Origin of the sequence: Asticcacaulis currens (assembly GCF_028550395.1) — a bacterium.
GTDB classification, from domain to species: Bacteria; Pseudomonadota; Alphaproteobacteria; order Caulobacterales; family Caulobacteraceae; genus Asticcacaulis; species Asticcacaulis currens.
In genome coordinates, this window is record NZ_JAQQKW010000010.1 from 1 (window position 1) to 115,343 (window position 115,343).

Below are 115,343 nucleotides of genomic sequence, written 5' to 3' on the forward strand. Positions count from 1 at the left end.
AGCCCGAAGGCTTCGTTCGACTTGCATGTGTTAGGCCTGCCGCCAGCGTTCGCTCTGAGCCAGGATCAAACTCTCAAGTTGAGACTTCTCTCTGCTGCTCTTCGCTCTTTGCTCACCAAGCCCCTAAAGGCTCAGCAATCACTGCGTAGTTCTGCGTTCATATTAACGAGTTCCCACATGTCAATTGAGGCCTAAACCCCAACCAACAAATGGTTGTCTATTAAAAGAGACCGCTCACAACAGTAGTCGTCATCAGACCACCGCCGCCTGCGTTTCCCTTCCCCATTCTACAATGTCAAAGATCACCACACGTGCCAGCCTCACCGGCGCGGGGAACAACTCAATCTCAGTTGTTTGAGAGAGCGGCGCTTATACCGCTTTAATTTTTCAAGTCAAGGCCGTTTTTCAACTTTCTCAACCGGTCCGCCGCCTCAGGCCGAAGCCCTCAGAAGCAGGAGAGCGGCGCTTATAACCGCTCAATTTTCACCGTCAAGTCTTTATTTTAAAAAGTTTTTCAACTCATTTAAAACTTAAGCTTAACGCCTTGCGAATGTCACTTTCAGATAAGTTTCATCTGCAAGGAAGCGGCTGAGATAGTGACTTCCCCACCGCCTGTCAACCCGCCTTTTTAAAAAGTTAAAGCAGCGAGCCACTCTCAGGACATCGAATTAACAGACTGAATAAAAAGAACAAAAGCTCCTTCCGTTTCCGTCCGCGCCGTCGTTGTCCGTCGGGAGGGCGGTGTCTAAAGGCCGTGGCGGTGAGAGTCAACGCGCCTTTTCGCGCCTATCCACAGGTTCCCGGCTTTTTAGCTGAAAATACGCCGTGTACGGGCTTATTCCTCTGTCTTGTTAAGCAGAGAGCGCCCCCTGCCCTTCACCAGCGCGGTCACCACACCGCGCCAGGTACGCACCTCCTGCTCGGTAAGCTGCGCCCGATTGAGCGCCACGCGCAGATTGCGTTGCATCGACTCCTTCTTTTCCGGCGGGAAGAAGAAGCCGGCCTTTTCCAGTTCATCCTCCAGATGCCCGTAGAGACCGTGCAGCTTCTCCAGCGCCGCCGGCTGATCCATGTTTTTGGTGAAGGCGGCCTTCGGCGTATCCATCACCTTCAGGCGCCACTCATAAAGGACGATATTCACGGCCTGCGACAGGTTGAGCGAATGGAAGGCGGGATCGACGGGGATGGTGACGATCGAATGGCATAGGGCAATGTCGCTGGTTTCCAGCCCGGCGCGCTCAGCCCCGAACAGCAGACCTGTTTTGAGGCCCTGTTGCGCGTTGGCATAAGAATCGTCGGCGCACTGACGCGGGGTCCGCACCGGCAACTGCGTCTCGCGCGGGCGGGCCGTGGTGGCATAAACGGCGTTGAGGTCGGCAATGGCCTCGGCGACCGTCTCATATATAGTGGCATTGTCGAGGGGCCAGTGCGCGCCGGAGGACATCGCCCAGGCGCGCTCCTGCGGCCAGCCATCGCGCGGATTGACGATCCGCAGGTCGCGCAGGCCGAAATTGGCCATGACGCGGGCGACCGAGCCGATGTTTTCGGCCATCTGCGGCCGGTCGAGGATGACGCACGGCAAGGTCAGGTCGGGCCGCTCCAGCGGCGGGGCAGTACGGTTTTCTTTCATGGGCCGGTGTTTAGCCCAAGGTGGCCCGATGTTCAAATCGCCATCCTAGCTATCGTGACCTGTTGGTAATTTCACGATTTGCCGTGCGCGCCTTTTCGGCTATAGCGAAGCGTCAGCGCCGAGTGCGACCCTGTGCGTCGCCTCATGTGCGCTTCGTTCAGAGAGGACATTCGCAATGGCCAAAATCAAGGTGGCGAACCCCGTCGTCGATATCGACGGCGATGAAATGACCCGCATCATCTGGCAGCTTATCAAGGACAAGCTGATCCACCCCTATCTCGACATTGATCTGCAGTATTTCGATCTGGGGATGGAACACCGCGATGCCACCGACGATCAGGTGACCATCGACGCCGCCAACGCCATCAAGGCCTGCGGCGTGGGCGTCAAGTGCGCCACCATCACTCCGGACGAAGCCCGCGTAAAGGAATTTGGCCTCAAGAAGATGTGGAAGTCGCCCAACGGCACCATCCGCAACATTCTGGGCGGCGTCGTGTTCCGTGAGCCGATCATCTGCAAGAACGTACCGCGCCTCGTCCCCGGCTGGACCCAGCCGATCGTCGTCGGCCGTCACGCCTTCGGTGACCAGTATAAGGCCACTGATTTCAAGGTGCCCGGCCCCGGCAAGCTGACCATCAAGTTCCAGGGCGACGACGGTCAGGTCATCGAGCACGAAGTGTTCCAGTTCCCGTCTTCGGGCGTGGCCATGGGCATGTATAACCTCGACGACTCGATCCGTGATTTTGCCCGCGCCTCGTTCGAATACGGCATTGCGCGCAACTATCCGGTCTATCTTTCGACTAAGAACACCATCCTCAAGGCCTATGACGGCCGCTTCAAGGACATCTTCCAGGAAATCTTCGACGCCGAATACGCGGCGAAGTTCAAGGCACTTGGCCTGACCTATGAGCACCGTCTGATCGACGACATGGTCGCTTCGGCGCTGAAGTGGTCGGGCGGTTTCGTCTGGGCCTGTAAGAACTATGACGGCGACGTGCAGTCGGATACGGTGGCGCAGGGCTACGGTTCGCTGGGCCTGATGACCTCGGCCCTCGTCACGCCGGACGGCAAGATCATGGAAGCCGAAGCGGCGCACGGCACCGTCACCCGCCACTATCGCCAACATCAGAAGGGCGAGGCCACCTCGACAAACTCGATGGCGTCGATCTTTGCGTGGACGCAGGGCCTCAAGCACCGCGCCAAGCTGGACGACAATGCGGAGCTGAAGCACTTTGCCGAGACGCTGGAAAAGGTCTGCATCGACACCGTCGAAGCGGGCTTCATGACCAAGGACCTGGCGCTGCTGGTCGGCGATACGCAAGGCTGGCTGACCACCGAAGGCTTCCTCGACAAGATCTCCGAGAACCTGTCGAAGGCTTTGGCGGCGTAAGCAAATCATGGGGGAATCACTTCCCCATGTGCCCCGTTTTAGTCGTAAGGCCGTCCGTTCGCGGGCGGCCTTTCTTTATGCGCGCGTCTTGACAGTGACAGCGCTATCATCCTTCATGCCGCAAAATCAGGGAGACACAGGATGACAAAGGCGCTTTGGCTGGCCGGATGGCTTTTGGTGGGGACGAGCTTCACCGCCCTTGCCTCTGCGGACACCCTGCCCCTGCGCAGCGGCGGGCGCACGGCAGCCCCGACCTATACGCATCAATGGCCGGGCGTCTATTTTGAGACCGAGACGACCTCAAAGTCGGTCACCCTCAGCTTCGATGACAGCATCAATATCTATAAGCTGTACCTCAACGGTGAGGTGGTGAAGCTCATCGAAAAACCCGGTCAGACGACGCTGCGCTTCGACAGCAAAAGCCCAAAGGCCGTGGACGTCTATCGGCTGGAGAAGATCACCGAATCGCAAGGGCAGACCGGGCGTTTCCTCGGTTTCAGCGCCGATAAGCCCGCCGCCCTCGCCGCCCGCGCGCGTCAGATCGAATTCATCGGCGATTCCTACACGGTCGGTTACGGCAATACCTCGCCAAAGCGCGAATGTACCCAGGACGAGGTGTGGGCGACGACCGACACGTCTCAGGCCTTTGGGGCGCTGACAGCCAAACACTATGAGGCCGACTATCAGATCAACGCCTTCTCTGGCCGCGGAATCGTGCGCAATTACAATGGCTTCATCGCCGATCCTCTGCCCAAGGTTTATCCCTATACCTTGTTCGACGGCAAGACGGCCTATGACGCCACCGGCTGGCAGCCGCAGATCATCGTCATCGGGCTGGGGACCAATGACTTTTCGACCGCGCTCAATCCGGGCGAAAAATGGACGACGCGCGAGGCCTTGCAAGCCGATTACCGCGACACCTATGTCGCCTTCGTGAAATCATTGCGCGCCAAAAACCCGCAGGCGCACTTCCTCCTGATGGCCTCCGACGGGGCTAAGGGCGAGATTCGCGCACAGGTGGCTCAGGTGGCCAAAACGCTGAAAGACAGCGGAGAAACGCGCCTTGACACGCTGTTTTTCGACGGGCTGGCGTTTGATGGCTGTCATGCCCACCCGTCTGTGGCCGATGATCGCAAAATAGCCGACCTGATACAGGGCTGGATCGACGCCCATCCGGGCGTGTGGCAAGGGAAATAGCCTTACCGGCCCTTTGCAAGGGGCGGCTGGCCTACCCTTTCAGACTTATGGATAGCGGTCTAGGGTCGCGGCACACGAACCCGACCTTAGAGACCGCGCCTTAATGAAGCTGTTTACCTGCGCCCAATGCGGCAACACCCTGTTTTTCCACAACCGCGCCTGCGTCAGTTGCGGGGCACGGCTGGGCTTTTCGCCGAACAGCCGTGATCTGCACGCCCTGATGCCCGCAAGCGACGACCGCTGGCAACCGGTCAATGGCGGGGACCGTTATCGCTTCTGCGCCAATGCCGCGACCGATGTGTGCAACTGGCTGGTGCCCGAAGGCGATGGTTCAGCCTATTGTCGCGCCTGTCGCCACAACCGCCTGATCCCCAACGATCTCGATCAGTTCCGGCGCATTATCGACGCCCAGCACCGCCTGTTTTACGCCTTCCTCAAATGGGACCTGCCCGCCCCTGACCGCAGCGAAGACCCGGAGGGCGGGCTTGTTTTCGACTATCTGGAGGACGAACAGGCCGCGGACGGCACCTTCCACAGCGCCATGACCGGTCACGATGAGGGCGTCATCTCCATCCGTGCCGCCGAGGCCGACGACGCCGTGCGCGAAAGCGTGCGCAGTCAGATGGGTGAGCCCTACCGCACCCTGCTCGGCCATTTTCGCCATGAATGCGGGCATTTCATCTGGAACCGTCTGGTGCGCGACGCCGGCAAGCTCGCGGCCTGCCGCGCGGTTTTTGGTGACGACGAAGCCGATTATCAGGCCTCGATCGAGCGCCACTATGCCGAAGGACCGCCCCCCTTCTGGGCCGACAGCTATATCAGTGCCTATGCCTCGATGCACCCGTGGGAGGACTTCGCCGAAACCTTCGCCCACGTCCTTCACATTACCGATGCCCTTGAAACCGCTCACTATTATGGCATGACCATCAAGACCAAACCTGATGAAGGGGTCGCGGCCGAGGTCGATTTCAAGCCCTATCGCGTCACGGATTTTGAGCGGCTGGCCGAAGCCTGGGTGCCGCTCAGTCTGGCGATCAATTCGATCCATAACGCCATGGGTGAGCGGCCGCTTTATCCGTTTATCCTGACCCCCACCGTGCGCAATAAACTCACCTTTGTGCACCGGCTGATCACGGGTCAGGCGGTTTAGCCACAGTCTGGAGCGAATCGTCGGACGGGGCGCGACAGGGCGTTATTTTCGTGTTAACCCTGTTTTTCAGCGCCTTCAGGGGGAACTGTCCGCGTGTTCAAGACCTTATCCATCGCCATCATCGTTGCCGCTCTGGCCGCCCTGTTCGGTTTTGCCATCGGCCCGGTCTGGGCCTTTTACGACCTGCGTTCGGCAGCGGAGTCCGAGGACATCCAGAGCCTGTCGGAACTGGTCGCTTTTGATGACGTGCGCGCCAGCCTCAAGGCGCAGTTGTGGGCCGATGCCAAGGGCACGACGACCGCCGAAGCCCCCGCGCCCAATGTCATGAAGGATCCGCTGGGGGCCATCGGCCGCGCCATTACCGACCTGACCGCGCCTGCCCCCAAGCAACCTGTGATCGACGTCAATACCTATCTCACGGCCAAGGCCCTGCTGGCCCTCTCCTATGGGGCAGGCAAAGACGCCAATGTGGTCGAACCGCGCGAATTTGCGCCCAAACCGCCCCTGCCCACCATCCTTTACTGGAGCATCGACCGCGCGCGTCTGGGCATCAAGCGGCCGGAAACCGGCACGACCGTCTTCACGCTGAAACGCAAGGGCCTGTTCACCTGGCAGGTGACGCATATCGGCCTGCCCGATCCGGAAGCCGAAACGGCCGCCTCAGCCTCAGCCAGCAGCGATTTCGGTCCTGACAAATAGGGCTTTTCATACCCCCTCACAGGGCGTAAAGCCCTGCCATGCTGGAAACCCTGAGCCGCGTTCTGCTGTTTTTTGCCTTTGTCGGACTGGGGGCGCTTCTGGCGCGCACCGGGCGGCTGAAATCCGAAGGGCTGGATGGCCTCAGCGCCTATTTCTACTGGCTGGGCTTTCCCGCCTATCTGATCCACGCCTTTGCCAATCTGCCGCGCCCCGATGCCCTGCATGTGGGCTGGCTGGGCGTCTATGCGCTGGCTTTCGCCGTATCGTCGGGGCTTTGCCTGCTGGCCGCCCGGCGCTTCGGCGCCACACGCGGCGAAGCCACCGGTGCCGGGATGGCCGCCTTCATTTCCAACAGCGCCTTTCTCGGGTTACCCATACTGACCGGGCTTCTGGGCCCGCAGGTCATGCAGGTGGCCCCGCTGTTGTTTGTCGCCGATTTTCTGATTCTGTTTTTTGTCGGCTGCGCCGGCCTGTCGGTCGCGTCGGGTCATGGGGTGGGGCTGGCGCTCAAACGCACGATGCAGAACCCCACCGTGCTGGGCTCGCTGCTGGGGGTTGGACTGATGCTGGCGGACCTGAAGATTCCGCCGATGTTCGATCAGATGCTCGACATACTGGGCCGCTCGTCCGTGCCGGTGGCGCTTGTGGCGCTGGGCGGGATGCTGGGGCTTATGCCGTTGAAAACGCTGCGCTCTGTTACGCCCGTGACCGCTATTGCCGTGGTGGGTAAGCTGCTTCTCGCCCCCGCCGTGATGGCCGTCGCCATGCACCTGTTCGGCGCACCGCCACTGATGTGGAAGATCGCCGTCTTCCTGTCGGCCTGCCCCACCGCGGTCAGCGTCTTCATTCAGGCGCGCATGTACGGCCTGTGGTACGCAGGCGCGGCGGTATCCATCGCCCAATCGACCGTCCTTTCGCTATTTACCCTGTCGGGTCTGGCCCTCCTCTTGACTCATCTGTAAGCCGCGTCTATCAAGCCCGCGTTCCTTCGGGGAGTAACCGCGCCTGAGCGTTGTTTCAGGCGGATTACGTCAACACACTTGTCCGGCATGGACATGGCGTAATCGAAACAGGTGAGACCGACGACCTGCCTTGCCGCCATAAGTGACTGGCCGCGGCGAAGCACGTCGTTGTGTGTCACAGCCTGGCCGGTCACAGACAAGATTTTACCGTGGACGCCTTCCTCAATTCGACCGCCCTCGTCGCCTTTTCCGAAATCGGCGACAAGACACAGTTGCTGGCCCTGATTCTGGCCGCGCGCTATCACAAATCCATTCCGATTATCTGGGGCATCTTCATCGCCACGGTGGCGAATCACGCGCTGGCGGCCGGGGTCGGGCATTTTGTCTCCGGACTGGCCCTGACCACCTACATGCCTTGGATCGTCGCCATTGCCTTTATCGCGCTCGGACTGTGGATCCTGATTCCGGACAAGATGGACGACGATGAGGCCCCCAAAAAGGATTACGGCCCCTTCCTCACCACCCTGATCGCCTTCTTTCTGGCCGAAATGGGCGACAAGACGCAGGTGGCCACGGTGTTTCTGGGGGCCAAGTACGAAGACGCCTTTGCCTGGGTCGTGCTCGGCACCACCTTCGGCATGATGCTGGCCAATGTCCCGGCGGTGCTCTTCGGCGACAAGGTGCTGAAGATCGTGCCGATGAAGATCGTCCGCTACGTGGCGTCTGGCCTGTTTATCGCCATTGGCCTCTATTCCTTCTGGCAAATCTTTAATGGTTAAAACTACTTAGGCGAAGCCGCCGCGCCCGCCAGAACGCCGCCGTCAATGTTGAATTCCGAACCGGTGATGAAGGTGGCTTCATCCGAGGCCAGAAGCAGCACGACGGCGGCCACCTCATCCGGCCGCCCGAATCGGTGCAGCGGCGTCCCGGCGGCGACCTTTTCCTTATCGGCTGCGTCCTTCAGCATGGCCTCCCACATCGGCGTCAGAATCGCCGCCGGATGCACCGAATTGCAGCGGATATTCAGCCCCTCTTCCGCACAATAAAGCGCCACCGTCTTGGTGTGATTGCGCACAGCGGCTTTTGACGCCGCATAGGCCGCCTGATGCGGAATGCCGACCAACCCGGACCGCGACGACATATTGATGATCGAACCGGTGCGATTCGGGCGCATCACGCGAATCGCGTGCTTGCAGCCCAGAAACACACCGTCCGTATTGACCGTCATCACCCGCCGCCAGTCTTCGAGCGTGGTGTGTTCGGGATCATTTTTGGCGTCGGCGCGTCCGGTAATGCCGGCATTATTGACCAGCACGTCCAGTCGGCCGAAATCGGCCACCACCGAATCGAGGACGACGATCCATTGGCCTTCATCAGCGACATCGAGTCGGCGAAACACCGCACCGGGCAGCTCTGCGGCCAGTGCTTCGCCTTCACGGGGGTCGATATCGGCGATGATGACCCGCGCGCCTTCGGCAGCAAAGCTGCGCACAATGGCCTTGCCGATGCCCTGCGCGCCCCCGGTGACCAGCGCCACCTTGTCTTTCAAGCGGTCCATGCGGCTCTCCTTTGGCGGGACTCCAGCATAGGGGAGGCCCGTAAAGCAATCGGCAAATACGAAAAAGGCCGCCCGCGAACGGACGGCCTGTTCGTTTTCAATGGAGACGCGATCAGACGATAGCGGCCTTGACGGCGTCCAGTCCGGCCTCGGCCTTGGTCGCGTCCGGCGCGCCGCCCTGCGCGAAGTCCTGCTTGCCGCCTGCGCCTTGCCCGCCCATGGCGATCACGGCGGCCTTGGCCAGTTCAGCGGCGTTGAAACGGCCAGTCAGATCGGGCGTCACCGCCACGGTCACGGCCGCCTTACCGTCCAGCACGCCGACCAGCGCCACGACGCCGGAGCCGACCTGCTTTTTGAAGTCTTCGGCCAGCGGACGCAGATCCTTGCCACCCACGCCATCGAGAACGCGGGCGATCACCTTGACGCCATTGATCTCTTCCGGACCGGACGCCGCCCCGCCGCCACCAACGGCCAGGGCGCGCTTGGCTTCGGCCAGCTCTTTTTCGAGGCGCTTGCGGTCGTTGACCAGCGCTTCGACGCGAGCCGACACCTGCGCCACCGGCACCTTGAACTGATCGGCCAGCGAACGCGCCACGCCCGCCTGCTCCAGCAGATACTGACGCGCCGCTTCGCCGGTAAAGGCTTCGATACGGCGCACCCCGGCGGCGATGCCGCTTTCGGAAATGATCTTGAACAGGGCGATATCGCCCGTGCGCGACACGTGGGTGCCGCCACACAGTTCGACCGAATAGCCCTTGTCCGCGCCATCAAGCGCATGACCGAGGCTGAGGACACGGACCTCATCGCCGTATTTTTCACCGAACAGCGCCACCGCTCCGGCTTCGATCGCCTCAGCGGGGGCCATCATCTTCGTCGTCGCCGCCTCGTTTTGCAGGATAACGGCATTGACCTCGGCTTCGATGCGCTCGATCTCTTCGGGCGAGACAGGCGCGCCATGGCTGAAATCGAAGCGCATCCGCTCGGCATCGACCAGTTGCCCCTTTTGCGCCACGTGCGGCCCAAGCACATTTTTCAGCGCCGCGTGCAGCAGGTGGGCGGCCGAGTGGTTGGACTTCGTCGTCTGACGCTTGGCCCCATCGACGTGCAGATGAACCATGTCGCCGACCGCCAGAACGCCTTCGGTGATTTCGACATCATGCACGATCAGGTCGCCGGCCTGCTTTTGCGTATCGAGCACGCGGCCTTCGCCCCCGGCCCAATGCAGCGTGCCGGTATCGCCCGCCTGCCCGCCGCCTTCCGGATAGAAGGCCGTGCGGTCGAAAACGACCTGCAAGCGCTCACCGACCAGACCTTCGCTGACCGACTCGCCGTCGCGGACGATGACGCGGGCGTGCGATTGGGTCGAAAGGTGCTCATAGCCGACAAATTCCGACGCCCCGGCCTGATCGCGGATCGAGAACCATTCGGCCTGAACCGAAGTTTCGCCGGAGCCCTTCCAGTTGGCGCGGCCGCGCTGCTTCTGTTCTTCCATCGCCGCTTCGAAACCGGCGACATTGACGCTTAAGCCCTTGGCGCGAATGGCGTCCTGCGTCAGGTCGAGCGGGAAGCCGTAGGTGTCGTAGAGCTTGAAGGCCACCTCGCCTTCCAGCATGTCGCCGTCTTTCAGATTGGCGGTGGCTTCGTCCAGCAGGGTCATGCCGCGACCCAGCGTGCGGCGGAAGCGTTCTTCTTCCTGACGCAGGGTTTCGACGATGGTCGCCTCGGCGCGCTTCAGTTCGCCGTAATGATCGCCCATTTCGCGCACCAGAACCGGTGCCAGACGCGGCATCAGCGGCTCATTGGCCCCCAGCAGATAGGCGTGGCGCATGGCGCGGCGCATGATGCGGCGCAGGACATAGCCCCGGCCTTCGTTCGATGGCGTGACACCATCGGCGATCAGGAACGAGGTCGAACGCAGGTGATCGGCGATAACGCGGTGCGACGGCAGGGCCTCACCCTCCGCCTTGATGCCGGTTGCCTCGACGCTGGCGCTGATCAGGGTCTTGAACAGGTCCACATCATAATTGTTGTGCACACCTTGCAGCACCGCCGCGACGCGCTCAAGCCCCATGCCGGTGTCGATTGAGGGCTTGGGCAGGTTGAGCCGCGTACCGTCCGGCTGCTGGTCGAACTGCATGAAGACGAGGTTCCAGATTTCGACGAAGCGGTCGCCGTCTTCTTCCGGCGAGCCCGGAGGGCCACCCCAGATGTGCTCGCCGTGATCGTAGAAGATTTCCGTGCACGGACCGCAGGGGCCCGTATCGCCCATCGACCAGAAATTATCAGACCCGGCGATGCGAATGATGCGGTCGTCGGAGAAGCCCGCGATCTTCTTCCACAGATTGAAGGCCTCATCATCGTCGATATAGACGGTGGCCAGCAGGCGGTCCTTGGGCAGGCCGTATTCCTTGGTGATCAGGGTCCACGCGTGGCTGATCGCCTGTTCCTTGAAATAATCGCCGAAGGAGAAGTTCCCCAGCATTTCAAAGAAGGTGTGGTGACGCGCCGTGTAGCCGACATTGTCCAGATCATTGTGCTTGCCGCCGGCGCGCACGACCTTTTGTGAGGTGGTGGCACGCTTGTACGGACGGGTTTCGGCCCCGGTAAAGACGTTCTTGAACTGCACCATGCCCGCATTGGTGAACATCAGCGTCGGGTCGTTATGCGGCACCAGCGACGAAGACGACACGATCTCATGGTCGTTCTTGGCGAAGTAATCCAGGAAGGTCTGACGGATCTGATTTAAGGAAGGCATGGGACTCCGACGGTTAAACACCGCACCACAGGACGATTTTCAGCCGTATATAGAGGGCTTGGGTATTTGCGCAAAGACCTTTGCGCCAACGCCGGTATTTTTCTGACGTGTCAGGATAAAAAGAACACCCCGGCCACGAGACCGGGGTGTTGACGTGTGGGTGGCGGGCGGTCTGAAAACCCGCACCCCACGCGGGTCTCAGATTTTATTCGCCGTCTTCATCCGGTTCCGGCGTACCCAAAAGCTCTTCGGAAATGGCGTCGGACTTCTTGCGCACCAGCGCTTCGATTTCCGCCGCGATTTCCGGATTGGACTTCAGGAAGTCGCGGGCATTTTCGCGCCCCTGACCAATGCGGATCGAGTTGAACGAGAACCACGAACCGGACTTTTCAACCACCCCACCCTTGACGCCCAGATCAAGAACTTCACCCAGCTTGGAGATGCCTTCGCCGTAGAGAATGTCGAATTCGACTTCGCGGAACGGGGGCGCGACCTTGTTCTTCACCACCTTGACGCGGACATTGTTGCCGACGATTTCGTCGCGCACCTTGATCTTGCCGATGCTGCGGATGTCGAGGCGCACCGAGGCATAGAATTTCAGCGCGTTACCGCCGGTCGTCGTTTCGGGCGAGCCGTACATGACGCCGATTTTCATGCGGATCTGGTTGATGAAGATGACGATGCACTTCGATTTGGAGATCGAGGCCGTCAGCTTGCGCAGGGCCTGCGACATCAGACGGGCCTGAAGACCCGGCAGGCTGTCGCCCATATCGCCTTCGATTTCGGCCTTGGGCGTCAGGGCGGCGACCGAATCGACCACGACAATATCAACGGCACCCGACCGCACCAGCGTATCGGTAATTTCCAGCGCCTGCTCGCCGTTATCGGGCTGCGACACCAGAAGATCATCGAGATTGACGCCCAGCTTGTGGGCGTAAACCGGATCGAGCGCGTGTTCGGCATCGACAAAAGCCGCCGTACCGCCCGCCTTCTGAATCTCGGCCACCGTGTGCAGGGCCAGCGTCGTCTTACCCGACGATTCCGGACCGTAGATTTCGATGACCCGCCCCTTGGGCAGACCGCCGATACCGAGCGCCATGTCGAGGCCCAGCGAGCCGGTGGAAATCGACTCCACCTCCACCACCTTGCCGGCATTGCCCAGCTTCATCACCGAGCCCTTACCGAAGGCACGGTCAATCTGGGCCAGCGCCGATTCCAGCGCGCGTTGTTTTTCAGCTTCGTCTTTTCCCACGAGTTTCAATACCGCTTGCGACATGATTCCAGACCTTCCCTATGCCACGATTCCCAAGGCGAAGGTCCATCCCCCGTCCGCGAAAATGTGTTAGGAAGACCGTACCCCATTTGTTCCAAGTTCGCAATATGTTCTCATTAAAAAAGTGGAACATCAAAGTTCAGGCTTTTCAGGAACCGCGTCGAGCATCCGCTTAAGCTGGTCGAGATAGTTATAAAAGGCGTCGCGCCCCTCATCGGTCAGGCCGATGCGCGTATTGGAGCGGTTGGAGACGATGGTCTTGCGAATGGCCACGTAGCCCGCTTCGTTCAGCTTTTTGAGGTGCAGTGACAGGTTGCCGTCGGTGATGCCGACCTGATCGCGCAGATCGGTAAAGTCCGCCTGCCCCGCCGTGGACAGATAGGCGAGTATGGCCAGACGCGCCCGCGCATGGACCAGATCTTCGAGCGCATCGGCATTAAAGGGTTTCATCGGCTCACCTTGCGAAATCGCCGCGTATTTAGACCCACGGACTTAGCGCTGGCAAGTGACCTTCCCGTTATCGGCGGTACCGATTTATTTTGTGCGCGTGTAAGTTTTACGCGGTCACAGGCGTCTAACCTCTCGTAAGCCCAAACACAGGAGATCAGGATGCTTGGATTGTTTTTACCTGCCCGTTACCGTCTGCCAGCCCTTGCGGCCCTGCTGGTTCTGCTAATCGCCGGTGTGGGCTGCGGCCTCAACAGCGGAGCCTTCGAGCAGAACAATCGCGAGGCGCTCCGACTGGCGCGCGAAGCCGCGGCCCCGCGATAAGGCGACCATATGCCGCACGATCCGGCCTTTAGCGAGTGGATCAGCCCGCACCTGCGGGCGCTGCGGCGGCTTAGCCGCGCCTTTGCGGCGTCGGCGGATCAGGCGGATCTGCTTCAGGAACTGCTGATCGCCTTGTGGAGGGCGTGGCCGGCCTTTCGCGGAGAGTCGCTCCCGGCGACCTTTATCTACCGGGTGGCGCATAACCGCGCCCTGACGTGGAAACGGCGCGAGAGCCTGCGTTTGTTGCGCCTGTTTGAAACACAGCGCGAGGGCCTGCAACAGTTCCTCTCTGAACCGTCCGATGCCCGGCTGGATCAGGTGTTTGATGCCTTGCGCGCCCTTCCCCCGCTCGACCGGTCGCTGATGCTGTTGTGGCTGGAACAGACGCCCTATGCCGATATGGCCGCCCTGCACGGCCTCAGTGAAAGCCATATCGGTGTGCGTCTGAACCGGGCGCGGGCGCGTCTGGCCACGCTTGTTCAGGAGTTATCCGATGAAGATTGAAACCCTGGAGCGCCTGTGGCGCGCCCATGACCACGACATGGACCGCACGGCGCGGGCCTTTTTACTGGAGAGTCTGATGCGCGGGATCGAACGTCGCCGTAAGGGACAAACCGTTTTTTTGCTGTGTGTCGGGGCCGCACTGGGCACGATCACGCTTGTCTTTGGGTATGACGCCCTTCGGCATGACAGTCTTGACGTCACGCGCGAATGGGGAAGCCTGCTGATGCTGGTCGCGCCGTGGGTGGCGCTGATTCTGATGATGCGCGCGCACGACCGGCACAGGCGACGCTTTGCGGACCCGGCGGCGTCCATTGCGCAGAGCCTGCAACTCAGGCTGGACGAAAACCGCGCGGCCCGGCACAGCGCTGTCGTGATGTTCTGGCTGATGGGGCTGTTCCCCCTCGTCACAGGTGTGACCCTGTGGCAACTGGTCGGTACGGACAAGATGACCGCCACTCAGGCCGTGCAGGGGGCTTTGCTGTTCGGGGGCGTACTGGGGGCTTCGACCCTTTTACAGGCGGTCCGCTACCTGTGGTTTCTGAGACCAGAAGGCGCGCGACTTGAGCGCCTTCTGGCCGAATATGCGGGATAATACTAAGGGTCATTGGAAATGACTCTTGGTATTCCATTCAACGGCCGGATGCGGTCAGCATCTTCGGCCGATGGTATAAGGGCAGTAATGCGGCCTACTGCGCGGTCGGTGCGTAGTTGCGCAGGACCACCGGCGCGCCCAGTTCGATCGGAAAGGCCGACTTGCCCAGTTGCAGGGCCAGCATGAGGGTGCCGGGCTCATAGTCCTTGTCGGCCACAGCCTGCACCACATACATGTCCCATTCGGACGAAATCTGAACCGGGGTGTTGGTCAGGGCCGTCCACGGGGCCTTGTTGAGCGAGATCAGGATGTTCATGGGCACGCGGGTCGCCGCATCCGGGGTGGCGGCACGCGCCCATACCCAGGCTTGAAGCTTGTCCCCGGCCTTTACCGGCTGACCGATCTGCGCCACGGCGCCGACGTCCCAGGCATTGGGTTGCGCCGCCGACAAAGGGATGCGCAGGGCCGAGCGGATCGGTGCGCCCTCGGCCGTCTTGATCGGGGTACTGGCCTGGCCCTCGCCATACGGTGTCCACGACGACAGTTTCGGCGTATTGATAACGTGGGCCATCACGTCATTCGGATCGACCTGCGGTGCCGGTGTTGCCTCCGCCTTTGCCGCCTGTTCAGGAATCAGGGCGTCGTGGATGGGCTTGACCCAGCGATCCGCCGGTATGTCATAGACGATAAAGTCGGAATCTAACTGCCAGTAGGCCCACGCCCAGTTGCGCGCCTCGGCCGCCCGCGCCACCGCATCGGTATAGGCCACGCGGCTGTCCATAGGCCCCTTGTCATAGGCCCCGAATTCGCCGAGCAGGATCGGGCGACCCGTGCGGGCGCTCCACGCCTTCACCTTATCGAAATCGGCGTCAAGGCGCGCCTGCCCTTCGGCCTTCGTCCAGCCCACGCCCTTCACATCCTTGAACTGGGGCGTCCACGCCGCGCCCTGATGGGTAAAGACGAAGGGTTCGTAATAGTGGAAGGTAACAATCAGGTGCTTGTCTTCTGCGGGCAGGCTCAGGGCCTCCAGATCGTTGAGGCTGTTCCACGAGGTCGGACCGACAATGACGTTGCGCCGCGGATGGGTCTTGCGGATGATTTTGAGATTTTCGGCGATCATGTCGTTCCACACGGCATTCACCGGGCCGTGCGGCTCGTTCAAAATCTCGAACATCACCGTATCGGGCGCGCCCTTGTAATGCTCGGCCATCTGCGTCCAGAAGGCCATGATCTTCGGTCGGCAGGCCGTCACATCCTCGGCGCACTCATTGAAGTTGTGCAGGTCCAGAATGACGTGCAGACCGGCCTTGTTCGCCGCGTCCACCATGGTGTCGAGGGTGGAAAAATAGAAGGGTGACAGGCGGTTATCCTTGTCCATGTGCTGAAACGCATGGAGGTTGATACGCACCGTGTTGAAGCCGCCGTCGCGGATCACCGACATCAGGCGCGGCTGAAAGCGCGCCCTGGCCGGGTCCTGCCACAGGGGGTCGTAGCCCAGCACATTGACGCCGCGCTTCATGGCGGCGACCTGCGCCTGAGGTGACATCTCGGCCTGAGCCGCCTGCGGCCCGCAGGCCATCAGCGTCAGGACCACAGCCCCAAAGGCACCGACGAAGGTATTGCGTTTCATAATGTCCTCCCGAATAGTTATATTTGGTTTTTTTAATCGGGTAACACACTCAGCGACGGGCGTCCACCGGGCGGCGATCAAAGACCGCGCGCCCACTCCGTATAGACGGTTTCCAGTACCGCCAGCGGCACCGGCCCCGCCGTCAGGCCCCGATCATGAAAGGCCTTGATGTCGAACTTCGGCGCCAGTTGCGCCTTCATACGGTCGCGCAGACGCACCCACTGGATCTTGCCCGTCATGTAGCTCAGCGCCTGCCCCGGCCACACGCAGTAGCGTTCGATTTCGGTGGTGGCGGACGATTCCTGATCGCCATTGGTGGCGACGAAATAGCGGATGGCCTCTTCGCGCGACCAGCGCTTGGCGTGCATCCCCGTATCGACCACCAGACGGATGGCGCGGAACAGGGCCGATTGCAGATAGCCGATATAGCCTAGCGGATCGGCCGCATACATGCCCATTTCGGCCGCCAGCAGCTCCGAATAGAGCGCCCAGCCCTCGGAGAAGGCGGAGAAGCCGCCGACCTTGCGCAGGCGCGGCAGGCCTTGCGTCTCCATCTGGATGGCGATTTGCAGGTGGTGGCCCGGAATCGCCTCGTGATAGGTCAGGGTCGGCAGCGACCACGACGGCCATTCGGCGGTGTCACGCAGATTGATATAGTAAGCCCCCGGCCGCGAGCCATCGAGCGTCGGGCGCTGATAATAGCCGCCCGGCGCCCCGGCCTCGATTTCCTTGGGCACGCGACGCACCACCACCGGCGTCTTGGGCAAAACGCCGAACCAGTCGGGCAATTTGGCTTCAATGGCGCGAATCTGCACGTTCAGATCGGCCAGCAGCTTTTCCTTGGCGGCGTCCGTATTGTCATAGACGTATTTGGGGTCTTTGGCGATGGCGGCCATGCGCTCGCCCACCGTGCCCTGCGTCAGGCCCAGCGCCTTGAACTTCGCATCGGCCTCGGCCGACAGTTCCCTGACCATGTCCAGACCGACCTTGTGGATTTCGTCGGGCGTCATCTTCGTGGTGGTGCCCGACGACGACCCCGCCGCGAAGGCATAATAGGCGTCTCCGTCCTTCAGCTTCCACACACCGGCGTCGTGCGTCGCCTTTGGGCGCACGGCCTTAAGCGCGTCGATCTGGGCGTTGAGCGCCGCAGCTACCGGCCCGTCGATGCGTCGGGCGGCCTCAGCGGCCCAATCCCCGGCAAGGCCCTTGTCCGCGGTCTTGGTGGTCAACGCTTTGGTCATCGAACTGTCGGCGCCCTTGATGGCCGCCAGCGCCTGCAACTGCGTCAGGGCCTTGTCGATGACGAAGTCCGGCGGCACGACGCCCTTGGCGACATCGCCTTTGAAGCGCTCGGTTTCCTGTCCGATGAGGACGGCGAAGGCCTCCAGACGCGCCAGATAGGCCTCGGCATCGGCCTTGGTTTCGATCGTATGCTGATTAGCGAGGAAGTCCGGCGTGGACTGATAGGACCCGTTCAGTTGCGACAGGATGTAGGGGTTAGCCCCGCCCCAGTTGCCGAACCTGAAGCGGTCATAGCCCGACTTGCGGCTCTCATAGCCCCACAGTACCGTATCGTAATTGATGCGATCCATGCCGCTCAGCTTGTCGCGCGGAATGGCTTTCAGCGCCGCGAGGTTCCTTTCGGCGCGCGCAATGCCCCTAAGGGCCTCGGCTTCCGAGGCGTCGTTGAGTTTGGACTTGAGACCCGCGCGCGCGTCCTTGTCGAGGCCCAGCGAGGAGGCCAGAGTCGGCGACTGATCGACATTCTCGTCAAAGATGGCGTCGAACAGGGCATTCAGCGTTTTGGCCGTCGCCGGGTCGCTGGCGGCATGGGCCCCCGTGGCGGCAAAGGTCGCCGCCGCGGCACCGGTCACAAGCAGAGCGCGTCGATTGAGCATGGGGCTTTTCCTCTTGATTACAGCTTCGCGGCCCATTCGGCATAGACGGTTTCCAGCACCGCCAGAGGCACCGCTCCGGCGGTAAGGCCGGTGTCATGGAAGGCCTTGATATCGAACTTCGCGCCCAGCTTTGTCTGATACTTGGCCCGCAGCTCCAGCCACTTGATCTTGCCGATCATGTACCCCAGCGCCTGCCCCGGCCACACGCAGTAGCGTTCGATCTCGGTCTCGTTCGGATCGCCGAGATTGGCGTCCATGAAGGCCATGGCCTGTTCGCGGCTCCAGCGCTTGTGGTGCATCCCCGTATCGACGACCAGACGGCAGGCGCGGAAAAGCGCGTCGTGCAGATAGCCAATATAGCCATAGGGGTCTTCGGCATACATGCCCATATCCTTGGCCGCGACTTCTTCCGAATAGAGGGCCCAGCCTTCGATATAGGCGTTAAAGCCCGAAATCTGCCGGAGCATCGGCAGGTTCTTGTTTTCCTGCTGGATCGAAATCTGCATGTGGTGGCCCGGAATGGCCTCGTGATAGGTCAGGGTCGGCAGGGTCCAGCTCGGCACCTCGGCCGTGTCGCGCAGATTGATGTAATAGGCCCCCGGACGCGAGCCATCGAGCGACGCCGGCTGATAATAGCCGCCCGGCGCACCCAGTTCGGTCGCCGGCGGGATGCGTTTGATCGTCACTTTCGTCTTGGGCAGCACGCCGAAATAGGCCGGCAGCTTGGCCTGCACCACCTCGACCTGTGTGTTGAGATCGGCCAGCAGCTTGTCCTTACCCGCATCGGTGTTGGGATAGACAAACTTCGGATCCTTCGCCATGGCCTTCAGGCGCTCGCCCGTCGTGCCCGTGGTCATACCGAGTTTGGTCATCACCTTTTCCAGCTCGGCATTGAGGTCCTTGACCTTATCGAGGCCGATCTGGTGGATGGCGTCCGGCGTCAGGTCGGTCGAGGTGCCGCCGCGCGCGCCATAGATGTAATAGGCCTCGCCCTGCGGAATATGCCACACGCCCGCATCGTGCGTCGCCTTGGGCAGCACGGCTTCGACAGCGGCGATCTGACGGCTGAGGGCCGGGACGACGGCGGTTTCATAAATTTTGGTCGCCTGCGCGCCCCAGTCACCGGCAATGGTCTTTTCCTTGGTGCGGCGGACGATGGATTGCACCAGCACGCTGTCGGCGGCCTTGGTGTCGCGCTGCGTCTTGAGCTGGGTAATGGCCTTTTGCAGGGCGAAGTCCGGCGCAATGACGCCTCTGGCCACGTCGGCCTGCATCTTGGCGGTTTCCTCATCGAGCAGCACGGCATAGGCCTTGAGGCGCGACAGATAGGCGTCGGCATCGGCCTTGGTCTCGATCGTGTGCTGGCTGTCGAGGAAATCCGGGATCGAGATATAGGAACCCGTCAACTGCGTGATGACATAGGGCGACGACCCCGGCGAGCCAAAGGCGAAGGCCTTGTACCCGTTCAGGCTTTGAGTCAGGTCCCACAGCACGGTGTCGTAATTGATGCGGTCCATGCCGGACAACTGAGCGCGCGGGATGGCCTTCAGGGCGGCGACCGACTTTTCGAGGAAGGCGGTGTAGCGGGCGCGCTCCTGCGGCGTGGCGGGATCGAGTTTGGCTTTCAGGGCGGCGCGCTTGCCTGTATCGAGGCCCAGCGTGGTCGCCGTCGTCGGTGAATGATCGACCATCTCGTTGAAGATGGCGTCGAACGTCGCTTTGAGTTTGGCCGAGGCGGTTTGCGCAAAGGCGGGCACGGCGGACATACCAATGGCGGCAAGGGCCGAGGCCCCGGACAATAGCGAACGACGGTCGAGCATGGGCGGCATCTCCGGAAAGGGTACAGGCGCAATCTGTTGCGCAGGCAACGACCCTAACCCCGCAAATTCCCCCCCGCAACGGGGCGAAGATGAACTCTCTGTAATGTAAGGAAGGGCCGGAACGGCCGCCTGTGCCGGAGGCCGGGCCTGGGACAAGGACCGGCGGGCACCAAAGGGGGACAACTCTGGCGAAGGGCCATGCGTCCGTTCCGGCAGGCGCGATGCTTCGCTTCCCCCCGGCACACCCCCTGCCCCGGAGCCAAACATCGACACGCATTACTTGATAGGTCCGAGCCTACCCCCACATTTTAGGGGGCGGTATCACTCGTTTTGGGGATATGAGGCGCGAAAAAGCGCGTTACGGCGCACCAAAACAACCCAAGATAGCAATTCTGCCTGAACCTTGTCGTGTACGCACCTCCCCCGTGCAGACCATCTGTGGTAAAGCCTGATCCCCCGCGATCGTCTCTTGTCGAGCCCCCATGAGCACCCTCCCCACCCCCGCCGATAACCGTCCGGAACACTGGTTCGCCCACTTCCCGTCACCCGATGTGGCCGGCAATAAGTACGACCGCGGCCACGCCATCGTGCTGGGGGGGCCCATCCATTCGACCGGGGCGGCGCGGCTGGCGGCACGGGCCGCCTTGCGTGCAGGGGCCGGACTGGTGTCGGTGGCCTGCGACCCCTCGGCCCTGATCGTCTATGCCACGGCCTTTGAGGCCGTCATGACCAAGCCCGTGCGCGATGTAGCCGAGTTTTCAGGATTAATCGGAGATCCGCGCGTCACCGCCGTGCTGCTGGGCCCGGCGGCGGGGCTCAATGAGCGCACGCGCGATTGCGTTATGACGGCGCTCAGGGCGCAAAAGCCCTGCGTGCTCGATGCCGACGCCCTGACCGTGTTCAAGGACGACCCGAGAACCCTGTTTGCCGCCATTGACGGCCCCTGCGTCCTCACCCCGCACGAAGGCGAGTTTGCACGCGTCTTCGGCCGCGCCGAAGAACGGGCGCGCGCCGCCGCCGATGCGGCCGCCGCCTCCGGGGCGGTGGTATTGCTGAAAGGGGCAGAAACCGTGATCGCCCACCCCGACGGTCGGCTGGTGGTCAATCGCCATGCGCCGCCGTGGCTGGCCACCGCCGGATCAGGCGACGTGTTGGGCGGGCTGATTTGCGGCCTGATGGCTCAGAAGATGAAGCCTTTTGAGGCCGCCTGCGCCGGGGTGTGGCTGCATTCAGAGGCGGCGCGCCGCTTCGGGCCGGGCCTGATCGCCGAGGACCTGAGCGAACAGATCCCGGCGATTTTGCGGGATATCAAGCCCACACAGTAGAGCGGAATGATTGCTGAGGGAATCATGCCTCTCAAGCCGCCATTGCGGCGGCGGCCAAGATGGCGGAGCCCGTACCCGGCGAGGGGCTCTTAAATGGCGCAGGTGACGCCCGTGCCCTTCAGGCCGCAATACCCTTCCGGGTTCTTTTCCAGATAGCCCTGATGGTAGTCTTCGGCATAGTAGAAGGGCTGATCGCCATCGGGTCCGAAAATCTCGCTGGTGATCGGGCCAAGACCCTTGGCCGACAAGGCCGCCTCAAACGCCTCGCGCGACTTCAGCGCCGCCTCATACTGCGCTTCGGTGGTGGTGAAGATGGCCGAACGGTACTGCGTGCCGACATCATTGCCCTGACGCATCCCCTGCGTCGGATCGTGACGCTCCCAGAACAACTTCAACAGCGCCTCAAAGCTGAGTTTAGCCGGATCATAGACGATCAGGACGCCTTCGGTGTGGCCGGTCTGACCGGTGCACACCTCATGATAGGTCGGGTTGGGCGTATAGCCACCGATATAGCCGGCCGCCGTCGTATAGACGCCCGGTTGCTGCCAGAACAGGCGCTCGACGCCCCAGAAACAGCCCATGGCGAACACCACGGTCTCCGTGCCTGCCGGGAAGGGCCCTTTGAGCGGCGTGCCCAGTACGGCGTGAGTCGTGTCGGTCGGCAGAGCCTCGGCACGGCCCGGCAGGGCGTCTTCACGGGAAATCAGGCGGGTTTTGCTACCGAACATGTACGGCTCCTGAGCAGGCGGGGCAATTTATCCCCAATATAAGGTCTATGGCGGACATATAGGGTGTAAAAAAGATAGCGCCAGAGGCCAGTTAGGGGCTTGCGATTTATCGGTGGACGGTTATAACCGCCGCCTTCCCAAGACCAAAGGCGATGCCGTGGTCTTGCCAGTGATGGACAGGTGGCCGAGTGGTTGAAGGCGCACGCCTGGAACGCGTGTATAGGGGCAACTCTATCGAGGGTTCGAATCCCTCTCTGTCCGCCACCCTCCCCCGCAAATCATTGAATTTACTGGAATTCGCGCACTTTACACCAACGCAACCCCAGCATTCACCCCAGCGGTTTGCGTGGATTTCAGTGGATGTCGTCGGACGTTTTTGAATGTCGATGTGCTGTCTCCGCAACACAGACACCGTTACGCAGTCTCGGCAGCAACTGCTGGTGCCGCGAGCCGTTCGTGATTCACTCACGCCAGTGTGTGAGTGATGCCTCCAGGTAAGCCCTATCTACGCCACGGGAGTTCAAGCTGGCCAAACGGGACGACCCCCGCTCGTCGCGCTGACTTGGGCTTTGGCTCACGCTTTGGTTTTACTGTGGGGGCTTCAACTTCACCCGCGACCGCGATGTCACCGCAGAGAAACCGCAAAAGGTCATCGCGCATGATCAGCCTGCGCCCGCCGATCTTGACGGACTTGAGCGAACCATCGGCCATGCGCTCGTACAGGAATGACCGCCCCAGTCCGGAGGCCTTTACGGCTTCGTCAATGCGGTAGGCGAGTTTCTGCGGTTCATTGTGCGCGGGGCTGGTCATCTCAGCGGTATTCTCCGTCTGACGTGGCATTATCGCTCTGGTGGGCCTCCACGATCTCTTCCACCTGCAATCCGAAGGATTTGCCTACGGCCAGAACCTCACCGACATGTTTGGTATAGTACTCGAAACGATTCTTGCCGCGTTTGAGAGAGGCCTCGTCAGGAGTCGGCACGCTGCCGGTGAAGGCAAAATAGAAGTTCGCAAACTGCGCAATCGCTTCCAGTACGACCTCGATGTCGCGAGCGTGGCTGTCCTGCTTCTGCGCTATCCGATCAAGCCGCTGGCTCAGGGCCTTAGCCTCTGCGTTACCGGCGCGATGGCGAAAATAGGAACGCAGCGCATCGGCTACGATGGACGACTTAGACGCACCGGGCTTGCTGGCCAGTGCCTCCAGTTCGTTTGTCAGTTCGTCGTCAAGGTAGAGGTGGTGCCGGGGTTTCATGGGCCTGTCCGTCCGCTGGTGTTCAGGGGGATCGGCGTGGAAAACCGGCGGGCTTGGGGTGCCGGGCATCAGGGCGCGTCTCCTCCACAGAGTAAGCGCCATGATGCCATCGCTGAGGTGCAGGCCTCATAGCTCCAATGCCGTCCGCAGATGCCGTTTTGCCGCATTCTGCACACAGTCGGACGGTTGGTAGTGCTCTCCAGCGTGATCCGGGGCTGGCCATGACTGTGGTGAAGAGTCCGGGGAGGCTCGCGCTAGCGGAAAGGACAAGGCCCCCTATAAGCTGGGGCCGGTACTTCGGCGCGAAATGGATGCCGTCTATCGAAATGTTGGGTGTGCGCTTGGCGGTAAGTCCTGACTGGGCGCGTGGTGGAAAAAGAGCGGATGATTCCGGCACCCGCCCTTTCCAGCAAAAACAACCAAATGGTTATTGTCACGACGCGACAGCCATAGGCATATCACGGCCTCAGCGGTCTGAAAATGTTACCGTTGAAATAGTCTCGAAAATGGAGCCGAATTCGCTTGCCGTAATGTCCGGGGCTTGATTGGAAGGCAGCCAAGGGACGTTTGGCTGTAGTTACGACTTAGAGCTGGTCAATCGGGCTTGCCTTCCGCAACCATCCATCGAAGTAATCACTTTCTGCCAAGATATCCGGCCGCTCCTCGACCATAACAAGAGAAGTATCCGGCGATTTCGGAACCTCGTCCTCATGCCGAAGGCATAAAATTGCTTGGCCATCGTATCCAAATGTTGCTGCGCGGCACGTCGCAATTGAGCGAATTACGGTAGCACTACCGTCTGAGAAAGGATCGACGGATCGACGGATTAGTGACGCAAGGTCTTCGGCGTCCGCAAGGCTGATCACGTGCGGCTGCGCCGTATCGTCTGTCCACCCAACCCAAGGTTCACTCCCGGGGTCGCGCCAGTCGACGGTGTATTGAAAATGGTCTCCGTTCTGTCGCAGGCTGTCGAAAACCATGGTGGCAATGAGTTCCACGCACGAGCGAACGCGCAAATCATCAAGGTCAACTTTATCATCGACCAACTCAAATGACGGAAAAATGCAATAAGTTTTCATGTTCGCCGAAACTGAGGACCGTAAATTGCGCGTAAGTCGGAGCGATGGACGATCAACCTTCACGTAACCGCCTATTCCCAAACCTCGTAAACTCTCATCCAAGGTGACAATTTGGAGCAGTCAATTACCAAACAACAAACCCGCACACAATTGCCTTAGATTTCTTGATAGTTGCTCCAATCCGCCTTTATACCCGGTTTTTTTAGGCGGCACCTAGAACCCGATTCCTATCCCCCTGTCCCTGCCGAAAGACCATTCGATGCTGCGGTTCTCGTGCATCATGCCAGTGATCTCTTTCCCGCGTTGCCGCTCCAGCACGTCACGCCACGGGACAAGGGCAAAGTCCTTGGCTCGCTCGACAACCGCGTACTGGCCGCCGTTCAGCGTGACCTTGTCTTTCAGGGTGCCGCTGTATTCCACCCATGGGCCCATCTGCACATAGGTCTTGCCCAGTGCCTGAGATAGACGCTGGCCCTCGGCCTTCAGCTCGCGCGCCGCCATCTGCTGTTCGAGATTACGCGGATAATAGGCCTTGCCATCTTCGTACCTGATCAGCCCCTGTTCGCTCATCCACAGTACCCGGCGGTAGATTGCGCCCTTGACCTGTTTCCCGAACCCGGTGTCCGCCAGCGGCGTCGGTTCCGGTACGGTTAATTCCTTATCCAGCCATGTCCATGCGTCCCTCCGCTCAAGGCTGCGCAGCGGTTCGGGGGACAGGACCTCTATATTGACCGGGTTCTGGCTGACCTTCTGCTGTTCATAGGCCAATGCCGTGTCGCGGTAGGTCTGACCGACCCTGAAACTGTAGTCGTCTTCCCATGTAATGCCGCCCATAGCCCGCCGCACGGCTTCGATACGTCGCACATGGGTTTCGGCAAAACGCATCGTGGCCTTGCGGTCATGCTCCATATGGAGGCCTACGGAGTAGTAACCGCTCTTGGCGGCGGCAACCTCGGCTATGGTGTGATCCACGCTGCGCAACTGGGCCACCTTGGCTGTCAGGCGCACAATGGCGTCGTTGGGCACCTGCGGGGCCGTCTCGCCCTTGCCGATCTCGACCACATGGGTGTGACCGTCCACGCCGTCGATAACCAGCAGGTGGCGGTCTTCCAGTTCGTCGTACAGGCCACGGTGCGCCACGCGCCCTATAATTGGCGGCATGGGCTCAGTATGGGAAAGAGACGCCGCACGATGGGCCTCTGCATCCTGTCCCATGCCGTAGCCGGCGTCGTGGATGCGCAGCGTCTCGACCATACGACCGTCCGCACCGAGGGCCAGGTTGTGACGCAAGCTGTTGATGATGTCGCCGCGCCGTCCAAGCTGGCGCAAGGCGGCTTCAAAGTCCTCGCTGACCTGCCACAGCCCGCCCTTTTCGGCAGAAGCCAGCTCCAGCGTCTCCAGATGCCTCAGACGGCCCGTAATCAGGGACTGGCGTTCAGGGCTTGGGTCTATGGCCCGCACCCGGCCCTCGGCGTCCCGGCTGTCCTCAATCCATCTGTCTATGGTGGTGTAGCGGTTGGCGGTCATCTCGTGCTGGAGGGACAAAGACACCTCCAGAGCGGTTCTCGGTCCAAGGTCAAAGCCCACAATTTCGGCGGCGCGTTCCCTGACACCTTCGGTGATGTAGTTCCGCGCGATGATCAGGTCCTTGCCGTGATCGTCCTTCCCCCGGATCAGGATGTGGGTGTGCGGGTGGCCCGTGTTGAAGTGATCAACGGCGACCCAATCCAGTTGCGTACCCAGATCGGTTTCCATCTGGGTCATCAGACGACGGGTGACGTTGCGCAGGTCTTCGTACTGCTGTCCGTCTTCCGGAGAGACGATAAACCGGAACTGATGCCGGTCGCCCTCGGAGCGCTCCAGAAAAGCCTTGCCATCGGCGATATCGGAACGGCCATCATAAAGCTCCCCACGCTCACCCGAACGGGTCACGCCGTCGCGCTGGACATAGCGCATATGGGCTATAGCCGCGCCGCGGCCCTTACCGGCCAGCTTGACGATCCGCGCCTTGACCATGACGCGGCGGCGGCCAAAGCCGCCGTTGCTCGCACCCACCACCGCACCGGCACGCGAGGCCAGAACCGCCCCGGCACCGCTGCCGCGTCCGATGCGCTCGCCGGTGAAGCCGGACGGTTTACCAGATACCGCGCGACCGCCCCTCGCGAGGTTGGCGGCCTTGATCACCCGGTTGCGAAAGTGGCGGCCCAGAGACATGGCCTTGCCGTCGCGGCCTATGCGGCCCGGTCTCAGTTCAAACCTGTCGTCGCGGTCCATGATCCGCCTCCGGTAAAGCCCGTTTCCCTCTCAAAGGATTGGATTTGTCCCGGCGGATTCAAGAGCGCCACAATGGCGCTACGAAATGCCAAATGGCGCCACCCGTGCCTCACAAAAACAGACGTGCAGACAGAGACTTATGCCGCCCATGAGGCGCATAAGGCTCTACTTCTTTAATCTTGCTCTCAAACCTAAACCCTAAAAAAAGCGCACGAAAATCGACGATTTCTAAGGAACATCGGCCAAGCAACCGAACTGACCATAGGCCATGGCTACCGGCTTCGCACATACACACGACGGCCTTGCAGTACGACAAAACCACGGAGACGGACGGCGATGGACAGGGCCTCAAAGACCCCCACGGTCGTAAAACTATCCGTAATTGATCCGTGGACATGGCATTGCAGGGCGAGTCAGCGACACTTATAAATAGAAAGACGCTACCGGAACCCGACATGCTGCCTGACGCCCTTGATCATCTGCCGGACACCAAACGCCGCGAGCTTGAGCACGTGGTGAAGGTGCTGTTCGACAGCTTCGAGGCCGCGACACAGACGAAACTCTCGGAAAAGCGCAAGAGTGGACGCATCCTCAAAATCATCCTGTTCGGCTCGTATGCGCGGGGGGATTGGGTGGAAGATCGTCTGTCCGGCTATCGCTCGGACTACGATCTTCTGGTGGTGGTCAACAGCCAGGAATTTACCGACCTGCAGGAATACTGGAGCGCGGCGGACCACCGGTTTGTGCGGGAATACACCCTGACGCATGACCTTAAGACGCCGGTGAGCTTCATCGTTCACGGCCTTGCCGACGTGAATGATCAGCTCGCCCGTGGGCGCCCCTTCTTCTCGGACATCGTGAAAGACGGGGTCATGCTATACGAGGCAGAGGGGCATCCGCTGGCCAAGCCAAAGGCGCTGACGCCAGAGGAGATCAAGGCTGAGGCAATGGCTTATTACGAGCAGTGGATGGCGAAGATGGCAGGCTTCGATCTGACATTTGAGGCCGCTTTGACTGCGAATGATACGAAACTCGCGGCTTTCCTGCTTCATCAGAAAACCGAGGCATTGTATCACTGCCTCCTATTGACGCTGACGCTCTACAGCCCGAAATCTCATCGATTGTCGTTTCTTCGTTCGCAAGCCGAAGGGCTGGATGGGAGGCTGAGAACCGTCTGGCCGGACGATAAGCTTGGTAGGCGTGGCTTCGCCAAACTACAACGCGCATATGTCGACGCGAGGTATTCGCCGGACTATAACATCACCAGCGGGGAACTGCGGTGGTTAAGTGATCGAATAGACGGTCTAAAGAATATGGTTGAGTCTGTCTGTATGGGCGAAATGGAAAGCGATGAATAGCACGGGCGACTTTTGTGTCTGGCCTAATCATGCGCCGGATACTCAACGCGCGTGACTTTTGCGTGAAATGTAGTGCCGAACGCCACATATCCAGTGGTCGGGGAATAGGTGTAGGCCGGGTCTGTGTTGGTCTGCGGCTGGACCTGATCGGCATAGGGGTGGGCATAGGTCTGCGTATTGCCCGGCAGGGTCAGACTGCTCAGACGTAATCACGTTTCGTAACCATAGTTGGTGGTTTCCCGCTTTTCGACGGCGATTGAACCCTTCTACACTTGCTGCGGCGAAGATGTCGTACAGACCTTGGAAAATGTCTGTAAGCGCGTCGGCTATCCAATGGTCATTCGGGTTGATCAGGGCTCGGAATTTATCTCTCGCGACCTTGACCTCTGGGCTTATCAGAAGGGAGCTACGCTCGACTTCTCGCGGCCTGGAAAGCCGACAGATAACGCCTTTATCGAGTCTTTCAACGGCAAGTTCCGAACGGAGTGCCTGAACGCGCACTGGTTCATGAGCCTTGACGACGCCCGTGAAAAGATGGAGTCTTGGCGTAAGGACTAGAATGAAGTCCGACCCCATAGTGCCATCGGCAATAAACCCCCGATATCACTCGTGTCCGGCTCCGCGGCGCTCGCCGCACACTGAGTCCTAACCCCCGAAAATTCTAGTTTCGGGTGGCCAAGAAATGGGGAGCAACTCATCATACCGCCAGACTCTCGTTATGACTGAGGGACCGACGGGGGGCAGGTTAGTGCCCCCGCAGGCATTGAGTTTATAAGATTCACAATCTATGATCGTCTCAACGAAGCACATGTTATCTACATTTCACAGGGTTAGGAATTGAGCGATCTGGCCGTCTGTTTTGCGGCGCTGACGAACATTTTTCCCTGAGTGGGTGAAAGAACGAGCAATGGAACAATCTGAAGCTGAGAACCCAACGCCAGACGCAACTCAAATCGCTATTAGTACGATTAAGGGTGTTTTGGAGACGAATCCTGATTTTAAAACTGTGGGCGTCCTTACCGCAAAGATTGGGGACGATTTCAAATTGAAGCATCCTGACGGCTCGACCTTCAAGGCGATATTTCCCGAGTTGACGATCAGCCGGTTTATCAAGGAGCACATGTCAGAATATGCAGATCTAGTTCCTTCGGCCGACAATCCGGTCAGGATTCATGTGCGCAGCAAATCTGCGCAGCCGCCGGAACGCCTAGAACCACGAGCTACGGCTTATCTGCGGGGCGATAACCTCAGGCTACCAAAAAAGCTATTCAAGCTGCGGTCATTTCTCTCCACCCTGTCGGAGGAGGAACGCGCATCGTTCAAACTGGACGGGAATATGATCCTGTCGTTGATGAGGGATGAGGCTTGAAGCGGTGTCTGATTCTAACGCTAGGCTTCACGCAGACGGACTTGTCGGCCTTAGAGCAAAAACTGGCGCAGAAGGGCTGGACGGAACGGGTCAAGGTCATCGCACGGCCTCACATTGTCGTCTCGGATGTTGCAGGCATCAAGTTCGATTCTAAGGACTATGAATTTCTGGTAGAAGGCGTTCACAAGGCGCTGTTTGGTGAAAAGGGGCGCATGGTCTTCTGCGCACATAACAGTCAAACCTGTTCTTTGAAGTTCGGGAAGTCGAAGGCGTCTTGCCTGAACACTGAGCCATCGAAATGTAGAGATGAGAAGCCGGAGTTGATTCTCCTCTTTTACATGTCGCCGGAGAAATTTCGTATTGGTGGCCGCCTAGGACGCTTTGCTCTGCCAATACGGTGCCCGGCAGGACTGTTCAGGAAGAGCGTGGGTCTGTCGCAATTTGTCGTCGATCAGATTGAAACGATTGAAGGATCGTCGGTCTGGGCTGATTTGAGGCGAAAAGATATCGCTAATCGAGTGCTTCTTCCGCTTTACAATTTTCAGCACGGTGCGCGTGCACGGCTTTTCAACTCCATAGAAACCTTCGCTGGGTTTTCCGAGGTGGTGCAGTCTCTCAGTGAGGTCATTCGGAAAAAAGGCAAAGCTTTTATCGATGATCGAGACCTTGAGTTTAAGGCGGACCATCATCATCGCTTCCCGTCTTCTGAGTGTCAGAAGGTGGACTGGTTAAACGCGCACTACCGGCTAGGCGCACCGTTTGACGAGCGTCACCATTATGATGTGACCGAACCAGATGGAGCGGCCATTAACGGAAAAACCTTTTTAAATAGCTTGTCTGGGAAATGGTCTGCGTATTCTGTCAGCCACCTGAACATCTTTCCCAATGATGAGGTTCAGATATAGAAATACCCCGCCCTAAACAGGGCGGGGTGCGTTTTCTAGATAGCCCAAGGTTTGCACTGCCGCGACAAAAATGCATTTGCATATGCACGTTTGTCGGAGGTTCCTTTCGTGCCGGCCTTGATGTACACTCAGGCCTCACTGCAAAGGTAAAGGCGTCACTATCAGCCGTGGGCATGTACCATAGGTACGTAAAGCGGATAGCTGGTCCAACCGAGCAATCAAATATATGGATTATCATAGCCCGGTTGTCAAATCCTTAAAAATGGACCAACCATCGGCGCCGTAGGCATAACGTCGGAAATGACACCGCGCCCGTCTCGAAAGTCATATGGCTCGACGTTGCCCTCTGGCCTTCTCCATGGCGTGATAAGATGGATGCTCCCCAATATTGGGACCTTCGACAGCCAAAGTTTGGCACCTAGACGCCGAGAGCAGGAGCCGTCCAACCCATCACGTCAGTTGTTTTTACTTACCGCTGCTACAAGGGGCGACCATTCTCACTAGGATAAGTGATCCGTCCACGGAAGCACCCAAACCTATATCCAACCTCGGGGATTAAGCTGGTTCGACCTTTTCAAACGTACATATTGTCTCGGTCCGCATTCGCTTTCCTAAGCTACCCCCGGACGGGATTGGCAAATAGCGCCGATTCTCCGGAAGGTCTCGCTCATAACTCACGACCAACTTTAAGCCGACCGAACGAGCCGCCTCCGCAACGCCAGCTGCATTTTGGACAAACGTTCCCTTTAGGCAGCTATTTCCAACAACAAATGTTGCGTTTCCGCCCGGTTTCAGGACACGTGCCGTCTCGGAAACCATATTATAAAGGTCTTCAGAGTACCTATTTATCATTGATATGTAACGCTTTGGCATAGCGTCAAAGGCACCCATGGCCTTTTTGATTCCAGCGTACTTATCCCCAACATCGGAGTCGGGTGCTCGTTCGGCACCTATGCTGTTAGAGCGGATGGAGCGCAGTTCATGCGAATTCTTGCCTAGCCATACCAGGGCCAGTTTATGCCCGCGCAAGTAATCAATAGCATTTAGGTACGGGGGAGAAGTGAAAACGGCATCTACGCTGTCATTTTCGAGCAGGTCCAGTCGCCGTGCGTCACCCAAGTTAACGCGAGCTTCACCACTGACAGGCTGCTCCGACAACCGCTTGCGCAGGATTTTCACCGATTTGAGAAAAGCCGGAAAGACAGCCACTGTCGAAGTTTCACTTACCTTGTGTGGTCGGCTGTGCGACGTATCACGGGCCAAAGAGACCCCCTGCTCTTTTGTGATAATGATCCTACTTAATGCCAAGCGAAGAACGTTGAGAGTTGAGCGGTCAGGCCCATCAGTAGCGGTATTACCTAAAATATCAAGAACATAAGCCAGTTTTCGCAAATCAGAGCGTTGTGGTTCTGCGAACCAGAATTTGACGAACTCTGTGGTTACCGGGTCGCCATCAATCCATGGCAGACAAATGCCATCATCCAAAGCCTTAGCATTATCAATGGCTATCTCAGCCCACTTTTCAATAGCGTGGTCATCCGACGCTGTTGTCCATACGGATGCCATCAATACGGCGAGCGGGTCCATATCAAACCCTATAGCCTTATGACCAAGATTTATGGCCTGTCGCAAGACGGTCCCGGACCCCGACATTGGATCAAGCACTAGGCTGCCGGGGGCAAGTGCACTCAAACGCTCAAGCGCCAAATCAGGAGCCATGCGAGCGGGAAAAGGATGTATCGGTTTCATTACTCGCCTTCCGTATTCGTGGGAGGGTGATCCGGCTCCACATGCAACTTTTCCAGCTGGGCTGATACAGCTGCGGCGACCCGACCGGCGCTCGCATTTACAACAATTTTATCTTCGGTGATACCGACTAATTCTGGAACAATGATCTGCAATCCCCTCACAAGGGCAATAACATCGGTATCCTTAACGGTCGGCGCCCCCAACTGCATTCGGCAGGTAAGCGCTATGGTGCCGGCGGGCAGCACATCTGGAACCTGCCCCTTCAGGGCCTCTAAGGCGCGTATGAATATGTCGATCGTTAAATTGCTCTTGGCACTTTTATCAGCCCCAAGTTGATCCACCCACGCCGTTACTTTGCTAGGATCATAAAGCTCAAACATTTCACGAAGCTTGGTGAGCGGAATGGCACCATGCTCGACGGTGAATTCCAGCAATCTGCCAAGATCACGCGCGCGTATTGGTGTAATTTTTTGTGCTTCACAGCGTACAGTTAACGCCCCATCGCTAAAGCCCGGGGCAACTACCAGAGCGTAGTCAGCTTCATATCGATCTCGATGCTCAACAATCCCGTCAAGAGATATATTGCCGGTTTTGGCAACTGCATGCTTTGCCGATTTGGCATCAAAGGTAAAGGTATACAGTGGTGGATTCGGGTTAGTGTCACTTAACGCTCCACTATTAGGGTATGGATAGGCCCTAGCGATACCCTCAGGTTCGCCGGAGGTCGCGAGGTCTTTCACATCAAAACCAAGATATCGAATAGCATCTGAGACCGCTAACTCTAACCGCTTACTCACATCACTTTGATGTTGTGTCTGGAGCAATAGTTGCGCGATATGCAACCCAGACTCACGTCTTTGTATTGCCCGAAAACGCATAAGCTTATCCCGATAAGCGCGTATGTTTTCCAGCATAGAAGGGTCAATTCCAATATCCAACGCGTAAACGTCAGAAAGCAGGCTGACCATAGCCACGGTCCGAACGAGTTCCTTTTCAGCTTTGCTGCGTGTATGCTCCACGACAAACGGATGCTCTTTGTTTATGACTACTGAGCTATCCTTAATGCGGAACTTTACGAAGCTCTCGTCCTTTAATTTTTCATATTTTACTTGTCCAAGCGCAGATTTAATATTGTCTTCGGTATTTTCGCGCCATGAGTTTCTTTTCTCTTCACGATCTAAAATTCCCGATTCATCGAAAAGACCAGGCAAAGAAGGTTGCGTACGGAGGACTTCCGACACAACGTTGCGTAATGGTGAAAGCGAAACCACACCTAACGATTTGACCAACGCGTCGCCTCCCTCGGACATATCGAGGTTGTCATCGCTGTCATAAACTGAACGGGCCTTGTTAAAGACGCGGCGTAAGAAGGCGCGGAAAACTTTCAATTCCTCGCTTTCTCTAAATTGTTCCCGATTTGTAGTAAGAAAAGCATTCAAGCCGTCTGCGCGGACCGTCATTCGGAACCGAGCCCAAGCAGCGTGACTCAAATTTTCTTCACCAAAACTAGGATCGGACTGATTTACAACGCGGCCCAAGACATTGATGTGGAAACCATTCGACGCTCCCCTTTCGTCGCTTTTGCCACCACTAATCTTTTCTTCAAACAGTTTAGCAAAGCCCGTAACTTTACCAATACCAGGGATTTCAACGTAGGGATAAGGGGTATCACCATATGAAATCTTTATGCGCTTTATCTTCTTTTCAGGCTCATCAGTCTCCGTGTTTACCGCTAGACTGTCGCCGCCATCTTCTTCGAGTTCAACGTATTCAATATCCAGTCCAGGGCCCAAAACCCACTCTTTCTTTTGCGTCGCATTTATTTTAGACGAAGAAAGCAATTCACCATTCACAAGAATGGACATCTCCGAACCAAACGGTAACGCAGACTCAAGCATACGCCTCAAGACACCTAATTTCAGGCTTTGGCCGGTTGGCTTTAGATCTGACAAAATTACGAGCGTCCACGTCTTCGATACTGGCTTATTGAATGGCGAAGACGCACCACCATATTCATGTGACGATGTAATACCCGACGCAGTGGCGTTTACATCAGAGAAATCGCCCTTAATTAGCTTTAGAAGCTGTGCGCCACCGTCAACATTTTCCAATGCTTTTTCGACATCAGATTCTTGAACCTCGAATACTTCTAGATTGATATCACTGATGAGGCGCTCTTTGTCCCCCGCCGTCTTGGTATCGACTTCCCCGTAGTCCATGGTGACACGCCGTATAATACCGTCTGCAGCCTTACAGATATAAGTCAGTTTGGAGGCCAACACATAAGTCGCCAGCTTCCCAATGCCGAATTTACCAACGACCTGCCTGCCATTTTGAATAGGTTGGTCCGCTTTTGAAGAGAAGGCAATCTTCCAAAGGGTACGAAGCCCTGCAGCATCCATTGAGGCGCCGTTATCAAAAACGGCCATAGTAGCCGCCGATGACGTCAACTCATCCGCAACACGGATATCCACAACATCAGCACCAGCATCCCAACCGTTAGAGATCAACTCTTCAAAGGCTTTTTGAGGTGAAGAATACAACTGCTCGCTAAAGTGCTGCAGAAATCGAGTGCTAAGTTGAATCTGAAATTTATCGACCGACGTTCCGATTGACTCAGGAAGCAGAGCTTGTTCCGACATTTTCCCCACCTTTTTGAAATTTTAGACCCGTCAAACGCGCGGGATCACACTACAGATTGTATGCACTCACCGGTCCGCCGCCGCGTCGACCCGGGCTTTAGGTTTGACCGACTGGACACGTAGCCTAATGCGGTGGGCCTCACACCTTTAATCATTCCTAAGCAGGCATACGTGAACGCCCAGATTTGATCGCTCACCGTGGGAGGGTTCTGACTACAGTCTATCAGCAGCACATCACACCCCCGATTACATAATACACAGAGTCCCCCGCGCCGCTCGCGAAACACAACTCGGCTGTACTCACAGAGATGAAATGACGAATCGAGGAGCGGAAAACAACATGAGGTCGGCATGCATCGGTTGGCCGCAACTTTCAACCCTGTTCTAACCCGGACGCCATCACAGGTAGCATTTAACTTCGAATTCATAAAGTATCCAAATTACCCGCTAAGCATCCGCTGTTTCCTTGTGATAGATGACGAGAACCTCCCGGAAATGACCCCATCTGAGGTTAGCCGAACCTGGCGATAATTCCACTGGGCCAAGCCAAGACTTAGGAAGCCGCCGGGTGGCGCGACAGAGCAAGCAAAGAGCCCGGAGCACATCGCCGTACTGATAAACTGCCGGGGTGTGTCCTTTGATTTGGCAAGCCTTAAGTATTTCCGCTTTGTAGGCTCGCTTCGGTTTTCCGCTTCGGCCTTCCCTGTTGCTTTCGAGATCGCCGCCAAACATCGATAAAGATTAGCAGTTAGCGGCGGGAAGTGAACCACCCTGATCAACTCCTTCGGCAGTTCAAATAGCCCTCCCAGGTGTCCATAAGCCTCCGCCGCTTTTCGAGTGCATCCCCGCGGCGATAAGCGCGCTCGGTCATATCGCCCACAGTGTGAGCCAACGCCGCCTCGGCGATCTCACGAGCGAAGTCCGTTTCTTCGCCGCACCAGTCACGGAACGCCGAGCGGAAGCCATGCGGCGTAAAGTGGCCTTTTTCCATCCGACGCAGTTGCATGGTCAGTGACATGACCGACAACTGACCTGCCGTCGCTCCCCGAAACACAAAGCCTGTGGCTTTCGGCTGTTCACTATCGGAGGTCAAAAGCGATAGGAGCCGAACGGAGTCGAGTATTTCAATGGCTCGCTCGGTCAGTGGTACTCTGTGTTCACGCCCGGCCTTCATCCGTCTGGCTGGGACCGTCCAGACCTTTGCGTCAAGGTCCACCTCTTCCCACGTCATCCCCAAGACTTCGCCGGATCGCGCCGCACACAGGATGAGAAACTCCAGGGCAAGGGCCGACATATTTTCCCGCTGGCGCAAGTCCTGAACAAATGCTGGCACCTCTGAGTAGGGCATCGCCGCATGGTGACCGCGCGTTAGCTTATGTCGTTTCGGCAGCAGGTGATCAAGGTGGCCTTTCCAGCGGGCCGGATTAGCTCTGGAACGGAGCCCCTTCGCGGCGGCGGCGTCAAGCACCCTTTCAACCCGGCCTCTCAAACGCGATGCCGTCTCCGGTATGGTGTGCCAGATCGGCTTGAGGACCTTGAGAACATCTTGCGTGTCGATATCATTGACCGGCATTTCCCAGAGAGGCTTGCAGTATTCACGTAGCGTGTACCGCCATTGTGCCCGGTGTTTGTCGTTTCGCCATTGCAACTCTATGTCTGACAGCATTTGCTCCGCAAATACGCCGAAGGCAGGCTTTTCACGCTTGGCTTCCTCCTCCGCACGTCGCACGGCTAAGGGGTCCTGAGGGTTGGTCCGGTCCTTAAGGAGCCTCAGAGCATCCCTCGCGGCTTCTCTCGCATCGGCCAGCCCTATGGCCGGGAACGGCCCCAACCCCATTTCTTTCTGCGAGCCATTCCAGCGATAGATAAATAGCCACGATTTGCCCCCTGTCTTCGTGACCTGAAGGTACAGATTGTTTCCGTCTGAGTACCGGCCCGGCACGTTGAGAGCCTCAATCCGCTTCGTCGTAAAGGTCGCCATTCGTCATTCCCCTAATCTCACCCCAGCACTGACCCCAGCGGGAGCCAAAATTAGCCGGGAACCCAGATGGATGATTTCGGACGAATTGAATCACTTTCTACAAATAAATCAACGCACTCTCATACGAACTTAGACGACGCTGGACGCACTTCAAAAGGACTCTCTGTCCGCCATTATTTTCCCATTATCGGTTCAAATATCCAAGCTGCGGGTGGCTGCGGATCAGCTTCGTACCGCGCGTGGGCGGCATCGTCCTGCTGGTCATTTATTGCCTGAAAGGCATGGAGGGCCCCAACTTGTACGACGGTGGTCCGACCACGGCGCAGATCGCAGACACCTTCCAATAACAGGCGAGGCCGGGACAAAAGCCCCGGCCTCTTTTTTGACCTCAGTCCGGCATTACCAGTTGCGGCAGACCAGATTGCCGTTGCTGTTTTCCACCTGACTGCCGTTGCAATCGCTCAAGGACAGGGCCGTCAGGCGATAATCGCCCCATTTGTCACGGCAACGGGCCGTCAGACGGTCCCCCTGCAGGGAAATATCGCGGCAGGTATCGCGGTAATTGCCTGACGGCAGACGCCCGCCGCTATAGCCCGCGCCTTCGCATTGCAGGGTCCCGTTGAGATTTTCGACGCGACCGCCGCGACATTCACGCAAACGCAGGTCGGTGTAGTTATAGCCGCCTTCGCGCATCCGGCAGCGCGCCGTCAGGCGATCACCCTGCACCCGGATATCGCGGCAGGTCTGGAGATAGTTGCCGTCGGGCAGGCGGTCGTCGTTCCAGCCGCCGCCTCCGCCCCAGTTGCCACCCCAGTCACCGCCGCCCCGGCCGCCTTCGCAACGCAGGGTGCCGCGGTCATTTTCGACCGAGCCGCCGCGGCAATCGCGCAGCGAAAGCGTCGAATAGTTATAGTAGCCGCTCTTGGCGCGGCAGCGCGCGGACAGGACGTCTCCGCGAATTTCGATATCGCGGCAGCTTTCGCGATAGGAGCCGGCGGGCAACCCGCCCCAGCGGCGATCATCGTCGCGGTCCTGCCAGCGACCGCTGGCATAGCTGTCCTGAGCAGAGGCAGCCCCGGCAGACAGGCCACAGACCAGTGCAAGGGCGAAAAGGGTAAGAAGACGGCGCATGGGTTTCTCTCCGTGTGGTGAGGCCATCTAGCGCCCGTCTTTCTGAACCGTAGCTGAACAGCCGAACAGGTAGGTCTTCTACCTGCCCGCAGCGGATCAGGCCGCGACCGACACGGATGTCTGGCTTTGCACCTGATCCGCCAGTACCCTGGTCATGGATTGTATCCATTGAGTCGTCAGAGCCGCCAGCCTGGCCGCCGTGCCCTCATCGACGGTCGTACCTGTCGCCGACGACGCGGTGTCTTCGCTTTCAGAGGTCTGAGCGAACGCCTCCATAGGCGGAGGCGGCGGGCCTTCGGCGCGCCTCTTTTCATCAAAGGTCGATTTTTCGCTCTCGGTGACCGAGCCGTCGCCATCCGCATCCATCTTTGAGAAGAGTTCAGTGAGGCGCGCGGTTTTGTCGGTGTCTTCCGTATCTTCGGTTTCATCGCTCTCAGACGACGCCAGCATCTCATCGAGACTGACCGTGCCGTCCTGATTGGTGTCGAGTGCGTCGAAACGCATCGGTTTCTGACCACCACCCCCTCCGGCCGCGCCACCGGGCGGCGGGCCCATGGGCCGATCCTGCCCGCCTTCCTGAGCCTGCAACATGCCGCTCATGGTTTGTGACGACATCTGGCTCTGGAAGACACTCAGGCCTTCCTCTTCGCTTACCGAGCCATCGCTGTTGCTGTCCATACGGGCAAAGCGTTCAGCGATTTTCGCACTGTCTTCTGTGCCGCCCCTACCCTTCGTCTTTTCGCTGGCGGAGGCGGTCATCTCCTCCAGCGTTATTCCGCCGTCGCTGTTTGCGTCGATCTTCGAAAACATCTTCGCGTGCATTTGCGACATAGCGGAGGCCGACATAGATCCAATCTGCATCTGTCATCTCCGTTCAAGTACTTGCCTCTAATGACAAGTGCCAAAACGGAAGCAATTCCTTATTAACAAAGCATTTATTTAATAACAATTTCAATGACTTGCATAATTTGTCACAATTTTGCCTTATTCAATGCTTTCGGACCCACTTTCACTACACCCATTACACAAATCCCGACAAATTTTCCGTCAGGCAAAAACGCCTGATCGCAGGGGCGCTAAATTTTCCCCTTGCATGTCAGTCACGCCATAATCACACCATCTAAAAATCACATAGAGACCCGACAACAGACCCAAATCGGCGGAACCAGAGTCATGACCTTCAAAAAAATTTCCCTTTGCGGCCTTCTGATCGCTTGTCTCGCCCCTTCGGCCATGGCTCAGCCCCCGCGTTCCGCCCCGCCGCCGACCGGCGAAGCGCCGCCAGAAACGCCCAGTGGTCGCACCGTCGGACAGGCCGTCTTCTTCAGTCCGTCGGGCGAAGTGTTCAAGGCCCCGCTAAAAGACCCCTACCCGGTCGTGCTGTGGTTCAACGGCGCCGACACCAATAAGGACGGGGCTCTGAGTCCGGATGAGTTTCTGGCCGACGCCATGCGCTTTTTTGCCATCGTGGACCGCGACGGCCGGGGGGTGATCACCTCGCAGGACAATACCTATTACGAAACCGAGCTGGCCCCCGAAATCACCGGCTTCAGCCCGCTGGTGGCGCAGCCCAGAAACCCGCGTACCACCGATGAGGATGGCGACAAGACCGGGGCGGCCAACCGCTATATCAAGAGCGTGCAGGGCGCGGCGCAGTTCAGTCTGATCAATGAGCCGCAGCCCATCCGTGCCGCCGACGCCAATTTTGACTATCGCATCACGATCGAGGAATGGACCCGCGCCACGTCGCAGCGCTTCCGACTGCTGGACGCCAACAAGGACGGCAAGCTGACCCTGGATGAGTTGCCCAAAACACCTCTGCAAAAAGGGCTGGAACAACGCGCCGCCGAACGCGAAAAGGACCAGAAGAAAAAAGGCGGCCTGTTCGGCGGCTGGTAAGACGTTTTAAAATCAAACGTTTAGTATTATTTGAAACAGGTTGCCATGTTGTTGCATTGGCAACCTGTTTCATTTGTGTCACAAGAAACTTTCCAGCAAATTTTTGCGAAACTGTGCAAAATTATTGCGGTTAGCGCGCATAAAAAAGCAAATTCCATCTAATTACACCCCTTAAGCGCGTTTATTCTCGCCGCCCCTGTCGGAACATGCTAACTGCCCTGCCTTCCAAAAGACCGGAACGATAAGTGGCGAAGACAGTGAAACAGGTTCATAAACTCGGATTGTTCGGGCTGGGGGCCTTCGGGCGGCTGATTGTCCGACATCTCGCCCCCTATTTCGACATTCTGGCCTGTGACCCGTCGCCCGAGGCCAGGGCCTACGCCAAACGCCACAATGTCTCACTGGTCTCGCTCGAAGAGGCAGCCGCCTGTCAGGTGGTGATCCTCGCCACGCCGATCCGCACCCTGAAAGACCTGGCTGCGAAGATCGCGCCGCATGTGCCGCTCAATGGTCTGGTCATCGACGTCGGCTCGGTCAAGGTCAAGCCGGCCGCGTGGCTTCAGGAGGCCCTGCCGCCGCAGGTGTCGATCCTGTGCACCCACCCGTTGTTCGGACCGCAATCGGCGCGCTATGGCATACACGATATGGAAATCGTCGTGTGTCCGGTGCGCGTGCGGCACCTGACACCAATCGTGCGCTTTCTGGAAAAGACGCTTGATCTGAAAGTGTCGATGGCGACACCCGAAATCCACGATCGCGCCCTCGCCGCGGTGCAGGGCCTGACGCACATGATCGCCAAGGTCCTGAGCGGCCTTGAGCCCCTGCCGCGCGTCCATACCACGCGCTCCTACGACCTGATGATGCAGGGCGTGGGGCTGGTCCAGGGCGATTCGGATGAGTTGTTTATGTCGATCGAGCGCGATAATCCGTTTGCGTCCGAAATCCGCAAGCGCTTCTTTGCCGAGATCGACAGCCTGCGTGAGCGGCTGGAAGCGCACCGTCAAGCGGATTGATCGCTGCCTTACCCGCAGCCGCGCGCCTAAGCTTCGCTAGAGAAGGTCAGGTTTTGCGTTCCGTGCGATCACATCTTCCGCTGACATCCGGAAATAGGTTACATCAGGTGCCGAAAAAGCAGCGACCAATTGCGCTCGAAGCGCGGTAAAGGCTGCGTCTGTCAGGTCCACCCTCTCTTCGTCGCTCCATTCGCCGTTACAATCACTCATCTCCCTACCCCTCCACCGCCTTGATACTGCGTTTGGTAGTACGCAGGATACGCGGGACGCGGCCGTCGGGGGCGTATTTGAGCAGGTCCTGACGGAACTCGTCGCGCTTTTCGTGCACGGAGGCCAGCACCAGCCCCATCGGTACGCCCAGATCGACCAGCGTGTTTTCCGCCAGTTGCAGCGAGGCCTCGATGGTTTCAGGCACCGCGTCGGTCACCCCCAGTTCGTAGAGTTTTTCCGCGTGACCGGCATCCTTGGCACGGACGATCAGACCGACATCCTGACGTACCTGACGCACGGCGGTCACTACGGCGTCGGTGAAGGTCGCATTCGACACGGTCACCACCACCGCACGCACATTGTCCACGCCCATACGGTGCAGCATATCGACGTGCGAGGCGTCGCCATACCAGGCTTCGACACCGTCCTTACGCGCCCGTGACGCCACCCGTGCATTGGCGTCAATCACCGCAAAGGATATGTCGTGCCGACGCAGCATGTCCGCCACCAGCTCACCCACACGGCCGTAGCCGACCACCAGCACATCAACCTGCTCAGAGACATGGGCCGGCGCGACGCTGGTGGCCGTTTCGGCCGTCGTCGTCTTGCGATTTAAACGCGCTCCGACCCCGGCCAGAAGAGGCACCAGGAACATGCTGACAATGGCCGAAACAATAACCGCGTGACCAAAGCCGACGGGCACCAGCTTGCGCCCCACCGCTTCGTCGATAATTACGAAGGCGAATTCCCCTGCGGGTGCCAGTACCAGCGCCGCCTCCAGCGCCCCGCGCCAGCTCAGGCCGAAGCCGCGCGCCAGCGGTGTGACCACAGCCACCTTCAGTACGATCAGGCCGAGCGTCAGGCCCAGCACCAGTACCGGCTCGGACATCACGGCCGCAAAGTCGAGACGCGCCCCCACGGTAACGAAGAACAGGCCCAGCAACAGGCCCTTGAAGGGCTCCACCATCATTTCGATTTCGCGCCGGTACTCGGTTTCGGCCAGCAGCACCCCGGCGATAAAGGCCCCCAGCCCCATGCTTAAGCCCGCCCAGACCGCCAGTTGCCCGGACACCAGTACGACAAGGAAGCAGGCGGCCATGAAAAGCTCGGCGCTCTTGGCCATGGCTGCCGAACGGAACAGGGGGCGCATCAGAAGACGCCCGCCCACCACCAGCAGCGCCATGGCCACCACCGCCGGAATGAGGGTCAGAAGTCCGCTGATGCCGAAGGACTCGCCCCCGGACGCCAGCACCACCACCGTGATCAGTATGGGCGCGACGGCCAGATCCTGCGCCAGCAAAACGGCAAACACGCTGCGGCCGGTCGGGGAATTGAGACGTTTACGCTCGGCCAGAACGGGCATGACCATGGCCGTGGACGACAGGGCCAGCCCCATCGCCACGGCGACTGCGCCGCCAAGGCTGTGGCCGATCAGCAGAAACAGGCCGGTCAGCACCGCCGCGCTGAAGACGATCTGCGATACCCCCAGCCCGAAGACCATCCGCCGCAACGCCTTCAGACGTTCCCAGGTCAGTTCCAGCCCGATGGAGAACAGCAGAAAGACGACACCCAGTTCCGCCAGTTGGTGGACGTCCTGCGTCTGGGAGATCGTGAAAACCGAGAGGAAGGGGATCGTATCTTCCAGCCGCCCCAGACCGAACGGCCCCAGCAGCGCGCCCACCAGCAGGAAACCCAGAACCGGCGATACGCGAAAGCGCAGGAAGAAGGGCACGAACACCGCTGCCGCAATGAGAAAGGCGATCCCCGACGACGATGTGCCGGCGTGCGCCACGTGTTGCGCGCTGCCCTCAGGCAGCAGATTCGTCACCAAGGCGAGTTCCCCTCCATACAGACAAACGAATTTCCCCTGTCCGGCAAGGTGACCCATGCCACGCAATTATGAAAGAAAATTTATGAGACGCCGCCCAAAAAATGCGCCATGGTGCCGCTTTGTTGCAAATGAACCCATCTGCCAATCAAAAAACCGCAACCGCTTCCCCAATCCCCGGAAAAGACCATGCGTAAATCCATACTGCTGACCACTGCCCTTTCCCTCAGCCTCTTTGCCGCCGCCGCGCAGGCCGATGAGCGCGCCTGCCTCGACGCGCACTGCTTCCAGCAGAGCCTTTCGGCGCTGGACGCACTGGGCCTGAATGGTGACACCCTGACGGGCGGCGACACCGGCTCTGACTCGACCGTGGCGCAGACCTTCGGCACCTGGGGCTTTGACGTAAAGGGCATGGATACCTCGGTCAATCCGGGTGACAACTTCTTCCGCTACGCCAATGGCAAGGCCATCGACGCCATCGTCATCCCGGCAGACCGCACCTCCTACGGGGCGTTCGTGGCGCTGCGCAACCTGTCCGACAACCGCCTGAAGGCGATCATCGACGAGCTGGCCACCAAGCCGAACCTGAGCGGCGACGAAAAGAAGATCGCCGACCTCTATAATTCGATGATGGATGTAAGCACGCGCAATGCGCTCGACATCGCGCCGCTGGCCCCCACCCTGACCAAAATCCGCGCCATCAAGACCAAGTCGGAAATGGCCGCCTATATGGGCAGCGTCATGGGGCAGTTCGGTTCGGCGATCTTCGCCCCGGCCATCTATGACGACCAGAAGAACCCCAATATCAACATCCTCTACATGTATCAGTCGGGCCTGACCCTGCCGGACCGCAACTACTATCTGGAGGACAATTTCAAGGAAAAGAAGGCGCTCTACGAAGCCTATGTCACCGACGTCCTGCGCATGGTCGGCTATCCCGACGCGGCCAAGACGGCCAAGGACATCGTGGCCTTTGAAACCGAGATCGCCAAGGTATCGTGGACGCGCATCGAAAGCCGCGACGACGACAAGACCTATAACCCGATGACGGCCAAAGAAATCGCCGCTTTCGCGCCGGGCTTCGACTTCCCGACCTTCTTCAAGGCCTCGAAACTCGACAAGGCCAAGAAGATCGTCGTCGCGCAGAACACGGCCTTCCCGAAGATCGCCAAGGTCTATGCCGACACGCCGCTGGAAACGATCAAGGCCTGGCAGACCTTCAAAACGGTCAACGAAGCCGCGCCGTACCTGTCTGAGCGCTTCTCGACCCGCGCCTGGGAATTCAATTCGCGCGACCTGTCCGGCGCCAAGGCCCAGCGTCCGCTGTGGAAACGCTCGATCTCGGTGACCGAAGGCTCTCTGGGTGAAGCGCTGGGCAAGGCCTATGTCGAACGCTACTTCCCCGCCGAATCCAAGTCGATGATGGAAAAGCTGGTCGCCGACCTGAAGACCGCCATGGGCAAGCGCATCGACGGCCTCGACTGGATGAGCGCCGAAACCAAGGCCAAGGCGCACGAAAAGCTCGGCAAGTTCGGCGTTAAGATCGGCTATCCGGACAAGTGGAAGGACTATTCGGCGCTGGAGATCAAGGCGGGCGATCTGTTCGGTAACGTCACGCGCTCGGCGCAGTTCGAATGGGCCGACAGCCTGAACAAGCTGGACAAGCCGGTCGATCCGCTGGAATGGGGTATGACGCCGCAGACGGTCAACGCCTACTACTCGCCGACCCGCAACGAAATCGTCTTCCCGGCCGCCATCCTGCAACCGCCCTTCTTCGACCCGAAGGCCGATGCGGCGGTCAATTATGGTGCCATCGGCGGCGTGATCGGCCACGAAATCACCCACGGCTTCGACGATCAGGGCCGCAAGTCGGACGGCGACGGCATCCTGCGCGACTGGTGGACGGCAGAAGACGCCGCCAAGTTCGACGCCAAGGCCAAGATCTATGGCGAACAGTACGACACCTATGAGCCGGTTCCGGGTGCCAAGGTGCAGGGCGGTCTGACCATGGGCGAAAACATCGCCGATCTGGGGGGCGTGCAGATGGGCCTGACTGCCTATCGTCTGTCGCACCCGGACGGTGGCCCGGTGCTGGACGGCTTCACCGGCGATCAGCGCGTCTTCCTGGGCTTTGCCGGCGTCTGGGCCTCGAAGTACCGCGAGGACGCCATCCGTCAGCAGGTGGTGTCTGACCCGCACTCGCCGGCGGAATTCCGCGTCATCGGGCCGATGCGCAATATCGACGACTGGTACAAGGCCTTCGGCGTCACCAGCGGCAAGTACTACCTGAAGCCGGAAGATCGCGTCCGCATCTGGTAAGCGTAAGCTGTGCCCGCTTCAAAGCCCTTCGGTTCACACCGGAGGGCTTTTTTCTGCCCGGTGATCAGTCCTCCTTGGGGAAACAGATGCCCGCAATGCGCACCACCGCGCCGATGGCCAGCAGGAAGCCGCCGATCTCGGCCTGATGCGCGTAACGCGTAAAGTGACCGGCCATTTCATCGGCGTAGGAGACGCCGTGCTGTAACTGACCCAGCACAATGTAGATCATCACCAGCGGCGCAAAGGCCAGCGCACCACCCAGCACCATCATTGTGCGTGAAGACGATTTAAAACGAACCATGACGAACACCCTTCGCCTGAATATCCGCGCCCTGAACAACCCGCGCGTGGGGTAGAAATCTGATGAGGTATGGGCGGAACCGGGGGACACCGGCCCCGCCCTTTCCCCTCCGGAGCGGAACTCCGCCCCCGGAGTATTCCGATCCGATCCATGAACAGCGCTTTCGCGTGGGGACATGATGTGCTATGAACGCCGTTCACAATTGTGTTGTTGCATAGATTTGAACATTGTTCAATATTAAAAATGAACGACGTTCAAATTTTTAATCCGTCAGGTTCCGAGTAGAATGTCTGTTGCCCCCTCCGCCATGACCCGCCGCCGCGAAGCCCAGTTCGAAGCGCTTATGCAATCCGCCGAAAAACGGATCTGCGAAGAGGGCGTGGGGGCTTTGAAAGCGCGTGACCTGGCGGCAGATATCGGCGTCGCGCTGGGGGGGCTTTATAATATCGTCGCCGATATGGACGATCTGATGCTGCGGCTGGCGCAACGCACCATGGGGCGGCTGGATGCGGCACTGGAGGCCGGCGCCGTCTCAGCCGCAGCAGAACAGCCGGCGGAGGTGCTGGAGGCGATCGCGCTGGCCTATTACGATTTTGCACGGCAAAATCTTCAGCTCTGGCGCGCCCTGTTCGAAATGCGGCTGAAAAACCCGGCCCTGCCCGAATGGAATATCCAAGCCCAGCTTGGGCTGTTTCGCCACATGAATGCACCTATGGCGGCGCTGATGCCCGCTTCGTCAGAGGCCGAGCGCGTACTGGTGGCGCGCACCCTGTTTTCCGCCGTGCACGGCATTGTGGCCGTCGGTCTGGAAGAGCGGCTGATCGCCGTGCCGCCACAGGCTCTCGCCCAGCAAATCTGCTGGCTGGTGCGTGCCGCGTGTAAGGACCTTAAGGAAAACTGACGCCGGCGTCAAAACGGGCGCACGCCCGTCCTGGAAACGGCAAACGAAAAGAGGCCCGGCATGGGGGATAAACAATGCCGGGCCTCTTTCCTTGTTAAGCAGGCGTTTCCTCCCCGAAACGCCGGGAACTGACTTCATCTCTCTGGCGAAGTTCCGTTCTCTTGAGACGGAGAAAACAGTTTTTTTGGGGCTGTGTCAACGCTTTTATCGCCCTGCGTCAAAAATAATTTTGTCGAACACGGTTTTGTCAAAAAACCGTAAAGAGCGTTAATTTTTCTGACAGCGATGTCACGCTTGACGTTTGGGAAACTTTTTCACGAATTCACAATGGATTTCAGATGGTTGATAGCCTCTGCGCGCGGCAAAGTGACCTGCCCCGGCCGCGCTTCGCGCCATTCCTTATTATCCGTAATTTGACTCGCCAAGAGCCGTCCCTGATCGAGATCCTTGATCGTAACGGTATTATTTGCCAGTTCGTCACCGCCCAGCATGACAACGGCTGGGGATAAGCGCCGGTCGGCGTACTTCATTTGCGCCTTCATGCCCGAACGACCGAGGTAAACCTCAACCGCCAGACCTGCCGCACGGATGTCCGCCGCCAGACGGAAATATTCGCCCATGTCCGATTCGGAGAAGGCGATGATCACGATGGGCCCGCGCACGGCCTGAATCGCGCCCTCTTCGGCCAAGGCCAGAGCCGCCGCCAGACGCGAAACGCCGAACGAGAAGCCGGTCGCCGGGACGCGCTCACCCGTGAAGCGCGCGACAAGATCGTCATAGCGCCCGCCGCCCCCGACCGAGCCGAAGCGCACGAGGTTGCCCTTCTCGTCGCGGGTTTCCATCAGCAGTTCGGCCTCGAACACCGGGCCGGTATAGTATTCCAGCCCGCGCACGATGGACGGATCGAAAATGGCTTCGGCCTCTGACACGCCCAGCCCGGTCAGCGCCGTCGAAATGCGCGACAGGTCCTCAAGACCCGCCTGCCCTTCCGCGGACTCGCTCAACACCGCGGCCAGCTTTTCGAGCACCGCCCCGCGTTCAGCCTGACCGCCCGCACTGTCGCGGCCCGCGGCCACAAAGCCCAGCACCGCCGCAATGGCCTTGTCGCTCAGACCCGCGCCCTTGGTGAAGTCGCCCGACTCGTCCTTGCGCCCGCCGCCCAGCAGCAGCTCGACGCCTTCCAGGCCCAGCCGGTCCAGCTTGTCAATGGCGCGCAGCACGCCCATCTGCTGCGCCGGAGAGTCGGCCCCCAGCGCGCTCAAGAGGCCATTAAGCAGCTTGCGGTTATTGATCTTGAGCACGGTCGGCAGCGCATTGGCGCGGAACCCGGCCACGGCCAGGGCGATGATTTCCGCATCGGCTTCCGGGCGGTCGGTGCCCACCGTATCGGCATCGCACTGCATGAATTCGCGCAGACGGCCCGGCCCCGGCTTTTCATTGCGCCACACCGGCCCGAAGGCGTAACGACGGAAGGGCTTGGGCAGGGTGTCCCAGTTCTGCGCCGCAAAGCGGGCCAGCGGGGCGGTGTGATCGTAACGCAGCGCCATCCACTGATCATCGTCGTCCTGCAACGAGAAGACGCCGACATTGGGACGATCGGCGTCGGGCAGGAATTTGCCCAGCGCGTCGGCATATTCAAAGGCCGAGGTTTGCAGCGCTTCGAAGCCAAAGGACTCATAGACTTCCGAAACCCTGGCGATCAGACGGCGTTCGACCGCGATCTGTGAGGCGCGTTTGTCGGCAAAGCCGCGCGGCGCGCGCGCTTCAGGACGAAATTCGGTAAATTCAGCGGAGTTGGGGGCGTTTTCAGTCATGCTGCGCGATTAAAGCAAACTAGGGACAGAGACAAGGGAGGAGTGCGTTACGAAAAAGCGCCCCGGAGGGTCCGGAGCGCTTGTGATCGTGAAACGTGACGCGGTGGGTTACGCCTCGGCCTCTTCCGACTTCTTGCGGCGGGTGCGACGCTTGGGCGCTTCGCCCTCTTCCGCTACCGTTTCCGGGACTTCGGCGGCGGCCACCGGCACCGGGGCGCGCAGGAAGGCCGGCAGGTGGCTGGTGTCGGCAGCGGCGTCGCTTTCGACCGCACGACGACGGCCACGGCCACGGGCTTCCGGCTGAGCCTCGGCCACAGGCGCTTCGGGCGCGGGCGTGATCGGGGCCGCTTGCGGGGTGACCACGTCAAAGCCCGCCACTTCGGCCGGCGCAGACCCGCCGTTGAGCGGTTCGGTGGAGGCGATCGGACCGGAGGTCACGGAAACCTCCTGCTCGCTCAGGCGTTGCTGACGACGGCGCTCATAGCGTTCACGGCGGCTTTCGCGACGCGGACGGTCGTCACCATTTTCGCCACGCTCGGCATAGATGCGATCCCGGTCGCCACCATTACGGTCGCGGTCACCGCGGTCATTGCGCTCGCCCCTATCTCTGTCACGGTCCCGGTCTCTGTCACGATCGCGGTCGCGATTGCGGTCACGGTCTCTGTCGCGATCCCGGCGGTTGTCATAACGCGGCTGATCGCCCTCGCTGCCCTCGGACTCAGCGGTTTCGCCCTCGGTTTCGGTCGTCTCGACCTCGGTATCGAGGTCCTCATCGAAATCGAAGCCCGTCGAGAACGGGTCGCGTTGAAGGAATTCCGAAACCGGACGCTGCGGCTGCATCTGACGGATCAGGCGGAAATAGTGCTCAGCGTGTTGGAGGTAGTTTTCGGCCAGCACGCGGTCGCCCGACGAATTGGCGTCGCGGGCCAGTTGCTGATACTTTTCGTAGATGGTCTGCGCGTTGCCGCGCACCTTCGCCCCGTCCGGCCCGTTCGATTCGTAGGCGCGATTGGGGTTGTTCTGATTACCAGAGGGCTTGCGATTACGGCTGCGTTGCCGTTTCATACCCCGAAAATCTTTCATGCGATGTAACCGTTTAGGGCAAGGCCCCGCTGAACCTGGTGCGGGGCGAATCTGTTTATGTGCCGCAGGCCCTGTTTGCTGTAATGCCGCAGGGCCCTAAATGAAGTGCCGGATGTGCGTGTGTGGTTGTGCCGTTTTCAGGGGTTCACGCTGTGGCCTGCACCGGGCTTTGCCCCCCTACGCAGGCGCTCAGGTTTCCGCCTATGGGCACAGCGTTTTCGTCTGTGCATGATCCCGGAAGCGGTTAAAACCGTCCGTTAATCCGTCCACGATGGCAGGAGACTTTTCACTGTTAGCGCCAAACCCGCCCGTTTCCAAGAGAAATTTTCGGAAACAGGCGGATTTCAACGGTATATCTATTGCATGACGAGCTTCTGACCGACGACGATGCGCGGCAGGTCGGACAGGTCCTTAAAGGTCACTACGTTGAAAAAGCCCGCCTTTTTCATCAGGTCTTCGACCGCGGCCGATTGATCATAGCCAATTTCCATCCACGCCGTGCCCCCGGCCTTGAGAATGCGGAAGGCTTCCGGGATCATCTCGACATAGGCATCAAGGCCCGATTCGCCGCCATCGAGCGCCAGATGCGGGTCGTGGTCGCGCACTTCGGGGTCAAGCGTCGGGATGACCTCGCTGCGGATATAGGGCGGATTGGAGGCGACAAAATCGAAGCTGGCATCCGCGAGCCCCGCGCCCCACGAGGTGCGCAGGAAGGCCGCGCGCCCGTCGAGGCCGAGATTGGCCGCATTGTCGCGCGCCACGGCCAAAGCCTCTTCGGAGACGTCGGTGCCCAGCCCCTTGGCCGCCGGACGCTCAGACAGGACCGACAGCAGGATGGCCCCGGAGCCGACGCCGAGGTCGGCCAGCGTGAAGGCCTGCCCCTCCTCCGTCGTCTTGAGGATCATATCGACGATGCACTCCGTCTCCGGACGCGGCACCAGCACGGAGGGCGTCAGGTCGAGCAGCAGCTTCCAGAAGCCCTTTCGGCCCAGAATACGCGCCACCGGCACGCGCCTTTCGCGGCGAGTCAGATAGTCGTCGAGCGTCGCCTTCTGCTCCGCCGTCAGCAGCTTGTACGGATCGGTCAGGATATCGGTGCGCGTATAGCCGGTCGCCGCCTCTAGCAGCAGCCGGGCGTCGATGGCCGGCGAGTCGATATGGGCGGCCTTCAGGCGGGTCTGGGCACCCTTCCAGGCGGAAACAAGAGTCAGGTCAGTGTCGGTCATATGTTTATTCCCCCTCGCCCCGTGTACGGGGAGAGGGCCGGGATGAGGGGAAGGGACGGCGTGCGGAACTACAACAAATCCCGCCGGGCGACGATCATATAGTTGACGGCGGTATCGTTTGAAAGGGCCCAGGTCGCCGTGAAGGGATTGTAGCTCACCCCCACCGCCGGATCGGGCGTCAGGCCGGTGCCTTCAAGGAAGCCTTCGATCTCTTCGGGCTTGAGAAACTTGTTCCAGTCGTGCGTGCCCTTCGGCACCCATTGCAGCACGTATTCCGCGGCCACAATGCCCAGTGCGTGGGCCTTCAGCGTGCGGTTCAGCGTGGCGATGAACAGCAACCCGCCCGGCTTGACCAGAGAGGCGCACGTCTTGAGGAAACTTTCCGGGTCATTGACGTGTTCGATGACCTCCATGGTCAGCACCACATCAAAACCGGACTCTTTGGACGCCACTACCTGCTCGACCGTCTGGGCCAGATAGCGGATATCGAGCCCGACCTCAGCCGCATGGGCCTTCGCCGTGCCGATATTCTTTTCCGAGGCGTCGATACCGGTAACGTCAAAGCCCATGCGCTTCATCGGCTCGGACAACAGGCCGCCCCCACAACCAATGTCGATCAGGCGCAAATCGCCAAAAGGCGCCACCGCGCGCGGATCGCGCAGGAAGTGATCGACGCAGGTGTCGCGGATAAAGCGGACACGGTTGGGATTGAACTTGTGCAGGGGGGCGAACTCACCCTTGGGGTCCCACCACCTGGCCGCCAGAGCCGAAAAGCGTGCCACATCCTCGGCGTCAATGCTCGGCCCGGCGGGGGCGTCGGCGGTCAATTCCGTCTCATTTGCAACTGATTTTGCTTGGTTTTTTGCCGCTTTGGCCATGTCACGCTCCGAAAACAGCCACTCCGGGCAGGGGAATAGCGCAAAAAGCAGCGTCCGTATGCGCTTTTTTCGCAAAAAAGCTTCACAGGCGCGCACACGGGCAGTAAAGCGGGCGCGCATTTTTGCGTACATCCTTGTACTGCTTATACCAAGGGTCATTGAAAATGACTCTTGGTATTCGTTTCGCGAATGTCTTATGCCTTTGATACATATAAGACATTCGCGAGTTTTTTTAATGCCCGGATGCGTCAGCATCTTCGGGCGTTGGTATTAAAGAGAAAGACGGATTAATGACTCGTCTCGTGATGAAGTTCGGCGGCACGTCGATGGCCGACCTCGAACGCATCCGCAGGGCGGCCCGGCTGGTGGCCGCTGAATACGATGCCGGTCACCGCGTCGCGGTCGTTGTGTCGGCCATGTCGGGCAAGACCAACGAGTTGGTCGCCTGGACCGATGGCGCGGGCAAGGCCACAGGCAAGGGTGCCGAAGGCGACGACGAATATGATGTGGTCGTGGCTTCCGGCGAACAGGTGACGGCCGGCCTTCTGGCCATGACGCTGCGCAATATGGGCTATGACGCCCTTTCGATGATGGGCTGGCAGGTGCCGATCCTGACCTCGGACGTGCATGGCAAGGCGCGCATCCTCGACATCCCGCCGGCCAGGCTGGAAACCGCGCTTGATGCCGGTCAGATCGTCGTTGTGCCGGGCTTTCAGGGTGTCACCGAGTCGGGCCGCATCACCACGCTGGGCCGCGGCGGTTCGGACACCTCAGCGGTCGCCGTGGCGGCGGCGGTCAAGGCCATCCGCTGCGACATCTATACCGACGTCGATGGCGTCTATACCACCGACCCGCGCGTCGAATCCAAGGCCCGCCGCCTGAAGAAGATTTCCTTTGAGGAAATGCTGGAAATGGCGTCGCTGGGGGCCAAGGTGCTGCAAACCCGCTCGGTCGAACTGGCCATGGGGCAGCGCGTGCCGGTGCGCGTCCTGTCTTCCTTCGTGGAGCCGGGCGAAAATACTGATCAGGGCACCATCGTGTGCGACGAGGACGAAATCGTGGAAAAGCATATTGTTTCCGGCGTGGCCTTCAGCCGTGATGAAGCCAAGATCACCCTTCTGGGCCTGCCGAACAAGGTCGGCGTCTCCGCAGCGGTCTTCTCGAAACTGGCCGCGGCCAATATCAATGTCGATATGATCGTGCAGTCGGAAAAGCGCTCCGGCGAATACGCCAACCAGCTCTTCACCGTCGGCCGCCGCGACGCCAAGGCTGCCGCCGAAATCATGGAAGCCGCCCGAGCCGAAATCGGCTTTGACGCCATCAAGGTCGATGAAAACGTCGCCAAGGTGTCGATCGTCGGCGTCGGGATGCGCTCGCACACGGGGGTCGCCGAAACCATGTTCCGCGCCCTGTCGGAAAAGGGCATCAATATTCAGGTCATCTCGACCTCGGAAATCAAGATCTCGGTCCTGATCGACGAAGCCTATACCGAACTGGCCGTGCGCGCCCTTCACGCGGCCTACGATCTGGACAAGATCGGACAGTAAGCGCTGTTCGGGTAAGGTAGAAGGCCGCGTGCTTTGAGTACGCGGCTTTTTTCTTTGGGCTCTATGGGTTTGTGCCGATTTGTTTCCGCGTTGTGACCGCGTAAAGTCTTCGTGACTTGTCTCAGGGGACAAGCCTCTGTAGACAGCCGCGAAAACGTTTCCCATTATGGGGAAAACGGCACACGGTTGTATGGGGAGCCGAAGCGTTGAGTCCAAGTCTGGTTCAGGGTGCGCGCGGTCAGCGCGGTCTGCTGCGGCAGATCCGCGAAGTCATGGCCGATGGCTCTTCGGCTCAGGCGCGTCTGGACCGCGTGGTGGAAATCATCGCCCGCTCGATGATTGCCGAAGTCTGCTCCATCTATCTGCGCCGCACCTCCGAAGAACTGGAACTGTTCGCCACCGAAGGCCTCAACCGCGAAGCCGTGCACAACACGCGCCTGCGTCTGTCGGAAGGTCTGGTGGGCGAGGTCGCCCGGTCGGGGCAGCCGCTGAACCTCAACGACGCGCCGTCGCACCCCAGCTTCTCCTACCGTCCGGAAACGGGCGAAGACCCCTATAACTCCTTCCTCGGCGTGCCGCTGCTGCGCGGCGGGCGCACCATCGGCGTGCTGGTCGTGCAGAACATGGCCATGCGCACCTATGGCGAGGATGAGGTCGAGGACCTTCAGATCATCGCCATGGTGCTGGCCGAAATGGTGGCCGGCGATCTGGTCAGTGACGATGAACTGAAAGACATCGAAATCGCGCCGCAGCGGCCGGAGCGCCTGAAGGGGTCGAGCTTTGCCGACGGTCTGGCCATCGGCACGGTAATCCTGCACGAGGTGCCGGTGACGCCCGATCACCTGCTGTCGGACGACGCCATCGCCGAAGAGGCGCGGCTTCTGACCGCCATCGGCGACTTGCGCGACCAGATTGATCAGATGTTCGAAGGCCAGCACGGTCTGGCCGGGCCGACCTTCGATGTGCTCGAAACCTATCGCATGTTTGCCCACGACCGGGGCTGGACGCGCAATCTGGTCGAGGCGGTGCGCTCCGGCCTGACCGCCGAGGCGGCGGTGGAGCGCGTGCGCAACGAGCAGCGCGCCAAGCTCAACAACGCCCGCGACGCCTATATGCGCGAGCGTCTGCACGACCTCGAAGACCTCGGCAATCGTCTGCTGCGCGTGCTGGCGGGCCGCAATACGGTCGCCCGCGAAATCCCCGACAATGCCATTCTGGTGGCGCGCGATCTGGGCCCGGCGGACCTGCTGGAATACGACCGCAAGAAGCTGAAAGGCATTTTGCTCGAAGAAGGTTCGGCGGCCAACCACGCGGCCATTGTCGCCCGTGCGTTACAAATCCCGTGCGTTGGGCGGCTCGACCGCCTGCGCGATAAGGTCAATCAGGGCGATCAGGTCGTCGTCGATGGTGAAACCGGCGAAGCCTACTTACGCCCCCGCCCCGATATTCTGGGGGCCGCCGTCGCGCGCATGGACATGCGGGCCGCCCGCCGGGCCGAGTTCGAAAAGCTGAAAGACGTCGATGCGGTGACGCGCGACGGCCACCGTGTGGCGCTTCTGATGAATGCCGGTCTGGAGTTCGATCTCGAAATCATGCACGAGACGGGCGCGGAAGGCATCGGCCTGTTCCGTACCGAGTTTCAGTTCATGGTCTCCGAAGACCTGCCGCGCCTGAAGCGTCAGACCGAGCTTTATGAGCGGGTGATGGACGCGGCAGGCGACAAGCCGGTCATCTTCCGCACGCTCGACCTCGGCGGTGACAAGATCCTGCCCTATATGGAGACCGAGCGCGAGGAAAACCCAGCGCTGGGCTGGCGCGCCATCCGCATGGGGCTGGACCGCCCGGCCCTGCTGCGGATGCAGGTGCGCGCCCTGCTCACGGCCGCGCGAGGCCGCGAACTGCGCATCATGTTCCCCATGGTGGCCTCGGTCGATGAGTTCCGTCAGGCGCGTGAACTGGTCGATATTGAATGTCAGTGGGCACGCCGCCGCGGCCGACCGCTGCCGCAGGTGTTGCGCGTTGGCGTAATGATCGAATGCCCGTCGCTTTTGTTCCACCTCGACGCCCTGCTGCCGATGGTCGATTTCGCCAGCGTCGGCACCAATGACCTGACGCAGTACCTGTTTGCCGCCGACCGCACCAATCCGCGCATGTCGGATCGCTATGACGTGCTGTCGCCGCCCATGCTCCGTGCCCTTTCGACCATCCAGAAGGCCGCCGAGGATTCGGGTACGCCGGTTTCCGTCTGCGGCGAAATCGCCGGCAAGCCGCTGGAGGCCTTCGTGCTGATCGCGCTGGGCTTCAACCGCCTGTCCATGCCGCCCGCCGGCATCGGTCAGGTCAAGCGCATGATCCTGTCGCTCGACCGCGAACAGGCGTCCAAGGCTATCCGCAAGCTGATGGGCTCCTCCTATGGCTCGCTGCGTTCCGAAGTTCTGGCGCTGGCGCGCAAGCTGAATGTGAATCTGTAATTTCACCTCTGCATAAGCGCCGAAAAGGGATGAAATTTTCAAACAGGACGTCGTTTTCGATCGTATAAAGGCGTGCTTCAACTGTTCGGGTGGCCGCGTGTTCCGATTTCTTGCCTTCGTTTTTGCCTTTATCGCGCTGGGCTCCGCCGTTCAGGCCGCGCCGGTCAAGACGGCGCACCTGACGACCGAACTGATCGCCGAAACGACGGTTACACCGGGCGGTCAGACGTGGCTGGCCATCCGGCATACGCCGCTCAAGGGCTGGCATACCTACTGGCAAAACCCCGGCGATACGGGCTTGGCCCCGAAGGTCACATGGACCCTGCCCACTGGCGTCACCGTGTCGGAACTGGTCTTCCCGACCCCCGAAGTGCAGCCCTATATGGGGCTGACCAATTTCGGCTATAGCGGCGAAACGGCACTGCTGGCCAAGCTCACCAACGGTTCGGTGCTCAAGGACGGCGTGCTGCCGATCAGGGCACAGGTCGATTTTCTCGTCTGCGAAAAGGTCTGCGTGCCAGAGACGGTCAATCTGACGTTCGATCTCAAAGTGACGCCAAAACCTGAGCCGGTCACCGATTTCAGCGCCGCCCGCGCCGCCTTGCCGCAAAAGGTACAGGCACAGGCGAGCTACGCGGTGTCCGGCGATACCCTGACGCTCGGCCTGCTGTCACCGAGCGACGCCAGCGCGGCCAACGATTTTGCCCATCCCGGCGGGGCCTATCTGTTTCCGCTGAGCGGTGGCGTGATCGACCCGTCGGCCAAACAGGCGATCGAACTGGGGCCGCAGGGCTTTACGGTCTCGCTGAAAACCAAGGCATCGCCCGAAGCGCCGTTTGAGGCGGTGATCCGCTTCGCGTCCGGCCGGTCCTATCAGATCAGCGCCACAGAAGGCACGCCGCCCGCCGCTGCCAGGGGCCTCGGGGCACCGCCACAGGCGCGCCCGGCGATTAACCTGATGGGGGTGGTCGCGGCGATGAGTCTGGCCTTTGTCGGTGGTATGATTCTCAACCTGATGCCCTGCGTGTTTCCGGTGTTGTCGATGAAGCTGCTGGCTCTGGCCAGAGCCGGGCACGAGGGTGCCGCCGGCCGCCGTGAGTCGCTGTTCTACGGCGTCGGCATTCTTCTCACCTTTGCGGCCTTGGGCGGGTTGCTGAGCTGGCTCGGTTCGGCGCTCGGCTGGGGCTTCCAGTTGCAATCGCCGTGGGTGACGGCGGGTCTCTCGCTGCTGCTGCTGGCCGTGGCGCTCAACATGTCGGGCCTGTTCGAGGTGGGCTCCGGCCTGCAATCACTGGCGGGCGGGCGTCTGTCGGTCGCCAATCCCGATGTGACGGCGCTGCTGACCGGCGTGCTGGCCGTTGTGGTCGCCGCTCCCTGCACGGCTCCCTTTATGGCCACCGCCATCGGCGTGGCCCTGGCGCAGGGGGGCGTGGTCAGCTTTGCCATCTTCCTCGCACTTGGGCTGGGCTTTGCCCTGCCGGTCGTCGCCCTCACCTTCCTGATCACCTACGTCCCGGCGGTGGCCAGCCGTATGCCGCGGCCCGGCCCGTGGATGGACCGCTTGCGGCATATTCTCGCCCTCCCCATGTACGCCGCCGCCCTGTGGATGGGCTGGGTCTTTGCGCAGCAGGTGTCAGGCCTTGGCCTGTTCGCGCTGGGACTTGCCTGTGCGCTCCTGACGGTCGGCCTGTGGTGGCCTAAGGGCCCGCGTATTTTGCGGCCTGTTTTCATCGTCATGGCGCTGGCCGTCGCGGCCACCGCCGCCGTGCAGAAGCCCGATACGCCCGTGCGGGTAGCCGTCGATCACGAAGCTTTTTCGACCGCCCGCATCGCCGAACTGCGCGCGCAGAACACCCCGGTTCTGATCAATCTGACCGCTGCGTGGTGCGTGACGTGCAAGGTGAATGAACGGCTGGTGTTTGAGACGCAGGCCTTCCGCGATGCCATCAAATCGAGTGGTACAGTCTATATGGTCGGCGACTGGACCAATCAGGACGCGGCCATTTCGCAGTACCTCAGCCAGAACGGGCGTTCCGGCGTGCCTCTCTATGTCTATTATGGGCGCAACTCTGCCGATCCGGTGGTGCTGGGGCAGTTGTTGAACACCAAAGATGTGGTTGCGGTATTGAAGAAGTAATGGGCCACGAAAAACACGAAAAGCTGGAAAAAATTACAGACTGAACCTACGACGAAGCGCGAAACATCCGAGCGTGCTTAGAGCGTATTCTGAAAAGTGTGCAACGGTTTTCGGAATCAAATGCGCGACAAAACAGAGCGTTAGAGCGGGATTTCGATTCAGCCTGAACGAAATCCGCTCTAAGATAAACAACCGCCCTTCGGGCACAACATGAGCGTAGCCTTTTCCAGCTTTTCGTGTTTTTCGTGGCAAAAAAGCCCTACGAATTGCCGAACTCGATTACGCAATCGAGCCCCGAATCCGCCGTCGCCGGGGTGACGATCACCTCGATATTGTCTTCCAGCAGATAGGCCATGTCGTTCAGCGCGCCCTTGAGCGCATCCGGTGTCTTTGCTGCCTCGATGGCCGCCAGCTTGCGCGGCAGGTCGAGCGACACCCCTTTCAGCACGCATTTCAGGTCATTGTCCGTGCCGCGCGCCTTGAGGTCGAGATGGCCTTTCAGATTGCGCTCGGACAGGGTGCTGATCTCCCGCGCATAGGTCTTGAAACCGGCTGAGGTCAGAAGCGTCAGGGACGGGCTTTGGGCCATACGCACCGTGCGCGCCTTCAGCGTACCGGCATCCCGGACGATAGCCGCATAGAAGGGCTCTTTCGACAGCGGATTGACCGTCGGTGTCGCGGCCACAGCGGGCGTCGTCAGCAGAATGGCGATCAGCGCAAGGTGTTTCATGACGGCTCCTTCGTCTCCCCTTATGCAAGAGCCCGGCCAAAAAAGCGTTAATCCCGCCGGACTGTTCTGCCGTCACGAGGCGGAGATTAGTTCAGCGTCTTGGGCTTGGGCGTTTCACCCGCCGGAATCGGCAGGGGAGCGACCGGGATACCGTCGTCGATGAGTTCACGCACCTCGTCACGGCTGGCCTCGCCATAGATAGGACGTTCCGGCGCCAGGCCTTCGTGCATGTCGCGGGCTTCGCGGGCAAAGCTGTCGCCCACATAGTCGAAATTCTGCTCTACATGCGTGCGCACGCGGTGCATGGCCTCGGCCACGGCCTTGCGCATATCCGACTGACGGCTCTCGACGGCTTCGGAGGTGCGCACCATCGGGGCCATGATCGCCTTTTCGACCTGTGCGCTGCCGCAATGCGGACACTCGATCAGCGCCCGCGTCTTCTGCTCGTCAAAGGCGGCTGAATTGGAAAACCACGCCTCGAACTCATGCTCATGCGCACATTTGAGGGCATACCGGATCATACGCGTACAAAGGTCCTGTCGTGTTGCAACTGAGGGATGGCCGTGCGGGCGCGTTCGACCTCCGACAGGTCGATCTCGGCCATCAGCACCGCCGGGTGGTCGTGGTCGAGCCGCGCCATGACCTCACCCCACGGATTAATGATCATCGAATGGCCCCAGGTCTTGCGGCCATCCTCGTGCAGACCGCCCTGCGCCGGAGCGAGGACGAAACAGCCGGTTTCGATGGCACGGGCGCGCAGCAGCACCTCCCAGTGCGCCTGCCCGGTCGGCACGGTAAAGGCCGCCGGCACCGCGATCATCGATGCCCCGCCCTGCGCCAGAGCGCGATGCAGATAGCCGAAGCGCACATCGTAGCAGATGGTCAGGCCCAGCCCGCCCCACGGCGTCGGCGCAATCACCGCCCGTTCGCCGCCGCAGACACCCGCCGACTCGCGATAGACCTCGCCATTGGGCGTGGTGGCGTCGAACAGGTGGATCTTGTCGTAAAAGGCGACCTCTTCGCCAGCCTCGTTGAAAAAGACGGTCCGGTTGACCGCCCGGTCTTCGCCTGCGACCGGCGAACGGACAATGGCCGAACCCAAGAGCGTCGGGACGCGATACCGCGCCGCCAGCGCCTTGACGCCCGCCACACAGGCGTCCGCCTCCAGCGTGGTAACGACCTGCGCCTTCCTGTCCTTGCGCTGCTCCATCAGATTGGAACATTCGGGCGTCAGGATAAGCTGCCCCCCTGCGGCCACGGCCGTTTCATAGAGCGGCTTCAGGTGATCGAACGCCCGGACCGGGTCGGCGGGCGTGTTCAGTTGCAGCAGGGCGACTTTGAGGGGGGCGGCGTGGGCCATCTATACCGCCAGCAGAGGGTCCAGACCGCCGCGCGAATCGAGCGACACCAGATCATCGCAGCCACCGACGTGCAGACCGTCAATGAAGATTTGCGGATAGGTGGCGCGCCCCGACCGCTCATTCATTTCCTTGCGCAGTTCCGGATCGTTCGAAGCAACGATTTCCTTATACGGAGCCCCCTTGGCGTCCAGCAGCGCCTTGGCGCGCTCGCAATAGGGGCAATAGGGCTTGGTATAGATTTCAATATTCGGCATGGGGGTCCACAGTCAAAACGCAACCTTGTCACAAACCATCATATAGGCAAGGGTTTGCAAGTTTTAAAGACGGACCTGTGGCTGACGCGTGACAGGGAATAACAGGTCGTTATGCCTCTTCATACCTCCCCAGCTTGCTGGGGAGGTATAAGGATTAGACCTCCGCCGCCGGCACGGCGCGCGCCAGCACCAGCACATCGACCTCACGCACCCCGGCCTCGCGCAGAGCCTTGGCGCAGGCCGTGAGCGTAGCACCGGAGGTGAAAACATCATCGACCAGCAGCACCCGCCGTCCGCGCAAACGCCGCGCGCCGGAGGCCGTTACCACAAAGGCCCCCTTCACATTCTCAAAACGATCTTCGCGGCGGCCTCTGGCCGTGCGGGCGCGGCTGAACTGCACCGAAGTGGCGCGCTGTCGGATCAGGGCGTCGGGCACAAAGTCCTTCTGATACTGCCGCGCCAGAGGCCGGGCCAGCTCCGCCGCCTGATTATAGCGGCGCTGAAACAGCCTGCGCCAGTGCAGGGGCACGGGCACGATCACATCGACCTTCTCCATCAGCTCGGCCCCGGCCCGCGACAGCCAGCCCGACAGGATGGGCCGCAGATCGAGCCGGTCCGCGTGTTTGAACGCCAGAATCAGGCCCTTCGAAGCCTCGGTATAAAGACAGGCGGCGCGGCCACGGCGAAACGGGAACGGCTTTTGCGTGCAGCCCTCACAAAGCGCCCCGGCCCCCAGAAACACCCCGCCTTCAAACGGGCGGGCGCACATGTCGCAGCCCTGCCCCGTCAGGAAGCGAATGGCGCTCCAGTCGTCCGCCGTTAGGCCGCCGGCCTGCACCGCGTCTTTTACCCCCGCTGAATTCCGCAGATCGGGGTCGTGATTGAGCGCCTGACGCGGATAAAGCGCATCCAACAGGCGGGTCCCGCCTTCGCGCAGACGCGGCATGAGCGCCTGTTCCGCCACCCACGTTTTCAGCCCGTCTATGGACAGCCGCATCCCCACCCCGTTTAAGCTGTCGCGCATCTTGGCCCGAAAACCGCTTCACACTTTCCGGGATGCGCGATATCTGCACAGCATGACAACACCGCGCCTCTTCGATCGTCAACTGTTGCGTCACCGCCTCGACCGCACGGCGGGCGATTTCACCACAGCCAACTTCCTGAAACGGCGCAGCGCCGAGGACATGATCGACACGCTTGCGGCCATTAACCGCCGCTTCGACGTGGCGCTGGAGATCGGCCGCCGCGATGGCCGCTTTGCCGAACTTTTGGCCGGGACGCCGGAGGTGGCCGCCAAGATCGGCTATCTGATCGAAAGCGACCTGTCGGCCCGCCATCGCCCCGCCGTCGTGCTAGACGAAGAGGCCCTGCCCTTTGGCGATGACACGCTCGATCTGGTGGTGTCGTCTCTGGCTTTTCACACCACCAACGACCTGCCCGGCGTGCTGGTGCAGTTGCGCCGCGCCCTGCGGCCCGACGGCCTGCTGATCGCCTCGCAATTCGGCGGCGAGACCCTGCACGAGCTGCGCCGTGTGCTGATGGAGGCCGAACTGGAAATCCGCGGCGGGACGGGGGCGCGCGTCGCCCCCTTTGCCGAAGGGCCGGACTGCGTGGATTTGCTGCGCCGCGCCGGGTTCAACATGCCCGTCGTCGATACAGACAAGGTGGTGGTCAGCTACGCCCACCCGCTCAGCCTGCTGCGCGATCTGCGGGCCATGGGGGAAACCAACATCCTGTTCGACCGCCCGCGCAAGGGGCTGAGCCGCGCCATCCTCAGCCGGGCATTTGAACTTTACGCCGAACGCTATCCGCACCCGGAAGGCGGCGTGCGCGCCACGTTCGAGATCATCACCCTGTCCGGCTGGACCCCGCACGAAAGCCAGCAAAAGCCACTGCGTCCGGGCTCCGCCAAGGTACGTCTGGCCGATGCGCTGGGGGTGAAAGAGGGGAAACTCTGAAACAGTTCCTCCCCTAATTTTAGGGGAGGTGGATTTTGGAGCATTAGCGACAAAAGGCGGTGGGGTTAAAAGCGGCAGTATTAACCCCACCGTCTGCTCATTTCATTCGCAGCCACCTCCCCTGAAATCAGGGGAGGGACTCTGATCTGCGGAGAAACCGTCAAATAAAATCATTCAGGTACGCCACCAGCGGCAGGTCTGCCGGGGGCATGGGATAGTCGCGCATGTCTTTGGGCCGCACCCATTTCAGCGCTGTGTGTTCCTTCGGCTGCGGCGTGCCCTCCCAGCGGCGGATCAGATACAGCGGCATCAAGAGGTGAAACGTCTCATAGGTATGCGAGGCAAAGACGAAGGGGGCCAGACAGGCGGCCCTGGTCGTAATACCCAGTTCTTCTTCAAGCTCACGGATCAACGCCGCTTCGGGAGTTTCGCCGGGCTCGACCTTGCCGCCGGGAAACTCCCACTGCCCGGCCAGCGACTTGCCTTCCGGACGCTGGGCGATCAGCACCCGCCCGTCACTGTCGATCAGGGCCGCCGCAACGACAAGTACGGTTTTCATAGACGTGCCCCCTCCGCCTCGACAGGCTCGGCACCTCCCCCGCTTCGCAGGGGAGGAGATTAGCTGCGATAGTCACCATTAATGCTGATATACCGATGCGTCAGGTCGCAGGTATAGACGTGGGCCGAGGCGCGGCCGACGCCGACATCGACGCTGATTTCCAGCTCCTGTTTCTTCATATAGGCGCTCATCGCCGCCTCGTCATAGGTCAGCGACACGGCGCCGTGTTCGGCGGCCACAAGCTCCCCGAAACGGATGGCGAGGTGGTCGCGGTCCACCTCTTCCTCGGTCTTGCCCACCGCCATGACGATGCGGCCCCAGTTGGCATCTTCGCCGGCCCAGGCGGTCTTGCACAGCGGGCTTTCGGCGATCGACTTGGCGATCTTGCGCGCCGACGCCGGTGAGGAGGCCCCCGTCACCGTGACCTTGACGAACTTGGTCGCGCCTTCACCGTCGCGGATAAGCTGGGTGGCGAGGCTGTGCATGACCTTTTCCAGCTTGTCGCGGAAGTCGGCCAGACGCTTATCACCCGCGCGGCTGATCTTCGGGGCCCCCGCCGCGCCCGTAGCAAACAAAAGCGCCGTGTCGTTGGTCGAGGTATCGCCATCGACCGTCACGCTGTTGAAGGTGGTGCGCGTATAAAGCCCCAGCAGGGATTGCAGCACACCTGCAGAGAGGGTCGCGTCCGTGACGATAAAGGCCAGCATGGTCGCCATGTCCGGCGCGATCATGCCCGACCCCTTGGCGATACCGGCGATCTTAACCTCTACGCCGTCGATCAGGGCGGTTTCGTAAGCGCCCTTGGGGAAGGTGTCGGTGGTCATGATGGCCTGAGCCGCCGCGTGCCAAGCATCGGCCTTGAACGACTCTTCGATCAGCGGCAGTTGCGCGGCGATCTTGGCATCGTCCAGCACCACGCCGATCACGCCGGTCGAGGCCAGCATAATGTCGCGTTGACGGCAATCGAGCCGCCGGGCCAGGGCCGCCGCCGTGCGGCGCGCGGCATCCGCCCCCAGCTTACCCGTAAAAGCATTGGCACAGCCCGCATTGCAGACCAGCGCGCGGATTTCATTGCCTTCATTGGCAGCCAGTTGCTTCTTGCACCAATCGACCGGGGCCGAACCGATACTATGCCGCGTGAAGACGCCCGCTGCCGTGGTGCCTTCGGCGAACTTCATCACCAGCAGATCAGGACGGACGTGCTTGTAAAAACCGGCGCGGGCAATGGCGATATCGACGCCACCCACCGGCGGAATGGGCGGCAGATCGACGGCCAGCGGCGACACGGCCAGCCCCGGCTTACCGGTCGCCGGTTTGGCGGGCTCAGCGGTTGCGGCCGTATGCACGCCAACCAGTTCGGCCCCGGTCTGCACGGCCTTTTTCAGCGCATTGGCCAGCGGATCAAGCGCCGCCCCCAGCGGGTTCACCTGACCGCGTTCCTGACCGGAGGCCGCGGCAGAGGTATCGGGCGTTTTGCCGGTCGGCGACGGCGGCTTGGTCATGGCGCGCAGCTCCAGTGAAGGGGACATCAAAGTGCGCGGCTTAGCCCCAAATCATGACGCTGTGAAGGCTTTTGTGCAGAGGTTCGGGGCTTACTTTTTCGCCGCTGCGCGCGAAGCGGCCGATGAGGCCGAGGTCGAGGCCTTTTCCGGACCTTCGCCGACATCGTCGCCCGCCTCACTGGCACTGGCGCTGGCCTGAGCTGCCCCCGCCGGGGCCGAGGCCGGTTCACGGTCTTCGCTGCTGCTCAGACCCTTGACCAGAAATTCAACGCGCGCCCCATCGCGCAAGCCGCCCAGCAGGCCGCGCACCTGCTCCAGCTTGAGCGCCGACACGATACCCGGACGCGCTTCTTCAATCGTCATCGGCTGTTCCGGACGGCGCTCCTCGACCTTGAACACGGCCCAGCCGCCGTCGATCTGCACCGGCCCGGCCACCTGACCCGGCTTGGCCGTCATCAGCGTGGCGCGATAGCTTTCCGGGATAACGTCGGTGGTGAAATAGCCCATATCGCCGCCATTGAAGCGCGTCGCCTGATCAATGGAGCGTTCCATGGCCATGGCCTCGAACAGGCTGCCGCTCTGAAGCTGGCGCAGGATATTGTCGGCTTCCGGGCGCGTCTTGACGAGGATCAGGCGGGCGCGGATTTCCTCGGACTTCTGCGCCAGCTTGACCTGTTCTTCGTAGAGGTCCTTGACCTTCTTGTCGTCGATGGCCGCATCGACGCTCTGTTCCAGCAGCATGTGACCCAGAATGTCCTCACGCGCCGCCGCGATGCGCCGCTGCGCCAGTTCGGTCCGGTCAATGCCTTTTTTAAGCGCCGCCTGCGCCAGCAGCTTCTGGTCGATCACCTCTTCCAGCGTGCGGCGAAACAGGGGCGACGCCAGATCGAAGGGTTCGCCATCGCCGATCAGACCCTGCTGAACCGCCTCATAGCGCACGTCGGACGCCCAGATGGTATGGCCGTCGATACGGGCCACGGCGACATCGCCCGGCTCCGGCGGGCGCTCATCGAGGGTCGGTTTGTCGCACCCTGCAATCGTCAGAGTCACAAGGGCCACCGCCGCCAACTGCCTGAGCTTCATCCAACGCTGCATACCGAAAGCATCCCCGCTATTCTGTGCGACCAACTTACATTGACAGATCGCAAGCGCAAGCCTAAGTCAGTCCCCGCGCTTGAAAAGCGCCGGCTCACGCCTATTTGCCCTATTACGCCATAACCGTGACACCTTGATATTCTCCAAACAGGTGTGTCCGACCAAGGCGGACAGGACAAAATATCGAAATCTAATCGTCGGGTATCTCATGCTGGCTTTCGCCAAATCTCTGTTCGGCTCCGCTAACGAGCGCAAGGTCAAGTCGATGAACGGGCGTATCGCCCGCATCAATGCGCTGGAACCCCGGATGAAGGCGATGAGCAATGAGGAGCTGGCGCATCAGACCGTCCTCTTCCGCGAACGCATTGCCAATGGCGCCTCGCTCGATTCGCTGCTGGAAGAGGCCTTCGCCACGGTGCGCGAAGCGGCCTGGCGCTCCATCGGTCAGCGTCACTACGACGTTCAGCTGACCGGCGGCCTGATCCTGCATCAGGGCGGCATCGCCGAAATGCGGACCGGCGAAGGCAAGACGCTGGTCGGGACCGCGCCCGTCTATCTCAATGCGCTGACGGGCAAGGGCGTGCACCTGATCACCGTCAACGACTATCTGGCCAAGCGCGACGCCGACTTCATGGGCCGCGTCTATCGCTTCCTCGGCCTGTCCACCGGCGTCATCGTGTCGGGCATGTCGCCGGGCGCGCGCAAGGCGGCCTATGCCTCCGACGTCACCTACGGCACCAATAACGAATTCGGCTTCGACTACCTGCGCGACAACCTCGTCTATAACCGCGAGGAAATGGTGCAGCGCGGCCACCACTATGCGATTGTCGATGAAGTGGACTCCATCCTCATCGACGAAGCGCGGACCCCGCTGATCATCTCCGGCCCGACCGAAGACCGTTCGGAACTGTATAAGGTGCTGGACGCCCTGATCAAGGAACTGATCCAGGACCCGGACACCTTCGAGCTGGACGAAAAGCAGCGTCAGGTCCTGCTGTCGGAAGCGGGCTCCGAGCGCCTCGAAGAAATGCTGACGGCGGGCGGGCATCTGGCCGAAGACACGGCCGGGCTTTACGACGCGGCCAACGTCTCTCTGGTGCACCACGCCAATCAGGCTTTGCGCGCCAACACCCTCTACACGGTCAATAAGGACTATATCGTCAAGGATGGCGAAATCGTCCTGATCGACGAATTTACCGGCCGCATGATGCAGGGCCGCCGCCTGTCCGAAGGCCTGCATCAGGCCATCGAAGCCAAGGAAGCCGTCGCCATCCAGCCGGAAAACCAGACCCTGGCCTCAGTGACCATCCAGAACTATTTCCGCATGTATCAGAAGCTGTCGGGCATGACCGGTACGGCGGCGACCGAAGCGGCGGAATTCGGCGATATCTACAAGATGGACGTGCTCGAAGTCCCGACGCACCGTCCCATCAAGCGTATCGACTATGACGATGAGGTCTATCGCACCGAGCGCGAAAAGTTCAAGGCCATCGCCGATCAGGTCGCCGACTGCTATGTGCGCGGTCAGCCGATCCTTGTCGGTACCGCCTCGATCGAAAAGTCGGACGCCCTGTCGGACTTCCTCAAGACCTATGCCTACGACATCGAAACCAGGGCCGTGAAGCCGGAATATGCCAAGCTCGACAAAAAGGAGCTGGCCAAGCTGGGGGATGCCGCCTACGACGTGGTGCGCGGATCGGGCAAGGGTATTCCGCACAATGTGCTGAACGCCCGTCACCACGAAAACGAAGCCTATATCATCGCGGACGCCGGCGTGCCCGGCGCGGTGACCATCGCCACCAACATGGCCGGTCGCGGTACCGACATTCAATTGGGCGGCAATGTCGATCTGCGGGTGCAGAAATGGGTGGAAGAGCAGGCCGAAGCCGGTGTGGACGTGTCCAACGAGCAACTTCTGGCCAAGAAGGCTGAGGTCGAGGCGCAGATCGCCGACCTCAAGCTGAAATCGCTGGCCGCCGGTGGTCTGTTCGTGCTCGGCACCGAGCGCCACGAAAGCCGCCGTATCGACAACCAGTTGCGCGGCCGTACCGGTCGTCAGGGCGATCCCGGCACCTCGAAATTCTATTTGTCCTGCGAAGATGATCTGATGCGCATCTTCGCCGGTGACCGTCTCAACGCCATGATGAAGACTCTGGGCGTCGAAGAGGGCGAAGCCATCACGCACAAGCTGCTCAACTCGGCCATCGCCACCGCCCAGAAGCGCGTCGAGCAACGCAACTATGAAATCCGCAAGAACCTGCTGAAATACGACGACGTGGTCAATGACCAGCGCAAGGCCGTCTTCGAGCAGCGTCAGGAATTCATGGACACCGAAGACCTGTCGGAAATCGTCTCTGAAATGCGCGAAGAGACGATCCGCGACCTTGTGGACCGTCACCTGCCGCCCAAGGCCTATGCCGAGCAGTGGGATATTGCCGGGCTGAAGGAACAGTGCGAGCGCCTGCTGGGTCTCGACCTGCCGCTGGAAGACTGGGCCGCCGAAGAAGGTATCGCCAACGAGGAAATCGAAGAGCGTATCCAGACCATCGCCGCGCAAAAGATGGAGGAACGCCTCCAGCTTTTGGGCCCCGATCAGATGAAGGCGCTGGAAAAGAACTTCCTGCTGCAAATGATCGACATGCAGTGGCGCGAGCACCTGATGCACCTCGATCACCTGCGCGCCGTCATCGGTCTGCGCGGCTACGGTCAGCGCGACCCGCTGAACGAATACAAGACCGAGGCCTTCGCCCTGTTCGAGACCCTGCTGGTCAACCTGCGCCACAATGTGACGCGCTGGCTGATGACCGTGGAAATCCGCTTCCAGGGTCAGCCGGAGCCAGAACCCGTGCGGTTTGAGGAAATCCACCTCAACCCGCTGACCGGTGAAAACGAACGCGCCCCGCAACTGAGCGACGACCTGACGCCGGAACAGCGCGCCGCCCTGCCCGTCTCGGCCCTGCCTGCCGGTTGGGAAAGCACCTCGCGCAACGGGCTGTGCCCCTGCGGTTCAGGCAAGAAGTTCAAGCACTGCCACGGCGCGCTGATCTGAGTGCCGTGAATACAGCCCTTTCGTCTCCCGGACATCACATCCGGGAGACGGCTGTTTCGCGCAAGGCGATTCCCCCGTTGCCACCCGCCCGGGAATTGGTTAACGTCCCTGCCAAGGCCTGAGTGGTTTCGGGCGCTTGGGGGTATAAAATGTCGTACATGCGTGTTCTGACGTCCGGGCTGCTGATCGCGGGGACGGTTTTGTGCGCTCAGGGGCTGAGCCCGGCGGCTGTGGCCCAGACGACGGCGATGACCACCCCGGGGCAGAAACCTTCGGCGCAGCCGGTCGTGCCCCCCTCGCTGCAAGGGTCTTTCGTCACCCCCGAAGCGCCCCTGGCCCCGAAGATCGAGCTGGATCCGACCTTGATCGGCATGGCTCCGCGCCTCGAAGGTACGGCGGCCGCCACGGTTTCGCCGGAAGACAAGGCCGCGGCCGCGCGCAAGAGCCGTCGCATCGCGCTTTATAAGCAGTTGATGGACACCAACGGCACCAGCAAGAACGTGCATATGATCATGGCCAATACCAAGGCCGCTGTGCGACTGGTCATTCTGGAGCGCAAGGGGGCGAAGTCGCTGAGCCCCGCCGATGAGCTGAAGTTCAATCAGATCGCCGATCGGGTGCTGAAAGAGGCCGAGGTCAGCATTATCGACCAGATTGCCGCCGCCCAGTCCGCCAATTTTACCGAAGAAGAAATCCTGACCCTGATCAGCGCCAATTCGGGCCCGGTCGCGGCCAAATACAACGCCAGCAAGTTCGCCAATCCTGACGCCAATGCCCAGCAAATCCAAAGCTACATGGTCGAAGCGGTGATCAAGATCATCAAGACGTTCAAGGAAGCCATTTCGGGTTAACCGAAAGAGTCAGGGCAAGGGTAGATGGGGGTTTTTGTGGTGTATTTGAAACGCATGGTGGCCGGTGTGTGCCTTCTGGGGCTGACGGCGGCGGTGAGCGCGCAGGCGCGGGAGCCGGAACGCGAACCCGGGGCGCGCATCGTGGTTGCGCCCAAACCCGTGCAAAAGCGGGTGAACCCGCCGATCCCGGCGCCTGAACCGCAACAGAGCCCGGCGGCCGACAATCCGGCACCGGCACAGCCCGTGAAGGCGGCACCGCCGGTAGCCGCGCCATCGGTTCAGGCCAGGATCAACCCCGCCCCGGTGGCCCAGCCGACCGGTGAAATCGCCCCGTCGGTCGATATGATCGAAAGCCCGCCGCCCGTGGTCATGGCCACGGCGCAGGATGTCGGCCCGGTTGGCCCGGCCAAGCCCGCCGGCGATTTTGCCGAGCGCGTCGAGCTGGCGCATCAGTTGCTGGAAATCGACGGCACCGAAGCCATTATCCGCCACTTTGTCGGTGAAGTGCATATGCGCCTGATCATCGGCGAGGTCGGCAAATATATCGACGTCAACAGCCTCAACGAAAGCGACCGCTACCGTCTGGCGACCATAGTGGCGACCGTGTCCACCGAGCTGGGGGACAAGATTCTTCTGCTGACGGCGCGCGGCCACGCGCAAAATCTCAGCAGGGAAGAGCTGTTGTATCTGGCTCGCGTCAGCGACAGCGACGCCCAGCGCAAGCTGACCCAGATGCGCATCGACGACACCGGCGAACTGGATAAGAATGCCGAACTGGTCATGCAGATTTCGGCGCTGAAGATCGTTCAGGAATTTGAAAAGCCGTGAGACCGTCCGTGCTGAAAACCTCGGCCTGACGCTCGGCCTGCTGATTATGGTCGCCGCACACTGATCGGTAGAGTCATACCGATGTTATTCTCCCTCTTGGCGAATCCCGAATTTGGGATAAAGTGTTAACCAATGGCCGATTGCCCCACATCGGTCAGAGCGAAAAAGTGCCGCTCGAAATCGGGTTAAGGCACGTGAAATTGGGAAAAAATCGCCAAGGGAGGCGTCCAATGAAAATCATCGGGAAGATCGCAGTCGCTGCGATCGCGGCATCGTCTTTACTGACCGGCTCGGTCTATGCTCAGACCGATTGCCGCAAAAAGTGCAACGATACCTATCAGGCCTGTCAGAAGGCCGGCACGGCAGAGGAGAAATGCCGGGCCGCCTGGATTGACTGCAAGAAGAAGTGCAAATAGGCACGCGCACATAGACACACACGCGCCGGACAAGGATCTGCCTGTCCGGCGTTTTTGTGTTTAAGGCATCATGTTCAAGACGGGCGGTTTTCCGCAATCAGGGCGTTGGACGCCCCCTCGATGCGCGCCTTGATCTCGCTCATAAATTCGCCGCGCTTCATCCCGGCGGGGACAGGCGGCAGGAATTCAAACACCACCGTCCCCGGCGTGCGGACAATGCCGTGCGCGGGCCAGCACTGACCGGAATTGGTGGCCAGCAGGTGGCAGGGAAAGGCCAGATCGCGGTACAGCGCGGCCACGCCCGGCTTATATTCCGGGTCCTGCCCGACTTCGGAGCGCGTCCCTTCGGCAAAAATCAGGATCTGACGCGCGTTTTCCAGCCGGTCGCGGGCGTCGGTGACCATGGCGCGCAGGGCCTTGGCGGCGTCCTTGCGACGAATAGGGATCATGCGCGTGCGCCAGATGTAGAGGCCGAAGAAGGGCAGCCAGGTCAGTTCCTTCTTCAGGACAAAACAGGGATCGTCCAGCACGACAAAGGGCGCAATCGTATCGAGCATGCTGAGGTGCTTGCCCGCGATGAGGGCCGCCCCTTTCGGACGGTGTTCCAGCCCGCGAAATTCGACCTTCACGCCGCAGATATAGCGCAGGCCAAACAGCACCAGATGCGCCCACAGCTTGACGATCTGCATACTCAGCCGCCGCGACACAAGCACGAAGGGCGTGCCCAACAGGCCGACGATCACGACCAGGCCGTAAAGCCAGACGACGAAAACGATAGAACGCAGGAAATTCAAGAGGCCGAACCTTCCGCCGAAGCCTCGGCTCCGGTCTCATTGTTTTTGCCCGAACCGGTGAAGTTCGAAACGATGTCACGCGCCAGTATGGCCAGATATTTGCTGTATTCGATGATCAGCACCCGCGAACTGCGCCAGGACTTCCACCAGGCGCGCGCATCCAGCGTCGGGGTCGCTACCGGATAGGCGTGCAGCTTGACCCCCGGCAACGCCGCCTTGATCTCCAGCAGGCTGCGCGGCATGTGGTAATCGGAGGTGACCACGATCAGATCGTCAAACCCCTTGGCCTTGGCCCATTCGGCCACCTCATAGGCGTTGCCGAGCGTGGTCTGCGCCTCGTAACCGAGATCGACACAGCATTCGTAGAGCTTTTTGGAACCTTCGGTGACCGGCAGCAATTCCTCGCGCTTCACCTCGCGGTTGACGCCGGAAATGAGCATCCGCGCGCCCTTGCGCCGTTCCAGCAAACGCATCCCTTCCTTAATACGCATGTCCGACGCCCCGGTCAGGACGACAATGGCGTCGGCCGCCTCTTCGGGTTCAGCGGCGGGTGTCGAATGGATGACGCGATCCGCGAAGGCGTACAGCCCCGCCAGCCACAGTCCAACCACCAAAACCACGGCCATAAGGCGGCGCATCAGCTTTTCCCCAGCATCTTCAGGGTTACGATACGCGCGGTTCCCGCGGCAATCAAGGCGGCCAGCAACGGACAGGGTAACAAAACGACGAGGTCGAGCCACGAAAAGGGCAAAGCCAGCAACAGGCTCTGCGACGATCCGGTGAACTTGATCACCACCATGACCAGCCCCGCCGCCACGCCGCCCAAGAGACCCGAAATCGCAGCCATGCGCGCGAAGCGGAACTGAAACCGTCCGGCGATAAAGCTGTCCGTCGCGCCGCACAGGCTTAAGACCTCGACCATGTTGGCGCGCGCCATCAAACCGGCCCGTGTGGCAAAGCCCACCACCGCCGCCGCCGCGCTGGCGATCAGCAGAAATATCCCCAGCGAAATCAGGCGAATAATCAGGGCAGAGGTTTCAATATCCTGAAGCCAGGTCGAATGGTCGTCGATAGTGGCGTCGATTTCCTTTTCAGACAGCGCCTCCGACAGGGCGGCGGCCTTCGCCGGTTTCGCCTCATCCAGTCGCACCTCCACCAGATTAGGCAGTGGCAGGTCCTCAAGCACCGCATCGCCCAGCCACGGCTTGATCAGGGCCTTGGCGCGCGCCGGTTCGATGGCGGCGGCCTCCTTGACGCCCGGCACCCCGGCCAGCACCTCGGCGGCGCGGGCCGCCGCCACCGAGCCGCTTTCGAGGCCTGTCGGGCGCACCTGCACCGTTACCTCGGCGCGGATTTCCCGCGACCAGCCCGACGCCGCGCGATTCGAAGCCAGGGCGATCAGGGCCGACAGGGCGGCCAGAAAGAACAGCACGGCGATCACATAGTGCAGCGACACTTCGCGCGTATCCTGATCGGGCAGCAGATCGCGACGGCGCAGACGTTTCCCGGCGGTCATGTCGCCCCCCTCACCGTCTGGGTCAGGTCGCGCCGGAACAGCCGCCCGTCGCGCAGCTCCAGTACCGGCATACCGGAGGCGCGGATCAGCGCTTCGTCGTGTGTAGCGATCAGCACCGTCGCCCCCAACCGGTTCAGCTCGATAAAGAGCCGCATGATGCGCAGGCCCATGGCGTGGTCGATATTGCCCGTGGGCTCATCGGCCAGAATCAGGGTCGGGCGGTTGATGACGGCGCGCGCAATGGCCAGCCGCTGTTTTTCGCCGCCCGACAGCACATCCGGCATGGCGTGCAGGCGGGTTTTCAGCCCCACCCAGGTCAGTAGCTCGATGACATCGGCTTCGAATCGCCGCGGGTCTTCGCCGCGCACGAACAGGGGCAGGGCGGCATTATCGAACACATCGAGGTGCTCCAGCAGACGAAAATCCTGAAACACAATGCCGATGCGGCGACGCATCTCGGCGGTCTGTTTGCGGTCGCTGGGGTTAAGCCTTTCGCCGAACAGGCTGATCTCGCCCACAGAAGGTTTCTGAGCCTGATAGATCAGACGCAAAAGCGACGTCTTACCCGCCCCCGACGGCCCGGTCAGAAAGTGAAACGACCCCGACGACAGCGTAAAATTCAAGTCTTTCAGTATGTAATGCTCAGGATCGTGCCCGGTATGCCCGGCCCCTTCATAGCCCACACCGACGTCGCGGAACACAACCACCTGGCTGTGATCCGGCTCGAAAAGATCGTCGTGTGCGGAGGCTGTTACCACGGGTTTCGCAATCGCGTTTTGAGGTCTTGTTAATGCTTTTCGGCCAAAAAGGTTAAGCACCCGTTTGGTTAACGGGCCTTATGTAGTGATTCGTCCGGCATGCTTCTGACCTGTCCCAAATGCGCGCTCAGTTACGCGATTGATGAGGCTCAACTGGGGCCTCAGGGCCGCACCGTGCGCTGCGCGTCGTGCAAGACGACCTGGCACGCGGAAAAGCCTGAAGAGCCAATCGAGCTGCCGATCGAAAAGGCCGTGGAGAAGCCTGCCACCGGGCTGAAGGAAGTCAAGGCGAAGAAGATTCCGTCGCTGTACCGCGACATGATCGAAAGCCAGAAGCGGCATAAGGCCCTGATGGCGCAGGGCGTCATCTGGGGGGCGCTGGCGGCCACCTTCATCGTCATGCTGGGCACGGCCTTCCTGCTGCGCGTCGATCTGGTGCGCGCCTTTCCGCGTCTGGGCGGTGCCTATGCGGCGGTGGGGATACCGGTCAATGCCGCCGGTCTGGACGTGCTGGACTCGAAGCTCGAAAACACGCTGCGCGGCGGGCGTTTCGTGGCCACGGTGACGCTGAAGGTCAAAAACATCCGCGATGAGGCCAATCCGGTGCCGCCGGTGCGCGTCGATCTGATGGACAAGGACTCGCATCCGCTCGATACGACCCTCATCCCGCCCCTCGGCCTGACCCTGGAGGCCAATGAAACGCGCATCCTGACCTTTGACATTCCCGATCCGGCCAACCGCGTCAAGAATATCAAGCTGGCCTTCGACATGCAGGCGGCCAAGGATCTGGCGCGCGTGCGTCCCTCCCTGATGAACGGGACCGGCGGCGGGCACGGCGAAGCGGCGCAGGGGGCCGAAGGTCACGACGCCGCCGCACCGGCTCCGGAAGGCGGCCACGACGCGGCCGCGGCCGAGGCCGGACATGACGACGCCGCGCCCGCGGCGGAAAACGCGCATGGAGACGCGACAACCGCGACTGACCATGCTACGGAAAAGCCAGCCGAGCTGCGGCCCGCGCACGGCGCGCCCTCTGCCGACGCTCATCACTAGCTTTTACCGAGTTTACATGACCTACGACATTCTCCTGAGCGAGGCGGATATCGCCGCGCGCATTGATTCTATGGCCAGGGAGATGGCCCCTCGCCTGACCGAAGACACGGTCGGCGTCTGCCTTCTGACCGGTGGCATCTGGTTCGCCGCCGACCTGACGCGCGCTCTGGCCCGCCACGGTCTGGGTATCGGTTTCGATTCGATGTGGTTGTCCTCCTATGGCGACGGTCGCCAGAGCGGCGAGATGATCCTGCGCGCCGATCTGCAACGCCCGGTCACAGGCAAGCAGGTGCTGATCATGGACGATGTGCTGGATACGGGCGCATCGCTGAAATTTGCCCGCGACCATCTGCTGCGCGCCGGAGCTACCGAGGTGCTGACCGCCGTCATGGCCTCAAAGCCCGTCGAGCGCCAGATCGAAGCCGATTATGTCGGCTGGGAAGCGCCCAAGCGCTATCTGGTCGGCTATGGTCTGGACGATGGCGGGCGTCTGCGCGGCCTGCCCTTTATCGGCGCACTGGATTGATTTACAGGCGGACATACAGTCAAAAAAGGCTACCCGGCGCACGACCGGGTAGCCTTTGGCTTTTAAGGGCGCCCTGTTTGGACGCGGGCGGTTATTTACGCTTGCTGAGATAGCCGTGCATGGTCATCCAGCGCACGAAGGCATCGAACCAGCCGGTGCTGGTGGTGTCCTTCTGATACATGCCGAAGCCGTGGCCGCCCTGCTCATAATAGTGGAACTCGACCGGACGCTTGGCCTTTTGCCAGCTTTGCACCAGACCGAAGTCGCCGTGGGCGAACAGCGGATCATCCGCGGCCAGAGCGATAAACAGCGGGGGGGCGTCAGCCGGAACGTTTACCGCCGCCAGCGGGCCGTAAATGTCACCGATAAAGGCCGGCTTGGCATCTTCACCGGCCAGAGTGGTCGCCATGGTCAGCATGGCCCCGGCGGAAAAGCCCACCATGCCGATACGGTCGGCGTCGATATGCCATTCCTTGGAGCGCGAACGCACCAGCGCAAAAGCGGCCCGGGCATCGGCGATCTGCGGGGCGATGCGCATCATCGGATTTTCGGCACCCCCTGCGCCTGGTGCCGGTGGGGGCGGTGCCGGACGGGCGGCGCCCGCGAACATCTCGCGCATCGAGGCTTCGAAGCCGGCCATGTCCTGCGGCGTCTGGTTGAGGCGGTATTTCAGCACGAAGGCTGCCACACCCCGGTCGGCCAGTGCTTTGGCCACGTCCCAGCCCTCGTTCTGCATGGACAGGGTGCGGAAACCGCCGCCCGGGGCGACGATCACAGCGGCCCCTGTGGCCTTTTCCGGCGACGGCAGGAAGGGGGTCAGGGTTGCCACGGTGACGTTACGGGCGAACACGCTGCCGTACTGGCTGTGCCACGACTCCGTCGCCGTCGCGCCGGGCAGCGGCCCGGTATTCAGTACAATGGCGTCAGGCTGCGCCGGAATGGCGATCGGCACCATCTTGTCATTCTGGGCCAGCGCCGGAAGGGCGGTTGTGGCCACGGCCAGAAGCGCCAGGCCAAGGGTCTTCGACAGGTCACGTTTTGCCTGCCGGAAAGAGCCGGTCAAGTTCATGGTTTTGTTTCCTCTCACTGTGCGTTTGGCGAATCCCGCTCTGCGGCGGGGTTTCGAACGGGTGTGGCTTTTGCCGCTTATCGTTGTGATAACGCTAACATGACCTGCGCACCGTCGCCACTGTTTTTTACGCTCCGGACACAACAACGCCCCCCGCCGGGTTCGGCAGGGGGCGCACCGGTTCGCAGGCCGGCTCAGGCCTTTTTGACTTCGTTACGGTATTTGCGGTTGAACAGCTTTTGCACCAGCACGAAGAACAGCGGGATGTAGAAGATGGCCAGCAGGGTCGCCGACAGAACCCCGCCGATCAGGCCCGTACCAATGGCGTGCTGCGCCCCCGACCCGGCCCCATTGGCCAGAGCCAGCGGCAGGACGCCGAAGGTGAAGGCGAACGAGGTCATCAGGATAGGCCTCAGACGGATACGCGAGGCTTCAAGCGTGGCGTCGATCAGACCCATGCCGCGTTCCTGAAGCGTGCGGGCGTACTCGACGATCAGGATGGCGTTCTTGCACGACAGGCCAATGGTGGTGAGCAACCCGACCTGAAAGAAGATGTCGTTGTCGAGGCCGCGCGCCCACGTCGCCACCAGCGCCCCCAGAACCGCCAGAGGCAGGACCAGAATGACCGAGAACGGAATGGTCCAGCTTTCGTAGAGAGCGGCCAGCAGCAGGAAGACGACCAGCACCGAAAGCGCATAGAGCGCCGGGGCCTGCGCCCCGGACTCGCGTTCCTGCAAGGACAGGCCGGTCCACTCGATCGCCGTGCCCTGGGGCAGGCCGGTGGCCAGATCCTCGACCGCGGCCATGGCATCGCCCGACGACACACCGTCCGCCGCCGCGCCCTGCACGCCCGTCGAGGGCGAGCCATTATAGCGTTCCAGCGTCGGAGCCCCGGCCTGCCAGCGGGTCGCGCCAAAGGCCGAGAACGGCACCATGGCCCCGTCCCTGTTGCGCACATACCAGCGGTTCAGGTCTTCCGGACGCATACGGTAGGGGGTATCGGCCTGCACATAGACCCGCTTGACGCGCCCGCGATCAATGAAGTCGTTAACATAGGATCCGCCCCAGGCGGCGGCCAGCATGGCGTTGATGTCCGACACGCTGACGCCCATCGCCCCGGCGGCGGTTTTATTGATGTCGATCTTGAGCTGCGGCGTGTAGTCCTGTCCGCCCGAACGCACCGAGCCCAGACGCGGGTCCTTTTCGGCCCGGCGGATAAAGTCGTTGCGCGCCGACAACAGCGCCTCCGGCCCGACGCCGCCGACATCCTTAATCACAAAAGAGAAGCCCGACGCATCCCCCAGAGAACGCACCACCGGCGGCTGGGTGGGAATGATGCGGGCATTGCGGTATTCAGGCTTGGCAAATTCCTTGCGCGCGCGTTCGATCACCGCCGGCACGCGCAGGTCGCTGCCCTTGCGCTCCTCAAACGGCTTCATGCGGATATTGACCTGCCCCTGATTCTGCCCGTTGGAGCCAACGCGCGCAAAGACGTAGCGCGCCGTCGGGTCTTTTTGCAGATAGGCTTCGACCTTCGCTACCACGCTGTCCGTCGTCTTGCGCGTCGTGCCGACGGGCAACTGGATGATGGTCTGCATGAAGCCCTGATCTTCATCCGGCAGGAAGGAGGTCGGCAGGACGCGGAACATCATGCCGCAGGCCACCACCACCGCCGCATAGACGAACAGATAGCGCAGCGGCTTGCGGATAATGCCGCCCACCGAGCCCATATAGCCGTGGCTGGCGCGGGTAAAACTCGTGTTGAACCAGCCGAAAAAGCCCTTCTTCTGGGCGTGCTTCTGATGATCGACCGGCTTGAGGATGGTGGCGCAAAGCGGCGGCGTCAGCACTAGGGCCACAAACACCGACAGGGCCATGGCCGACACGATGGTGATCGAGAACTGGCGATAGATGATGCCTTGCGTGCCGCCGAAGAAGGCCATGGGCACAAACATGGCCGACAAGACCAGACCGATGCCGATGAGCGCCCCGGTGATCTCGTCCATGGATTTGCGCGTCGCGGCCTTCGGATCGAGTCCCTCTTCGTGCATCACGCGCTCGACGTTTTCGACGACAACGATGGCGTCATCGACCAGCAAACCGATGGCCAGCACCAGACCGAACATGGTCAGAAGGTTGATCGAATAGCCAAAGGCCGCCAGAATCCCCAGCGTCCCCAGAAGCACGACCGGCACCGCGATGGTCGGGATCAGCGTGGCGCGCCAGTTTTGCAGGAACAGGTACATGACGATAAAGACCAGCACGATGGCCTCAATCAGGGTCTTCACCACCTCCTTGATCGACAGCTTGATAAAGTCGGTCGAGTCGTTGGGGATGGCGTAGGCGATATTCTTGGGGAAGGTCTTGGACAGCTTTTCCATCTCGGCCTTGACCAGCTCGGCGGTCTTCAGCGCATTGGCCCCGGTGGCGAGGCTGATGGCGATGCCGGTCGCAGGCTGACCGTTGATGCGGCTGATCGAGTCGTAGCTCTGCTGCCCCAGTTCGACGCGCGCCACATCGCGCAGATAGACGGTGGCGCCGGACGTATCGCTCTTGACGATGATGTTTTTGAACTCATCCGCCGTCGTCAGGCGCGACTGCGAGGTGATGGTGGCGTTCAGCGCGATATCGTCGGTCGTCGGCTGCGCCGCCAGTTGTCCGGCCGACACCTGTGCATTCTGGGCGCGGATGGCCGTCACCACATCGGCGGGCGTCAGATTGTACCCGACCAGCTTTTCAGGGTTGAGCCAGATCCGCATGGCATAGCCGGAGCCAAAGACATTGCTTTCGCCCACCCCGTCCACGCGGGCCAGCGTGTCCTGCACATTGGATACCAGATAGTCACCCAGGTCGGCATTGGTCAGAGACCCATCGGTCGAGTAGAGCGAAATGACCAGCAGGATGTTGTTGGACGCCTTGTTGACGCGCACGCCCTGCGCCTGCACGTCCTGCGGCAGGCGGTTGATGACGGCCTGTACCTGATTTTGCACCTGCACCTGAGCGGTGTCGATATTGGTCCCCGCTTCGAACACGAGGGTGACATTGGCCGAACCGCTGTCTGAGGACGAGGCCGTGATATATTTCAGCCGATCAAGCCCGGTCATGCCCTGTTCGATGATCTGAGTCACCGAATCTTCGACCGTCTTGGCCGACGCCCCCGGATAGGAGGCATTGACCCGCACCTGCGGCAGGGCGATGTCCGGGTACTGCTCTACCGGCAGGGTACGGATCGAAAGCAGGCCAGCCAGCATGATGACAATGGCCACCACCCAGGCAAAGATGGGACGGTCGATAAAGAAGCGGGACAGCATGAAAACCCTTGGTCAGGCGACGTCTCTGGTCAGGTGTCTTGGCCCACATCCGTGCCCGTGACAAGCCTTGATCGGCTCGCAGAAAAAAAGCCGCAAGGGCCAGAGGCGGCGCGCTTGCGGCCAGAACAGGATGTGCACCACTAGCTGTTACGGTAGGCGCTTACAAATCCGTCGCCCGTTCCAACATCCGGTTTCAAAATTTATAATCCGGCCGGGTCCGCTCAGCCTCTTCGATCGTGGCTACAGATCACGCCGTCAGGCGCTCCGGGGCGGTTTCCGCCAGAACCTGGGCGGCCGGACGCCCGAAATAATAGCCCTGCGCCTCGTCACAACCCTCGCTGCGCAACAGTTCAAGCTGTGTGAGGGTTTCCACGCCTTCGGCCAGCACCGGCACCTCAAGACTGCGCCCCAGCGCCAGAATGGCGCGGATGATGGCGCGCGCCTGCGGGCTCTGTTCGGCCTCCATCAGGAAGGAGCGGTCAATCTTGATCTTGTCGAAGGGGAAGGCGTTGAGCGTATCGAGCGACGAATAGCCCGTACCGAAGTCGTCAATGGCGATGGTGACGCCGAAGCCCTTGATCTGACGCAGGATATGCAGGGCGCGCGCCTTATCGCCGATGATGGTCGATTCGGTGATTTCCAGTTCCAGACGCCGCGGCGACAGGCCGGTTTCGATCAGTATGGACTGCACCAGCCCGACCAGATCGGGATGGGTCAACTGCACAGGGGACAGGTTGACGGCCACCTTGGCCCCATCGGCCCAGGTGGCGGCCTCGGCACAGGCGGTGCGCAGGACCCACTCACCGATGTCGAGAATGGCCCCGCACTCCTCGGCCACAGGGATGAAGTCGGCAGGGCTGACGAAGCCCCGCTGCGGATGCTGCCAGCGCAGCAGGGCCTCATAGCCCGTAATGGCCTGCGACGTGACCGACCGCTGCACCTGATAGTGGACGCGCAGCTCGTCACGGGCGATGGCCTGCCACAGGTCCTTGGCCAGCGCGCGGCGGTCGCGGGCAGCCTCGTCCATACGCGCTTCGTAATAACAGACGGCCTCATGGCCGTTTATGCGCGGCTGCGCCTTGGCCCGGTACAGGGCCAGATCGGCATTGTTCATCAAAGGCTCACGCCCGTCGGCATCGTCGGGATAGACGGCCACGCCCATCGACCCGCCGGGAGAGACCTCAAACCCGTCAAGGTCGATAGGGTCGTGCAAGGCCGCGTCCAGACGGCTGACAAAATCGCTGAGTTCGCGCGCTTCCGCGAACGCCTTGACGCAGGCAAATTCGTCGCCGCCGATGCGCGCCACAAACTCGGTGTCGCCACACAGGCGTTGCAGGCGCTCAGCAATGACTTTCAGGACCTGATCGCCAGCGGCGTGGCCGCGCACATCGTTGATTTCCTTGAATCGGTCCAGGTCGATGGCGACCGCCGCCACCTTCTGCCCCATACGCGCCGCGCGTTCCAGCTCCCGGTCGGCGTGCTGGTTGAAGTGCTCGCGGTTCGGCAGCCCCGTCAGGCCGTCGTGGCGCGCCATGTGCGCGATGCGGTCTTCGTCGCGGCGACGCGCCGTTATGTCGTCGATGGTCGTCACCCAGCCGCCTTCCGGCAGAGGCCGGTAGGTCACCGACAGGACCGTCCCATTAGGGGTTTCAGAGACAAGCGTCCCGCCTTCAGGCTGGGCAATCAGCGCCATATGCGTCTGATAGCGCGCCTCGATCTGCGCGTCGGTCGCCCCCGCGCGGCGCAGAATATTGCCCAGCACCTCGCGGAAAGGCGTGCCCGGACGCGCCATGTTCGGGTCATTGCCGAACATGCTGTAAACGCGCGGATTGGCGAAGACGAGGCGATGATCGGCGTCGTACAGGCTGAGGCCCTGCGACATATGCGACAGGGCGGTGTCGAAATTGTGCGTGGTGCGCCTCAGCTTATCGCGCTCGGCCCGGCGCTGGGTGATGTCGCGGGTGACCTTGGCAAAACCGATCAGCGTGCCGTCGCTCTCGAACATCGGCGTCAGGACCACATGCGCCAGGAAGGTCGTGCCATCCTTGCGCACCCGCTGCCCCTCCTCTTCGTAGCGGCCCTGCGTCAGCGCTTCCTGAAGGATGGCCTGAGGCTTACCCGCCTGACGGTCGGCTTCGGGGAAAAAGATAGCGAAGGACTGCCCCACAATTTCCGATGCCTCATAGCCCTTGAAACGCTGCGCCCCGGCGTTCCAGTTGCTAACGCGCCCTTGCGGGTCGAGCATGTAGATGGCGTAGTCGCGCACGGAGTCGATCAGGATACGCATGTGGCGCTCATTGGCGGCGACAACGGCCTCGAAGCGCTGACGCTGCCTCAGGCTCATGATACACAGGCCCATGACCGCAATGGCCACTACGGCGACGGTAATCGACATACTGCCCGGATCAAGCATCAGCCCGCCCGTGCCGATGCGCGGATCGGGCACCACATCGACCGCGCCCATGCCGACGAAGTGGTGCGCCACAATGCCCAGCACCATCAGGCCCGTGGCGCCGCTTTGCGCATAGCGGTAACGGCTGGTCGCCAGCCACAGGGCGGCGGCCTCAAACACCATGCCGAGCAGAACGGAGACCGCGACCAGCTCCGTGTGCCAGCCGATATGAGCCGGAGCGATGAGCGCCGACATGCCGGTGTAGTGCATACCCGCCACGCCCAGACCCAGCAGGGCCCCGCCCACGCCGCGCCAAATGGCTTTCGTTTCGGAAACGGCCAGCGCAATCCCCGAACCGGTGATGGTGACGGCGATCAGCAGGGACAGGAAGGTCTTGAAAAGATCATAGCCGGTGGCCACACCGGCGCTATAGGCCAGCATGGCGATAAAGTGTGTCGCCCAGATGCCGAACCCGGCGGCCAGCCCGGCGGTGGCGACCCAGCGCCAGCGTTCCGCCCCGGACTGGTCCTGCGCCCGGCGGGCCAGTCGGAGCGCGGTAAAAGAGGCCGAAACGCAGACAATCGCTGCCAGCACGACCAGCGCCCAGTCGTGCTGATCCCGTAAACAGGCTATCACTCTCAGCATGGTCCGTGTCCCACAGCGTACGTTTTGCACACCTTCTCAAAAGCCTTGCCACGGAAGGCTTTTCGATTGTGTTAACAGCGATGGGCGGCAGAGGGCGGGTCCGGAGCGGGAGGGTTTTAGCCATCCCGCTCTCGTTTTTATCTGGCTGTGGTGTTTGGTCGAAAACCGCTCACTCTTTTGGCTTCGCGGACCTTCGTTTCGACGTATCGTTTCAGGTTCCCGGCAGGGTTTTGCTCAGAAGGCGCTTGAGCTGGATCTGCTGGAGGCTGCGCTCGGCATTGGCGCGGGCCCAGCGCGCCGCCTGAGCCGGTGTTTCGCGCAGGGCACCGATCATGGCCCCCTCATAGAGCAGCAGCCACTCGTGCGACAGGGTTTCGGCCATATCGGCGTAGCCGGCTTCGGTCAGCAAGGCGTCGAACCATTCGCGCAACTGACGCCGGGCGGCGGCCACGACATCGGCAATGGCCGGCTTGGCCGTTCCGAATTCGACCGTGGCGGTGATCAGCAGGTCGCCGCGCATCGTCGCTTCGGACACGTCCGGCAAGGCATCGAACAGGGACAGGGGGCGCGATTTGACCTCCACCGCCTCCACCGCGATCTTCAGGGCGGCAAAATGCGAGATATGGCCGCGTTCGAGACAGGCGAGGATCAGATCGTCCTTGGACGGGAAGTGACGGTAAAAACTGGCCTTGGCCACCGCCGACTCGGCGATGATGCGGTCAATACCCGTGGCGCGAAAGCCCTGGGTGATAAACAAAGGCAAGGCCGTCTGAAGAATACGATCCCTGACGCCTGTTTTGGTTCCGGCCATATCCAACGCTCCTTGTGAAGGCTGTAGATTCTGACAGACAAGTCTGTACTGTCAACGTGCGCCAAGCGTTTTGCAGAGGCTTTATTAAGTATTTTCTGCTTAGGTGACGAGGCTATCATCGGTGGGTATGCACCGGCACAAGGACTTTTGGCTGCATGCCCGACCGCGACGACTATAAAAACCAGCGCGACCGTTACATCGCCTTTTCTCTGGCGGCGGCCGATCTTCTGGTTGAGGTCGATTCCAGCGGAAAAATCGCCCGCACGGTCGGGGCCACCAATGCCCTTCTGGCCGAAGACGCGCAAAGCGTCAAAGGTCAGGCGATTGATTCCCTTTTCCCGCCTGCCGACCGGTTTCTGGTCACCCGCCTTCTGGCCCGGGCGCGCGAAATCGGCCGCATAGACCCGGCGACGGTGCGCCTAAAACCCGATGGCCGCAAGCCGATCCACGTCAATCTGGGGGCCTGCTATCTGCCCGATCGCGGCCGAACCTATGTGACGGTGACCGTGCTGTCGGAGCCACTGGTCAAGGCGCTGCCGGAACGCGACGATATTTCGGGCCTGCTCGACCTGTGCGAATTTCAGCACATGGCCTCGCGTTCGATCAAGCCGGGCGATGCCGGTTCAGGCGCGGCCATGTTGCAGGAGATGCAACTGATCCGCCTCAACGGCCTCAGCGATGCCATGGGCGAGATGCCGCAATCGCGCTCGGAACAGCTCATGGGCGAAATCGGTGCCCTGCTGCGCGCCTCCTCCGGGCCGACCGGTGCGGCGGCCCGACTGGGGGACGATGAGTTCGGCCTGATGTCCGGTCAGGGGCCCGATTCGGTCAGCGAAGCGCAGCTCATGGGCGACATTCAGCAGGTGCTGAACAATGCCGGGGTCAAGAAGGACCGCGTCTCGTCCAGCATCGTCACCCTGTCGCTCGACACCACCCACCTCAGCGAAGACAGCGTGGCCAAGGCGCTCTCCTACGTCGTGGACAAGTTTACCAAGACGGCGACCGTAGAGGCGCGCGACCTGCAAAACAGCCTGAACGCCGCCATCAGCGCCGCCGTGGATCAGTATGCCCGCGTCAAGGCCGTACTGGCCGCCGGTCAGTTCACCCTGCATTATCAGCCGGTCGTGGACATCGCCACGCGCGAGGTGCAGCATTACGAGGCCCTGCTGCGCTTCAACGGCGGCATGGACTCCTACGACACGGTGCGGTTTTCCGAGCAGGTGGGTCTGGCGGTCGAATTCGATCTGGCCGTCTGCGACAAGGCGATCACCGCCCTCAAGCAATATGCCGGCGAGTCGATCGCGGTGAACCTGTCCGGCCTGTCGGTTCAGAACGCCCAGTTCCGCGACCGCCTCAGCGCGCGTCTGAAGGCCGAGCCGTCGCTGAAAAACCGTCTGATGTTCGAGCTGACCGAATCGCACATGGTCGAAGATGTGGAGGACGCCGCGCGCTTCCTCGCCGATCTGCGCCGTCGCGGCTACAGGATCTGTCTGGACGATTTCGGGTCGGGGGCCGCCGCCTATAACTATCTGCGCCGCTTCGACGTGGACTATATCAAGATCGACGGGCCGTTCCTGAAGACCGCCCTCACCCAGCCGCGTCAGCGCGCCCTGATCCATTCGCTGAGCGTCCTGTGCCATGAACTGAAGTGTCAGTGCATCGGCGAAATGATCGAGAGCGAAGACATGGTGCGTCTGGCGCGCGATCTCGGCATCACCCACGGTCAGGGCTGGCTGTTCGGTAAGCCCGCCGCGCAAATCCCGCCGCGTGCCAATGCCATCTCCCACACCCTGGCGCGCCGCAAGGGGGCGAAGGAGACCTGGGGCTGATCTGCGCGCGGCTTGTCAGGACCGGACGCACGGGCTAGTGTCCTGAATCTGAAATTCGCATGCGCTTGATATCGCTCTCTGGCGAATTTCAGATTCAACAGGACACTAGCAAATTATTGTATCTAGTATCGTTTTTGAATTTGAAGTTCGCCCGGCTCTCGATATCAGAATGAACCGAACTTCAAATTCACGATACTAGGCTCGCCAGCCTGTCCGGGGGGTGACGATGTTTTCAGCTATTTTCAACCGCAGTTTCGAGCTTCTGGGCCGTCACTTCGTGCTGGTCTTCGGCACGGCCTTTTTCATTATGGGCCTGCCGTCGGTACTTGGGGCTCTGTACCTCTACAATCTGACGGGCCAGACGACGGACAGCCTGTTCGAATCCCTGTTCACTCAGGGCTGGCCGACGGCCCTCTATGCGGTGCTGAGCGTCGCGCTTTACCTCATCAACTATTCGGTCATCACGGAGATTGCGGTGACCGGCATTGCCCGCACGCAGTGGCGACTGGGTGAAGCCCTGCGGCGCAGTCTGGTGAATATTGTTCCCCTGATGATCCTGTTTGTTTTGTGCGGCCTGATGATCGGGCTCGGATTCCTCCTGCTGATCGTTCCGGGCATTATACTGATGCTGGCGCTGTCGGTGGCCTGCACCGCCTATATTGCCGAAGGCAAGACCGGCATTTTCGAGGCCATACAGCGTAGCTTCGACCTGACGCGCGGGCATCGCTGGTCGCTGCTGGGGGTGTATCTGTGCCTCGGCCTGCTGCAATGGGTCGTGGGCGCCATTGCCGAGGCCCCGCTGATTTTTGTGGGTGAGGGCCTGCCCCAGCCCCTGCTCATCGGAGCGTCCACCCTGATCAGCACGATGAGCGACGCCTTTTCGCTGGTGTTCAGCGTCGCCGCCTATGTCTGCCTGCGTCAGGCCAGGGAAGGCCAGCCTGCCGACAGCGCCGCCGATGTGTTCAACTGAAACGGCTTTGCCCAGAATCAGAGCGGATCTAGTCGTCAAACTTGTCCTTGCGGCGGCGGCCCATCAGCATCCGCCCTTCAAGCTGAGCGCGCAGCGCGGCGTAATAGGCCCGCAGGAAGGCTTCGTCCGACGGCACCTCACTGGCGATCTTCGGCTCGACCCAGCCGATGCGCGTCTTGATGCGGTCGGCGACGGCGCGCAGGGTGGGCGGACGCTTCTCACGCAGGACCTCTTCGAGCACAACCAGCTCTTTTTCACCATAAACACTGATCTGTTCGGGGCTGAAGATCAGCCCCGGCGAGCCCACCGGGGCCTGTTCGGCCAGATCGAAGCTCAGGCGTTCGCGCGGCACATGGACGACGCGGGTCCCGGCCAGGAAATCGCCCAGCCGCGCCCGTGAGCTGTTGAACAGCGGCAACAGGGCGAGGGTCAGGGCCCAGATCAGCGCGACCAGAGACAGCCAGCCGCCATTGACGCTGGCCTGAAGCGCCAGGGTCAATGGCAGATACAGCTCCACCTCGCGCAGGGCGTTGCGGGTAATGACGGCGGACGGCGTCAGGTGGCCGCCATCGTGCGAAATGACGCGGATCTTCATGATGCGCTTGCCCGGCGTGGCGGCGCGCGGCCCCAATTCGAACAGCGTGAAATAGCCCGAACGCAGGAAGAAGCCGATCAGCACAAACAGGATAAGCAAAGCCTGAACAAACGGATGATCCATGTTCACGTTGTCGAACTTCACATGTTCGAACGGCAGAAGGATATAGAGGATCACCAGCAGGACCGGCACCAGAACGATGATCAGAAAGTCGATCAGCAGCGCCGCCAGACGCGAGGCGAAAGAAGCGGTGCGAAACGACAGGACCACGCCTTCGGGCGTCGTCACCGGCGTCACCGGCCCGTTCAGCGACGGCAGGGTCACTGCCCCACCCTTCATCAGGTCAGGTCTGGCCATGCGTCACCTTCTGCGGACGGACCTTGTGCGCACGCCCAACGGCCAGGAAATAAAACAGCCACAGCGCAGCCATCCCGCCGCCAAAGGCAAACCGCGCCCACATCTCGGTTACCGTCTGACGCGCCACCCCTTCGATAAAGCCGGCAATGACCAGCATCAGCATGGCCCCCAGCATGGCCGTCCCGGCCAGTCGCCCGGCGTCGGACAGGGCCGCCTTACGCGTCAGGTGGCCGGGGAACATGATGCGCCGCGCCAGATGAAAGCCCGCCGCCGCGCCGATGACGACCGCCGTCAGCTCCGTCGTGCCGTGGATCGACAACCAGGCGACAAAATCCGGCCCTAGCCCTTTGGAGGCAAACAGCCACACCATCGCTCCGACCGACATGCCGAAGACAATCATCAGGAAGGCCGTCGGCAGGCCGCCGATAACCCCCAGCGCAAAGGCCGACAGCGTGACCTGTGTGTTGTGGCTCATCAGAAAGACCGAAAAAGCCGCCAGAGGTTCGCCGTTGTCCGTTCCGCCAATGGTCTTGCGCAGGTCATCAACGCTGGCGTTCAGGTCTCGCCCTTGCGACATGCCGCCGACCAGCGGGTCGTACCAGCTCGGATCGGCCATGCACATCAGTATGCCGCCCACAATCCCCAGCGCCAGACAAAGGAAAGACAGGGCCAGTTCCCCCCACAGGGCGCGCACCGAGCGCGGCAGGTCGCGCAGGAAGAAGTCGCGCACCATCACGCCGGGCCGGGCGTGCGGGCCGTACATATAGACGTAGGCGCGCGCGCACAGGGCCTGAAGGAAGGTAATCAGGTTGTGATCCAGCGAAATCGACTGTGCCATCGACAGCGAGGACACGGTCGAACGGTACAGCACCGGGAGTTCGAGCAATTCCTCGGTGGTGAATTTGCGCAAACCGCCGTTTTCGGCGCGGTCGATCTGTTTGGCCAGCGCCTTCCAGTCCTTTTCACGCGCTTCGCGGAACTTCTGGCTCTTGAGTTGCAGAGGGGGCTGATCAGACATGGGCACAATCTCTATTATACCTCCCCAGCTTGCCGGGGCGGAGGACCGCACGAGCCAGCCTGCTGGCGAGATGTGGTGGTGGGGGCTCTGGCTTAACGGCACGGGAATGATGATGCAGAGAGAAACGCAAGCCCCCCTCCGTCTTCGAGACCTGCGGCCTCGAATCCACCTCCCCCGGCTCGCCGGGGGAGTATGAAGACCGCAAACTCACAACCGGTCCTCCCGTTTCATTTCCAGATATTTGAGCACCAGTTGCACCGCCATGGCCTCTGTCGTCGGTTCCAGCACTTCGATACCGTAGCGGCGCAGCGTCGCGTGGACGGTTTCGCGCTGCTGCAACAGGCGGCGGGCGAAGATGGCGCGGGTGACGTCATCAGCGGCCTGCGGCTCGGACGCCGCCAGCCCTTCCAGCACCTCATCGCGGAAGGCGACAAAAACGATCAGGTGCTTTTTCGACAGGCGCTGCAAGGCTTCGAGCATCAGGTCGGCGCTGATTTCGTCGATAAAGTCGGTGAACAGCACGATCAGCGAGCGCCGCGCGATCTTTGACCCCAGATCGGCCAGGGCCAGCGTGTGGTTGGTTTCTTCCGGCCGGTCGTCGAGGCCCGACAACTGCGCCTTCAGCGTCTCATAGGCCTGCGTCCCGGCCAGCAGCGGCGCATTGTGGTATGGCCGCGCGGCAAAGGCGAAAGAGCGCACATTGTCGCCGATTTTCAGCGCGCAATAGCCCAGCAGCAGACCGGCATAGAGGGCGCGGTCGAGCTTTTTGACCCGCAGCAGCGGCTCACCCATCAGGCGCCCCGTGTCGAAGGCCAGCACGATATGGTGGTTGCGCTCGGTCTGAAACTCGCGCGACAGCAGTTTGAGGTGGCGCGCCGAGGAGCGCCAGTCGATGCGGCGATGATCCTGCGACGAGTCGTATTCGCGCAGCGCGTGGTATTCGGAGCCATTGTGCAACTGGTTCTGCACGCGCACCCCATAAACGGAGTCCCGTGAAAACAGGGCGGCGGCGTCCTGCTGTACGCCCTCAATATCCGGCGTGACCACCATTTCGGCCTTCAACGGCACGATCTTCTGCACATAGCCGAGGCCCAGAGCGCCGCTCCAGCGCAGATGCGCGGTTTCCACCGCCGCCTTGCCGCGCGCCGTGGCGCGCAAACTCAGTTGCCCCTTGAACACACCGGCATCGGGGCTCAGGGTCAGACCGGCCTGCGGGGTTTGCAGGCGCGGGGAGACGCCCCAGCGAATTTCGATTTTTTTTGGCGTGCGCGCCGTAAAGCGCACGGCGTAGGCAAAACCATAGTCGCGCCCGACCCCGATGCGGCGCGGCAGAGGGATATCCAGCGTCAGATGCGACGGCAGGGGCGCAAACGCCCCCTCAAACACCGCCAGCGCCATCAGCCCCAGCATGATCACCGGCATGACCCACCAGACGGCAGGCGCCATAAAGACCACCCCCGCGCCCAGAAGGACGCAGGCGATCAATAAGCGGATCAGGCGCGGCGTCGGATGGATCATCTGGGGATCTCGATACGCTCCAGAAGCCCTTGCAGCACGCCGTCCACCGTTTGTCCTTCGATTTCGGCCGAGGGCGACAGCAGCACGCGGTGACGCATGGACGGCAGGTACAGGGCCTTGATGTCGTCGGGCAGCACGTAGTCACGCCCGTCCAGCGTCGCGCGCGCCCGCGCGGCCCGCGCCAGCAGCGCGCCGGAGCGCGGCGAAGCGCCGACCGCCAGAGACGGGCTTTCGCGCGTGGCGCGGATCAGGCTGACGATGTAGTCGAGATTGGCGTCGTTGAGGCGCACCGTCGTTACCACGCGGATGGCCTCGGCCAGGGTCGCCGCGTCCAGCACCGCCTCGATCCCCGCCTGTTCCGGATCGAGTGTCACCGCCGAATTGCCTGCCTCGTCGATGATGCGGCGTTCTTCGCTGGCCGACGGATAGCCCAGTACGTGCTTGAACAGGAAGCGGTCCAGTTGCGCTTCCGGCAACGGATAGGTGCCCTGCTGTTCGATCGGGTTCTGGGTGGCGATGACCATGAAACGGTCGCCCAGATCATAGCGCGTGCCGTCGAGCGTCACCTTGCGCTCCTGCATGGCCTCCAGCAGGGCGGCCTGCGTCTTGGGCGGCGTGCGGTTGATTTCATCGGCCAGCAGCAGATCGCAAAAGATCGGCCCCTTGGTCAGGGAAAAGGTCGAGGTCTGGAAGTTGAACAGGTTGGAGCCCAGAATATCGGCGGGCAGCATGTCCGGCGTGAACTGGATGCGTCCGAAACGCAGGGACAGCGAGCGGCAGAAGGCCCGCGCCAACAGGGTCTTGGCCGTGCCCGGAGGCCCTTCGAGCAGCACATGGCCGCCGGAGAACAGGGCGGTGAGCATCAGTTCGACCGTATCGGCCTGACCGATGATGACCTTGCCGATTTCGCCCTTGAGGCGGGCCGACAGGTTGTGAACGTCGGAAATCTGCATCTAGCGCTCCGTTATCTGGTGCTTCCAGGCGTGCAGACGGCGCGCCCAGCTCAGCAGTTGCATAGGGTTGGAAAGGCGGTCCGCCTCGGCCCTGAGGGCGCTGTAGCGTTCCGGGGTATTGTGTTTTTCGCTCAGGCGCTCGGCCAGTTCGTCCGGCCCGGCACTGTGACGGCCGAGGCCCAGAGCCTTGAGTGCCTGATCGCGCACGAGCTGCGCATAGGCCGGGGCCAGTTTCGGCTCACGCCCGGCCTTGGCGATCAGACGCGCCGCATTGTCGGCCAGCACGGTGACGCCGCGCCCGTGCGGCGTGTCGGTGGACGGATCATGCGCCGGACCAAAACGCGAATAGGCCGACCACAGCATGGCGACGGCCAGCACCAGCAGGCATAGGGGCACACCGATAAAGGGCACGCGCGACACATGGTGCAGCAGGTCCTGCTCATAGGCGAGGTCATTATAGGTCACGTCGAAGGCGACGGTCTTCGCGCCGGGCGCAATAGCTTTGATGATGGACAGAGCCCCCGCCACGCGCTCCGCATCGGCCAGCATCTGATTGTCCATCAGGTCCGGTTCGCTGAGCAGATAGACCGGGGCCTTGAACGGTTTTTCGCCTGGCATGGCGTTGACGCGCGACAGCAGGACTTCGCCGTCCGGGCCGAGCAGCAGCGGCGTCAGGTTCGGCCCGCTAAGCGATTGCAGCCCGCGGATGCGCCCGCTGGTATAGGCCTTGGTCAGGGTCTTTTGACCCTCTGCCGGGCTGAGGGCATAGGATTTGTAACGGCCGAGCGGGGCACGTCCCAGAGCGTAATTCAATCGTTGATAAGTGATCTTGTAGCGCGTCTCGCCGTCTTCCTGCACCGCTTTTTTGCGAACCGGAGACAGCAGGGCCAACTGCGCAAAAACGCTGTTGGGCGACTGAAAGCTGGGGTTGATGTCCCAGCGCGGATGCGACGGCATGGGGCCGGCGGCCCATTTGGGCGCGACGACCAGCACCACCTTGCCGACAGGATAATAGAGCAGGCGGTCAGACTTTTCAGCGCTCGGGGTCGGCCAGATGTCGTCACGCTTTTTCGCCTGATCCTCGGCCTGAAACGACGTCGATGAAGCCTCCTGAGCGGCGCGCGATGCGGAGGCTTCCGCCTGCGCCTGTTTGGCCTTTGCCTGCATATCCGCGCTGGTCATTGACGCCGAAGCGGTCGCTTGGGCACTGGAAGAGGCGCTCTCCTCCGGTACGGGCTGTGGTTCGGTATATTCCGGATCGTCATTGAACAGGGCGCCGTCACCATCCAGAGTCACGATGACCAGATCGCTGATCCTCTGCGGCCCCGAGGCTTGCCTTGTAAGAGACGTCTTGTAATCCGACGCCTCAAGTACGTCGCGCAAACCCTTGAAACCCTGCGCCGAATAGCCGGTGACATTGGCCGCCTGACCGCGCCCCGGCGGTTCCAGATGCGGCGTGATCAGCACCAGCCCGACCATCAGGAACAGGCCCGCAATCAGCACGCCGACAATGATGGGCAGAAACTGAGTGGCGGGCGGCAGGCCGTTTTTCAGAAAGGGCAGACGCCTCATTGCGGCCTCTTCGGCAGATGCTCGGAGGCGACGAAATCGACATAGGCCTTGCGGCAGGCCTCAAAGCCTTCGCGCCCGACGGGGATACCGGCAAAGAAGCTCTTTTCAGCCCAGCGGGTGATTTCGGCATAGGCCGGGCGGGCGTCTTCAGGCAGCAGGGGATGTTTGCCGATGTCGCGCGCCGAATAGTGCTTGCGCACCAGATCCGGGCGATAGGCGTTGAGGTCGGCAACGGAGCGCTTGAGCAACAGGTGCACGGCTTCGTCATAGGCCCCCTTCTGCGCTAGGGCGTCGATTTCCTCGATCAGGGCGGCGGCGGCTTCGGCAGTCGGTCGCCACGGCGCATCGGCCTTCAGACTGTCGCGCTGAAACAGGCGTTCGACCTTGCCGCTGATGAAGGCGCGCACCAAGGGCGACAGCAGCAGGATAACCAGCGCGAACAACAGCAGGTAGAGAAGCCACGGCAGGATGGGCGCGATGGGCTCCAGCAAATCGCCAAAAACCTTGCTGACCTTGCCCAGCCATTCCAGAAAGGCTTTCAGCCAGCCAATATCGGCTTCCTTGGGCGGCGGGGTGTTGGAAAACTGCGTTTGCAGCAGGCTGTTTGCGTTGACCTTACGGATCAGGGCTTCAGCGGAGGAGACATCGGCCGCCGTCACGCTGTTCGGCGAGGTCTGCGCCACGGGTGACACCGCGCTGGCCGCTGCTGACGCAGAGGCTTCGGTCGTGATGGCCGTCGCGCGCATTAGAACCGCTCTTCCCCCATGGTTTCCGCCGACCATAGAGGGTAAATCCGCACGGGGTCAACCCGCTTCGCCTCCCGCGTTCCGGGGAGCCCGGGCAAAACGCAGGGCGGAACGCGTCCATCAGACATCGTTCCGCTCTAACCTCAGAAACCGCCGCCGGGTCCGCCGCCCCAGTTGCCGCCCCCGCGGCCACCCGGTCGCGCCCCGCCGTCGCGGTTGCCGCCGCCGATGCCGAACGGATTGAATTGCAGGCCGATCATGAAGGTCGTCCCGCCCTGATCGCGCTCGGACACCGACTTGACCGTATCGGTATCGATGAGGGTGCGCTGCTTACCCTGATTTTGCACGCTGGCCGTCAGGTTCAGCTTGTTGCTGATCTTGCGGCTGTAACTGGCATTCCAGCGGTAGGACGGATCATTGTAGCCCTGCCCGGTCAGTTGCCTGCCCTGCGCATTGAGATTGAGCTGGAAACGGTCGTTCGCCGTGGCGCGATACCCGAGGCGCAGCCGACCCGACACCGAGTCGCCCTTATTGATCGTGGTGAGGGTCGAATTGACCGGCGGACGTTCTTCCTGACGATAGGTGGCCTGAAGATTGACGTCCCACTTTGTCCCTATCCGGCCATTATACATCAGCTCAACGCCGTTCTCCTTGCCCTCGCCGCCGTTTTCACGGCGCGTCAGCAGGACGGTATTGTTGTCGATATAGAGGCTGCGTTCGACAAACAGATCCTCGCTCTTGCGATAGAAGTAGGTCGCCGTGAAGGTCAGGTTGCGGGCCCGGTCATTGAACTCATAGCGCAGTTCATTGGAATGGGTTTCCGACGGTTTCAGATCGGCATTGCCCGACCGCGCATTCCGCTCATCATAATAGACGATATAGGGGTTGAGATCGTTGATGTTCGGACGGTTGATGCGGTGGCTGTAGTTGAAGCGCAGCTTGGAACGCGCGGTCAGCATGTACTGCACCGCCAGGCTGGGGTGATAGTTGGTGTAGCTTTTGTTGAGATAGGTGCTGGTGGTCTTCTGATTGAGCGTGACCTGCGTGTTTTCGGCGCGCAGACCCGTCAGTACCGTCCACTTGTCGCCGATAGCCCGCTGATAGGTCACATAGGCTTCGGCCTGATCCTGATCCTGACCGAAGGTGTTGCTGCGCCGCGCATCTATCGTCTGCGCGCCGCTCGACAGATCAATATTATACTGGGCGTTGTCGGCTTCGGAATGGCTGGAACTCAGCTCAAAGCCGGTCGCAAAGGTGCCACCCAGAAGATTACGGTTATAGTCGGCGCTCAGGGCCAGGGTGTCCTGCGAACTGACGCCATTACGCAGGGTGCGGCGGTCCTGCGCCGGATTGACATAGCTATAGTCGGACAGGGTGCGGCTGGTGTTTTCGCTCGACGACAGGCGCACATCGGCCTTGAACGTTTCCCCGTCCTGATCGCCCTGATGGTTGAAATTGAACTGGAGCCCGCCCTGATCCTGCGCATTACGGGCATCGTCACGGCGATCATAGCTGTTGGTCTGGACGCCGAGGGGGCTGATATCGACGTTGGACTGCAACGTCTCGTTCTCCCGCTGGTTCTTGCTGGCGTTGAATTGCAGGCTGAGCGTATCCCTGTCCGTCGCATTGATCGTCACGGCCCCTCTCATGCCCCCCGTGTCCGTCGTCTGACGCGACGTGTTGGCCGTATTATAGACAGAGGTGCCCGTGGGCGAAATGCGTTGGCGCGAACTGGTGCCGGAGGTGTCGCGCACATCGTGATTGACGGACACGCCGCCGTTGAACATCACCTTGCCCTTGCCGTAGCTGCCGTTGGCCCCGAACTGGTAGCGGCCTTCGCTGCCGGCGCTGACGCGCAGCCCAAGGGTCGGACGGAGCGAGCGGTTACGTTTCATCACGATGTTGATTATACCGGCCCCGCCTTCACCGCCGAACTGTGCCGACGGGCTGGTCATGACTTCGATAGAGTCGATATCGTCGGCGGGCAGGGATTGCAGGCTAAGCGCCCGGAAATCGCCCTGCATCATGGTCGAGGGCTTACCGTCGATCAGGATTTGCACGCCGGAATTGCCACGCAGGGTGACATTGCCGTCGGGATCGACATTGACGCCCGGCGCCTTGTTCAGCGCGTCGGCCGCTGAGGATACCGGCGTATCGGGATCGGTTTTCGGGTCATACACATCGCGGTCGATCTTGGTTATGGGGCGCGCGGCGGTGACGGTGACGGTTTCGATGGCCTCGCCTGAGCCCGTAGCGGGTACCTCCCCGGGATTGGTCGCGGGGCGGGTTTCATTGGGTTTAGGGGGGTTAGGGGGGACCGGGACCGTCTGAGCGGACGGCGGGCTGGGCGAGGTCGGGGGGAGTGTCTGGGCCAGAGCGGGCGTGCTTAGGACAAGACTCAAAGCACTGCTCGCCAGCAGAAAGGCGGCGTAAGGCGGGGGCATTTTCATTTGTGGAATTTCTTTGTCTTTATTTGCACAAAAGGAGGCAACCCGTGCGGGTTGCGCTGCCTTGTGATACGCGCCTATGGGGGAAAGCCGTCGCCCACCCGCCCTTTTGTCTGTGAACACAAGCGACTGTAACAAAAATACTACAATTAGGACAGCCGCTCTTGCCGAACGCGCGCGCCGGATCGCAAACTATCCGCAACTAAAGTTCACAGTATAAACAGATTTAACACTTGCCTGCGCGGTTTAAAAATTATGGTTAATCAAAGGTCAACGCCAGAGATAAGATCAACACCGCGCGACATTTGCAAAATACTAACACATTCCGCGCACTATGGGCTGGCCGAGGTATTGCATCATGACGTCACCCAACACCCCGACTTCCTTCAGGGATCGCTTGCGTAAATCAGTCGCGCTTCTGGTGCTGCTGGCTGTGTCCGCTGTGCTGACCCTTATTGAACTGGGCCATCCGCTGGAACTGTTTTTGCGGGCCGCCCGTAATTCCTTTCAGAAAATGCCGGTTAGCGGCGAAATGGTCGTCGTGGGTGTGGACGATGCCGCCCTGGCTTCGCTGGGCCCGTGGCCGTGGAAGCACGCCCATATGGCCGGCCTGACCGAGCGTCTGTTTGCCGATGGGGCCCGCCGCGTTTTTATAATGACCCCGTTGACCGATCAGGGCGACAGCCGCAACCGTCTGCTGGCTGACACCTTTGCTCGCCATCCGGGCCGCGTCTTCGTCAGCGCCAAGGCCGATTACCGTCTGGGGCCGAAGCGCGTGACCTATATCCTGCCGCCGGAAGTTATCCGTAACGAGGCGCAGACCGTATCTCTGGCGCGCTATGTGGCCTTCTGGGGCGGTTTGTCCAAGGTCCCTTACAAAACCGAAATCGGAGGTCAGGCCCTCGATTCCGCGGAATCCGTTTTGTCGGGTGTCTATGGCAATACGAAGGAAACCTTCTCGATCAACTATGCCTATGACAGCAGCACCGTGGCCTATGCCAGCGCTGCGGACGTGATTACGGGCAAGGCGAAGGCCAACCTTTTCCGCGGCAAGGATGTGATAATCGGCTTCAATGACCCGAGCCTTGGCGATCAACTGCGCGTTCTCGGTCAGGGACATAAGTCTCCCACAGCGACCGTTGTCGTGCTGGCCGCCGAAACGCTCAAACATGGCCGCCCGCTGCAACTGGGCTGGCTGCCAGGGTGGCTGTTTGCGGCCGGGATCGCGGCCTGGCTGCTCAATCCGCGCATGAAGCGCGGCAAGCGGCTGGTGATGCTGGGCGCCGTGGCCGTTCTGCTGATCGTGCCGGGCGTACTGGAACGCTTTAACATCTTCACGGATATTATGGGCGGGATGACCCTGCTGTTCCTGACCGGCATCTATATTCTGTGGCGACGCTTCGGCGCTCAGGAAAAGAAGGGCGGCACCATCAATCCGGTGTCGGGCCTGTACACCCCCAATGCTATCCGCCACGAAGACCACCTTGATGGCCGCCAACTGGTCGCCGCGCGCATCCGCCGCTATGCCGAAATGGTCAGCGCCCTGCCGCCGGAAGCCGAACGCCTGCTGGTCAAGGAGATCGTGGCGCGCCTGGAACTGGGTGCAGGCGGGGCTCAGCTCTACCACGGCGATGACGGCAATTTCTTCTGGCTGTCGAACCTCTACGACCACGACCTGCTGATCGAACAGTTCACCGCCCTACACGTCATCTTTCGTAGCCCCATTCGCTTTGCCCGCAATTCCTTCGACGTCGATATCTCGTTTGGCGTCGATCGGGAATTCAACCTGCCCGTTTCCCACCGCCTGACCAGCGCCCTGGCCGCCGCCCACTCTGCGGAACAGGATGGCACGCGCTGGCGTCTGCACGATCCGTCGCAGATCAGCGAAAAGGAATGGAACCTGTCACTGCTGGGCGAACTGGACGACGCACTGGATGCCGGCAAGATCTGGGTGGCCTATCAGCCCAAGATGGACCTCTACAGCAAGGAACTGCTGGGGGCCGAGGCGCTGGTGCGCTGGACGCATGAAACGCGCGGCCCCGTCAGCCCGCTGGAGTTCGTCGAAATGGCTGAGCGCCACGGGCGCATCGACCGCCTGACGGATTTCGTGCTCAATGATGCGCTGAAGGTGGCCAAGACCGTTCTGCTGACCCAGCCGGAGTTTCGCATCTCGGTCAATATTTCGCCCAGCCTCCTGACGTCGCGCGACATCATGGACATGGTGAAGGCCGCGCTTGACCGGCATCAGGTGCCGCCGTCTTGCCTGATCCTCGAAGTGACCGAGACGCACGCCATCGCCCAGAACGAAACCCCCAGCCTGCTGATGGCGGAGTTCCGCGATATGGGCATCGGCCTGTCGATCGACGACTATGGCACCGGCCTGTCCACGCTGGAATATCTGCGCAAGATTCCGGCCACCGAACTGAAGATCGACCGCCGCTTCACGCAGGACATCTGCGACAACAAGGCCGATCGCGCGGTGATGAAATCCACCATCCAACTGGCGCACGCGCTGGGCATGAAGGCTGTGGCCGAGGGCATCGAAACGCTCGAAGTCCTGTCGCTTCTGTCGCGCATGGGCTGCGATACGGGTCAGGGCTACTATATCGCCCGACCGATGGACGCCAAGGCGTTCCTGGCGCGCATGGCCGCCGAAGCCGAACAGCTCCGCCACGGCTAACCTTACCTAACGTAAATTTTCAAGACCCGCTGTGACCTCGCAGCGGGTCTTTTTTACTTACGCCACACAGTCTTGGCATGGGTTTTGCAATGAAACGCGGGACATTAACCTTACTGGGTAGATATTACAGTCTGTGTGCACGCTTTCAAACCTCCACTTAACTTGATTTCCTTGGGAATTTCGTCCGTTGCGAGAAAAAACGGGTTAATCGCGCGTAAAAATTCTTGGTTAATGCTTGTAAAGGCGTTTAGAAAGTGTTAACCATGCGCTCACAGCGATAGGGCTGTTTTACCGTGATCGATTGAGGCATATCATGTGGGATTGGCTGTTCGGATACTGGCTCTAATACCAGTCTAAATACTTTCGAAAGGCCCCTTTTACGGGGCCTTTCTTGTGTCTGGACGTTGGCTCTGCTGACTGCAATTTCCATATTTACGCGGGCGCAGGGCCTGCTAAAACGAACAGGCCCGTCCTCAAGCCCGCACAGGATCGCCATGCTCCGGATTTTGAAATGCCTGACCCCGCTGGCCGGCGCTTTGCTGCTGGTATTGCCCCTCACCCCGGCGCAGGCGCAGGACGCCGTCGCGGGTAAACGGGCGTTTGGGGCCTGCATGTCCTGCCATTCGGTGAAACCGGGGGCGACGGGTATCGGTCCGTCTCTGGCCGGTATTGTCGGCAAAAAGGCCGGGACCAACGACCCGAAATTCAGCTATTCCGCGGCCATGAAGGGTGCCCCGGTGTGGAGCGAGGCGCAACTGGACGCTTTTCTGGCCGATCCGAAGGGCACTGTTCCCGGCAATACCATGGCCATGGCCCCGACCAGGGACGCCAAGAAGCGCGCCGACATTATCGCCTATCTCAAAGCCAATTAGCCCCGCCACGCCCGGATCACATCCGCCAATATGGAGACGGCGATTTCCGGCGGCGTTTTCGCCCCGATATCGAGCCCGACCGGCCCTCGGATACGGTTGATCTGTGGCGCGTCAAAACCCAGGGCTTTGAGCGTTTCGATGCGCCGGGCATGGGTACGACGGCTGCCCAGCGCTCCGATATAGAAGGCTTCTGAACGCAAGGCCGTCGCCAGTATCTCCGGCTCATAGTCGTGGTCGTGGAACAGGCTGATGACGGCGGTGGCGGCGTCGATCAGACCCGTGAGGACGCTGCCGGACGCAGCGCTTAAGGGCCGGATGACCTCGGCCCGACTGCGTTGGCGCGTGGTGTCGTCGGGTGACACCACCGCCGTGGCGAACTCACCCAGACCTGCCATCTGCGCCAGCACCGGCACAATCGGCCCCTGCCCCACAATCAGCACACGCGGTTGCGGCCGGTAGAGCCGCTCAAAGCCCCTGTCCCACACATAGACGGCCTCACGCCGCTGCTGGCGCGCCGTTCGCAACCGCGCGAGGACCGCATCGCTCAGGGTCACATCGAAGCTAACCGTGATCCCCGACCCACACGGCAAAACGATGTCACGAAAGCGCGAGCCTTCGCCGTAGCGTTCCAGATGATTGCGGCCGCGGGCGATGGCGCTCAGCGCGTCACGCACCAGAGCCTGTTCGGCGCAGCCGCCGGTAATGGCCCCAACCGCACGCCCGTCTTCGGCCACGGCCATCTGGCTGCCCAGAGGTCGGGGCGACGCGCCGTCGATGGCCACCAGCGTCAGAAGCGCCGTCTTCAGCCCTTCGCTTCGCCAGCGCCACAGATCGTCGAGCACGTAGTCGGCATAGGCCGGGACCGCGATGTCGAAAACCTCGCTCACGCCTTTTTCGCCAAAGCCTCCGGCGTCAGCGGCAGCTTGCGCACGCGCACACCCGTCGCTGCAAAGATGGCGTTGCACACAGCCGGAATGACCGGCGGCAGGGCCGGCTCGCCCAGCCCGGTCGGCGGGTTGTCGCTGAGGACAAAGTGCGTGTCGATGTGCGGCGCTTCGGACATGCGCATCAGCGGCACCTCGTGGAAATTGCCCTGCACCGCGCGCCCCTTGTCGAAGGTGATGGCCTGACGCAGTTCGCCAATACCGTCGATGACCGAGCCTTCGACCTGATTGATCGCGCCTGCCGGGTTGATGATCTGCGACCCGACATCGCCGACCACCCACACCTTGAGGACGCGCCACGTGCCGTCCGGGCTCACCCGCACCTTGGCCACCTCGGCAAAATAGCCGCGATGGCTGAAATAGGTGGCCAGGCCAAAGCCTTCACCCGCCGCCGGTTTGCGCCTGTCCCACCCCGACCGCGTCCTCAGCGTATCCAGTATCACTTTCAGCCGTTTCAGATCGTAGTCCGGGCCACGACCCTCAGCCGCAGGACCCTTACCGGCCGTTTCAATCAGGTGCAGGCGGAAGTCGAACGGGTCCTTGCCCGCCGCGTGCGCCACCTCATCGAGGAAACATTCGTGCACATAGGCCAGAGAATTGGACGACGGCGCGCGCAAATAGCCTGTGGGGACAAGCGTCTCGATCAGCGATTGCTCCAGCCGGTAGTTGGGCACGGTGATCTGTGCAAAACCGTCCGGGGTTATGCCAGCCCCCTGCGCAGTCTTGCCGCCGCGCGCAAAGGTCACGCCGTGCGCCTGATAGGCGCTGAGGCCGCCCGCACCATCCAGACCGGCGCGCAGACGGTGATAATTGCCGGGCCGGAAGTAGTCGTAGGCGATGTCGTCTTCGCGCGTCCACAACAGCTTGACCGGCACCCCGGCCTTTTGCGCCACCGCCGCCGCTTCGACCATATAGTCGTTTTCCAGCCGCCGCCCGAAGCCGCCGCCGCCCCGCACCATGTGCACCGTGACCTTCTCTTCCGGCACGCCCAGGGTCTGAGCCACCAGTCGCCGGCCCCCGCCGGGCGACTGGGTCGGGGCCCAGATTTCGATGCCGTCCGCCGTTACTCTCGCCGTACAGTTCTGCGGTTCCAGCGGCACGTGCGGGATGAAGGGCGTCTCATAGACAGCCTCGACGGTTTTGGCCGCCGCCGCCAGCGCCGTCCGGACATCGCCCTTGTCACGGATGGGCTCGCCGCTGCCGGTCAGCAGGGTTTCTGCCTGCGCCGCATAGGTCGCCGTATCGTGCGGCACACCGATGGCCTCGTCCCAGACGATATCAAGCTGGTCGCGCGCCGATTTGGCGTACCACCATTGATCGGCGACGATGGCGACACAGTCCTGAATCCCGTGGAAATCCCCCTTACCCTCCAGCGTGAAGACCTGCGCCACCCCGGGCAGCTTGCGGATGTCATCGAGATTGGCGGATTTGAGCTTCGCGCCATAGACCGGCGGCTTGGCCAGTATGGCGTACTTCATCCCCGGCACCACCGTGTCGATGCCGAAGATGGGCGCGCCCCTGACGATCTTCGGGCTATCGACGCCACCCTTGAACTGCCCGATCAGGGTGAAGGTTTTGGGGTCTTTCAGCGCGACGGTCTTGAGGTCCGGAACGGGGACCTTCGCGGCCGCCGTCGCCAGCGTCCCGTAGCTCAGCTTTTTGCCGCTGGCCTTGTGCACGACCGTGCCTTTCACGGCGCTCAGCTCCGCCACCGGCACCTTCAGCGCCTCGGCCCCGGCCTGAAGAAACATGGCGCGCGCGGCCGCCCCGGCCCGGCGCATGGTCTCGTAATTCATCGGCGTGGTCAGCGAGCCCCCCGCGAATTGCGGGCCATAGGTTTTTTCATCGACCGGTGCGGTTTCGACGCGCACCTGCGCCCAATCGACGTCCATCTCTTCGGCGATGATCATGGGCAGCATGGTCTTGACGCCCTGTCCCACCTCCGGGTTCTTGGCGCGGATGGTGACGGTCCCGTCAGGGGCGACGGCGACGTAGTCGGTCAGGCGCGCGGCGGCCGACTGCGCTTCGGACGGCGAGGCCCCGAAGCCCATGACAAACCCCCCGCCCGCCAACACAGCCGCAGAGACAAACAGGCGGCGCGAAATCTTCACATCGTCCATGCTCAGGCCTCCCGCGTATCGGCCAGCGCCACACCGGCGGCCTTTTTGATCGCCGCGCGGATGCGGGTATAGGTGGCGCAACGGCACAGATTGCCGTCCATGGCCACGTCGATATCGGCATCGGTGGGCTTCGGCGTTTCTTTCAGCAGGGCTGCGGCGGTCATGATCTGCCCGGCCTGACAATAGCCGCACTGCATGACATCGACCTCAAGCCAGGCCGCCTGAAGCGCCTTGCCTTCCTTGGTCTGGCCAATGCCCTCGATGGTGGTCACCGCCTCGCCTTCGACGGCGCCGACCGGCGTGATACAGGCGCGCACCGGCGTGCCATCGACGTGGACCGTGCACGCCCCGCACTGGGCAATACCGCAGCCGAACTTGGTGCCGACCAGCCCGAACGTGTCGCGCAGCGCCCACAGGAGCGGCATATCCTCGGGCACGTCCTGATCGTAGGCCTTACCATTGATGGTGAATTTCAACACAGCCTCCCCTGATATCTCTTTGTTATCCGGCCAGCTTAGCGGATTTGGTCCGCCCGCAAAGTGACATTTGCTTTATCCAAACCGTCCGCGCGCCCGCTCCAGATCGTCCGGGGTGTCGATGTCAGATAACGCGTCACATGAAGCCTCTATGCTTACGGTTTGAACGGCGGCTGAGATCAGTATCCGTCGCGCCCCTGCATCGCCGCTGAGGGCGCGCAGGGCCCCGATATGGTTTGCAGAGAAGGCCACAGGCGGCCCTTTCGCCTCACCGACGGTACTGACGGCAATGGTGATACCTTCACCGAGCGCGCTCACCAGAGCCGAGATGTGCGTCAGGGGCACAAAGGGCATATCGGCGAGACAGACCACCACCCCGGCGGCCCCGCCCACCTGACGCGCCGCCAGCGCCAGATTGTCGCCCATGCCTGCCAGCGGTAGCGGAGTCAGAGTCTCAAACCCAAGCCCGGTCAGGGTGTTCCGCAGCTCATCCGACACGACAACGGCCAGTTTCTGCCGCCAATTCAGGGCGCAAAGGCGCTCCGCCATATGCACACCCAGCGGCCGGCCGTCGAGATCGGCCATCAGCTTGTCTTCATCGCCAAAGCGCCGGGAATGGCCGGCAGCCAGCAGGATCAGAGCCATGTCTTCGCTGTTCATCGGCTCAGCTTGCCGGACGTGTGCTTTTTCTCAAACTCATAATTTCTTTCGCAGCGTCACCCGGCTATAGGGAGCGCGTCATGTTGAAGCTGCCCCCCAGGGACATCCCGCCCTTTCCCGAATTTGTCGCCATTATCGCCGCCTGCATGGCCGCGACGGCGCTGAGCGTGGACACCATGCTGCCCGCCCTGCCGCACATGGCGGCGGATTTCGGCATCGACAATGCCAACCGTATGCAGTTGATCATCTCGGTCTTCTTCATGGGGATGGGCATAGGTCAGTTTCTGTGCGGCACCCTGTCGGACTGGCTGGGACGCCGCCGTGTGCTGCTGGGCGGCCTGATCGTCTATGTGCTTCTGTCGCTGACCGTGTCGCTGGTCACCGATCTGGAACACATGATCCTGCTGCGTTTCTTTCAGGGCATAGCCGCGGCCTCGGCCAATGTCATTCCGCGGTCGGCCATCCGCGACCTCTATTCCGGCGCGCGCATGGCCAAGGTGCTCTCGACCTCGCACGTCATCTTCATGGCCGTGCCGATCATGGCCCCCAGCCTCGGTCAGCTGATCATGCTGGGCTTTCCGTGGCGCGGCATCTTCTTTGCCCTGACCATTGCCGGTCTGCTGGTCTTTGTGTGGGTGGGCCTGCGCCTGCCGGAAACCCTGCCGGTGGAACAGCGCTTCGCCCCGTCTCCCGGCAAGTTCCTCCGCGTGGCGCGCTATATCGCCTCTGAGCCCACCTCGCTTGGCTATGGGCTGGCGGTGATGGTGATGACGTCGATGATCCTGTGCTATCTGTCGATGATGCCGCAGATTTTCGAAGAGGTGTTTCATCAGCCGGGCTATCTGGGGCTGGTCTTCGCCCTGTGCGCCGGCGCCATGGCGGTCGGGGCCTTCACCAATATCCGGCTGGTCGAGCGACTGGGGACGCGCGTCATGTCGCACCGCTCGCTGACCGCCCTGATCATCCTGTCGGCCATCCACGTGGTGTGGGCGCTGTTGGGCTATGAGACCCTGATCAGTTTCACGCTTCTGCAAGGCCTGACCATGATGTGCATGGCCATGTGCACCTCCAACTTCACAGCGATTGCCATGGAAAAGGTCGGCCACGTCGCGGGTACGGCGGCCTCGCTTCAGGGGGTGCTGTCGATGGTCGGCGGCGGTCTGATCGGGGCGTGGATCGGTCAGTTCTGGTCCGGCGGCGTGTGGCTTCTGCCGCTGGCCGCCATGGGGCTGGGCCTGACAGCCATCAGCATCATTCTGGTGGTCGAAAAGGGTCGGCTATACCGCAACCCGGTCTAGGGTCCAAACCCAATCACTCGGCGTCGGGTTGCCGTTCAGGTCGCGTGGCCTCAAAGGCCGGATGGCGGAGGCAGGCGGCTTCGATCTCTGTCAGACGCGGCCAGCGCAGTTCGACGCCGAAGCGGCGGGCATTGGCCATCTGCGGCACCAGAAAAATATCGGCCAGAGTCACCTCAGTTCCAAAGCAAAAAGGTCCGGCCTGTCCGTCCAGCAGGGCTTCGCAGGCATCAAAGCCCGTGGCTATCGTTTCCTGCGCCCACGCCCTGACGCCCGCCTCGTCCTGCCCCAGCGCCTTCAGTCGGTTGAGCACACGCAGGTTCTGCAACGGGTGGATTTCGCAGGCAATGGCGTAGGCAAAGGCGCGGATGCGCGCCCGCGCCAGCGCCGTGCCCGGCAGCAGGGGCGATTGCGGATAGACCTCATCCAGATATTCGCAGATAGCCAGAGACTGGGTCAGCACCGCCCCGTCCTCCACCTCCAGCGCCGGAACCAGCCCCTGCGGATTGACTTTCAGATAGGTGGGCGCGCGCTGGTCGCCATGGCGCAGATGGACAAACACCTGATCGTAGTCGAGGCCTTTCAGCGCCAGAGCGATACGCACACGCCAGGCGGCGGAGGAGCGGAAATAGCCATGCAGTTTCATTTGGCGGTGATCTCACTGTCTTCGGCGGCGGGATAGACACCCGCCAGCACCTCGTCGAAATGGGCCCGCACCTGCGCCCCGCAACCACAGGCGCGTTGCCGGAGCCCCGCCGGATCGCGGATTTCGACCCGCCCGCGCACCGTGGCCAGCAGACCGTCGCGCTGCATCACGCCCATGACGCGGCTGACATAGGCCCGTCCGACGCCGAGCATAGACGACAACTGATCCTGCGTCAGCGGAATTGTCGCGCTTTCGGTGCGGTCGAGCGCCAGACTGAGCCAGCGCGCCGCGCGCTGTTCGATCGTGTGGGTGGCATTACAGGCCACCGACTGAAACACCTGCGCCAGCAGACAGTCGGAATAGCGGGCAAAGAAGTAGCGCAGGGTGAGGGACTCGCTTTTCAGCGCCTCCAGAGCCTGAAGATCAATGCGCAGCAGCTTGCCCGGAAACTGCACTTCGGCGCAGGAAAAGGCGGGCAGCCGTCCCTGACTGACGATGCCGCCGACCGCGCCTTCGCGCCCGACCAGCGCCGTTTCGACCCCGCGCCCGTCATCAAGCAGCACCCGGAACCCGACCAGTGTGCTGCCCAGCGGAAACCAGGCGTGGCGCACCACGTCCCCGGCATTGAACAGGACCATGCCGCGCGGCGCGGTGATCGTCTCCATGCGCGCCTGAAGCCGCATCCGGTCGGCCGGGCGCAGCGCCATCAGCAAATTGCTGCTCAGAAGTTCGGGGTGGAGCGTGTCCATCGGGGCCTCATTACCTTTACCCCTTATGTGTACGAGTGCACATACAATGCCGCCATATCGGGCTAGGCACAGGGGCGCAAGGTTTCGATAAGCCTGCGCCTCCCCCCGAAAGGTCCGCTTGTTCATGGCGTCCGACGCCCCTGTCATCCTTCTGGCCGAACCGCACGCCCCCAGCGCCGATCTCATCGTGACGCTGCTCGACGATCTGGGGCTGAAGACCGAGGTGGTGACCAGCGGGCAGGCCCTGCTGGAATCCCTGTTGTCGGGCCGGGGGCCGGTGGTCCTGCTCAATATCGACCTGCCAGATATGGACGGTGTACGGGCGACGCGACAGATCCGCGATCTGGAACGCCGCCGCCTGATCCCGCCCGTGGTTGTCATCGGCCTGACGCCGCAGGGCCTGATCGACGAGCGTCAGCTTTGCCTCGACGCCGGCATGGACGGCAACCTGTCAAAGCCCGTCAGCATCGGCCGCCTCAGCGCCGCCCTTTCGCCCTATCCCCTGCCCAACTGAGCGGTACCCCGCGCACAGGAAAAAAATTTGTGCGGACGCGCTGGAAACCGGTGTCATTACCGTATAAGCTGGGCAAAAGACCAAGAACATACGGAAACATTCGGGAAAGACGGGACCTTCATGCGCCCCCTTGTTAAATCGATTGCAGGCCTCGCGGGCCTGTGTCTGGCTCTGTGCAGCCCTCTCGCCGACGCCGCCCCTCAGCCGTCGGACAGCGCGATCAAAAAGACCATGCGCAAGGCCACGACGTTCATGGTCGAAACCGTTTCGACCAACGGCGGCTATGTGTGGTCCTATCTGCCGGACATGTCGCGCCGCTGGGGGGAGCTTGAGGCGCGCCCCAGCATGATCTGGGTGCAGCCGCCGGGCACGGCGACCATGGGCCAACTGTTCCTCGATGCCTACCATGCCACGGGCGATGAGTATTACTACACCGCCGCCGAAAAGGCCGCTGCCGCCCTGATCTTCGGTCAGCAGGACAATGGCGGCTGGCACTATTTCATCGACTTCGGCGGCGAGGCCTCGACGAAGCAGTGGTACGACACCATCGGCAAGAACGCCTGGCGCATGGAAGAGTTCCAGCACTACTGGGGCAATGCCACCTATGACGACGACGGCACGGTGGAGGCGATGACCTTCATCCTGCGTCTCTACCTCGAAAAGCACGACCCGAAGTACAAACCCTCGCTCGAAAAGGCGATCGACTTCGTGCTCAAGAGCCAGTACCCCAATGGCGGCTGGCCGCAGCGGTATCCGCTGAAATACGAGTTTTCGCACCACGGTCAGCCGGACTACACGTCGTACATCACCTTCAATGACGATGTGGCCGCCGGTAATGTCCACTTCCTGATCCTCTGCTATCAGGCGCTGGGCGAAACGCGCGTGCTCGATGCCATAAACCGCGGCATGAACATCTATATTCTGGCGCAAAACGGCGCGCCCCAGGCCGGCTGGTCGCTGCAATATACGCCCGATCTCAAGCCCGCCGGGGCGCGGACCTATGAGCCGAAATCCCTGTCGGCGCACACCACCGCCAGCGCCATCCGGCAGTTGATGGACTTCTATAAGCTCACCGGCGACAGCAAATATCTGGCGCCCATCCCGGCAGCGCTCGACTGGCTCGACTCGGTGCGTTTGCCCGGCGAAAAGCCCCTCTATCCGTCCTTTGTCGAACTGGGCACCAACAAGGCGCTCTATACGCACCGCGAAGGCTCTAACGTTGTCAATGGCCACTACTATGCCGACTACACTCCGGAGCATACACTGCGCCACTACAGCTCGACGCGCTCGATCAATGTTGCCAAGCTGCGTCAGGACTATGAAAAGCTGAAAGCCACCCCGCCGGAAGAGGCCTCCAAAGACTCGCCGCTGAAATACGGCGTGGCCAAGCCGCTGCCGCGTTATTTCCTGATCGAGGAACACAGTGATTCCGACCTCAACCACAGCCGCGTCGCCGAAACCGCCGATCAGCTGGTCAAGTCGCTGAACAAGGACGGCTGGTGGCCGACCGAGCTGAAATCGACCTCCAACCCGTATATCGGGGATGGTTCGCCGACGCCGGCCGAGGGCGATTACCGCTCGACGCACGTCGGCGACAAGACCGACACCTCGCCCTACCTCGCCGATAAACCCGTCATCGGCATTTCGACCAGCGCCTATATCGACAATATGAAAGCGCTGATCGGGGCCCTGAACGCCAAAGACACTCACGAAAACAAGACAAAATAAAAGGAAACCGCCATGCAGCCACCTTCGGGCACCCACGCCCCGGCGGGCGCGACGCGCTATCGCTGGCTGGTCGTGACATTGCTGTTCACGGCCATGGTCATCAACTATGTGGACCGTCAGACGGTCAGCCTGCTCAAGCCGACCCTGCAATCGGCATTCGGCTGGAGCGAGCTGGACTATGCCGATCTGGTCTTCTGGTTCCAGTTCGCCTACGCCCTCTCCTATCTGGCCTTTGGCAAGATCGTGGATCGCTTCGGGGCGCGCATCGGCTTCTCTCTGGCCTTTGTCATCTGGCAGGCGGCGCATATCTGCCACGCGGCCATGTCATCGCTGAAAGACGCCATCATCGCCCGCGTCTTCCTCGGCATCGGCGAAGGCGGGGCCTTCCCCGGCGGCGTCAAGGCGGTATCTGAGTGGTTCCCCAAGTCCGAACGCGCCTTTGCGGTCGGCCTGTTCAACGCCGGGACCAATATCGGCGCCATTGTCACGCCGCTGGTCATTCCGGCCATTACCCTGACATTCGGCTGGCAGGCGGCCTTTATCTTTACCGGCGCTGTCGGCCTTCTGTGGCTGCCCGTCTGGTGGCTGGTCTATCGCCGCCCGCGCGAACATAAAAAAGTCAATGCGCTGGAACTCAGCCATATCGAACAGGACCCGGTGGTCACGGTCGAAAAGGTCTCGTGGGGCAGGGTCATCCGTGCCCGGGAAACCTGGGGCTATGCGCTGGGCAAGTTTCTGATCGACCCCATCTGGTGGATGTTCCTCTTCTGGCTGCCGGATTTCCTGCACAAGCGCTATGGCCTTGATCTCAAGACCTTTGGCCCGCCGCTGGTGGCCATCTACCTCCTCTCCGACATCGGTTCGGTGGGCGGCGGCTGGCTGTCGTCGCAGTTCATCAAGCGCGGCTGGAGCGTCAATGCCGCGCGCAAGGTCACCATGCTGATCTGCGCCGCTCTGGCCCTGCCGGTGGGCGTCGCGGCCATGGCCGACAATCTGTGGGTCGCCGTGGCCATCATTGGTGTAGCGACCGCCGCGCATCAGGGCTTTTCGGCCAATCTCTACACCCTGCCGTCGGACGTCTTCCCCAATGGCGCTGTGGGTTCCGTCGTAGGGATCGGCGGTATGTTCGGGGCCTTTGGCGGCATGGCCATGGCCAAATATGCGGGCTTCGTGCTCGACAAGATCGGCTCCTACACGCCCATCTTCGTCTATGCGGCGACGGGCTATTTTCTGGCGCTTCTGGCGGTGCATCTTTTGATGCCGAAGCTCGAACCGGCCAAAATCGGATGATAAAAAGGCCCCGGTCGCAAGATCGGGGTTTTTTAATCCGGAAACGCCTGTTTCAGCGTCTTCGCCGTGCCGAAGCGGATCGTCGTCACCGAATGAAAGACCTCGCCCGGCCGCAGCACGGTCGAAGGAAATTCCGGGTGGTTGGGACTGTCGGGAAAATGCTGGGTTTCCAGCGCAAAGCCGCCGCGCGGCCAGATGCGATTGCCCGCCCGCCCTTTCAGCGTGCCATTGAAGCCGTTGCCGGTGAAAAGCTGTAACCCCGGCTCGGTGGTCTTCATTTCCAGCGTCCGCCCGCTTTTCGGGTCCCAGGCCCGCGCCGCCACGCTCAGCGCGCCGGGTTGGGGTTTGTTCAGCACAAAATTATGGTCAAAACCGCCGCCGATCTTCAGTTGCGGGTCGGCCCTGACGATCTGCTTACCGATCTGAGCGGGCCGACGGAAATCAAACGGCGTGCCCGCGACCGGGCGCAAGGCCCCCGTCGGCAGCTTCTTGTCCGACAAGGCGGTGATAGCCTCGGCCTTCAGTTGCAGATAGTGGCCGTCGGTCGAACCCGATGCCGCCCCGCTCAGATTGAAATAGGCGTGGTTCGTCAAGTTGATCACGGTCGGCTTGTCCGTCGTGGCGCGATAATCCAGCGTCAGGGTGTCGTCGTCGGACAGGCTATAGGTCACCGAGACGTGCAACGTCCCCGGAAAGCCATTCTCGCCATCGGGGCTGACATAGCGCAGTGTCACGGCGCGGCACCCCGGCGTCGTACAGGGCTCAGCGGTCCACACCCGCCCGGAAAAGCCCGGCCTGCCGCCGTGCGAGACGATCCCGCCCTTGAGGTCGAGCACCACCCGCTGCCCGTCCAGCGTAAAGCCACCTCCGGAGATGCGATTGGCGAAGCGTCCGACCAAGGCACTGAAATTGGCGCGCGCCTCATGCGCCTTCAGGTCGGCCAGATCGAGCACCACATTATCCAAATACCCGCGCCGGTCGCGCACCCGCACCGCATCGAGAATGGCCCCATAGGTCAGGACCGACACCTCGGAGCCGCGTCCGTTGCGCAGGGTGTAGCGTTCCACCGCCTCACCGCCCGCCGTCACGCCGAACGGGGCATGGCTGACCTGTGGCCGGGACAGGCCAGACAGCATCAGAGAGGCTGCCACAAGCGGCAGGAGGATAAGGGCGCGCATGACGGAAGACTAGGCCTCACGTCGCGCCCTCTCCAGCCACCTCACGAAAAAGAGACTGGATTTTTTAAATTGTTGCAATAGATACTATATCAAAGGAAACAAACAGGAGGTCGCCATGTCCATCACTCCGCACAACCCGCTGGGTCTGAACGGCTTTGAGTTTGTCGAGTTCACCAGCCCCGACCCCGCCGCCATGCGCGCCCATTTCGAGCGCCTGGGTTTTGTCGCCGCCTCGCGTCATCCGTCCAAGGCCGTGACACGTTACAAACAGGGCCGTATCAACCTGCTGCTCAACGAAGAGGCGACCGGTCAGGCGGCCGACTTCCGTCAGGGGCATGGCCCTTCGGCGTCGGGCATGGCTTTCCGCGTCGCCGATCCAAAAACCGCCTTTGAGGCCGCATTGTCGCGCGGAGCCAAGGCCGCCGACGCCGCCGCTGGTACGCTGGGCGACGGCAGTTTTGTCCTTCAGGGCATCGGCGGCTCCTACCTTTATCTGACCCCCGACACAGATCAGCTCTATGCCGACTGGTTCGCCGTACCGGGGGCGGAGGCTGCCGAGCGCGAGCACAGCGTCGGGCTCGACCTGCTCGACCACCTCACGCACAATGTGCATCGCGGTCAGATGCGCGTGTGGTCGGACTTTTATTCGCGCATCTTTGGCTTCGAGGAGCAGAAGTATTTCGACATCAAGGGGCAGGCCACCGGCCTCTTTTCTCAGGCCATGATCGCCCCGGACAAGGCCATCCGCATCCCGCTCAACGAGTCGCAGGACGACAAGAGCCAGATCGAGGAATATCTAAGAGAATACAAGGGCGAAGGCATCCAGCATCTGGCGCTGACCACCGACGACATCTACACCACGGTGGAAAAGCTGCGGGCGCGCGGCGTGCGGCTTCAGGACACGATCGAAACCTATTACGAGCTGGTGGACAAGCGCGTGCCCGGCCACGGCGAAGACCTTGAACGGCTGCGCCGCAACCGCATCCTGATCGACGGCAATGTCGGCGAAGAGGGTATTCTGCTGCAAATCTTCACCGAAAACCTGTTCGGACCGATCTTCTTTGAGATCATCCAGCGCAAGGGCAATGAGGGCTTCGGCAACGGCAATTTTCAGGCCCTGTTCGAGTCGATCGAACTCGATCAGATCCGCCGCGGCGTCATCTCGGTCGATGCGTGATGCGCGCGTATCTCAGCGGATTTGGCAATCATTTCGCCACCGAGGCCGTGCCCGGTGCCCTGCCCGTGGGCCAGAACGCGCCGCAGGCCGTGCCGTTCGGCCTCTATGCCGAGCAGTTTTCGGGTACGGCCTTCACCGCCCCGCGCAGTGAAAACCGCCGGACCTGGTTCTATCGTCTGCGGCCGTCGGCGCAGCACGCGGCCTTCGCGCCGTTGGAGGCCCCCGGTTGGCGTACCGAAGGCCCGCCGCCTTCGCCCAACCGCCTGCGCTGGTCGCCGCTGACGACGCCACAGGGCGCGGTCGATTTTATCGACGGGATGACGGCCTATGCCGCCAATGGCGATGTGGCGACCCAGACCGGCGTGACGGTCTATCTTTATGCCGCCACGGCCAGCATGACCCGGCGCGCCTTTTTCAATGCCGATGGCGAATCGCTGATCGTACCGCAGGAAGGGGCTCTGAAAATCATCAGCGAATGTGGGGTGATCGAGGCGGCACCGCTCAGCGTCGTGGTGATCCCGCGCGGGCTGAAATTCCGCGTCGAACTGCCGGAAGGGACGGCGCGCGGCTATATCTGCGAAAACCACGGCGCGGCCTTCCGCCTGCCCGATCTGGGGCCCATCGGGGCCAACGGGCTGGCCAATCCGCGCGATTTCGAAGCCCCGGTGGCCGCCTTTGAAGACGAAGACGCGCCGCATCAACTGATCCAGAAGTTTCAGGGCCAGTTGTGGGCCACGACGCTCGATCATTCGCCGTTTGATGTGGTGGCGTGGCACGGCAATCTGTGTCCTTACCGCTATGATCTGCGGCGCTTCAACACGATCAATACGGTCAGTTTCGACCACCCCGACCCGTCGATTTTCACCGTCCTGACCGCGCCTTCCGACACACCCGGCACGGCCAATTGCGACTTTGTGATCTTCCCACCGCGCTGGATGGTGGCCGAACACACCTTCCGCCCGCCGTGGTTCCACCGCAATGTCATGAGCGAATTTATGGGCCTGATCGAAGGCGTCTATGACGCCAAGGCCGAAGGCTTCGCCCCCGGTGGCGCGTCCTTGCACAATTGCATGAACGCCCACGGCCCGGATCGCGCCAGCTATGACGCGGGGGTATCGGCGGACCTGAAACCCCATCGGTACGAAGGCACCATGGCCTTCATGTTTGAAACGCGCTTTGTGCTGCGCCCCACCACTCAGGCCCTCGCCCTGCCGGGTCTGCAAGGCGATTATGACGCCGGCTGGGGCGGCTTTGAAAAGGCCCGACTGCCATGATCGACTTTACACACGACGCGGACCGCACAAGCTGGCTGCCTGACGCCAACGGCCACGCTGAGTTTCCGATTCAGAACCTGCCGCTGGGCGTATTTGCGCCGGACGGGTCCGACGACCGCCGTCTGGGGACCGCCATTGGCGATCATATCCTCGACCTGCGCGGCCTCTTTGAAGCGGGACTGATCGAGGGTGACGCGGCGGCGTTCGGCGCGCGCACGCTCAACGCCCTGTTTGCCCGCCCGGCCCCTGAGCGCCGCGCCCTGCGTCAGCGTCTTTCGTCCCTGCTAAGTGAGGCGGCGCATCATGCGGCCGTGTCACCGCACCTCTATGCGGCGCAGACCTGCACTCTGTATCTCCCGGCTGAGATCGGTGACTATACGGACTTTTATGTCGGCATCCACCACGCCACGGCGGTGGGTAAGCTGTTCCGGCCCGACAACCCCTTGCTGCCCAATTACAAACACGTCCCCATCGGCTATCACGGCCGCGCCTCTTCGGTGCGCGTGTCGGGTGAGCCGGTGACGCGCCCTCTGGGTCAGATCAAGGCCCCGGACGCCGACGCCCCGCGCTTTGCCCCCACGCAGCGCCTTGATTACGAGCTGGAGCTGGGGGTCTTTATCGGCGGCGAAAACCCGCTGGGTCAGCCGGTCCCGATAGCCGAGGCCTCTGAGCGGATCGCCGGGTTTTGCCTGCTCAACGACTGGTCGGCGCGCGACGTGCAGGCGTGGGAGTATCAGCCTCTGGGGCCGTTTCTGGCCAAGAATTTCCACACCACGATTTCGCCCTGGGTGATCACGGCGGAGGCGCTGGCCCCCTTCCACACCGCGCCCTTGCCTCGCGCCAGCGATGATCCCGCGCCCCTGCCCTATCTGAGCGACGCCGGGGATCAGGCGCAAGGCGGCTATCGCATCCGTCAGGGGGCCCGTTTGCGCACGCCGGGCCTGAGCGCAGCGGTCGAACTGGCGCAATCGCGCGCCGAGGAGGCCATGTACTGGACCGTGGCGCAGATCATCGCCCACCACGCCAGCGGCGGCTGCAATCTGCGCCCCGGCGACCTTCTGGGGACCGGCACCCTCTCCGGACCGCAACCGCACGAAGCGGGCAGCCTGCTGGAACTGACCGAAGGGGGCAAGTCGCCGCTCACCCTGCCGTCGGGAGAAACACGCCGCTTCCTAGAAGACGGCGACGAGCTGAGCCTGTTTGCCCGCGCCGAGGCCGAGGGATTTGTCTCTATCGGCTTTGGTCCCTGCACGGCGCGCATCCTTCCGGCGGTCGCGCCATGACCGCCACCTTGCCCCGCCTGACGCAGGTACGCCCCGGTATCGCGCTGGGGCCGCTTGAGCGCATAACCGACGGCACCGCGCGCAACTATGTGCTTCAGGCGGGCGAGGCGCGCTTTCACGGCTTTGTCGTGCGGCGGGGCCAGACGGTGCACGGCTATGTCGATGCCTGCCCGCACGCCGGTCTGCCGCTGTGCCAGACGCTGGACGATTATCTGACGCCCGATGCCGGCCTGATCCGCTGTCAGTGGCACGGCGCGCTGTTCGACATTCAAAACGGTGTATGCGTCGGCGGCCCCTGCCCCGGCGCCTCCCTCACCCCCTGGCCGGTCGCCGTGCGCAACGGGCAGATTTTTACCGCCTGAAATCTTGGCTATCTGAACTGGACTTTGACGTGACCGCGACCCTGACCGCCTCCCCCCTCTTCGCCGCCCTGAAGGATCAGCCGTCCGACAGCCTGCTGGAGCTGATCCAGTTGCACCGGGCCGATCCGCGCGCCGACAAGATCGACCTCGGCGTTGGCGTCTATAAGGACGAACAGGGCCATACCCCGGTCATGGCCGCCGTCAAACAGGCCGAAGCCGCCCTGCTGCACAGCCAGACCTCCAAGAGCTATCTGGGGACGGCGGGCGATATGGGCTTTGTCGAGGCGCTGATCCCGGTGGTGTTCGGTGAGGCCCGGCGCGGCGATACGGCACTGAGCGGCGTGCAGATGCCCGGCGGCACCGGGGCGCTACGGCTGGCGGCAGAGCTGCTCAACCGCGCCCGGCCCGGCGCGAGGGTGTGGGTGGGGACGCCGACCTGGATCAACCACTTCCCCCTGCTGGAAGACGCCGGGCTGACGATCCGTGAATACCGCTCTTTCGACCGCGACACGCAGTCGGTGATCTTCCCTGCCTTACGCAAGGCGCTGGAAGGTGCGGCACCCGGCGACATCGTTCTGCTGCACGCCTGCTGTCACAACCCGACCGGGGCCGATCTCAGCCCGGAGCAGTGGCGTGAGGTGGCCGGCCTGTGCGCCGAACGCGGCCTGCTGCCGCTGATCGACCTCGCCTATCAGGGATTGGGGCAGGGCCTCGAAGCCGATGCCGCGCCGATGCGTGATCTGCTGAAACAGGTGCCCGAAGCCCTGATCGCCTATTCGTGCAACAAGAATTTCGCCCTTTACCGGGATCGCGTCGGCGCCCTCTTCTATCAGTGCCGCGATGCGGCCCGGCGTGAGCGGCTGCGCGGCAATCTGATCAACCTCGCGCGCACCCTGTGGTCCATGCCGCCCGATCACGGCGCGGCTGTGGTGCGGCTGATCCTCAGCGACGCGGCGCTTGCGAAAATGTGGTCCGACGAACTCGACGCCATGCGTCTGCGTGTCCACAGCCTGCGCACGGCGCTGGCGGCGGCGCATCCGGGTCTGGGCTTTCTGACGCGGCAGAACGGCCTGTTTTCGACCCTGCCGCTCAGCCCGGAAGAGGTGCTGAGCCTGCGCACCCAGCACAGCATCTACATGGCGGCGTCAGGACGGGTCAATCTGGCCGGGCTGGCCACCGCGCAGGTGCCGGTTCTGGCGGCGGCCCTCAGACCTTACATTTAAGGCTGTTCGCCCAGATCGAAGATACGGGTCATGGGCACCCACTTTTCGCCCGGCTGCGCCTTGGGCAGGGGCTTCTGGAATTCCCACATCAGGCGCTCCCACGCCTGCACGTCTTCCGAAGCCGCATCGGCGGCGGCCTTGGC

General features: G+C 61.4%; 95 protein-coding genes, 1 tRNA gene, 1 rRNA gene, 1 pseudogene and 1 riboswitch (1 of these 99 running past the window's edge). Of the genes and pseudogenes, 42 read left to right on the forward strand and 56 right to left on the reverse strand.

Annotation, left to right across the window (positions count from 1 at the left end; all coding sequences use genetic code 11):
* Positions 1-81, reverse strand: a 16S ribosomal RNA gene (locus PQU94_RS14910); the annotation flags it as partial.
* A 754-nt stretch (positions 82-835) separates the two neighbouring features.
* Complete coding sequence (locus tag PQU94_RS14915) at positions 836-1,630, reverse strand: RNA methyltransferase (protein WP_272742230.1); 795 nt, start codon at positions 1,628-1,630, stop codon at positions 836-838.
* Positions 1,631-1,805: 175 nt separating this feature from the next.
* Here PQU94_RS14915 and PQU94_RS14920 point away from each other — a divergent pair, with 175 nt between their 5' ends.
* From PQU94_RS14920 to PQU94_RS14945, 6 genes are all read left to right on the forward strand, one after another.
* Positions 1,806-3,020 carry an NADP-dependent isocitrate dehydrogenase gene (locus PQU94_RS14920; protein WP_272742231.1) on the forward strand — a complete coding sequence of 405 codons (1,215 nt, stop codon included), beginning with the start codon at positions 1,806-1,808 and terminating at the stop codon, positions 3,018-3,020.
* Positions 3,021-3,161: 141 nt separating this feature from the next.
* Positions 3,162-4,217 (forward strand): SGNH/GDSL hydrolase family protein, encoded by a 1,056-nt coding sequence (locus PQU94_RS14925; RefSeq protein ID WP_272742232.1) that lies wholly within the window; start codon positions 3,162-3,164, stop codon positions 4,215-4,217.
* Positions 4,218-4,320: 103 nt separating this feature from the next.
* A complete protein-coding gene (locus tag PQU94_RS14930; protein ID WP_272742233.1) occupies positions 4,321-5,367 on the forward strand; it encodes a zinc-binding metallopeptidase family protein in 1,047 nt (348 codons plus the stop codon).
* Positions 5,368-5,460: 93 nt separating this feature from the next.
* Complete coding sequence (locus tag PQU94_RS14935; protein ID WP_272742234.1) at positions 5,461-6,066, forward strand: DUF2939 domain-containing protein; 606 nt, start codon at positions 5,461-5,463, stop codon at positions 6,064-6,066.
* 38 nt (positions 6,067-6,104) lie between these two features.
* Positions 6,105-7,028 (forward strand): AEC family transporter, encoded by a 924-nt coding sequence (locus PQU94_RS14940; RefSeq protein ID WP_272742235.1) that lies wholly within the window; start codon positions 6,105-6,107, stop codon positions 7,026-7,028.
* A gap of 23 nt (positions 7,029-7,051) precedes the next feature.
* A riboswitch (yybP-ykoY riboswitch) is annotated at positions 7,052-7,176 on the forward strand.
* Between the two features lie 61 nt (positions 7,177-7,237).
* Positions 7,238-7,807: a TMEM165/GDT1 family protein gene (locus PQU94_RS14945; protein ID WP_272742236.1), complete on the forward strand. Its 570-nt coding sequence runs from the start codon at positions 7,238-7,240 to the stop codon at positions 7,805-7,807.
* 2 nt (positions 7,808-7,809) lie between these two features.
* Here the strand turns inward: PQU94_RS14945 and PQU94_RS14950 are convergent, their stop codons facing one another.
* From PQU94_RS14950 to PQU94_RS14965, 4 genes are all read right to left on the reverse strand, one after another.
* The gene (locus PQU94_RS14950) at positions 7,810-8,586 is read right to left on the reverse strand and encodes a glucose 1-dehydrogenase (protein WP_272742237.1); all 777 of its coding nucleotides are present in this window, start codon (positions 8,584-8,586) and stop codon (positions 7,810-7,812) included.
* Between the two features lie 112 nt (positions 8,587-8,698).
* Complete coding sequence (alaS, locus tag PQU94_RS14955; protein WP_272742238.1) at positions 8,699-11,341, reverse strand: alanine--tRNA ligase; 2,643 nt, start codon at positions 11,339-11,341, stop codon at positions 8,699-8,701.
* Between the two features lie 205 nt (positions 11,342-11,546).
* Positions 11,547-12,620 (reverse strand): recombinase RecA, encoded by a 1,074-nt coding sequence (recA, locus tag PQU94_RS14960; protein ID WP_272742343.1) that lies wholly within the window; start codon positions 12,618-12,620, stop codon positions 11,547-11,549.
* Positions 12,621-12,746: 126 nt separating this feature from the next.
* On the reverse strand, positions 12,747-13,064 hold the full coding sequence (locus tag PQU94_RS14965) for a winged helix-turn-helix domain-containing protein (RefSeq protein WP_272742239.1): 318 nt from the start codon (positions 13,062-13,064) through the stop codon (positions 12,747-12,749).
* A gap of 159 nt (positions 13,065-13,223) precedes the next feature.
* Between PQU94_RS14965 and PQU94_RS14970 the strand changes: the two genes are divergently transcribed.
* The 3 genes from PQU94_RS14970 to PQU94_RS14980 are packed head-to-tail and all read left to right on the forward strand — an operon-like array spanning position 13,224 to position 14,481.
* Positions 13,224-13,385: a hypothetical protein gene (locus PQU94_RS14970; RefSeq protein ID WP_272742240.1), complete on the forward strand. Its 162-nt coding sequence runs from the start codon at positions 13,224-13,226 to the stop codon at positions 13,383-13,385.
* Positions 13,386-13,394: 9 nt separating this feature from the next.
* Positions 13,395-13,889: an RNA polymerase sigma factor gene (locus PQU94_RS14975; protein WP_272742241.1), complete on the forward strand. Its 495-nt coding sequence runs from the start codon at positions 13,395-13,397 to the stop codon at positions 13,887-13,889.
* The gene (locus tag PQU94_RS14980) at positions 13,879-14,481 is read left to right on the forward strand and encodes a hypothetical protein (RefSeq protein WP_272742242.1); all 603 of its coding nucleotides are present in this window, start codon (positions 13,879-13,881) and stop codon (positions 14,479-14,481) included. Before PQU94_RS14975 ends, PQU94_RS14980 begins: the two co-directional genes overlap by 11 nt.
* A gap of 94 nt (positions 14,482-14,575) precedes the next feature.
* Here PQU94_RS14980 and PQU94_RS14985 read toward each other — a convergent pair whose 3' ends face one another.
* The 3 genes from PQU94_RS14985 to PQU94_RS14995 all read right to left on the reverse strand — a co-directional run bounded on the left by PQU94_RS14985 (position 14,576) and on the right by PQU94_RS14995 (position 19,829).
* Complete coding sequence (locus PQU94_RS14985; protein WP_272742243.1) at positions 14,576-16,111, reverse strand: glycoside hydrolase family 5 protein; 1,536 nt, start codon at positions 16,109-16,111, stop codon at positions 14,576-14,578.
* A 77-nt stretch (positions 16,112-16,188) separates the two neighbouring features.
* Entirely contained in the window at positions 16,189-18,009 is a 1,821-nt protein-coding gene (locus PQU94_RS14990) for a DUF885 domain-containing protein (RefSeq protein ID WP_272742244.1), read from the reverse strand.
* 17 nt (positions 18,010-18,026) lie between these two features.
* A complete protein-coding gene (locus PQU94_RS14995) occupies positions 18,027-19,829 on the reverse strand; it encodes a DUF885 domain-containing protein (RefSeq protein ID WP_272742245.1) in 1,803 nt (600 codons plus the stop codon).
* Between the two features lie 482 nt (positions 19,830-20,311).
* On the opposite strand from PQU94_RS14995, the gene PQU94_RS15000 reads away from it, so the two are divergent.
* Positions 20,312-21,154 (forward strand): NAD(P)H-hydrate dehydratase, encoded by an 843-nt coding sequence (locus tag PQU94_RS15000; RefSeq protein ID WP_272742246.1) that lies wholly within the window; start codon positions 20,312-20,314, stop codon positions 21,152-21,154.
* Positions 21,155-21,243: 89 nt separating this feature from the next.
* Here PQU94_RS15000 and msrA read toward each other — a convergent pair whose 3' ends face one another.
* A complete protein-coding gene (gene msrA, locus PQU94_RS15005) occupies positions 21,244-21,882 on the reverse strand; it encodes a peptide-methionine (S)-S-oxide reductase MsrA (RefSeq protein WP_272742247.1) in 639 nt (212 codons plus the stop codon).
* A 174-nt stretch (positions 21,883-22,056) separates the two neighbouring features.
* On the opposite strand from msrA, the gene PQU94_RS15010 reads away from it, so the two are divergent.
* Positions 22,057-22,146: transfer RNA gene (locus PQU94_RS15010), tRNA-Ser, on the forward strand.
* 237 nt (positions 22,147-22,383) lie between these two features.
* Here the strand turns inward: PQU94_RS15010 and PQU94_RS15015 are convergent.
* The 4 genes from PQU94_RS15015 to PQU94_RS15030 all read right to left on the reverse strand — a co-directional run bounded on the left by PQU94_RS15015 (position 22,384) and on the right by PQU94_RS15030 (position 26,487).
* Positions 22,384-22,692: a helix-turn-helix domain-containing protein gene (locus tag PQU94_RS15015; protein WP_272742248.1), complete on the reverse strand. Its 309-nt coding sequence runs from the start codon at positions 22,690-22,692 to the stop codon at positions 22,384-22,386.
* A gap of 1 nt (position 22,693) precedes the next feature.
* Positions 22,694-23,134 carry a ribbon-helix-helix domain-containing protein gene (locus PQU94_RS15020; protein WP_272742249.1) on the reverse strand — a complete coding sequence of 147 codons (441 nt, stop codon included), beginning with the start codon at positions 23,132-23,134 and terminating at the stop codon, positions 22,694-22,696.
* A 584-nt stretch (positions 23,135-23,718) separates the two neighbouring features.
* Positions 23,719-24,213, reverse strand: coding sequence for a hypothetical protein (locus PQU94_RS15025; protein WP_272742250.1), 495 nt, complete (start codon positions 24,211-24,213; stop codon positions 23,719-23,721).
* A 213-nt stretch (positions 24,214-24,426) separates the two neighbouring features.
* Complete coding sequence (locus PQU94_RS15030) at positions 24,427-26,487, reverse strand: DUF3363 domain-containing protein (protein ID WP_272742251.1); 2,061 nt, start codon at positions 26,485-26,487, stop codon at positions 24,427-24,429.
* Positions 26,488-26,942: 455 nt separating this feature from the next.
* Between PQU94_RS15030 and PQU94_RS15035 the strand changes: the two genes are divergently transcribed.
* From PQU94_RS15035 to PQU94_RS15050, 4 genes and pseudogenes are all read left to right on the forward strand, one after another.
* On the forward strand, positions 26,943-27,845 hold the full coding sequence (locus PQU94_RS15035) for a nucleotidyltransferase domain-containing protein (RefSeq protein WP_272742252.1): 903 nt from the start codon (positions 26,943-26,945) through the stop codon (positions 27,843-27,845).
* 228 nt (positions 27,846-28,073) lie between these two features.
* A pseudogene (locus tag PQU94_RS15040) lies at positions 28,074-28,400 on the forward strand (integrase core domain-containing protein); the annotation flags it as partial.
* Positions 28,401-28,752: 352 nt separating this feature from the next.
* The gene (locus PQU94_RS15045) at positions 28,753-29,214 is read left to right on the forward strand and encodes a hypothetical protein (protein WP_272742253.1); all 462 of its coding nucleotides are present in this window, start codon (positions 28,753-28,755) and stop codon (positions 29,212-29,214) included.
* A gap of 41 nt (positions 29,215-29,255) precedes the next feature.
* The gene (locus PQU94_RS15050) at positions 29,256-30,119 is read left to right on the forward strand and encodes a hypothetical protein (RefSeq protein WP_272742254.1); all 864 of its coding nucleotides are present in this window, start codon (positions 29,256-29,258) and stop codon (positions 30,117-30,119) included.
* 555 nt (positions 30,120-30,674) lie between these two features.
* On the opposite strand, the gene PQU94_RS15055 is transcribed toward PQU94_RS15050, so the two are convergent.
* The 5 genes from PQU94_RS15055 to PQU94_RS15075 form a co-directional block, all read right to left on the reverse strand.
* The gene (locus tag PQU94_RS15055) at positions 30,675-31,868 is read right to left on the reverse strand and encodes a DNA methyltransferase (RefSeq protein WP_272742255.1); all 1,194 of its coding nucleotides are present in this window, start codon (positions 31,866-31,868) and stop codon (positions 30,675-30,677) included.
* Positions 31,868-34,510, reverse strand: a complete 2,643-nt coding sequence (locus PQU94_RS15060) for an ATP-binding protein (RefSeq protein WP_272742256.1) — start codon at positions 34,508-34,510, stop codon at positions 31,868-31,870. Before PQU94_RS15060 ends, PQU94_RS15055 begins: the two co-directional genes overlap by 1 nt.
* 775 nt (positions 34,511-35,285) lie before the next feature.
* Positions 35,286-36,491, reverse strand: coding sequence for a tyrosine-type recombinase/integrase (locus PQU94_RS15065; protein WP_272742257.1), 1,206 nt, complete (start codon positions 36,489-36,491; stop codon positions 35,286-35,288).
* Between the two features lie 399 nt (positions 36,492-36,890).
* The gene (locus PQU94_RS15070; protein ID WP_272742258.1) at positions 36,891-37,622 is read right to left on the reverse strand and encodes a CVNH domain-containing protein; all 732 of its coding nucleotides are present in this window, start codon (positions 37,620-37,622) and stop codon (positions 36,891-36,893) included.
* 96 nt (positions 37,623-37,718) lie between these two features.
* On the reverse strand, positions 37,719-38,483 hold the full coding sequence (locus PQU94_RS15075) for an EF-hand domain-containing protein (protein WP_272742259.1): 765 nt from the start codon (positions 38,481-38,483) through the stop codon (positions 37,719-37,721).
* A gap of 312 nt (positions 38,484-38,795) precedes the next feature.
* Between PQU94_RS15075 and PQU94_RS15080 the strand changes: the two genes are divergently transcribed.
* Together PQU94_RS15080 and PQU94_RS15085 are read left to right on the forward strand one after the other, a co-directional pair.
* Positions 38,796-39,521 (forward strand): EF-hand domain-containing protein, encoded by a 726-nt coding sequence (locus tag PQU94_RS15080; RefSeq protein WP_272742260.1) that lies wholly within the window; start codon positions 38,796-38,798, stop codon positions 39,519-39,521.
* Between the two features lie 257 nt (positions 39,522-39,778).
* Complete coding sequence (locus tag PQU94_RS15085; RefSeq protein ID WP_272742261.1) at positions 39,779-40,534, forward strand: prephenate dehydrogenase/arogenate dehydrogenase family protein; 756 nt, start codon at positions 39,779-39,781, stop codon at positions 40,532-40,534.
* Between the two features lie 214 nt (positions 40,535-40,748).
* Here PQU94_RS15085 and PQU94_RS15090 read toward each other — a convergent pair whose 3' ends face one another.
* Positions 40,749-42,575, reverse strand: coding sequence for a cation:proton antiporter domain-containing protein (locus PQU94_RS15090; protein ID WP_303651484.1), 1,827 nt, complete (start codon positions 42,573-42,575; stop codon positions 40,749-40,751).
* A 186-nt stretch (positions 42,576-42,761) separates the two neighbouring features.
* On the opposite strand from PQU94_RS15090, the gene PQU94_RS15095 reads away from it, so the two are divergent.
* A complete protein-coding gene (locus tag PQU94_RS15095; protein ID WP_272742262.1) occupies positions 42,762-44,891 on the forward strand; it encodes a M13 family metallopeptidase in 2,130 nt (709 codons plus the stop codon).
* Between the two features lie 64 nt (positions 44,892-44,955).
* Here PQU94_RS15095 and PQU94_RS15100 read toward each other — a convergent pair whose 3' ends face one another.
* Positions 44,956-45,192 (reverse strand): hypothetical protein, encoded by a 237-nt coding sequence (locus tag PQU94_RS15100; RefSeq protein WP_272742263.1) that lies wholly within the window; start codon positions 45,190-45,192, stop codon positions 44,956-44,958.
* Positions 45,193-45,478: 286 nt separating this feature from the next.
* Here PQU94_RS15100 and PQU94_RS15105 point away from each other — a divergent pair, with 286 nt between their 5' ends.
* A complete protein-coding gene (locus PQU94_RS15105) occupies positions 45,479-46,093 on the forward strand; it encodes a TetR/AcrR family transcriptional regulator (RefSeq protein WP_272742264.1) in 615 nt (204 codons plus the stop codon).
* 314 nt (positions 46,094-46,407) lie between these two features.
* On the opposite strand, the gene hisS is transcribed toward PQU94_RS15105, so the two are convergent.
* The 4 genes from hisS to ubiG form a co-directional block, all read right to left on the reverse strand.
* On the reverse strand, positions 46,408-47,907 hold the full coding sequence (gene hisS, locus PQU94_RS15110; protein ID WP_272742265.1) for a histidine--tRNA ligase: 1,500 nt from the start codon (positions 47,905-47,907) through the stop codon (positions 46,408-46,410).
* Positions 47,908-48,015: 108 nt separating this feature from the next.
* On the reverse strand, positions 48,016-48,972 hold the full coding sequence (locus tag PQU94_RS15115) for a DUF4167 domain-containing protein (RefSeq protein WP_272742266.1): 957 nt from the start codon (positions 48,970-48,972) through the stop codon (positions 48,016-48,018).
* Between the two features lie 374 nt (positions 48,973-49,346).
* Complete coding sequence (gene prmC / locus PQU94_RS15120; protein ID WP_272742267.1) at positions 49,347-50,216, reverse strand: peptide chain release factor N(5)-glutamine methyltransferase; 870 nt, start codon at positions 50,214-50,216, stop codon at positions 49,347-49,349.
* A gap of 68 nt (positions 50,217-50,284) precedes the next feature.
* Positions 50,285-51,043 carry a bifunctional 2-polyprenyl-6-hydroxyphenol methylase/3-demethylubiquinol 3-O-methyltransferase UbiG gene (gene ubiG, locus PQU94_RS15125; protein WP_409648228.1) on the reverse strand — a complete coding sequence of 253 codons (759 nt, stop codon included), beginning with the start codon at positions 51,041-51,043 and terminating at the stop codon, positions 50,285-50,287.
* 341 nt (positions 51,044-51,384) lie between these two features.
* Between ubiG and PQU94_RS15130 the strand changes: the two genes are divergently transcribed.
* From PQU94_RS15130 to PQU94_RS15140, 3 genes are all read left to right on the forward strand, one after another.
* Positions 51,385-52,641: an aspartate kinase gene (locus tag PQU94_RS15130; RefSeq protein WP_272742269.1), complete on the forward strand. Its 1,257-nt coding sequence runs from the start codon at positions 51,385-51,387 to the stop codon at positions 52,639-52,641.
* A gap of 272 nt (positions 52,642-52,913) precedes the next feature.
* Complete coding sequence (gene ptsP, locus PQU94_RS15135; protein ID WP_272742345.1) at positions 52,914-55,112, forward strand: phosphoenolpyruvate--protein phosphotransferase; 2,199 nt, start codon at positions 52,914-52,916, stop codon at positions 55,110-55,112.
* Positions 55,113-55,209: 97 nt separating this feature from the next.
* Positions 55,210-57,249, forward strand: coding sequence for a protein-disulfide reductase DsbD family protein (locus PQU94_RS15140; protein WP_272742270.1), 2,040 nt, complete (start codon positions 55,210-55,212; stop codon positions 57,247-57,249).
* Positions 57,250-57,508: 259 nt separating this feature from the next.
* Here the strand turns inward: PQU94_RS15140 and PQU94_RS15145 are convergent, their stop codons facing one another.
* From PQU94_RS15145 to PQU94_RS15165, 5 genes are all read right to left on the reverse strand, one after another.
* Positions 57,509-57,979 (reverse strand): hypothetical protein, encoded by a 471-nt coding sequence (locus PQU94_RS15145; RefSeq protein WP_272742271.1) that lies wholly within the window; start codon positions 57,977-57,979, stop codon positions 57,509-57,511.
* 86 nt (positions 57,980-58,065) lie between these two features.
* Positions 58,066-58,500, reverse strand: coding sequence for a DUF1178 family protein (locus PQU94_RS15150; RefSeq protein WP_272742272.1), 435 nt, complete (start codon positions 58,498-58,500; stop codon positions 58,066-58,068).
* Complete coding sequence (locus tag PQU94_RS15155) at positions 58,497-59,339, reverse strand: carbon-nitrogen hydrolase family protein (protein ID WP_272742273.1); 843 nt, start codon at positions 59,337-59,339, stop codon at positions 58,497-58,499. The genes PQU94_RS15150 and PQU94_RS15155 overlap by 4 nt, the downstream gene beginning before the upstream one ends.
* Complete coding sequence (grxC, locus tag PQU94_RS15160) at positions 59,340-59,594, reverse strand: glutaredoxin 3 (RefSeq protein WP_272742274.1); 255 nt, start codon at positions 59,592-59,594, stop codon at positions 59,340-59,342.
* A 154-nt stretch (positions 59,595-59,748) separates the two neighbouring features.
* Positions 59,749-60,618: a ComF family protein gene (locus tag PQU94_RS15165; RefSeq protein WP_272742275.1), complete on the reverse strand. Its 870-nt coding sequence runs from the start codon at positions 60,616-60,618 to the stop codon at positions 59,749-59,751.
* Between the two features lie 52 nt (positions 60,619-60,670).
* On the opposite strand from PQU94_RS15165, the gene PQU94_RS15170 reads away from it, so the two are divergent.
* The gene (locus PQU94_RS15170; RefSeq protein ID WP_272742276.1) at positions 60,671-61,552 is read left to right on the forward strand and encodes a class I SAM-dependent methyltransferase; all 882 of its coding nucleotides are present in this window, start codon (positions 60,671-60,673) and stop codon (positions 61,550-61,552) included.
* Positions 61,553-61,712: 160 nt separating this feature from the next.
* Here the strand turns inward: PQU94_RS15170 and mutT are convergent, their stop codons facing one another.
* The 3 genes from mutT to PQU94_RS15185 all read right to left on the reverse strand — a co-directional run bounded on the left by mutT (position 61,713) and on the right by PQU94_RS15185 (position 64,708).
* Positions 61,713-62,111: an 8-oxo-dGTP diphosphatase MutT gene (gene mutT, locus PQU94_RS15175; protein ID WP_272742277.1), complete on the reverse strand. Its 399-nt coding sequence runs from the start codon at positions 62,109-62,111 to the stop codon at positions 61,713-61,715.
* A 59-nt stretch (positions 62,112-62,170) separates the two neighbouring features.
* A complete protein-coding gene (gene argJ / locus PQU94_RS15180; RefSeq protein ID WP_272742278.1) occupies positions 62,171-63,613 on the reverse strand; it encodes a bifunctional glutamate N-acetyltransferase/amino-acid acetyltransferase ArgJ in 1,443 nt (480 codons plus the stop codon).
* Positions 63,614-63,703: 90 nt separating this feature from the next.
* Positions 63,704-64,708: a peptidylprolyl isomerase gene (locus PQU94_RS15185; protein ID WP_272742279.1), complete on the reverse strand. Its 1,005-nt coding sequence runs from the start codon at positions 64,706-64,708 to the stop codon at positions 63,704-63,706.
* A 208-nt stretch (positions 64,709-64,916) separates the two neighbouring features.
* On the opposite strand from PQU94_RS15185, the gene secA reads away from it, so the two are divergent.
* From secA to PQU94_RS15205, 4 genes are all read left to right on the forward strand, one after another.
* Complete coding sequence (secA, locus tag PQU94_RS15190; RefSeq protein ID WP_272742280.1) at positions 64,917-67,757, forward strand: preprotein translocase subunit SecA; 2,841 nt, start codon at positions 64,917-64,919, stop codon at positions 67,755-67,757.
* Positions 67,758-67,906: 149 nt separating this feature from the next.
* Positions 67,907-68,608, forward strand: a complete 702-nt coding sequence (locus PQU94_RS15195) for a hypothetical protein (protein WP_272742281.1) — start codon at positions 67,907-67,909, stop codon at positions 68,606-68,608.
* Between the two features lie 36 nt (positions 68,609-68,644).
* Positions 68,645-69,436, forward strand: coding sequence for a hypothetical protein (locus PQU94_RS15200; protein ID WP_272742282.1), 792 nt, complete (start codon positions 68,645-68,647; stop codon positions 69,434-69,436).
* Between the two features lie 230 nt (positions 69,437-69,666).
* Positions 69,667-69,852 carry a hypothetical protein gene (locus tag PQU94_RS15205; protein ID WP_272742283.1) on the forward strand — a complete coding sequence of 62 codons (186 nt, stop codon included), beginning with the start codon at positions 69,667-69,669 and terminating at the stop codon, positions 69,850-69,852.
* A 74-nt stretch (positions 69,853-69,926) separates the two neighbouring features.
* On the opposite strand, the gene PQU94_RS15210 is transcribed toward PQU94_RS15205, so the two are convergent.
* Genes PQU94_RS15210 through PQU94_RS15225 form a run of 4 tightly spaced genes read right to left on the reverse strand, consistent with a single transcriptional unit; the run spans position 69,927 to position 72,920 of the window.
* On the reverse strand, positions 69,927-70,646 hold the full coding sequence (locus PQU94_RS15210) for a lysophospholipid acyltransferase family protein (RefSeq protein WP_272742284.1): 720 nt from the start codon (positions 70,644-70,646) through the stop codon (positions 69,927-69,929).
* Positions 70,643-71,284: a YdcF family protein gene (locus PQU94_RS15215; protein ID WP_272742285.1), complete on the reverse strand. Its 642-nt coding sequence runs from the start codon at positions 71,282-71,284 to the stop codon at positions 70,643-70,645. Before PQU94_RS15215 ends, PQU94_RS15210 begins: the two co-directional genes overlap by 4 nt.
* Positions 71,284-72,162, reverse strand: coding sequence for a cell division protein FtsX (locus tag PQU94_RS15220; RefSeq protein ID WP_272742286.1), 879 nt, complete (start codon positions 72,160-72,162; stop codon positions 71,284-71,286). The genes PQU94_RS15215 and PQU94_RS15220 overlap by 1 nt, the downstream gene beginning before the upstream one ends.
* The gene (locus PQU94_RS15225) at positions 72,159-72,920 is read right to left on the reverse strand and encodes a cell division ATP-binding protein FtsE (protein ID WP_272742287.1); all 762 of its coding nucleotides are present in this window, start codon (positions 72,918-72,920) and stop codon (positions 72,159-72,161) included. The genes PQU94_RS15220 and PQU94_RS15225 overlap by 4 nt, the downstream gene beginning before the upstream one ends.
* A 99-nt stretch (positions 72,921-73,019) precedes the next feature.
* Here PQU94_RS15225 and PQU94_RS15230 point away from each other — a divergent pair, with 99 nt between their 5' ends.
* Entirely contained in the window at positions 73,020-73,970 is a 951-nt protein-coding gene (locus PQU94_RS15230) for an MJ0042-type zinc finger domain-containing protein (protein ID WP_272742288.1), read from the forward strand.
* Positions 73,971-73,986: 16 nt separating this feature from the next.
* The gene (locus tag PQU94_RS15235; protein ID WP_272742289.1) at positions 73,987-74,496 is read left to right on the forward strand and encodes a phosphoribosyltransferase; all 510 of its coding nucleotides are present in this window, start codon (positions 73,987-73,989) and stop codon (positions 74,494-74,496) included.
* Between the two features lie 91 nt (positions 74,497-74,587).
* Here PQU94_RS15235 and PQU94_RS15240 read toward each other — a convergent pair whose 3' ends face one another.
* The 4 genes from PQU94_RS15240 to PQU94_RS15255 form a co-directional block, all read right to left on the reverse strand.
* Positions 74,588-75,565, reverse strand: a complete 978-nt coding sequence (locus PQU94_RS15240; RefSeq protein WP_272742290.1) for an alpha/beta hydrolase — start codon at positions 75,563-75,565, stop codon at positions 74,588-74,590.
* A gap of 194 nt (positions 75,566-75,759) precedes the next feature.
* Positions 75,760-78,876: an efflux RND transporter permease subunit gene (locus PQU94_RS15245; RefSeq protein ID WP_272742291.1), complete on the reverse strand. Its 3,117-nt coding sequence runs from the start codon at positions 78,874-78,876 to the stop codon at positions 75,760-75,762.
* A 247-nt stretch (positions 78,877-79,123) separates the two neighbouring features.
* Positions 79,124-81,913, reverse strand: coding sequence for a bifunctional diguanylate cyclase/phosphodiesterase (locus PQU94_RS15250; RefSeq protein WP_272742292.1), 2,790 nt, complete (start codon positions 81,911-81,913; stop codon positions 79,124-79,126).
* A gap of 211 nt (positions 81,914-82,124) precedes the next feature.
* On the reverse strand, positions 82,125-82,724 hold the full coding sequence (locus PQU94_RS15255; RefSeq protein ID WP_272742293.1) for a TetR/AcrR family transcriptional regulator: 600 nt from the start codon (positions 82,722-82,724) through the stop codon (positions 82,125-82,127).
* Between the two features lie 155 nt (positions 82,725-82,879).
* Between PQU94_RS15255 and PQU94_RS15260 the strand changes: the two genes are divergently transcribed.
* Together PQU94_RS15260 and PQU94_RS15265 are read left to right on the forward strand one after the other, a co-directional pair.
* Positions 82,880-84,553 (forward strand): EAL domain-containing protein, encoded by a 1,674-nt coding sequence (locus PQU94_RS15260; RefSeq protein WP_272742294.1) that lies wholly within the window; start codon positions 82,880-82,882, stop codon positions 84,551-84,553.
* Between the two features lie 226 nt (positions 84,554-84,779).
* Positions 84,780-85,523: a YciC family protein gene (locus PQU94_RS15265; protein WP_272742295.1), complete on the forward strand. Its 744-nt coding sequence runs from the start codon at positions 84,780-84,782 to the stop codon at positions 85,521-85,523.
* A gap of 28 nt (positions 85,524-85,551) precedes the next feature.
* Here the strand turns inward: PQU94_RS15265 and PQU94_RS15270 are convergent, their stop codons facing one another.
* The 7 genes from PQU94_RS15270 to PQU94_RS15300 form a co-directional block, all read right to left on the reverse strand.
* A complete protein-coding gene (locus PQU94_RS15270; RefSeq protein WP_272742296.1) occupies positions 85,552-86,475 on the reverse strand; it encodes an RDD family protein in 924 nt (307 codons plus the stop codon).
* Positions 86,462-87,493 (reverse strand): stage II sporulation protein M, encoded by a 1,032-nt coding sequence (locus tag PQU94_RS15275; RefSeq protein WP_272742297.1) that lies wholly within the window; start codon positions 87,491-87,493, stop codon positions 86,462-86,464. Before PQU94_RS15275 ends, PQU94_RS15270 begins: the two co-directional genes overlap by 14 nt.
* Before the next feature lie 207 nt (positions 87,494-87,700).
* On the reverse strand, positions 87,701-89,011 hold the full coding sequence (locus PQU94_RS15280; protein WP_272742298.1) for a DUF58 domain-containing protein: 1,311 nt from the start codon (positions 89,009-89,011) through the stop codon (positions 87,701-87,703).
* A complete protein-coding gene (locus PQU94_RS15285) occupies positions 89,008-89,964 on the reverse strand; it encodes an AAA family ATPase (RefSeq protein WP_272742299.1) in 957 nt (318 codons plus the stop codon). The genes PQU94_RS15280 and PQU94_RS15285 overlap by 4 nt, the downstream gene beginning before the upstream one ends.
* Entirely contained in the window at positions 89,965-91,536 is a 1,572-nt protein-coding gene (locus PQU94_RS15290) for a hypothetical protein (RefSeq protein WP_272742300.1), read from the reverse strand.
* Entirely contained in the window at positions 91,533-92,282 is a 750-nt protein-coding gene (locus tag PQU94_RS15295; RefSeq protein WP_272742301.1) for a hypothetical protein, read from the reverse strand. Before PQU94_RS15295 ends, PQU94_RS15290 begins: the two co-directional genes overlap by 4 nt.
* 143 nt (positions 92,283-92,425) lie before the next feature.
* A complete protein-coding gene (locus PQU94_RS15300) occupies positions 92,426-94,732 on the reverse strand; it encodes a TonB-dependent receptor (protein WP_272742302.1) in 2,307 nt (768 codons plus the stop codon).
* A gap of 355 nt (positions 94,733-95,087) precedes the next feature.
* Between PQU94_RS15300 and PQU94_RS15305 the strand changes: the two genes are divergently transcribed.
* Together PQU94_RS15305 and PQU94_RS15310 are read left to right on the forward strand one after the other, a co-directional pair.
* Positions 95,088-97,409 (forward strand): EAL domain-containing protein, encoded by a 2,322-nt coding sequence (locus PQU94_RS15305; RefSeq protein ID WP_272742303.1) that lies wholly within the window; start codon positions 95,088-95,090, stop codon positions 97,407-97,409.
* Between the two features lie 494 nt (positions 97,410-97,903).
* Positions 97,904-98,281, forward strand: a complete 378-nt coding sequence (locus tag PQU94_RS15310) for a c-type cytochrome (RefSeq protein ID WP_272742304.1) — start codon at positions 97,904-97,906, stop codon at positions 98,279-98,281.
* Here PQU94_RS15310 and PQU94_RS15315 read toward each other — a convergent pair.
* From PQU94_RS15315 to PQU94_RS15330, 4 genes are all read right to left on the reverse strand, one after another.
* Positions 98,278-99,168, reverse strand: coding sequence for an XdhC family protein (locus PQU94_RS15315; RefSeq protein ID WP_272742305.1), 891 nt, complete (start codon positions 99,166-99,168; stop codon positions 98,278-98,280). The two genes, PQU94_RS15310 and PQU94_RS15315, sit on opposite strands and share 4 nt — an antisense overlap.
* Positions 99,165-101,345, reverse strand: coding sequence for a xanthine dehydrogenase family protein molybdopterin-binding subunit (locus PQU94_RS15320; protein ID WP_272742306.1), 2,181 nt, complete (start codon positions 101,343-101,345; stop codon positions 99,165-99,167). The genes PQU94_RS15315 and PQU94_RS15320 overlap by 4 nt, the downstream gene beginning before the upstream one ends.
* A 2-nt stretch (positions 101,346-101,347) precedes the next feature.
* A complete protein-coding gene (locus PQU94_RS15325) occupies positions 101,348-101,821 on the reverse strand; it encodes a (2Fe-2S)-binding protein (RefSeq protein ID WP_272742307.1) in 474 nt (157 codons plus the stop codon).
* A gap of 75 nt (positions 101,822-101,896) precedes the next feature.
* Entirely contained in the window at positions 101,897-102,481 is a 585-nt protein-coding gene (locus PQU94_RS15330) for a nucleotidyltransferase family protein (protein WP_272742308.1), read from the reverse strand.
* 80 nt (positions 102,482-102,561) lie between these two features.
* Between PQU94_RS15330 and PQU94_RS15335 the strand changes: the two genes are divergently transcribed.
* Positions 102,562-103,779 carry a multidrug effflux MFS transporter gene (locus PQU94_RS15335; protein WP_272742309.1) on the forward strand — a complete coding sequence of 406 codons (1,218 nt, stop codon included), beginning with the start codon at positions 102,562-102,564 and terminating at the stop codon, positions 103,777-103,779.
* 13 nt (positions 103,780-103,792) lie between these two features.
* Here PQU94_RS15335 and maiA read toward each other — a convergent pair whose 3' ends face one another.
* Positions 103,793-104,422 (reverse strand): maleylacetoacetate isomerase, encoded by a 630-nt coding sequence (gene maiA / locus PQU94_RS15340; protein ID WP_272742310.1) that lies wholly within the window; start codon positions 104,420-104,422, stop codon positions 103,793-103,795.
* The gene (locus PQU94_RS15345; protein WP_272742311.1) at positions 104,419-105,171 is read right to left on the reverse strand and encodes a Crp/Fnr family transcriptional regulator; all 753 of its coding nucleotides are present in this window, start codon (positions 105,169-105,171) and stop codon (positions 104,419-104,421) included. The genes maiA and PQU94_RS15345 overlap by 4 nt, the downstream gene beginning before the upstream one ends.
* 124 nt (positions 105,172-105,295) lie before the next feature.
* On the opposite strand from PQU94_RS15345, the gene PQU94_RS15350 reads away from it, so the two are divergent.
* From PQU94_RS15350 to PQU94_RS15360, 3 genes are all read left to right on the forward strand, one after another.
* Positions 105,296-105,685, forward strand: coding sequence for a response regulator (locus PQU94_RS15350; protein WP_272742312.1), 390 nt, complete (start codon positions 105,296-105,298; stop codon positions 105,683-105,685).
* 120 nt (positions 105,686-105,805) lie between these two features.
* Positions 105,806-107,413, forward strand: a complete 1,608-nt coding sequence (locus PQU94_RS15355) for a pectate lyase (protein ID WP_272742313.1) — start codon at positions 105,806-105,808, stop codon at positions 107,411-107,413.
* A gap of 12 nt (positions 107,414-107,425) precedes the next feature.
* Entirely contained in the window at positions 107,426-108,703 is a 1,278-nt protein-coding gene (locus PQU94_RS15360; protein WP_272742314.1) for an MFS transporter, read from the forward strand.
* Positions 108,704-108,735: 32 nt separating this feature from the next.
* Here the strand turns inward: PQU94_RS15360 and PQU94_RS15365 are convergent, their stop codons facing one another.
* Positions 108,736-109,881 (reverse strand): aldose epimerase family protein, encoded by a 1,146-nt coding sequence (locus PQU94_RS15365; protein ID WP_272742315.1) that lies wholly within the window; start codon positions 109,879-109,881, stop codon positions 108,736-108,738.
* Between the two features lie 115 nt (positions 109,882-109,996).
* On the opposite strand from PQU94_RS15365, the gene hppD reads away from it, so the two are divergent.
* Genes hppD through PQU94_RS15390 form a run of 5 tightly spaced genes read left to right on the forward strand, consistent with a single transcriptional unit; the run spans position 109,997 to position 115,200 of the window.
* Positions 109,997-111,058: a 4-hydroxyphenylpyruvate dioxygenase gene (hppD, locus tag PQU94_RS15370; RefSeq protein ID WP_272742316.1), complete on the forward strand. Its 1,062-nt coding sequence runs from the start codon at positions 109,997-109,999 to the stop codon at positions 111,056-111,058.
* Entirely contained in the window at positions 111,058-112,332 is a 1,275-nt protein-coding gene (hmgA, locus tag PQU94_RS15375; RefSeq protein WP_272742317.1) for a homogentisate 1,2-dioxygenase, read from the forward strand. The genes hppD and hmgA overlap by 1 nt, the downstream gene beginning before the upstream one ends.
* Positions 112,329-113,615 carry a fumarylacetoacetase gene (gene fahA / locus PQU94_RS15380; protein ID WP_272742318.1) on the forward strand — a complete coding sequence of 429 codons (1,287 nt, stop codon included), beginning with the start codon at positions 112,329-112,331 and terminating at the stop codon, positions 113,613-113,615. The genes hmgA and fahA overlap by 4 nt, the downstream gene beginning before the upstream one ends.
* Positions 113,612-113,977 carry a Rieske (2Fe-2S) protein gene (locus tag PQU94_RS15385; RefSeq protein ID WP_272742319.1) on the forward strand — a complete coding sequence of 122 codons (366 nt, stop codon included), beginning with the start codon at positions 113,612-113,614 and terminating at the stop codon, positions 113,975-113,977. Before fahA ends, PQU94_RS15385 begins: the two co-directional genes overlap by 4 nt.
* 29 nt (positions 113,978-114,006) lie before the next feature.
* Entirely contained in the window at positions 114,007-115,200 is a 1,194-nt protein-coding gene (locus tag PQU94_RS15390) for an amino acid aminotransferase (protein WP_272742320.1), read from the forward strand.
* Here PQU94_RS15390 and PQU94_RS15395 read toward each other — a convergent pair.
* A protein-coding gene (locus PQU94_RS15395) for an L-rhamnose mutarotase (protein WP_272742321.1) crosses the window boundary here: on the reverse strand, positions 115,197-115,343 show its end. Its footprint extends 204 nt past the window's final position; only the last 147 of its 351 coding nucleotides appear in the window; the start codon falls outside the window, past its right edge — the gene reads right to left on this strand; its stop codon occupies positions 115,197-115,199. The two genes, PQU94_RS15390 and PQU94_RS15395, sit on opposite strands and share 4 nt — an antisense overlap.

Excerpts from the sequence above, each read along its gene's own strand:
- PQU94_RS14950 (WP_272742237.1), bottom strand. The coding sequence starts at position 8,586 with ATGGACCGCTTGAAAGACAAGGTGGCGCTGGTCACCGGGGGCGCGCAG.
- PQU94_RS15095 (WP_272742262.1), top strand. The coding sequence starts at position 42,762 with ATGCGTAAATCCATACTGCTGACCACTGCCCTTTCCCTCAGCCTCTTT.
- PQU94_RS15215 (WP_272742285.1), bottom strand. The coding sequence starts at position 71,284 with ATGCGCCGCCTTATGGCCGTGGTTTTGGTGGTTGGACTGTGGCTGGCG.
- PQU94_RS15060 (WP_272742256.1), bottom strand. The coding sequence starts at position 34,510 with ATGTCGGAACAAGCTCTGCTTCCTGAGTCAATCGGAACGTCGGTCGAT.
- PQU94_RS14970 (WP_272742240.1), top strand. The coding sequence starts at position 13,224 with ATGCTTGGATTGTTTTTACCTGCCCGTTACCGTCTGCCAGCCCTTGCG.
- PQU94_RS15230 (WP_272742288.1), top strand. The coding sequence starts at position 73,020 with ATGCTTCTGACCTGTCCCAAATGCGCGCTCAGTTACGCGATTGATGAG.
- PQU94_RS15300 (WP_272742302.1), bottom strand. The coding sequence starts at position 94,732 with ATGAAAATGCCCCCGCCTTACGCCGCCTTTCTGCTGGCGAGCAGTGCT.
- PQU94_RS15025 (WP_272742250.1), bottom strand. The coding sequence starts at position 24,213 with ATGAAAACTTATTGCATTTTTCCGTCATTTGAGTTGGTCGATGATAAA.
- prmC (WP_272742267.1), bottom strand. The coding sequence starts at position 50,216 with ATGACCGACACTGACCTGACTCTTGTTTCCGCCTGGAAGGGTGCCCAG.
- PQU94_RS15285 (WP_272742299.1), bottom strand. The coding sequence starts at position 89,964 with ATGCAGATTTCCGACGTTCACAACCTGTCGGCCCGCCTCAAGGGCGAA.
- PQU94_RS15345 (WP_272742311.1), bottom strand. The coding sequence starts at position 105,171 with ATGGACACGCTCCACCCCGAACTTCTGAGCAGCAATTTGCTGATGGCG.
- alaS (WP_272742238.1), bottom strand. The coding sequence starts at position 11,341 with ATGCCTTCCTTAAATCAGATCCGTCAGACCTTCCTGGATTACTTCGCC.
- fahA (WP_272742318.1), top strand. The coding sequence starts at position 112,329 with ATGATCGACTTTACACACGACGCGGACCGCACAAGCTGGCTGCCTGAC.
- PQU94_RS15255 (WP_272742293.1), bottom strand. The coding sequence starts at position 82,724 with ATGGCCGGAACCAAAACAGGCGTCAGGGATCGTATTCTTCAGACGGCC.
- PQU94_RS15105 (WP_272742264.1), top strand. The coding sequence starts at position 45,479 with ATGTCTGTTGCCCCCTCCGCCATGACCCGCCGCCGCGAAGCCCAGTTC.
- PQU94_RS15065 (WP_272742257.1), bottom strand. The coding sequence starts at position 36,491 with ATGGCGACCTTTACGACGAAGCGGATTGAGGCTCTCAACGTGCCGGGC.
- PQU94_RS14930 (WP_272742233.1), top strand. The coding sequence starts at position 4,321 with ATGAAGCTGTTTACCTGCGCCCAATGCGGCAACACCCTGTTTTTCCAC.
- PQU94_RS14975 (WP_272742241.1), top strand. The coding sequence starts at position 13,395 with ATGCCGCACGATCCGGCCTTTAGCGAGTGGATCAGCCCGCACCTGCGG.
- argJ (WP_272742278.1), bottom strand. The coding sequence starts at position 63,613 with ATGACCAAGCCGCCGTCGCCGACCGGCAAAACGCCCGATACCTCTGCC.
- PQU94_RS15220 (WP_272742286.1), bottom strand. The coding sequence starts at position 72,162 with ATGACCGCCGGGAAACGTCTGCGCCGTCGCGATCTGCTGCCCGATCAG.
- PQU94_RS15000 (WP_272742246.1), top strand. The coding sequence starts at position 20,312 with ATGAGCACCCTCCCCACCCCCGCCGATAACCGTCCGGAACACTGGTTC.
- PQU94_RS15165 (WP_272742275.1), bottom strand. The coding sequence starts at position 60,618 with ATGCGCGACAGCTTAAACGGGGTGGGGATGCGGCTGTCCATAGACGGG.
- PQU94_RS14920 (WP_272742231.1), top strand. The coding sequence starts at position 1,806 with ATGGCCAAAATCAAGGTGGCGAACCCCGTCGTCGATATCGACGGCGAT.
- hisS (WP_272742265.1), bottom strand. The coding sequence starts at position 47,907 with ATGACTGAAAACGCCCCCAACTCCGCTGAATTTACCGAATTTCGTCCT.
- PQU94_RS15015 (WP_272742248.1), bottom strand. The coding sequence starts at position 22,692 with ATGACCAGCCCCGCGCACAATGAACCGCAGAAACTCGCCTACCGCATT.
- PQU94_RS14990 (WP_272742244.1), bottom strand. The coding sequence starts at position 18,009 with ATGCTCAATCGACGCGCTCTGCTTGTGACCGGTGCCGCGGCGGCGACC.
- PQU94_RS15275 (WP_272742297.1), bottom strand. The coding sequence starts at position 87,493 with ATGTCTGATCAGCCCCCTCTGCAACTCAAGAGCCAGAAGTTCCGCGAA.
- PQU94_RS14915 (WP_272742230.1), bottom strand. The coding sequence starts at position 1,630 with ATGAAAGAAAACCGTACTGCCCCGCCGCTGGAGCGGCCCGACCTGACC.
- maiA (WP_272742310.1), bottom strand. The coding sequence starts at position 104,422 with ATGAAACTGCATGGCTATTTCCGCTCCTCCGCCGCCTGGCGTGTGCGT.
- PQU94_RS15295 (WP_272742301.1), bottom strand. The coding sequence starts at position 92,282 with ATGCGCGCGACGGCCATCACGACCGAAGCCTCTGCGTCAGCAGCGGCC.
- PQU94_RS15260 (WP_272742294.1), top strand. The coding sequence starts at position 82,880 with ATGCCCGACCGCGACGACTATAAAAACCAGCGCGACCGTTACATCGCC.
- PQU94_RS15365 (WP_272742315.1), bottom strand. The coding sequence starts at position 109,881 with ATGCGCGCCCTTATCCTCCTGCCGCTTGTGGCAGCCTCTCTGATGCTG.
- PQU94_RS15350 (WP_272742312.1), top strand. The coding sequence starts at position 105,296 with ATGGCGTCCGACGCCCCTGTCATCCTTCTGGCCGAACCGCACGCCCCC.
- PQU94_RS15335 (WP_272742309.1), top strand. The coding sequence starts at position 102,562 with ATGTTGAAGCTGCCCCCCAGGGACATCCCGCCCTTTCCCGAATTTGTC.
- PQU94_RS15155 (WP_272742273.1), bottom strand. The coding sequence starts at position 59,339 with ATGGCCCACGCCGCCCCCCTCAAAGTCGCCCTGCTGCAACTGAACACG.
- mutT (WP_272742277.1), bottom strand. The coding sequence starts at position 62,111 with ATGAAAACCGTACTTGTCGTTGCGGCGGCCCTGATCGACAGTGACGGG.
- PQU94_RS15270 (WP_272742296.1), bottom strand. The coding sequence starts at position 86,475 with ATGGCCAGACCTGACCTGATGAAGGGTGGGGCAGTGACCCTGCCGTCG.
- PQU94_RS15035 (WP_272742252.1), top strand. The coding sequence starts at position 26,943 with ATGCTGCCTGACGCCCTTGATCATCTGCCGGACACCAAACGCCGCGAG.
- msrA (WP_272742247.1), bottom strand. The coding sequence starts at position 21,882 with ATGTTCGGTAGCAAAACCCGCCTGATTTCCCGTGAAGACGCCCTGCCG.
- PQU94_RS15185 (WP_272742279.1), bottom strand. The coding sequence starts at position 64,708 with ATGCAGCGTTGGATGAAGCTCAGGCAGTTGGCGGCGGTGGCCCTTGTG.
- PQU94_RS14925 (WP_272742232.1), top strand. The coding sequence starts at position 3,162 with ATGACAAAGGCGCTTTGGCTGGCCGGATGGCTTTTGGTGGGGACGAGC.
- ptsP (WP_272742345.1), top strand. The coding sequence starts at position 52,914 with ATGGCCGATGGCTCTTCGGCTCAGGCGCGTCTGGACCGCGTGGTGGAA.
- PQU94_RS15030 (WP_272742251.1), bottom strand. The coding sequence starts at position 26,487 with ATGGACCGCGACGACAGGTTTGAACTGAGACCGGGCCGCATAGGCCGC.
- PQU94_RS15080 (WP_272742260.1), top strand. The coding sequence starts at position 38,796 with ATGACCTTCAAAAAAATTTCCCTTTGCGGCCTTCTGATCGCTTGTCTC.
- PQU94_RS15100 (WP_272742263.1), bottom strand. The coding sequence starts at position 45,192 with ATGGTTCGTTTTAAATCGTCTTCACGCACAATGATGGTGCTGGGTGGT.
- PQU94_RS15170 (WP_272742276.1), top strand. The coding sequence starts at position 60,671 with ATGACAACACCGCGCCTCTTCGATCGTCAACTGTTGCGTCACCGCCTC.
- PQU94_RS15240 (WP_272742290.1), bottom strand. The coding sequence starts at position 75,565 with ATGAACTTGACCGGCTCTTTCCGGCAGGCAAAACGTGACCTGTCGAAG.
- PQU94_RS14965 (WP_272742239.1), bottom strand. The coding sequence starts at position 13,064 with ATGAAACCCTTTAATGCCGATGCGCTCGAAGATCTGGTCCATGCGCGG.
- PQU94_RS15280 (WP_272742298.1), bottom strand. The coding sequence starts at position 89,011 with ATGATCCATCCGACGCCGCGCCTGATCCGCTTATTGATCGCCTGCGTC.
- PQU94_RS15305 (WP_272742303.1), top strand. The coding sequence starts at position 95,088 with ATGACGTCACCCAACACCCCGACTTCCTTCAGGGATCGCTTGCGTAAA.
- PQU94_RS15150 (WP_272742272.1), bottom strand. The coding sequence starts at position 58,500 with ATGATCCGGTATGCCCTCAAATGTGCGCATGAGCATGAGTTCGAGGCG.
- PQU94_RS15265 (WP_272742295.1), top strand. The coding sequence starts at position 84,780 with ATGTTTTCAGCTATTTTCAACCGCAGTTTCGAGCTTCTGGGCCGTCAC.
- PQU94_RS15195 (WP_272742281.1), top strand. The coding sequence starts at position 67,907 with ATGTCGTACATGCGTGTTCTGACGTCCGGGCTGCTGATCGCGGGGACG.
- PQU94_RS15310 (WP_272742304.1), top strand. The coding sequence starts at position 97,904 with ATGCTCCGGATTTTGAAATGCCTGACCCCGCTGGCCGGCGCTTTGCTG.
- PQU94_RS15290 (WP_272742300.1), bottom strand. The coding sequence starts at position 91,536 with ATGAGGCGTCTGCCCTTTCTGAAAAACGGCCTGCCGCCCGCCACTCAG.
- PQU94_RS15070 (WP_272742258.1), bottom strand. The coding sequence starts at position 37,622 with ATGCGCCGTCTTCTTACCCTTTTCGCCCTTGCACTGGTCTGTGGCCTG.
- PQU94_RS15245 (WP_272742291.1), bottom strand. The coding sequence starts at position 78,876 with ATGCTGTCCCGCTTCTTTATCGACCGTCCCATCTTTGCCTGGGTGGTG.
- PQU94_RS15205 (WP_272742283.1), top strand. The coding sequence starts at position 69,667 with ATGAAAATCATCGGGAAGATCGCAGTCGCTGCGATCGCGGCATCGTCT.
- hmgA (WP_272742317.1), top strand. The coding sequence starts at position 111,058 with ATGCGCGCGTATCTCAGCGGATTTGGCAATCATTTCGCCACCGAGGCC.
- PQU94_RS15385 (WP_272742319.1), top strand. The coding sequence starts at position 113,612 with ATGACCGCCACCTTGCCCCGCCTGACGCAGGTACGCCCCGGTATCGCG.
- PQU94_RS14940 (WP_272742235.1), top strand. The coding sequence starts at position 6,105 with ATGCTGGAAACCCTGAGCCGCGTTCTGCTGTTTTTTGCCTTTGTCGGA.
- PQU94_RS14995 (WP_272742245.1), bottom strand. The coding sequence starts at position 19,829 with ATGCTCGACCGTCGTTCGCTATTGTCCGGGGCCTCGGCCCTTGCCGCC.
- PQU94_RS15020 (WP_272742249.1), bottom strand. The coding sequence starts at position 23,134 with ATGAAACCCCGGCACCACCTCTACCTTGACGACGAACTGACAAACGAA.
- PQU94_RS15145 (WP_272742271.1), bottom strand. The coding sequence starts at position 57,979 with ATGAAACACCTTGCGCTGATCGCCATTCTGCTGACGACGCCCGCTGTG.
- PQU94_RS15235 (WP_272742289.1), top strand. The coding sequence starts at position 73,987 with ATGACCTACGACATTCTCCTGAGCGAGGCGGATATCGCCGCGCGCATT.
- PQU94_RS15250 (WP_272742292.1), bottom strand. The coding sequence starts at position 81,913 with ATGCTGAGAGTGATAGCCTGTTTACGGGATCAGCACGACTGGGCGCTG.
- grxC (WP_272742274.1), bottom strand. The coding sequence starts at position 59,594 with ATGCCGAATATTGAAATCTATACCAAGCCCTATTGCCCCTATTGCGAG.
- PQU94_RS15330 (WP_272742308.1), bottom strand. The coding sequence starts at position 102,481 with ATGAACAGCGAAGACATGGCTCTGATCCTGCTGGCTGCCGGCCATTCC.
- hppD (WP_272742316.1), top strand. The coding sequence starts at position 109,997 with ATGTCCATCACTCCGCACAACCCGCTGGGTCTGAACGGCTTTGAGTTT.
- PQU94_RS15115 (WP_272742266.1), bottom strand. The coding sequence starts at position 48,972 with ATGAAACGGCAACGCAGCCGTAATCGCAAGCCCTCTGGTAATCAGAAC.
- PQU94_RS15130 (WP_272742269.1), top strand. The coding sequence starts at position 51,385 with ATGACTCGTCTCGTGATGAAGTTCGGCGGCACGTCGATGGCCGACCTC.
- PQU94_RS15045 (WP_272742253.1), top strand. The coding sequence starts at position 28,753 with ATGGAACAATCTGAAGCTGAGAACCCAACGCCAGACGCAACTCAAATC.
- secA (WP_272742280.1), top strand. The coding sequence starts at position 64,917 with ATGCTGGCTTTCGCCAAATCTCTGTTCGGCTCCGCTAACGAGCGCAAG.
- PQU94_RS15075 (WP_272742259.1), bottom strand. The coding sequence starts at position 38,483 with ATGCAGATTGGATCTATGTCGGCCTCCGCTATGTCGCAAATGCACGCG.
- PQU94_RS14980 (WP_272742242.1), top strand. The coding sequence starts at position 13,879 with ATGAAGATTGAAACCCTGGAGCGCCTGTGGCGCGCCCATGACCACGAC.
- PQU94_RS15360 (WP_272742314.1), top strand. The coding sequence starts at position 107,426 with ATGCAGCCACCTTCGGGCACCCACGCCCCGGCGGGCGCGACGCGCTAT.
- PQU94_RS15055 (WP_272742255.1), bottom strand. The coding sequence starts at position 31,868 with ATGAAACCGATACATCCTTTTCCCGCTCGCATGGCTCCTGATTTGGCG.
- PQU94_RS14985 (WP_272742243.1), bottom strand. The coding sequence starts at position 16,111 with ATGAAACGCAATACCTTCGTCGGTGCCTTTGGGGCTGTGGTCCTGACG.
- PQU94_RS15355 (WP_272742313.1), top strand. The coding sequence starts at position 105,806 with ATGCGCCCCCTTGTTAAATCGATTGCAGGCCTCGCGGGCCTGTGTCTG.
- PQU94_RS15320 (WP_272742306.1), bottom strand. The coding sequence starts at position 101,345 with ATGGACGATGTGAAGATTTCGCGCCGCCTGTTTGTCTCTGCGGCTGTG.